The sequence below is a fragment of the Anaerotruncus massiliensis (ex Togo et al. 2026) genome, from assembly GCF_900199635.1.
In the GTDB taxonomy this organism is placed as follows: Bacteria; Bacillota; Clostridia; order Oscillospirales; family Ruminococcaceae; genus Anaerotruncus; species Anaerotruncus massiliensis.
On record NZ_LT962686.1, the window covers coordinates 1 to 93,209 of the forward strand.

Annotated in this window: 77 protein-coding genes and 1 tRNA gene; 61 read left to right on the forward strand and 17 right to left on the reverse strand. The window is 65.6% G+C overall.

Annotated features, from left to right (window positions below):
• Positions 1-308 precede the first annotated feature (308 nt).
• From C1A13_RS00150 to C1A13_RS00210, 13 genes are all read left to right on the forward strand, one after another.
• The gene (locus tag C1A13_RS00150; RefSeq protein WP_146021653.1) at positions 309-1,637 is read left to right on the forward strand and encodes a hypothetical protein; all 1,329 of its coding nucleotides are present in this window, start codon (positions 309-311) and stop codon (positions 1,635-1,637) included.
• 12 nt (positions 1,638-1,649) lie between these two features.
• The gene (locus tag C1A13_RS00155; RefSeq protein ID WP_101547949.1) at positions 1,650-2,468 is read left to right on the forward strand and encodes a YdcF family protein; all 819 of its coding nucleotides are present in this window, start codon (positions 1,650-1,652) and stop codon (positions 2,466-2,468) included.
• A 218-nt stretch (positions 2,469-2,686) separates the two neighbouring features.
• On the forward strand, positions 2,687-4,285 hold the full coding sequence (locus C1A13_RS00160) for a GntR family transcriptional regulator (RefSeq protein ID WP_172439098.1): 1,599 nt from the start codon (positions 2,687-2,689) through the stop codon (positions 4,283-4,285).
• A gap of 64 nt (positions 4,286-4,349) precedes the next feature.
• The gene (locus C1A13_RS00165; protein WP_172439099.1) at positions 4,350-5,378 is read left to right on the forward strand and encodes a BMP family ABC transporter substrate-binding protein; all 1,029 of its coding nucleotides are present in this window, start codon (positions 4,350-4,352) and stop codon (positions 5,376-5,378) included.
• Between the two features lie 60 nt (positions 5,379-5,438).
• Positions 5,439-6,992, forward strand: a complete 1,554-nt coding sequence (locus C1A13_RS00170; RefSeq protein WP_101547955.1) for an ABC transporter ATP-binding protein — start codon at positions 5,439-5,441, stop codon at positions 6,990-6,992.
• Positions 6,964-8,064: an ABC transporter permease gene (locus C1A13_RS00175; protein ID WP_101547957.1), complete on the forward strand. Its 1,101-nt coding sequence runs from the start codon at positions 6,964-6,966 to the stop codon at positions 8,062-8,064. Before C1A13_RS00170 ends, C1A13_RS00175 begins: the two co-directional genes overlap by 29 nt.
• The gene (locus tag C1A13_RS00180) at positions 8,064-8,972 is read left to right on the forward strand and encodes an ABC transporter permease (RefSeq protein WP_101547959.1); all 909 of its coding nucleotides are present in this window, start codon (positions 8,064-8,066) and stop codon (positions 8,970-8,972) included. The genes C1A13_RS00175 and C1A13_RS00180 overlap by 1 nt, the downstream gene beginning before the upstream one ends.
• A gap of 25 nt (positions 8,973-8,997) precedes the next feature.
• A complete protein-coding gene (locus C1A13_RS00185; RefSeq protein WP_172439100.1) occupies positions 8,998-9,984 on the forward strand; it encodes an initiation factor 2 in 987 nt (328 codons plus the stop codon).
• Positions 9,984-10,769, forward strand: coding sequence for a BtpA/SgcQ family protein (locus C1A13_RS00190; RefSeq protein WP_242970786.1), 786 nt, complete (start codon positions 9,984-9,986; stop codon positions 10,767-10,769). Before C1A13_RS00185 ends, C1A13_RS00190 begins: the two co-directional genes overlap by 1 nt.
• Before the next feature lie 19 nt (positions 10,770-10,788).
• Complete coding sequence (locus tag C1A13_RS00195; RefSeq protein ID WP_101547966.1) at positions 10,789-11,721, forward strand: carbohydrate kinase family protein; 933 nt, start codon at positions 10,789-10,791, stop codon at positions 11,719-11,721.
• Positions 11,722-11,739: 18 nt separating this feature from the next.
• Positions 11,740-12,765: an ADP-ribosylglycohydrolase family protein gene (locus C1A13_RS00200; RefSeq protein WP_101547968.1), complete on the forward strand. Its 1,026-nt coding sequence runs from the start codon at positions 11,740-11,742 to the stop codon at positions 12,763-12,765.
• Positions 12,766-12,777: 12 nt separating this feature from the next.
• Positions 12,778-13,527, forward strand: a complete 750-nt coding sequence (locus C1A13_RS00205; protein WP_101547969.1) for a 5-formyltetrahydrofolate cyclo-ligase — start codon at positions 12,778-12,780, stop codon at positions 13,525-13,527.
• A gap of 212 nt (positions 13,528-13,739) precedes the next feature.
• On the forward strand, positions 13,740-14,036 hold the full coding sequence (locus C1A13_RS00210) for a hypothetical protein (RefSeq protein WP_101547971.1): 297 nt from the start codon (positions 13,740-13,742) through the stop codon (positions 14,034-14,036).
• 60 nt (positions 14,037-14,096) lie between these two features.
• On the opposite strand, the gene C1A13_RS00215 is transcribed toward C1A13_RS00210, so the two are convergent.
• Positions 14,097-14,738, reverse strand: a complete 642-nt coding sequence (locus tag C1A13_RS00215) for a hypothetical protein (protein ID WP_101547973.1) — start codon at positions 14,736-14,738, stop codon at positions 14,097-14,099.
• 134 nt (positions 14,739-14,872) lie between these two features.
• Between C1A13_RS00215 and C1A13_RS00220 the strand changes: the two genes are divergently transcribed.
• The 13 genes from C1A13_RS00220 to C1A13_RS00280 all read left to right on the forward strand — a co-directional run bounded on the left by C1A13_RS00220 (position 14,873) and on the right by C1A13_RS00280 (position 27,883).
• Positions 14,873-15,487, forward strand: a complete 615-nt coding sequence (locus tag C1A13_RS00220; protein ID WP_101547975.1) for a hypothetical protein — start codon at positions 14,873-14,875, stop codon at positions 15,485-15,487.
• 21 nt (positions 15,488-15,508) lie between these two features.
• On the forward strand, positions 15,509-16,927 hold the full coding sequence (locus C1A13_RS00225; RefSeq protein WP_101547977.1) for a sigma-54 interaction domain-containing protein: 1,419 nt from the start codon (positions 15,509-15,511) through the stop codon (positions 16,925-16,927).
• 401 nt (positions 16,928-17,328) lie between these two features.
• The gene (locus C1A13_RS00230) at positions 17,329-18,810 is read left to right on the forward strand and encodes a hypothetical protein (RefSeq protein ID WP_207654166.1); all 1,482 of its coding nucleotides are present in this window, start codon (positions 17,329-17,331) and stop codon (positions 18,808-18,810) included.
• 116 nt (positions 18,811-18,926) lie between these two features.
• Positions 18,927-20,042 carry a 4-hydroxybutyrate dehydrogenase gene (locus C1A13_RS00235; RefSeq protein ID WP_101547979.1) on the forward strand — a complete coding sequence of 372 codons (1,116 nt, stop codon included), beginning with the start codon at positions 18,927-18,929 and terminating at the stop codon, positions 20,040-20,042.
• A 28-nt stretch (positions 20,043-20,070) separates the two neighbouring features.
• Positions 20,071-21,522 carry a 4-hydroxyphenylacetate 3-hydroxylase family protein gene (locus tag C1A13_RS00240; protein ID WP_101547983.1) on the forward strand — a complete coding sequence of 484 codons (1,452 nt, stop codon included), beginning with the start codon at positions 20,071-20,073 and terminating at the stop codon, positions 21,520-21,522.
• A gap of 28 nt (positions 21,523-21,550) precedes the next feature.
• Positions 21,551-21,841 (forward strand): NifU family protein, encoded by a 291-nt coding sequence (locus C1A13_RS00245; RefSeq protein ID WP_101547987.1) that lies wholly within the window; start codon positions 21,551-21,553, stop codon positions 21,839-21,841.
• Entirely contained in the window at positions 21,838-22,107 is a 270-nt protein-coding gene (locus C1A13_RS00250; RefSeq protein ID WP_101547991.1) for a hypothetical protein, read from the forward strand. The genes C1A13_RS00245 and C1A13_RS00250 overlap by 4 nt, the downstream gene beginning before the upstream one ends.
• Before the next feature lie 8 nt (positions 22,108-22,115).
• Positions 22,116-23,411 (forward strand): acetyl-CoA hydrolase/transferase family protein, encoded by a 1,296-nt coding sequence (locus tag C1A13_RS00255; protein ID WP_101547993.1) that lies wholly within the window; start codon positions 22,116-22,118, stop codon positions 23,409-23,411.
• A 56-nt stretch (positions 23,412-23,467) separates the two neighbouring features.
• Positions 23,468-23,707, forward strand: a complete 240-nt coding sequence (locus C1A13_RS00260) for an acyl carrier protein (protein ID WP_101547996.1) — start codon at positions 23,468-23,470, stop codon at positions 23,705-23,707.
• A 16-nt stretch (positions 23,708-23,723) separates the two neighbouring features.
• Positions 23,724-25,133 (forward strand): AMP-binding protein, encoded by a 1,410-nt coding sequence (locus tag C1A13_RS00265; protein WP_101547997.1) that lies wholly within the window; start codon positions 23,724-23,726, stop codon positions 25,131-25,133.
• Positions 25,130-26,209 carry an acyl-protein synthetase gene (locus tag C1A13_RS00270; RefSeq protein ID WP_101548107.1) on the forward strand — a complete coding sequence of 360 codons (1,080 nt, stop codon included), beginning with the start codon at positions 25,130-25,132 and terminating at the stop codon, positions 26,207-26,209. Before C1A13_RS00265 ends, C1A13_RS00270 begins: the two co-directional genes overlap by 4 nt.
• A complete protein-coding gene (locus C1A13_RS00275) occupies positions 26,190-27,410 on the forward strand; it encodes an acyl-CoA reductase (RefSeq protein WP_101547998.1) in 1,221 nt (406 codons plus the stop codon). The genes C1A13_RS00270 and C1A13_RS00275 overlap by 20 nt, the downstream gene beginning before the upstream one ends.
• Positions 27,407-27,883: a hypothetical protein gene (locus C1A13_RS00280; protein WP_101547999.1), complete on the forward strand. Its 477-nt coding sequence runs from the start codon at positions 27,407-27,409 to the stop codon at positions 27,881-27,883. Before C1A13_RS00275 ends, C1A13_RS00280 begins: the two co-directional genes overlap by 4 nt.
• Positions 27,884-27,983: 100 nt before the next feature.
• Here C1A13_RS00280 and C1A13_RS00285 read toward each other — a convergent pair whose 3' ends face one another.
• The 3 genes from C1A13_RS00285 to C1A13_RS00295 are packed head-to-tail and all read right to left on the reverse strand — an operon-like array spanning position 27,984 to position 30,826.
• Positions 27,984-28,643, reverse strand: coding sequence for a DUF6320 domain-containing protein (locus C1A13_RS00285; protein WP_101548004.1), 660 nt, complete (start codon positions 28,641-28,643; stop codon positions 27,984-27,986).
• A 6-nt stretch (positions 28,644-28,649) separates the two neighbouring features.
• Positions 28,650-29,918, reverse strand: a complete 1,269-nt coding sequence (locus C1A13_RS00290) for a hypothetical protein (protein WP_101548006.1) — start codon at positions 29,916-29,918, stop codon at positions 28,650-28,652.
• Complete coding sequence (locus C1A13_RS00295; RefSeq protein WP_207654167.1) at positions 29,900-30,826, reverse strand: alpha/beta hydrolase; 927 nt, start codon at positions 30,824-30,826, stop codon at positions 29,900-29,902. The genes C1A13_RS00290 and C1A13_RS00295 overlap by 19 nt, the downstream gene beginning before the upstream one ends.
• Positions 30,827-31,978: 1,152 nt before the next feature.
• On the opposite strand from C1A13_RS00295, the gene C1A13_RS00300 reads away from it, so the two are divergent.
• From C1A13_RS00300 to C1A13_RS00390, 20 genes are all read left to right on the forward strand, one after another.
• On the forward strand, positions 31,979-32,530 hold the full coding sequence (locus C1A13_RS00300; protein WP_101548010.1) for a zinc ribbon domain-containing protein: 552 nt from the start codon (positions 31,979-31,981) through the stop codon (positions 32,528-32,530).
• The gene (locus tag C1A13_RS00305; protein ID WP_101548012.1) at positions 32,527-33,294 is read left to right on the forward strand and encodes a type III pantothenate kinase; all 768 of its coding nucleotides are present in this window, start codon (positions 32,527-32,529) and stop codon (positions 33,292-33,294) included. The genes C1A13_RS00300 and C1A13_RS00305 overlap by 4 nt, the downstream gene beginning before the upstream one ends.
• A 26-nt stretch (positions 33,295-33,320) precedes the next feature.
• Positions 33,321-33,752 (forward strand): VOC family protein, encoded by a 432-nt coding sequence (locus tag C1A13_RS00310; protein ID WP_101548015.1) that lies wholly within the window; start codon positions 33,321-33,323, stop codon positions 33,750-33,752.
• A gap of 93 nt (positions 33,753-33,845) precedes the next feature.
• Positions 33,846-34,433 (forward strand): ECF transporter S component, encoded by a 588-nt coding sequence (locus tag C1A13_RS00315; protein WP_101548017.1) that lies wholly within the window; start codon positions 33,846-33,848, stop codon positions 34,431-34,433.
• A gap of 5 nt (positions 34,434-34,438) precedes the next feature.
• Positions 34,439-35,404 (forward strand): P1 family peptidase, encoded by a 966-nt coding sequence (locus C1A13_RS00320; RefSeq protein WP_101548019.1) that lies wholly within the window; start codon positions 34,439-34,441, stop codon positions 35,402-35,404.
• A gap of 235 nt (positions 35,405-35,639) precedes the next feature.
• Entirely contained in the window at positions 35,640-37,256 is a 1,617-nt protein-coding gene (locus tag C1A13_RS00325; protein WP_101548021.1) for a response regulator, read from the forward strand.
• Positions 37,257-37,271: 15 nt separating this feature from the next.
• On the forward strand, positions 37,272-38,306 hold the full coding sequence (locus C1A13_RS00330) for a sensor histidine kinase (protein ID WP_101548023.1): 1,035 nt from the start codon (positions 37,272-37,274) through the stop codon (positions 38,304-38,306).
• 2 nt (positions 38,307-38,308) lie between these two features.
• Positions 38,309-39,760, forward strand: a complete 1,452-nt coding sequence (locus C1A13_RS00335; RefSeq protein WP_101548025.1) for an ATP-binding cassette domain-containing protein — start codon at positions 38,309-38,311, stop codon at positions 39,758-39,760.
• A gap of 313 nt (positions 39,761-40,073) precedes the next feature.
• Positions 40,074-41,600, forward strand: a complete 1,527-nt coding sequence (locus tag C1A13_RS00340; RefSeq protein WP_101548026.1) for a sugar ABC transporter ATP-binding protein — start codon at positions 40,074-40,076, stop codon at positions 41,598-41,600.
• Positions 41,601-41,626: 26 nt separating this feature from the next.
• Complete coding sequence (locus C1A13_RS00345) at positions 41,627-42,646, forward strand: ABC transporter permease (protein ID WP_101548028.1); 1,020 nt, start codon at positions 41,627-41,629, stop codon at positions 42,644-42,646.
• A 66-nt stretch (positions 42,647-42,712) separates the two neighbouring features.
• A complete protein-coding gene (locus tag C1A13_RS00350; RefSeq protein WP_172439101.1) occupies positions 42,713-43,702 on the forward strand; it encodes a substrate-binding domain-containing protein in 990 nt (329 codons plus the stop codon).
• 1,234 nt (positions 43,703-44,936) lie between these two features.
• Complete coding sequence (locus C1A13_RS00355; protein ID WP_101548031.1) at positions 44,937-45,926, forward strand: ROK family protein; 990 nt, start codon at positions 44,937-44,939, stop codon at positions 45,924-45,926.
• Complete coding sequence (locus tag C1A13_RS00360) at positions 45,923-46,570, forward strand: D-sedoheptulose-7-phosphate isomerase (RefSeq protein WP_101548033.1); 648 nt, start codon at positions 45,923-45,925, stop codon at positions 46,568-46,570. The genes C1A13_RS00355 and C1A13_RS00360 overlap by 4 nt, the downstream gene beginning before the upstream one ends.
• A gap of 12 nt (positions 46,571-46,582) precedes the next feature.
• The gene (locus tag C1A13_RS00365) at positions 46,583-47,542 is read left to right on the forward strand and encodes a type I phosphomannose isomerase catalytic subunit (protein WP_101548035.1); all 960 of its coding nucleotides are present in this window, start codon (positions 46,583-46,585) and stop codon (positions 47,540-47,542) included.
• 11 nt (positions 47,543-47,553) lie between these two features.
• On the forward strand, positions 47,554-48,510 hold the full coding sequence (locus C1A13_RS00370; RefSeq protein ID WP_101548037.1) for an ROK family protein: 957 nt from the start codon (positions 47,554-47,556) through the stop codon (positions 48,508-48,510).
• A 35-nt stretch (positions 48,511-48,545) separates the two neighbouring features.
• The gene (locus tag C1A13_RS14580; RefSeq protein WP_146021654.1) at positions 48,546-48,956 is read left to right on the forward strand and encodes a hypothetical protein; all 411 of its coding nucleotides are present in this window, start codon (positions 48,546-48,548) and stop codon (positions 48,954-48,956) included.
• A 139-nt stretch (positions 48,957-49,095) separates the two neighbouring features.
• A complete protein-coding gene (locus C1A13_RS00375) occupies positions 49,096-50,124 on the forward strand; it encodes a TAXI family TRAP transporter solute-binding subunit (RefSeq protein WP_101548042.1) in 1,029 nt (342 codons plus the stop codon).
• A 108-nt stretch (positions 50,125-50,232) separates the two neighbouring features.
• A complete protein-coding gene (locus tag C1A13_RS00380; protein ID WP_101548044.1) occupies positions 50,233-52,167 on the forward strand; it encodes a TRAP transporter permease in 1,935 nt (644 codons plus the stop codon).
• A gap of 44 nt (positions 52,168-52,211) precedes the next feature.
• On the forward strand, positions 52,212-53,462 hold the full coding sequence (locus C1A13_RS00385) for a Tm-1-like ATP-binding domain-containing protein (protein ID WP_101548046.1): 1,251 nt from the start codon (positions 52,212-52,214) through the stop codon (positions 53,460-53,462).
• Between the two features lie 37 nt (positions 53,463-53,499).
• Positions 53,500-54,357, forward strand: a complete 858-nt coding sequence (locus tag C1A13_RS00390) for a phosphoenolpyruvate hydrolase family protein (protein ID WP_101548048.1) — start codon at positions 53,500-53,502, stop codon at positions 54,355-54,357.
• Between the two features lie 95 nt (positions 54,358-54,452).
• Here C1A13_RS00390 and C1A13_RS00395 read toward each other — a convergent pair whose 3' ends face one another.
• Positions 54,453-55,085 carry a manganese efflux pump gene (locus C1A13_RS00395; protein WP_101548050.1) on the reverse strand — a complete coding sequence of 211 codons (633 nt, stop codon included), beginning with the start codon at positions 55,083-55,085 and terminating at the stop codon, positions 54,453-54,455.
• Positions 55,086-55,204: 119 nt separating this feature from the next.
• Here C1A13_RS00395 and C1A13_RS00400 point away from each other — a divergent pair, with 119 nt between their 5' ends.
• The 7 genes from C1A13_RS00400 (at position 55,205) to C1A13_RS00425 (ending at position 63,336) form a co-directional block, all read left to right on the forward strand.
• Positions 55,205-56,467, forward strand: coding sequence for a DUF1015 domain-containing protein (locus tag C1A13_RS00400; RefSeq protein ID WP_101548052.1), 1,263 nt, complete (start codon positions 55,205-55,207; stop codon positions 56,465-56,467).
• Positions 56,468-56,491: 24 nt separating this feature from the next.
• Complete coding sequence (gene ade, locus C1A13_RS00405) at positions 56,492-58,192, forward strand: adenine deaminase (RefSeq protein WP_101548054.1); 1,701 nt, start codon at positions 56,492-56,494, stop codon at positions 58,190-58,192.
• Positions 58,189-59,157 (forward strand): TIGR01212 family radical SAM protein, encoded by a 969-nt coding sequence (locus tag C1A13_RS00410; protein WP_101548056.1) that lies wholly within the window; start codon positions 58,189-58,191, stop codon positions 59,155-59,157. Before ade ends, C1A13_RS00410 begins: the two co-directional genes overlap by 4 nt.
• 318 nt (positions 59,158-59,475) lie before the next feature.
• A complete protein-coding gene (locus C1A13_RS14735; RefSeq protein ID WP_172439102.1) occupies positions 59,476-59,622 on the forward strand; it encodes a hypothetical protein in 147 nt (48 codons plus the stop codon).
• 86 nt (positions 59,623-59,708) lie between these two features.
• Positions 59,709-61,310 (forward strand): MBL fold metallo-hydrolase RNA specificity domain-containing protein, encoded by a 1,602-nt coding sequence (locus C1A13_RS00415; protein ID WP_101548058.1) that lies wholly within the window; start codon positions 59,709-59,711, stop codon positions 61,308-61,310.
• Positions 61,311-61,915: 605 nt separating this feature from the next.
• The gene (locus C1A13_RS00420) at positions 61,916-62,677 is read left to right on the forward strand and encodes a hypothetical protein (protein WP_101548060.1); all 762 of its coding nucleotides are present in this window, start codon (positions 61,916-61,918) and stop codon (positions 62,675-62,677) included.
• Positions 62,678-62,736: 59 nt separating this feature from the next.
• Entirely contained in the window at positions 62,737-63,336 is a 600-nt protein-coding gene (locus C1A13_RS00425) for a hypothetical protein (protein WP_101548062.1), read from the forward strand.
• Positions 63,337-63,397: 61 nt separating this feature from the next.
• Here C1A13_RS00425 and C1A13_RS00430 read toward each other — a convergent pair whose 3' ends face one another.
• Positions 63,398-64,414 (reverse strand): ROK family protein, encoded by a 1,017-nt coding sequence (locus C1A13_RS00430; protein WP_101548064.1) that lies wholly within the window; start codon positions 64,412-64,414, stop codon positions 63,398-63,400.
• 120 nt (positions 64,415-64,534) lie between these two features.
• On the reverse strand, positions 64,535-64,897 hold the full coding sequence (locus C1A13_RS14740) for a hypothetical protein (RefSeq protein WP_101548066.1): 363 nt from the start codon (positions 64,895-64,897) through the stop codon (positions 64,535-64,537).
• Positions 64,898-65,142: 245 nt separating this feature from the next.
• Between C1A13_RS14740 and C1A13_RS14745 the strand changes: the two genes are divergently transcribed.
• Both C1A13_RS14745 and C1A13_RS00445 read left to right on the forward strand, forming a co-directional pair.
• Positions 65,143-65,385: a hypothetical protein gene (locus C1A13_RS14745; protein ID WP_101548069.1), complete on the forward strand. Its 243-nt coding sequence runs from the start codon at positions 65,143-65,145 to the stop codon at positions 65,383-65,385.
• 330 nt (positions 65,386-65,715) lie between these two features.
• Entirely contained in the window at positions 65,716-66,639 is a 924-nt protein-coding gene (locus C1A13_RS00445) for a diacylglycerol/lipid kinase family protein (protein ID WP_101548071.1), read from the forward strand.
• Between the two features lie 80 nt (positions 66,640-66,719).
• Here C1A13_RS00445 and C1A13_RS00450 read toward each other — a convergent pair whose 3' ends face one another.
• From C1A13_RS00450 to C1A13_RS00480, 7 genes are all read right to left on the reverse strand, one after another.
• The gene (locus C1A13_RS00450) at positions 66,720-67,841 is read right to left on the reverse strand and encodes a hypothetical protein (protein ID WP_101548073.1); all 1,122 of its coding nucleotides are present in this window, start codon (positions 67,839-67,841) and stop codon (positions 66,720-66,722) included.
• 102 nt (positions 67,842-67,943) lie between these two features.
• Positions 67,944-68,675 carry a class I SAM-dependent methyltransferase gene (locus tag C1A13_RS00455; RefSeq protein WP_101548075.1) on the reverse strand — a complete coding sequence of 244 codons (732 nt, stop codon included), beginning with the start codon at positions 68,673-68,675 and terminating at the stop codon, positions 67,944-67,946.
• 356 nt (positions 68,676-69,031) lie between these two features.
• Entirely contained in the window at positions 69,032-69,988 is a 957-nt protein-coding gene (locus C1A13_RS00460; RefSeq protein WP_172439103.1) for an AEC family transporter, read from the reverse strand.
• On the reverse strand, positions 69,985-71,910 hold the full coding sequence (locus C1A13_RS00465) for an ABC-F family ATP-binding cassette domain-containing protein (protein WP_101548079.1): 1,926 nt from the start codon (positions 71,908-71,910) through the stop codon (positions 69,985-69,987). The genes C1A13_RS00460 and C1A13_RS00465 overlap by 4 nt, the downstream gene beginning before the upstream one ends.
• An 826-nt stretch (positions 71,911-72,736) precedes the next feature.
• Positions 72,737-74,071 carry a DNA recombination protein RmuC gene (gene rmuC, locus C1A13_RS00470; protein WP_101548081.1) on the reverse strand — a complete coding sequence of 445 codons (1,335 nt, stop codon included), beginning with the start codon at positions 74,069-74,071 and terminating at the stop codon, positions 72,737-72,739.
• Positions 74,072-75,311: 1,240 nt separating this feature from the next.
• Positions 75,312-75,764: a hypothetical protein gene (locus C1A13_RS00475; RefSeq protein ID WP_146021656.1), complete on the reverse strand. Its 453-nt coding sequence runs from the start codon at positions 75,762-75,764 to the stop codon at positions 75,312-75,314.
• A gap of 130 nt (positions 75,765-75,894) precedes the next feature.
• Complete coding sequence (locus C1A13_RS00480) at positions 75,895-76,707, reverse strand: ParA family protein (protein WP_158595715.1); 813 nt, start codon at positions 76,705-76,707, stop codon at positions 75,895-75,897.
• 301 nt (positions 76,708-77,008) lie between these two features.
• Here C1A13_RS00480 and C1A13_RS00485 point away from each other — a divergent pair, with 301 nt between their 5' ends.
• The 6 genes from C1A13_RS00485 (at position 77,009) to C1A13_RS14750 (ending at position 88,766) form a co-directional block, all read left to right on the forward strand.
• Complete coding sequence (locus C1A13_RS00485) at positions 77,009-78,745, forward strand: DnaB-like helicase C-terminal domain-containing protein (protein ID WP_146021657.1); 1,737 nt, start codon at positions 77,009-77,011, stop codon at positions 78,743-78,745.
• Between the two features lie 368 nt (positions 78,746-79,113).
• The gene (locus C1A13_RS00490; protein WP_101548089.1) at positions 79,114-80,184 is read left to right on the forward strand and encodes an acid shock protein; all 1,071 of its coding nucleotides are present in this window, start codon (positions 79,114-79,116) and stop codon (positions 80,182-80,184) included.
• 453 nt (positions 80,185-80,637) lie between these two features.
• The gene (locus C1A13_RS00495; RefSeq protein WP_101548091.1) at positions 80,638-81,843 is read left to right on the forward strand and encodes an LPXTG cell wall anchor domain-containing protein; all 1,206 of its coding nucleotides are present in this window, start codon (positions 80,638-80,640) and stop codon (positions 81,841-81,843) included.
• Between the two features lie 145 nt (positions 81,844-81,988).
• A tRNA-Gly gene (locus C1A13_RS00500) sits at positions 81,989-82,062 on the forward strand.
• Between the two features lie 824 nt (positions 82,063-82,886).
• Complete coding sequence (locus C1A13_RS00505) at positions 82,887-88,004, forward strand: Ig-like domain-containing protein (protein WP_101548093.1); 5,118 nt, start codon at positions 82,887-82,889, stop codon at positions 88,002-88,004.
• 84 nt (positions 88,005-88,088) lie between these two features.
• The gene (locus C1A13_RS14750; RefSeq protein ID WP_172439104.1) at positions 88,089-88,766 is read left to right on the forward strand and encodes a hypothetical protein; all 678 of its coding nucleotides are present in this window, start codon (positions 88,089-88,091) and stop codon (positions 88,764-88,766) included.
• 62 nt (positions 88,767-88,828) lie between these two features.
• On the opposite strand, the gene C1A13_RS00520 is transcribed toward C1A13_RS14750, so the two are convergent.
• From C1A13_RS00520 to C1A13_RS00530, 3 genes are read right to left on the reverse strand one after another with little or no spacing between them, the layout of a single operon-like run.
• On the reverse strand, positions 88,829-89,158 hold the full coding sequence (locus tag C1A13_RS00520) for a cupin domain-containing protein (RefSeq protein WP_101548099.1): 330 nt from the start codon (positions 89,156-89,158) through the stop codon (positions 88,829-88,831).
• A gap of 14 nt (positions 89,159-89,172) precedes the next feature.
• Entirely contained in the window at positions 89,173-90,879 is a 1,707-nt protein-coding gene (locus C1A13_RS00525) for a hydantoinase B/oxoprolinase family protein (RefSeq protein WP_242970787.1), read from the reverse strand.
• 5 nt (positions 90,880-90,884) lie between these two features.
• On the reverse strand, positions 90,885-92,933 hold the full coding sequence (locus C1A13_RS00530) for a hydantoinase/oxoprolinase family protein (RefSeq protein WP_101548103.1): 2,049 nt from the start codon (positions 92,931-92,933) through the stop codon (positions 90,885-90,887).
• Positions 92,934-93,209: the final 276 nt, after the last annotated feature.

Consider the following 93,209-nt stretch of genomic DNA (forward strand, 5'->3'; position numbering starts at 1 on the left):
CCCCACGGACAATACCCGGAGGTGAGGGCGCGCGCCCGCCTGAACCGCCCCCGCGCCGCGCCCCGCCTCACGGTCAACACCCGGGGGTGAGGGCACGCGCCTGCCTGAACCAAAGTTTTTGGGGGGTCTCGGGGGGGCTTTTTTCAAAAATCCCCCCCGAGCCCTGCCTGAACCAAGGCTTTTTGGGGGCCCCGGGGGGCTTTTTTCAAAAAGTCCCCCGGGAGTTGCGTTTTTCTGCAACTTTTGCATTCTTTCGCGAGACGGGTGAAGGGATGTGAAAAAGGATGACAAACGGGGCAAAATTTGATATGATACAGAGAGAACTTAACGGGCGGCGGGTGATCCTGCTGCCCGGTCATGAGGTGATACGGATGCCCTCCGCCGGATTCAAAACGCCCGCGCCCGCCGATTACACGGGCGCGCTTTCCGAGCTGCTGCCGCAGCTCATCGAAAAATACGGCCGCGCGGCGGTCGCGGAACAGATGAACACCTGCAGCGACCGGCTCGCGCGGGTGCAGGCGTGCAACGAGCGGCTGACCGATCCGTCCGCGGCCGCGGACGACCAGACGGAGGCGCTGCAGGAGGTCGTGGCCGCGACGAGCGACTATTACGCCTTCCTCGCGGGGCTGGCGGAGGACATGCGGCGCTTTTTGATCCTCATGGGCGGGGTCACGGGCGACGAGATCGACGGGCTGCTGTCGATCGAGCCGGAGGTGGGGGAGGAGATCTCCCTGCTCGCGTCGGTCGCGCCCGCCATCCAGGCGATCCGGCCGAAAAACTACGTCATGCCGATCGACCCGATCACCAACAAGCTCGCCCAGCTCCGGGAATTCAACGAGATCACCGTCGCGCGCCGCCGCAACCTGACGATCCAGACGGCGGTGACGATCGATTGCCCCGAGCACATGAAGATCGACGGCAACTTCCAGCTCACCAACTATGACAAATCAATCATCAACGGGGTGGTCTCGATCCTCGAGAGCGGCAATTCGAGCTTTACGGTGCCGATGCTCTACCACGCGATGACCGGCAAGGAGAACCCCACCGTCGACGACGGGCTGATGGAGGAGATCAAGGCCAAGCTGGACACCATGCGGCGGCTGTCGATCAACATCGACCTGACCGAGGAGATCAAGGCGCATATGATCGACCGGCGGATGGAGGGCGCGGGGGAGGTGGACTCCTTCACGATCGAGGGCTACCTGCTGCCGCTCAACAAGTATATCGGCGTGGTCAACGGCAAGCGCAGCGAGATGTACCAGATCATCGACACCCCGCCGCTGCACAGCTATGCCAAGATGAAAAACCAGATTACGACGGTGTCGATCGACCTGCTCAAGGCGCCCTTAAACAACAACGCCACCACCATCCCGCTCAAGACCTATCTCTTAAGCCGGATCGAGGGGATGAAGAACCAGCACAACAAGCTCACCCGCGACAAGATCCTCTTTGAATCGATCTACCGGGAGCTGGGCGACCTCGATTCGGACAAGAAGCGCAAAAAGCGCATCCGCGACTACACCGAGATCGTCCTGACCCATTTCATCTCGATGAAGTACATCACCCGTTACGAGATGGTCAAGGAGGGCCGCACAATCACCGGGGTGCGCATCTTCTGGAACGAAAAATCCGCCTAAAAGGAGACCTCTATGAAACGAATCTTCCGCGCCGTATGCGCGTTTGCCGGGCTGCTGGCGCTCGCCTTCGGGGGCGCGCCGGTTCTCTTCGGCGTCCTCAACGCCGGCTGCCTGGCGCTGCTCGGCTTCGGGGCGCTGCTCTTTGCCCTCGCCGTCCTGTGGGACGCCTTCCGCCTGGACGCCGGCAACCAGATCGTCCGCAGCTTCCACACGATGTGGGACCGCCGGCCCCCGGCCGCCCGCCCCGCCGCATGGTGGCGGCGGCTGCGCGCCGCCGCGGCCCTCCTGCTCGCGGCGGGCTTCCTGATCGGCGCGGCCGTGTCCGTCCCGATGGCGCGGCAGGCCTATTTCACCCCGCCGGGGGAGGAGCCCCGCACCGCGCTCGTGCTCGGTTGCCAGGTGGAGCGGGAGGGACCCTCCCTCATGCTCGCGCGCAGGCTCGAGGCGGCGCGCCGCTACCTCGAGGCGCACCCCGACGCGCCGGTCGTGGTGTCGGGCGGCTATGAGGAGCGCGCCGGGACCTCGGAGGCGGCGGTCATGGCCGCATGGCTCGTCGAGCGGGGGATCGACCCCGCGCGCATCCACCTCGAGGACCATTCCCACTCGACCGAGGAGAACCTCGCCTTCTCGGCGGAGATCATCGGGCGGGAGGGGCTGCCCCGCGCGCTCGCGGTGGCGACCGACGGGTTTCACCAGTACCGCGCCGCCATCTACGCCCGGAAGAACGGGCTGGCCGCGGCGGCGCTGCCGGCGGGCACCCCGTGGGGGCTGTTCCCCTCCTATTGGGTGCGGGACATCTTCGGGAACCTCAAGGCGCTGATCCTCGACTGAAATACCGGCCAAGGCCGTCGCAGCTTCGCTGCGGCGGCCTTTTTGCGCGCCCGGGAGGTTTGGCGGCGGGGCGCGGTTTGTGTCGAATGTACAATTTGAACAACTATTTTTATCAGTTGCACTGAAATTCTGTCCTCATGGTTGACTTATCATTTAGGACGGCTCTATAATGATTTCATAATGATAAGCCATTGATGACGGGACGGGAGGTTGACGGGATGCAGCAGGGAAAAGGACAATCCGCTTACATGAAGATCTTCCTGGAAATCGCGGACGACATCGCCAACGGCATCTATAAGGTGGGGGACGTCATCCCCACCCAGCTCGAGCTCGCGAGCGCCTACCAGGTGAGCCGGGTCACCGTGCGGGAGGCGATCAAGGAGCTGACCCGCCGCGGGGTCGTCGCGACCCAGAAGGGGAAGGGCACCGTCGTGATCGGCAACCTCTTCCGCGCGGTGGATTACCAGCGGGTGGAGGGCTTTTCCAAGGTCGACGCGCCCGAGGAGGGGCCCCAGCCCCGCCCCGAGTCCCGCCTCGTCGAAAACCGCCTCGTCCCCGCCACGGAGGCCGTCTCCCGGCACCTCAAGGTGCCGCCGGGCACGATGCTGCGCAAGATCGAGCGCGTCCGCAGCCTCAACGGCATGATCCATTCGATCGAATGCGCCTACCTGCTCAACAGCGAGGTGTCCGGCGTGGACTTTGAGCACGCGGACATGGAGAAGGGCTCCCTCTACGAGCTGCTGCGCCGCGAGGCCGGGATCGTCTTCGACTATATCACCGAGCAGTTCAAGGCGATCCTCTGCCCTGAGCGGGAGGCGGAGCTGCTGGGGGTGAAACGGGACGAGCCGGTCCTCTACATCCGCCGGGTCACCTGCGCGGGGGACCGCGGCCCCATCGAATACGTCGATATCCACAGCCGCAGCGACCTCTTCTACGCGACCATCCACTCGCAGCGGCTTCCCACGCGGGCGGCGCACACCGCCCCACGGATAAATGATAAGCCATTGTCCTGCCTCGTCGGCTCCGTGCTCGGAGGGCTGGCGGATGCGCCGGGCGCCCCGCTCGCGGAGGGGGCCGACCCCGCCGGGGCGTGGAAGCGGTATTACGGCGCGCTCGGGGAGGACCCCGCCGCCTTCGAACGCGCCTCCGGCGTGCTCCGGACCGCCTGCTACGCCGCGCGCCGCTTTTCCGGGCGCGCGCCGGGGGAGGCGTACCTCCAGCGGGAGGCGGAATACGGCGAGGCGGCGATGCCCTTCGTGGTCTATTCCGCGCTGGCCGGGCTTTCCGCCGGGGCGCGCGCCGACCTTTCCGAGCTGGCGCGGAGCCTCCCGGACAACTGGCGGGGGACGCCGCTGATGCCCGCCGGCTGCGCGATCGCGGCGGCCTGCGCCCGCGCCGCGTCGGGCGCGGGGACGGCCGAGGCCCTGCACGCGGGCCTGGAGGCCGCGCGCCTCGCGGAATCCGGCGCGCCGGAGTCTCCCTCGGTGGCCGCGCGGATCGAATACGCGCTTTCCGCCGCCGGGCGGCTGCCCGACCCCGGCCAGCTCGAACGGGAGCTTGCCGGGCTGATCGGGAACGGCCCGTCCGCCGCCGAGGCGGTCCCCTTCGCCTTCGGGCTGGCGGCCTGCGGCGACCTGCCGGGGCTGCTCCGCCGCACCGTGTTCGCAAAGCGCCCCTCCGCGTCCGCCCCGGCGGCGGGCTGCCTGGCCGGGCTCTTCGGCGGGCTGGCGCTCTTTCCGGAGGGCTGCCTCGCGGACCTCGATGCCCTGAGCGGCTGCCCGCTCGAACAGCTCGCGGAGGAAACGGCCGCGCGTTAACCGTCGGTTTTCCGCCCCAACGGGCGAAAGAGATAGAAACCATCTGATTATGGGAGGAAACATGATGAAAAAGATCTGGAAGTCCACATTCGCCCTGTTGATGGCCCTCACGCTCCTGGTGAGCCTCGCGGCGTGCGGCGGAAGCCCAGCCTCCGCCCCGTCGGGAGACGCGGCCCCGCAGGCGGCGGCGCCGGCGGACGACGGCAAAAAGCCGCTGACCTGCCTGATCACCGAGGTGCCCAAGGGCGCGCCCTTCACCGACCTGACCTGGCTCGGCTTTGAAAAGCTCGAGGCCGAGGAAGGCATGGACATCAAGATGGTCGAGGCGATGGACAAGGCGGAGTACCCCGAGCAGATCCGCGCGATGGCGCAGCTCGGCGCGAACCCGATCTACGCGATGTTCGACACGGTCAACGAGGTCGTGCTCGACGTGGCGGACGAGTTCCCCGACACCAAGTTCTACCTGATCGACTGCGAGATGGAAAACAGCGAGCCCAACTGCGCCAACCTCATCGTGGACCCGTATGAGGCCTCCTTCATCGCGGGCTTCGTCGCGGCGAAGACCACCGAGACGGGCAAGCTCGGCTGGATCGGCCACACCGACCACCCGACCATCACCCGGTTCCGCGACGGCTACACCGCCGGCGCCAGATACGCCAACCCCGACATCGTCGTGGAGTCCGCTTTCACCGGCGACCCGAGCGACCCCGTCAAGGGCCAGGAGACCGCCAAGATCATCATTGACCGCGGCGTGGACGTGATCTTCCAGTCGGCCAACCAGTCGGGCATGGGCGTCATCAAGGCGTGCGGCGAGGCCGGCATCAAGTGCATCGGCGTCGACGAGTGGCAGGGCGACGTGGACCCCTGCGTCTTCTGGAGCGCGCTCAAGGACATCGACGGCGCGATCTACAAGACCGGCAAGGACTTCCTCGCCGGCAACTTCACGGCGGGCCGCGTGGAATTCGGCATCAAGACCGACTCCCGCGTCTACGACCAGCGCGACTTCGACAAGCTCCCCGCGGAGCTCCAGACCGAGGTCTCCCAGCTCGTGGAGGACATCAAGACGGGCAAGGTGGACGTTTTCTCCAAATAGTCTGAATGAGGCGATCGCCGGGAGGGGAAACCCTCCCGGCTGCTGACCGGAGGTGGAACAGTGAAATCGGAGCAGCCAGTCGTATTGGAGCTGCGGGGCATCTGCAAGAATTTCGGAGCCCTCGCCGCGAATAAGAACATCGACCTCAAGGTGCGGCGCGGGACGGTCCATGCGATCATCGGGGAGAACGGCGCCGGCAAAAGCACCCTGATGAACATCATCTCCGACATCTACCAGGCGGACGCCGGCGACATCCTTCTCAACGGCGAGAAGGTTGTTTTCAAGGGCCCGATGGACGCCTGCGCCCACGGCATCGGCATGGTCTACCAGGAGTTCATGCTCTTTCCCGACCTGACGGTGCTAGACAACATCATGATGGGCTTTGAAAAGCGCCGGGGCGGCATCTTCATCGACCGCAAAAAGACCCGCGCGGCCATCGAGGAGATCTGCCGCACCTACCATTTCAACATCCCGCTCGACGAGAAGGTCAAGGGCCTCGCGGTCGCGGTGCTCCAGCAGGTGGAGATCGTCAAGGTCCTCTATAAGGGCGCGGACATCATCATCCTCGACGAGCCGACCTCCGTTTTGACCCCGCAGGGGATCGAGGGGCTCTTCGACGCGATCCGCTTTCTCGTGGGGACCGGCAAGACGGTCCTCTTCATCACCCATAAGCTTAAGGAGGTCATGGAGATCTCCGACTACATCACCGTCCTCAAAAACGGGGAGGTCACCGGCAACGTTCGCCCCGACGAGGTGGACGAGGCCGCGCTCGCCAGCCTGATGGTCGGCCGGGAGGTCATCCTCACCGCCCAGAAGGTGGAAAAGCAGGTGGCGGCCCCCGTGCTCGAGGTGAAGGGCCTGCACGTCCGGGACAACGACGGCAACGAGCGCGTCAAGGGGGTCGACCTCGCGGTGCGCGCCGGGGAGATCGTCGGCGTGGCGGGCGTGGCCGGCTCGGGACAGAAGGAGCTGGTCGAGGCGCTCTTCGGCCTGCGCGAGGCGCAGGAGGGGCGGGTGCTCTTCGAGGGCGCGGACATCACATCGAAAAGCTGCCGCGAGCGCCGCTGCCTCGGCGTGGGCTACGTGCCGCAGGACCGCCTGGGCGAGGGCGCGAATGTGGAGGGCAGCATCTGGCAGAACGCCATCATGGGCTACCACATCGCCCACGGCTTCAAGCGCAAGCTCCTGCTCGACCGCAGGGAGATCGACGCCTTTTCCGGGCAGGTGGTCAAGCAGTTCGCCGTCAAGACCCCGACGCTGGAGACGAGGGTGCGCACCCTCTCGGGCGGCAACATCCAGAAGCTGATCGTCGGGCGGGAATTCTTACAGAAAAACAAGCTGCTGATCGTCGAGGACCCCACCCGCGGGATCGACATCGGCGCCATCGAGTTCATCTGGAAAAAGATCATCGAGCTGGCGTCCGAAGGGGTCGGCATCCTGCTCGTGAGCCACGAGCTCAACGAGGTCATGGAGCTTTCCGACCGGATCGTCGTCATGTACGACGGCAAGCTCTTCGACGGCGGGAACGCGGGCGAACTGACCGAGCAGGAGATCGGCCTGCTCATGGCGGGAGGAGGGACTGCGGATGAAAGCGGCCGCAAGCGCGGCGCTTAGGGCGTTCGCGGACAAGAAATCGGAGATCGTCAAATACCTGCTCGCCTTCGCGGCGGTCATGCTGATCGGCGCGGGGCTCATCTCCTTCCAGGGGGAGGACCCGGTCCGGGCGCTGTCGGCCATCTGGTCGGGCGCGCTGGGCGGGCGCATCGAAATCGGGAATACCATCCGCTGGATCATCCCCTGCGTCATGACGGGGATGGCCGCGGTCGTCGCCTTCAAGTCGGGCGTCAACAACCTCGGCATTGAGGGGCAGATCTATTTCGGCGGCTTCGCCGCCGCCATGGCGGGCTTTCTGGTCCAGCTCCCGCCGGTCGTCCACGTGCTCTTCTGCCTGCTGGTGGGGGGGCTCTGCGGGCTGCTTTACGCGCTCATCCCGGCGGTGCTCAAGCTCTTCTTCCGCATCGACGAGATGATCACAACCCTGATGCTCAACTACATCGCCATCCTGCTGACCGAGTATTTCACCGTGCTGGTGATCGGCGCCTCGTCGAGCACCGCCTCCAACGCCTTACAGACCCCGCCCGTCTACGAGACGGCCAAGCTGCCGGTGCTCATCAAGGGCACCTACGCCAACGCGGGCATCTTCGTGGCGGTCGCGGTGGTGGTCGTGGTGGCGTTCATCTACCGCTACACGATCAAGGGGTACGAGTTGCGGCAGGTGGGCGAAAACCTGCGCTTTTCCAAGGTAGGAGGCGTCAACGTCGTGCGCACCTTCCTGTCGATCTTTCTCATTTCCGGGTTCGTCGCGGGGCTGTGCGGCGGCGTGGAGGTGCTCGGCTCGCACGGGCGGTTCGTCTCCCGCTTCAGCAACAACCTCGGCTGGGACGGCATCATGATCTCGATGATCGCGAAGAACAGCCCCTTCGGCGTGCTCTTCGTCTCGATCCTCTGGGGCGTCCTGAAGGCGGGCGCGCTGCACATGGAGCGCGTCACCAACACCAACCGCCTGACGGTCGTGCTGATTCAGGCGCTCTTCGTCCTCTTCGTCACGATCGACTACAAGAAGATCTATGCCTTTTTCCGCGGGCGCTTCGGGCGCCGCGCCGTACAGAAGGGGGGCGCCGTCTGATGCTCCAGGTCATGTTCAGCACCGTGACGCTCGCCGCCATGTTCCGGCTGGCGACCCCCCTCATCCTCGCGGCGGTGGGCGGCTCCTTCGGGGACCGCGCCGGCGTCTTCAACATCGCGCTCGAGAGCTTCATGCTCAGCGCCGCCTTTTTCGCGACGCTCGGCAGCTACCTCACCCGCAGCCCCTACGTGGGGGCGCTCGCCGGGATCCTGACGGGGCTCGTCTTCTCGGCGGTGTTCGGGTTCTTCGTCTTCCACCTCGGCTCCAACGGACTTGTCGTGAGCATCGCGCTCAACAGCGGCGCGTGGGGCTTTACGACGCTGCTGCTGACAACCGTCTTCGGCACGCGCGGGGCGTTCATCGACAACAACATCCAGAGCTTTCCCGCGCTGGACATCCCCTTCCTGCGGCTGCCCTACCTCGACGCGGTCCTCAACCACCAGAACGTGCTCGTCTATTTCGCGCTCGTCTTTGTGGCGGCGGCGGCCGTCGTCATGTACAAGACCCCCTTCGGCCTGCGGGTGCGCGGGGTCGGCATCAACGAGAAGGCGTCCCAGACCGCGGGCGTGAACGTGCTCGGCTACCGCTGGATCGCCACCCTCATCACGGGGGTGTTCGTGGGGCTGGCGGGGGCGTTCCTGCCGCTGTGCGGCGTATCGATGTTCGCGGAGAACATGTCGGCCGGGCGGGGCTTCCTCGCGGTGGCGGCGATCATGGTGGGCAAGGGCAACCCCGTGAAGGTCGCGCTCTCCTGCCTGCTCTTCGCCTACGCGGACGCGCTGACCATCGGGTTCCAGAACATGGGCGTGCCCTCCCAGATCGTCATGACGCTGCCCTACGCGGCGACGATCCTGGTGCTCTTCGTGGCGAACATCAAAAAAGCAAAACATGCGGATATCGACGCGTAGGCGCCGGTATCGGACGGAGGTAAGAATGGATAACAGAGCGGAGCGCCTGCGGGAATGGCTGTCCCCGGAGGGCGCGGAACATTTTGACGACATCGTGCTGACCCGCAAGCTGGGCGCGAGCCCGAACATCTACGGGATCGGCCGGATGTACCGGGATCTGGCGGAGAACGCCCCGGCCCGCGGGCTCGATTCGGCGGAGCTGGTGGCGCGGGTGAAGGAGCTCTCCGGCTTTTTCGGGGAGCTGCGCGGGGAGTCGAGCCACGCGATTTTGACCGCCATGCGGATCATGACGAAGGGGCTGGACGCCTATGCGTCCGAGCCGCTGGAGCGGACGCGGGAATTCCTCCTGAAGGCGCACGGGAACTATGAGGCGATGTCGGCCGGCTGGATCGAAAAGATCAAGGAATACGGCTGGAACGTGCTGGAGGACCTCTCCTCGATGCTCGTCTTCGACTATTCGAGCACGGTCAACGCGATGATGGAGACGGCCGCCGAGCACGGCAAAAAGATGACCGTCTACGTCCCCGAGAGCCGCGCGCTCGACGGGGGCCGCCCCTTCGTGGTGAACGCGCTGAAGCTGGGGCACAGCCCCGTCTTCTTCCCCGACGCGGCGCTGGCCGCCTTCACCCGGAAGGCGGACGTGGCGTTCATCGGGGCGGAGACCTTCTTCCCCGACGGCAGCGCCGCCAACACGGTGGGCTCCGACCTCGTCGCCATCCTCTGCGCCCGCTTCGGCAAGCCCCTCTATGTGCCGACCGCGATGATCAAGGTCAACATGCGGGGAATCGAAGGGCGGCGCAAGAAGGAGCTCGGCCGCGACCTCGCGCGGTACCTCGCGGCCGCCTGGCCGGAGGAGATGCGGGCGGCGACCGACTTCTGCTGCCCCGACCTCGCGATCGTCGGGCCGGCGGAGATCACCGGGTACATCACCGAGCTGGGGGTCATCCCGCCGGCGGCGATGTTCGGCATGAGCCTGAGGTACATCGCGAAGATCGAAGGGGAGGACGAATGATGTTCCGCGGAAAAGAGAAGATCGCCATCGGCATGGCGCAGCCGCTCGCCCTGCCGGGCAGCTTCCGCCACGGCGGCGAGAGCATCGGCACGATCACCGAAAAGCTGCTAGAGGAGGTCGCGGTCTACGACCGTTACGGCTACGACGGCGTGATCCTCCAGAACTTTAACGACATCCCCGTGCTGGAGGCGTCCTCCATCGAGGCGGTGGCCTACATGACCCACCTCGCGGGCGCGATCCGGCGGGAATTCCCGGACCAGATCCTCGGCGTGCTGATGATCTGGGACGGCTGCGCCTCCCTCGCGGTGGCGGAGGCGGCGGGCGCGGACTTCGTCCGCGTCGAACACGCCTACGTCGGCGCGGAGGTCACCTCCGCGGGCATTTTGCAGGGGCAGTGCGCGAAAATCACCCAGCTCAAGCGCAAGCTTGGCTCCAAAATGCCCGTCTACGCGGACGTCTACGAGCCGCACGCGGTGCAGATCTGCCCCAAGCCGGTGGAGGACGCGGCGTTTGACGCAGTCTGCCAGTGCTTCGCGGACGGGCTCTTCCTCTGCGGCAAAAACGCGCGGGAGAGCCTCGAGATGGTCGCGCGGACGCGCCCGAAGGTGGGGGACGCCCCCATCATTCTCGGCGGCGGGTCGACGGGCGACAACGTCTACGAGCTGCTCCAGCAGTTCGACGGGGTGTGCGTGGGCGCGTGGATCAAGGACGGCGACCTGCTCAACCCCGTGAACCCCGACCGCGCGCGCCGCTACATGGAGCAGGTCGAGCGGGCGCGGGCATAGACGGAAAGGAGGCGGCGGCATGTTCGACATCATCGGCGTCGGCGACGCGGATATCGATATCATGCTCAAGGTGGACCACATCCCCGGGCACGATGAGAAGGTGCTCGGCCAGATGCTCGGGAAGTTCCCCGGCGGCATGGTCGCAAACTACCTCTCGGCGGCGGCGGCCTTCGGCGCGAAGTGCGGCGCGGTCGTCTCGGTGGGGGAGGACGACTTCGGCCGGCTCACCCTCGGGGACCTGGAAAAACGGGGCGTGGATATTTCCCACAGCATCGTGCGGCCGGGGGAGGACACCTATTTCACCGTGACCAACCTCGACGCGAGCGGGGAAAAATCCATGTCCATCTGCCAGACGGCGGCGATCTCCCCCTATCCGGAGGAGGTGGACTTCGACTATCTGGCCGAGGCAAAATACGTGCACATGATCGGCACCTACCCGCACCTTGTGCTGCCGGTGGGGCGCGAGGCGAAAAAGCGCGGGGTGCGCGTCTCCCTCGACTTCGAGCCGGAGTCGGACCGGATGACCCCCGAGCAGAAGGCGGAGACGCTTTCCCTCGCCTACATCGTCTTCCCCAACGAGGAGGGCCTCGCCTGCTACGTCGGGCACCGGGACCTTGAGCGCGGGGCAAGGGAGATGCTCGCCCAGGGCCCCGAGATCGTCGTTGTGACGCGGGGCGCGGCGGGCTGCGAGGTCTTCACGAAGGAGGCGCATTTCGCGGTCCCGGCGTTCCAGGTGCCGGTGCGGGACACCACCGGGGCGGGGGACACCTTCAACGCGGTGTTCGTCTCCTGCCTTGCGAGGGAATACCCCCTCGAGCGGTGCGCATGGCTCGCCACGGCCGCCGCGGCGATTCAGATCCAGCAGGTGGGCTCCCGGACGGGGCTCGCGGACGAAGCGGCGGCAAAACGGCTCCTGCGCGCGCAGGGTATCCGTTTTTCAGATCAGGACTAGATGGAAGGAGTGCGACAAATGACATTGGAAGAGAGAATTTTGGGCTCGCTGCTCGGCGGCGCGATCGGAGACGCGATGGGCGCCGCGACCGAGACCCGCACCCCCGAACTGATCAGGGAGAAATTCGGCGGCTACGTGCGGGAATTCCGCCAGGCGCCGGAGGATACCTTCGCGCGCGGGGCCGTGGCTGGTTACGTCACCGACGACTTTTCCCTCGCCTACTACACGGCGCGGGAGATCGTCAAAAACGGCGGGAAGATCGACCGGGGGGTGGCCGAGCGTTCGGTGCTGACCTGGTCGGAGCACCCCGAGTACTTTGACAACTACGCGGGCCCGACCACCCGCGCGGGCATCGCCCGCCTCAAGGGGGAGACGCCCGCCGAGGGCTACAGCTTCCTCGCCTGCGACAACGCCAAGGCGACCAACGGCGCGGGCATGAAGATCGGCCCGGTCGGGATGCTCCATCCGGGGGACCTCGACCGCGCGGTGGCGGACGCGGTGACGATCATCCGCGTCACCCACGACAACGACCTGGCCATCTCGGGCGGCTGCGCGATCGCGGCCGCGGTGAGCTGCGCGATGGTCGAGGGCAGGAACGCCGTCGACATCGTGAACGCGGGCCTCTACGGCGCGCGGGAGGGGATGCGGCTGGCGCGCGGCTTCGCGAAGAAGCTGGCGGGCCCGTCGGTTGAAAAGCGCATCTCCCTCGCGGCGGAGATCGGCCTGCGCCACTGCGGCGACTATGAGCGCGCGATGCTTGAACTGGGCGACGTGGTCGGCGCGGGCCTGCACGTCTCCGAGGCGGTGCCCTGCGTGTTCGGGCTGGTCATGTCCACCAACGGCCACCCGCTCGAGACGATCTTCTCGGCGGTCAACATCGGCAACGACACCGACACGGTGGCGGCGATGGCGGGCTATATCGTCGGGGCGCTCAACGGCGCGCCGGCCTACGACTCCTATTATTATGACACGATCGAGGCGGCCAACCATTTCGACCTGCGGTCGCTCGCACATGAGATGGCGGCCTGCGCCGCCCGGAATTGAGGAGGCGGAAGGATGGAAAAGATGGATGCGCAGGCGGCGCGCCCGCTGATCTGGGAGGAGCTGCGCAAGGTGGCCCGCCCCGATTCCCGCTTCAGCTGGAAGTTCAGCGAGTTCATCGCGGACTATGAGGGAAGCGATCTCTGCGCGGAGAACCTCTGCGCGACGGAGATTTATAGGAACAGCGAGGTCGTCTTCATCACGCCCGACAACAATCTGGAGACCTTCCGGGAGCGGGCGATCCGCGACAAAAAGACGATCCTCATGACCAACTACGGCATCGAGCGGGGGGTCTTCCTCATCGCGCCGGGCAGCGTGCCCGAGGGCAAGGAGGAGCTCGCCTCCACCCTCGACGGCGTGCAGCGGTACTGGAAGTTCATCACCCTCCGGGAGATCGCCGAAAAGATTAAGCACATCGACATGCTCGTGACGGGCGCGTCGGCCATCACGCCGAGCGGCATCCGCTTCGGCAAGGGGCACGGCTACTTCGACCTCGAATGGGCGATGTTCTACACCAAGGGGGTCGTGGACACCGACACCCCCGTCTTCGCGGTCGGGCACGACTGCCAGGTCGTCGACGTGGACGTCGAGGTGCGCGTCTACGACACGGCGATCGACTACATCGTCACCCCCACCCGCGTCATCAAGACCCGCAACGAATTCCCCAAGCCCACCAGGGGGATCCTCTGGAGTCTGCTCGCGCCCGGTATGCGGGAGAAGATCCCGCCCATCCAGGAGCTCTGGTGCGAAATCCACTGCAAATAGCCCCGCCGCCTCCTCGGGCGGGGCGCCAGCATCGAAAGGGGCGACCGCTAAAAGCGGCCGCCCCTTCCATCTGCCCGGGGGATTTTGCACCGGATTCGGAAAGCGGGTTGTCACCGGGGAGATTTTCGTTTATACTGGAAGTGATTCGCGGCGGGACGCCGCGGGAAAACCGCGGGCGCGCCCGCGGCAAACAAAGGAAAAGGGGAAACACAATGGCTTGGGTCGATTATGCGCTCTACCTTGTTTTCGGAGGGGTGGCGTTCATCCTGCTGGCATTCGCGGCGAATCTCGTCATCACGGCCAAGACGGGGAAGTCCTCCCTGCTGCTCAGCCGGATCTACTACATCGCGGCGATCGTGACGGTGCTCGTCAACCTGGTGCGCTCGGTCGCGGTCTACAACTGGGGCATCTGGCTCGCGAACCTGCTGGTGCTCGCCTGCGTGGGGGTCGCCTTCCGGCGCAACGAGCGGGACGCCAAGAGCACGGAGGAGCAGGGACGCGGCAGGTAGCTCTGCGGTGACGCAAAAAATCCGCGCCGCCGTGCGGCGCGGATCATGCCGCGCGGAGAATTATTCCCGCGGGGGCTCCCCGGCGGGGGCCTGCGCGTCCGCCGGCCCGCCGGCGTTCGCGCCGCCCTGGAGGTCCTTGAGGAGCGCGGCGAGCTCCTCGGTGGAGAGCTGCCCCCGCAGGCTGTCGATCGTCTTTTGCAGGTCCTTCTGCGCGCCCTTCGCGCCCGCCTTCGCCCACTCGGCGCTCTGGCGCTGGGCGGCGGTCATGAGGCGGTCGGCGTATTCGCGCCCGTCGGGCGCGGGCGCGACCGGCATGGCGGCGATGACGCCCGCCAGCACGATGAAGAGCTTGAGCGCCACGAGCGCGGGGCCGAGGCTCTCATAGGACGAGTCGGAGGAAGTCATGTTGAAGGCGGCGAACTGCCGGATGTTGACGACGTTGAAGACGGCGTAGAGCGCAAAGCCCGCGAGCGCGGCGGCGCAGCGCTTTTTCCCGCCCAGCCCGCGCGGGCGTGCGGTGAGCAGGGCGAGCGCCAGGATCACGGCCAGGAAGGCCAGCTCGACGTAAAGGACGGGCGGCTGTCCGGCGAGGGACCCGCCGAAGAGCAGTTTGCGCCAAAACCAGACCTGCCCCAGGACGGCCGCGAGAAAGAGCGCGGTGGAGACGACGGGCCGGGAACGGGTGCCGCTGACGTTTTTCATGGAAGGACCACTCCTTATCCGGCCGGGAGGCCCGGCCGCGTTGCTTCCAAAAGCATACCACACCCGCCGGGGTTGCGCAAGTCCCGGGCAGGCCCGCGGGGGCCCAACGACGAATTGATTTGAGGGGATACAGCATGGAAATTTTCATCCGGATCGGCTATATCGTCATGATCGCGGCGATCGTCCTCTGCTTCTATTTCAGCAGAAAGCAGCAGCACGGCCTGCGCGAAGCGGTGGACAGGTTCGCGTTCGCCTACGTAAAGATCTCCAACCACGTCTCCGCGCGGCCGCCCGCCGCGGAGCTCGCGGTCGAGCGCGGGGAGGGGGACGCGGTGCGCCCGCTCCCGCTCGGGGAGCAGCCGGAGGCGATCCGCACGGTCATCGAGCGCGCGAGCGGCGGCAAGGTGGTCAAGCTCTACGACGAGATGATGGACGCGATGCTCGAGATCGAGAACCGCTGCGGCAGGCACCGCCGGATGAACAGCCAGTTCCGCGAGCCGATCGCCGCCCTGTTCCACAAGGCGCGCACCTTTCTGACGGCGAGCGAGCATCTGGAAAACATCCGCACCGCGGCGGACAAGCAGGCGTTCGACAGCTTCCTCCGCGACCAGGGGGACGACCGCATGGTCCTGCTGCGCCGGATCACCGGCGGGGCGGGGGAGCAGTTCTCCGGCCTCAGCAAGCACTACGACCTCGCGGCGCGCGAGGCGGCCGAGCGGGAGAAAAAGCGCCCCGCCCGCGGCAGATAGCACAGAGGGGAGGAGACCGGCTTGTCACGGCGGGAAAAAACCTATCTGATCCCATCGCACCGCCCCGAGGGGGACGACCCGCGCGACATCCTCATGGAGCGCGACCGGCTCGAGGCGATCATCGAATCCTCCTTCGACGGCATCTACATCACCGACGGCAGCGCGGTGACCCTCATGATCAACAAGAGCTACGAGGCGATCAGCGGCCTGCGCCGCGAGGAGGTGCTCGGCAAGGACATGCGCACCCTCGAGACGACGGGGGTCATCTCCCGCTCGGGCACCCTGCTCGCGATCGAGGCGGGCACCTCGGTGACGCTCGAGCAGACCTTCAAGACGGGCCGGCGCGCGATCATCACCTCGACACCGACCTTCGACCAGGACAACAACATCGTGATGGTCGTCACCAACGTGCGCGACGTCACCGAGATGTACGCCCTCAAGGGCCAGCTCGAGGAGAGCTGGGCGCAGTCCAAGCAGTACCGGGACGAGCTGGAGGCGATGCGCCGCCGGCTGGGCAGCCGCCCGGACCTGATCGCCGTCGACGCGGCGACGATCGCGACGATCCGCACGGCGGACAAGCTCGCGCCGCTCGACGCGACGGTGCTCATCGTGGGGGAGCGCGGGGTCGGCAAAAGCACGGTCGCCAAATACATCCACTCCAAGTCCGCCCGCAAGAAGGGGAAGTTCGTCACCGTGAGCTGCGGGGCGATCCCGCCCGAGACGATGAACGAGGAGCTCTTCGGGGTCGCGCGCGACGGCGAGGTGCGCCCCGGCCTCTTCGAGACGGGCAGCGGCGGCACGATCTTTTTGAACGAGGTGGGCGAGCTGCCCCCCGACATCCAGATGAAGGTCTGCCGCCTCATCCACGAAAAGACGATCACCCGGGTGGGCTCGCCCGACCCGGTCCGGGTCGACGCGCGCGTGCTCGCGTCGACCTCCCACGACCTCGAGCAGCTGACCGCCGAAAAGAAGCTGCAGGAGGAGTTCTACTACTGCCTCAACGCCCTTCCGGTCGAGGTGCCGCCGCTGCGCAGGCGGCGGGAGGACATCATCCCCTTCGTGCAGTTCTTCGCGTCGGAGCTCAACAAGAAATACAATATGAAGAAGAAGTTCTCCCAGACCGCGCTGCTCGGGCTCAAGAGCTACGACTGGCCGGGCAACGTGCGGGAGCTGCACAACGTCGTCGAACGGACGATCGTGCTCAGCGGGCGCAACCCGATCGAGCTGGAGGACCTTCCGATCTCGGACGAGATCCGGCTGGAGGAGGAGGACCTGGCCGAGCTGACCGAGCCGGTCGACCTGCGCGCGATCCTGCGGCAGGTGGAGCGCAGCTACCTCGACCGGGCCTACGCGCGGTTCGGCAACGTCCGGGACGCGGCCAAAAGCCTGGGACTCGACCCCTCCACCTTCGTCCGCAGGCGCAAGCGGGACGCGCAATGAATTGTTGCAGTTTTGATTGATGTTTCGTTTTTGCAACAAAATTTCCGGGAAATAGGGCTTGTTTCCCCCTGCGAAATCCCCCAATCTGTTGCTAAATTGCAACGGACTGGGGGATTTTCATATATATCAGACGATAATTGCCACAATTCTTTGTTAAAAACGCACAACAAAAATGCATAAAATAACGTGTTAAAAATAAAACAACATTCACAATCTTTTCATAAACAGGACTTTTTTTATTTACTTTCGGGTTCAAAGCCGATATAATAAGCGTGAAAAGACAGGCGCACAGCGGCAAGATTGTGCGAGGCTGTTTTGTGTCCAATGTTGGGCGCCCGGGGCCGGAAACGCGCGCACCGGCCCGGCGGCGACCCGAAAGAGACAAAAGGAGGAGATTGTCAGTGACCGAGACAACTGAGAAGACCAACGTTGTCCCAGAGGGCTTCATGACCGAAAAGTTCCCGCTTAAAAAACGCGGCTATGGTGAGGAACAGCCCGGAATCAAGTTTGGCCCGTTCAAAATCCGTATTCCCCTGATCCACCACGAGTGGCAGTGGACCGAGTGTGCCGCCGCCATGTTCCTCGGCGTCGCCTGCCTGGGCGCGGGCGTCACCACCACGATGACCACCTTCGGCCTCAACGAGCCGGCGAACATCGCCGCCCTGGGCCTCACCGAGAACGGCGCGTTCCTGATGGCGCTGACCTTCGGCGTTCTCAACGCGGTCTGCTACTACCTGCCCTCCCTGCTGGGCGACCCCGTGGTCCCCGGCTGGATCACCCCGGCGCTTCCGCTGACGCTGAAGTTCCTCGAGCAGTGGAGCATCCCCGACTACGCCACCGGCAACGTCGATCGAATTAAGGCAATGATTGCGCTGCAAATGCTTGTCGCCCTCTGCTTCCTGATCATGGGCGCGACCGGCATCGGCCGGAAACTGGTGGAATGCGTCCCGATGTCCATCAAAGCGGGCATCGTGCTCGGCGCCGGCATCACGGCGGGCGTCAACGTCTTCCAGGCCCGTATGCCCGCAGCCCCCTGGACGGTCGCGATCGCCTGCCTGCTGTCCTACCTGTTCCTGTTCAACCCCTCCTTCGAGCGCAAGGCAAGGACCTCGAACTTCTGGAGGCTGGTTCGTAACCAGGGCGTCGTCCCGGCACAGCTCTTCGCGATCATCCTGGCGCCCATCCTGCTGCGTGAAATTCCGATGCCCCAGATCCAGTGGGGACTCACCCCGCTCAGCTTCGGCTTCGTGATGGAGCACTTCACCATCTTCGGAATCGGCTTCCCCGAGATGAGCTTCTTCCTTGCGGCGATTCCGTCGGCGCTGACCACCTACATCATCGCGTTCTCCGACTTCGTCCTCGCGAAAGAGGTCGTCGCGGAGGCCACGGCGGCCCGTCCGGACGAAGTCGTCATCTTCGACGCCGGCCGTTCCAACCTCGTCAGCTTCCTGCGTAACGGCATCATGTCCGTGTTCGCCCCCTGGGTCCCGATGTGCGGCCCGCTGTGGGCTTCCGGCCTGCTGACCATCACCGAGCGCTACAAACGCGGCTACAAGACCATGCGTACATACTGGGGCGGCGTCTGCACCTTCCGCGCGTCCACTGTGATCGCGGTTATGATCCTGCCGCTCGTCACCCTCATCAAGCCGGCGTTCGCCATCTTCTTCGGCATCACGATGGCGGTCCAGTGCTTCGCCTGCGGCAACATCGGCATGCGTATGGCCACCACCGCCAACGAGCGCGGCATCGCCTGCGTCATCGCCGCGGCGCTGACCTTCTTCACCCCCGCGCAGGCGCTTCTCGTCGGCATCATCGTCTGGGCTGTCGTCGAAGGCAGCGAGTCGGTCGTCCGCTTCAAAAACAGAAAGGCTACGGCGGCGTAACATCCCTTAACGGGATACCGCATCTTTCGTCGGCCACACGGGAAAACAGGGCTGAACTGAAAAGATCGGCTCTGTTTTCCCTCGTTATCCGTAAAATGGAAAAGGAGCGCACAAGTATGAAATTGATTATCGTGAAACCGGAGCTGCACAAGTTCGCAAGCTGCGCGGAATTCGCGGAGGCGTTCAAGCTGGGCGAAAACGACCTCGTGCTCACAAACGAGTACATCTTCAACCCCTACTTCGGGAAGCTGAACCTGCCGGTACATACGATCTTCCAGGAGAAATACGGCGCCGGCGAGCCGACCGACGTCATGGTCGACGCGATCGCGGCGGACGCGGTGAAGACGGGCTGCAAGCGGATCATCGCGATCGGCGGCGGCACGGTCATCGACATCGCGAAGGTGCTGGCGGTTTCGGACGGCGGCCCCGTCGACGCGCTGTACGACAACGTCGCGAACCTCGAAAAGCGCCATGAGCTGGTCATCGTCCCGACGACCTGCGGCACGGGCAGCGAGGTCACCAATATTTCGATCATCAACCGCACCCGCATCGGCACCAAGATGGGCCTGGCGAGCGAGAAGATGTTCGCGGACGCGGCGGTGCTTGTGCCCGAGCTCCTGAGCAGCCTGCCGTTCGGCGTGTTCGCCACCAGCTCGATCGACGCGCTCGTGCACGCGGTCGAGTCGAGCCTGTCGCCCAAGGCGACCGCCTACACCAAGCTCTTCGGCTACAAGGCGATCGAGATGATCATCCGCAGCTACCAGAAGCTGGTGAAGGAGGGCCGCGAGGTCCTCGGCGGCCTGATGGAGGACTTCCTGATCGCCTCCAACTACGCGGGCCTCGCGTTCGGGACCGCCGGCTGCGCCGCGGTGCACGCGATGAGCTATCCGCTCGGCGGCACCTACCACGTCCCCCACGGCGAGAGCAACTACGCGATGTTCACCGGCGTGCTGAAAAACTACATGGAGATCAAGCAGGACGGCGAGATCGCGGTGATGAACGGCTACCTGGCGGACCTGCTCGGCTGCGGCGTGGGCGAGGTGTACGACAAGCTCGAGGAGCTCTTAAACCAGGTGCTGCCCAAGAAGGCGCTGCATGAGTACGGCGTGACGGTGCAGGACCTCGACACCTTCACCGAAGCAGTCATGACCACGCAGGGCCGCCTGATGGGCAACAACTTCGTGCCGCTCGACGCGGAACGGGTTCGCAAAATTTACGGGGAGCTTTATTGAGCTTTGAAAAAAGGGAGGAACTAGGGCAATGGCACTCATGACGGGCGAAGAATATATCGAGAGTATCCGCAAACTCAATATGGAGATCTACATGTTCGGCAAACGGGTGGAGAATCCGGTGGACGACCCCATCCTGCGCCCCTCCCTCAACTCGGTGCGCATGACCTACGATCTTGCGCAGATGCCCGAGTATGAGGACATCATGACGGCGGTATCCCCCGAGACGGGCAAGCGCATCAACCGCTTCACCCACATCCACCGCAGCACCGAGGACCTCATTAAGAAGGTCAAGATGCAGCGTCTGCTCGGCCAGCAGACCGCGGCCTGCTTCCAGCGCTGCGTGGGTATGGACGCGTTCAACGCCGAGTACTCCACCACCTATGAGATGGACCAGAAGTACGGCACCCACTATTTCGAGAACTTCAAGAACTTCATGTTCTACTGCCAGGAGAACGACCTGACGGTGGACGGCGCGATGACCGACCCGAAGGGCGACCGCGGGCTTGCGCCGCACGCGCAGGCCGATCCCGACATGTACCTGCACATCGTCGAGCGCCGTCCGGACGGCATCGTCGTGCGCGGCGCCAAGGCCCACCAGACGGGCATCATCAACTCCCACGAAGTCATCGTCATGCCGACCTGCTCGATGGGCCCGGACGACAGCGACTACGCGGTTTCCTTCGCGGTGCCGGTGGACACCAAGGGCATCTTCATGGTCATCGGCCGCCAGAGCTGCGACACCCGTAAGCGGGAGGGCAGCGAGATGGACGTCGGCAACGCCGAGTTCGGCGGCGTCGAGGCGCTCGTCGTGTTCGACAACGTCTTCGTCCCCAACGACCGCATCTTCATGTGCGGCGAGGCGGAGTACGCGGGCATGCTCGTCGAGCGGTTCGCGGGCTACCACCGCCAGAGCTACGGCGGCTGCAAGGTCGGCGTGGGCGACGTGCTCATCGGCGCGGCGGCGGTCGCGGCCGACTACAACGGCGCGGCGCGCGCCAGCCACATCAAGGATAAGCTCATCGAGATGACCCACCTCAACGAGACCCTCTACTGCTGCGGCATCGCCTGCTCGGCCGAGGGCCACCCGACCGAGAGCGGCAACTATATCATCGACCTGCTGCTCGCCAACGTCTGCAAGCAGAACGTCACCCGCTTCCCCTATGAGATCGTGCGGCTGGCGGAGGACATCGCGGGCGGGCTCATGGTCACCGCGCCCAGCGAGGCGGACTTCCGCGACGGTAAGCTCGGACCCTATGTGGACAAATACCTGCGCGGCGTGGCGGACGTTTCGACCGAGAACCGCCTGCGCATCCTGCGGCTCATCGAGAACCTCTCGCTCGGCACGGCGGCCGTCGGCTACCGCACCGAGTCGATGCACGGCGCGGGCTCGCCGCAGGCGCAGCGCATCATGATTTCGCGCCAGGGCAACCTCGCGATGAAGAAGAAGCTGGCGAAGAAGATCGCCCATATCACCGAATAATGGACCGGTCATGCTGGGGGAACGGCGTATGGAGCTTGTAAACAGGATCGAACGGGTCCTTGACGAACGGGTGCGCCCGCAATTGGCGCTGCACCAGGGGGACATCGAGCTGGTGGACTGCGACGGGGAGGGCGTGCTGCGCGTGCGCCTCATCGGGCAGTGCGCCGGCTGCCCCTCGGCGTCGCTGACGGCGCAGATGCTCGTGGCGGAGGAGGTGCGCGCCCAGGTCCCGGAGGTCAGCCAGGTGCTGCTTCTGGGCGGCGTGAGCGACGGGCTTCTGGCCGAGGCGCGGGAGCTGCTGGCGCGCAGGCACGGATGACCGTCGCGGTGAAATACTGCGGGGGCTGCAACCCGCGCTACGAACGAACCGAATTGGCAGAGCGGCTGCGCGCCGATTTCCCCGGCGTGCGGATCGTCCGCGCGGAGGAACCGGCGGACGTGGCCGCGATCATCTGCGGGTGCCCGGCCGCGTGCGCGTCACGCGCCGGGCTTACCGCGCGGCTGGGCGCCGTCGTGCTGACGAGCCCCGCCGACTACGACAGGCTCCTGCGCCCGCTGCTCGCGGCGCAGAGTGATAAGGAGTGACACACACCATGGATTGGAAGGAACTTTACAGGCAGAAGCTCACCACGGCGGACGAGGCGGTGAAGCGGATCAAATCGGGCGATCGTGTCGTCGTGACCCACGCGACGGGCGAGTCGACCCTCCTCTCCGACGCGATGGTGAGAAACGCGTCCGCCTACCGCGATGTGGAGATCGTCCACATGGTGGCCATGGGCAAGGCGGAGTACTGCCAGCCCGAATATGCCGGGAATTTCCGGCACAACAGCCTTTTCCTCGGCGGCACCACCCGCAAGGCGATCGCGGAGGGCAGGGGGGACTTCACCCCGGTCTTCTTCTCGGAGATCCCCGACCTCTTCCGCACCCGCCTGCATCCGAACGTCGTCCTGCTCCAGCTCTCCCCGCCGGATGAGCACGGCTATTGCAGCTACGGCATCTCGGTCGATTACACCAAGCCCGCGGCCGAGTGCGCCGACCTCGTGATCGCGCAGATCAACCGGAACATGCCCCGCACGCTGGGCGACAGCTTCATCCACGTGAAGGACATCGACTGCATCATCGAGGCGGACACCCCCGTCATCGAGCTGGCTCCGCCGAAGATCACCGACGTGGAGCGCGCGATCGGCGAGAACGTGGCCTCCCTCGTGCGGGACGGCGACTGCCTCCAGCTCGGCATCGGCGCGATCCCCGACGCGGTGCTGCTCTTCCTCAAGGAGAAAAACGACCTCGGCATCCACTCGGAGATGTTCTCCGACGGCGTGGTCGAGCTCGTCGAGGCGGGCGTCATCACCAATAAATGCAAGAACATCCACAGGGGCCGCAGCGTCGCCACCTTCCTGATGGGCACCCGGCGCCTCTACGACTACGTGGACAACAACCCCGAGGTCGAGATGCTGCCGGTCGACTACGTCAACGACCCGCGCGTCATCTGCCAGAACGACAACCTCGTCTCGATCAACTCCTGCGTGCAGGTGGACCTGATGGGGCAGGTGGTCTCCACCTCGGTGGGCCTCAAGCAGATCTCGGGCGTCGGCGGCCAGGTGGACTTCGTGCGCGGCGCGAACATGTCCCGGGGCGGCCGCACGATCATGGCGATGCCCTCGACCGCCAAGGGCGGCGTGTCCAAGGTGGTCTCCTTCATCGACCACGGCGCGGCGGTCACGACCTCGCGGTACGACGTGGACTATGTCGTCACCGAGCAGGGCATCGCGCAGCTCAAGCGCAAGACCCTGCGGGAGCGGGCCCGCGAGCTGATCGGGGTGGCGCATCCCGACGCGCGGCCGGAGCTCATCGAGGAGTACGAACGCCGGTTCCACTGCAAATTCTGAGAAAAAAGCCCGTATGCAGGCCATACGGGCTTTTTTAAAAGGGGAGGCAAACACCCATGACCAATCTGGAGAAATACGACCGGGCCTTTGTGCAGGCGCTCGGCGTCAAAAAAGAGGAGCTGGGCGAATCGCTCGTCTACCGGCGTAACGAGAACTGGGATTCGGTCGGGCATATGGACCTGGTCGTCCGGCTCGAGGAGGCGTTCGACATCTCGATCTCCTCCCCCGACGTAATGGCGCTCAACACCTACGAGCGGGGCAAGGAGATTCTGGGGAAATACGGCGTCACATTCTGAAAAAGGAGGGCGCGCCATGATCTTTGGGATTGACGAAAGGCCCCCCATCCGCCCCGCGGCCTACGGGGAGGGGGGAGAGGTCTACTCCTACGGGCGGCTGTGCGCCGACGCGGCCCGCGTCGCGGCGTGTACGCCGGGGCGGCCGCTCGTCTTTTCGCTCTGCGAAAACAGCTATGGGGCGCTCTGCGGCTACGCGGGGTTCCTGTCGGGCGGCGCGGTGCCGCTGCTGCTCGACGCGGGAATGCACCGGGAGCTGCTCGACGGCCTGCTGGAGACCTACCGGCCCGGCTTCCTCTGGCTGCCCGAGCGGATGGCCGGGGGCTTCCCCAGGACAAAGCGCCTCCTTTCGCTCGAGGGCTACGCGCTGCTCGGGAGGGGGGAGGCCCCGCCCGCCATGCACCCCGACCTCGCGCTGCTGCTGACGACCTCGGGGTCGACGGGCAGCCCCAAGCTCGTGCGCCAGAGCCGCCGCAACATCGAATCGAACGCGCGCGCGATCGTCCGCTACCTCGAAATCGGGGAGGAGGAGCGCGCGATCACGACGCTGCCGATGAACTACACCTACGGCCTTTCGATCGTCCAGAGCCACCTGCTGGCGGGCGCGTCGCTCATCCTGACCGGGCGCAGCGTCGTGGAGCCGGAATTCTGGGCGCTCTTCCGGGAGCGGGAGGCGACGAGCTTCGGCGGCGTGCCCTACACCTATGAAATTTTGAAGCGGGTCGGCTTCTTCGGCATGGAGCTGCCGAGCCTGCGCTATTTCACCCAGGCGGGCGGCAAGCTGCCGCCCGAGCTGCACGAGACCTGCGCGCGCTATGCCGACGCGCATGGCAAGCGGTTCTACGTCATGTACGGGCAGACCGAGGCGACCGCGCGGATGGGCTACCTGCCCTGGGAGCGCGCGCTTGAAAAGCGCGGCTGCATGGGGATCGCGATCCCCGGCGGGAGGTTCACCCTGCTCGACGTGGACGGCGCCGCGATCGATTCGCCCGGCGAGGTGGGGGAGCTTCGCTACGAGGGGGACAACGTGACGATGGGTTACGCCGAGTGCGCCGCCGACCTCGCGAAGGGGGACGAGCGGCGGGGCGTGCTGCTGACCGGCGACATGGCCGCCCGTGACGAGGAGGGCTTCTATACGATCGTGGGGCGCAAAAAGCGGTTTATCAAGCTCTTCGGAAGCCGGGTGAGCCTCGACGGGTGCGAACGGCTCGTGAAGGAGCAGTTTCCCGGCGTGGACTGCGCCTGCTTCGGGAAGGACGACGCGCTCTGCGTCTGCCTGACCGACCCCGCGCTGCCCGCGCGGGCGGCGGACCGGCTCGCGGAGCTTCTGGGGGTGCGGCGGCGGGCGGTCAGCGCGCGGTATGTGCGGGAGATCCCGCGCAGCGGCGCGGGCAAAATCCTCTACCGCGAGCTGGAGGAGGCGCCGTGAGCGCGGCGGACCGGCTGTGGGAGGACCCGCCCTTTGGGCTCGCACCGGATGAAAAGGAAAAATGCTTTACAGAGGCGCTCGCCGATCTGACCGCCTCCCACCGGAGGCGGTGTCCGCCCTATCGGAACATCCTCGGCGCGCTCGGCTTCGATCCCGCGTCGGCGCGCGCGCCGGAGGAGTTTCCATTCCTGCCGGTGGGGCTCTTCAAGACCCTCGAGCTTTGCAGCGTGCCGCCCGGGGAGGTGGCGCGGGTCGTGACCTCGTCGGGGACCTCGGGGCAGGTCCCCTCGAAAATTTATCTCGACGGGCCGACCGCCGACGGCCAGCGCCGCGCGCTGGCGGCGATCGTTTCCGACTTCATCGGGCCCGACCGCCTGCCGATGCTCGTGATCGACTGCCCGTCGGTGCTGCGCGGCGGCCGGTTCACGGCGCGCGCGGCGGGGGTGGCGGGGTTCGCCAGCTTCGGGCGCGGCCGGACGTGGGCGCTTGGGGACGACATGCGCCCCGACCTTGACGCGGTGTCCGCGTTCCTCGAAACATATGGCGGGAAACCGTTTCTGCTCTTCGGCTTTACCTTTCTCGTCTGGCAGTTCTTCGAGGCGCTCGCGGCAAGCGGCCGCGCCTGGGACTTCCAAAACGGCGTGCTGATCCACGGCGGCGGCTGGAAGACGCTCGCCGACCGCGCGGTCGGCCCGGGGGAATTCCGCCGCCGGCTGGCGGAGGGGTTCGGGCTGCGCCGGGCGCACGACTACTACGGCATGGCGGAACAGACCGGGTCGATCTTCATGGCGTGCGAGCGGGGACACCTGCATGTGAGCGCCTTTTCCGACCTGTTTGTGCGCCGCGCGTCCGACTTCTCCCTCTGCGAAACGGGGGAGGAGGGGATTTTGCAGGTGCAGTCGATCCTGCCGGAATCCTACCCGGGGCACAGCCTGCTCACCGAGGACCGGGGGGTGCTGCTCGGGGAGGACGGCTGCCCCTGCGGGCGGCGGGGCAAATATTTTGCGGTGCTCGGACGGCTGAAAGCCGCCGAACTGAGGGGGTGCAGCGATACCTATGCAGCTGAACACGGCTGACGCGGCGTTCCTTGTGGGGGACGCGGCGGCGCTTGCGGCGATGCCCGGGACGCCGCCGCTCGAACCCTTTTCGCCCCGCGTCCTCGACCTCTTCGACGCGCTCTCGAAGGCGCTGCTCTCCCGCCCGGATGTCCGGCGGTTTCCCGATCTCGCCGCGCTCGCCTTCTGGTGCCGGCGCGCGGCCATGGAGGAGCGCCGAAAGCCCTACCTTGACGGGGAATTCCGCCTGGGGAGGGGAATGGCGTTCCACATCGCGCCGGGCAACGTGCCCCTCAACTTCGCCTATTCGCTGGCGGCCGGGCTGCTTGCGGGCAACGCGAACGCGGTGCGGCTGCCCTCCGAGCCCTTCCCGCAGGCGGCGCTCGTCTGCGCCGCGCTGGAGGAGCTTCTCGCCGGCGCGTTTTCCGACCTGCGGCCCTACGCCGCCTGCCTGCGCTATCCGCGCGAAAGCGGCCTCACCGAGGCGCTTTCCGCCCTCTGCGACGCGCGGATCATCTGGGGCGGGGACGAGACGGTCAGGCGGGTGCGCGCCTTCCCGCTGAAGCCGCGCGCGGCGGAGATCTGCTTTGCCGACCGCTGGTCCGCCTGCGTCATCGATAGCGGCGCCTACCTCGCCCACGCGGACCGGGACGCGCTCGCCCGGGACTTCTACAACGACACCTATTTGAACGACCAGCGCTCCTGCGCCGCCCCGCGTGCGGTATTATGGCTCGGGGAGCGGGAAGGGGAGGCCCGGGCGGACTTCTGGCCACGCGTCGAGGCGATCGCGGCTACGGAATACGACTGGCCCGCCGCGCTCGCCGTCGCGAAGCGGGAGGCGTTCTGCCGCATCGCGGCGGACTGCCCCGGCGCGCGGCTGCTCACGAGGGGGAACCTGCTTGTGCGGGTGGAGCTGCCCGCGCTCACGCCCGCCGCGATGGAACTCCATCCGGGCGGCGGCTTCTTCCTCGAGACGGCGGCGGCTTCCCTTGGCGCGCTCCTTCCCGTCTGCGGCGAAAAGTGCCAGACGGTCACCCACTACGGTGTAAAGCGGGAAGCCTTTCATGCCTTCCTGCAGACGCACCGCCCCAGGGGAGCGGACCGGATGGTCCCGATCGGACGCGCGCTGGAATTTTCCCTCACGTGGGACGGGGTGGACCTCATCCGCAGGCTCTCCCGCGCCGCCGTGTGCGAAGCATCTGTAAAGGAGGACCCCACATGAAATTTTACGATAAGAAGCCCCGCGAACTGGAGCAGAACCCCTTCACCCTCCCCGACAATCCGGCGGTCATCGCCGCCGGGGAAAACGGCGACGCCGTTTCCGCCCCGCAGGGGGCGTTCGGCGTCTTCGCGGGCAGGCCGTGCGCCTTCCTCTTCCTGCCGCGGGATTCGCGGGTGTGCGCGCTGCTCGAGGCGGGCAAGCCCTGCTCGATCAGCTTTTTTGACACCCCCGCCTTCCGGGACAGCCTCAACGCCCTCGCCAGATACGGGACGCTCGACGCGGTCGGCCTGACCGCCGCCCGGGAGGGGGAGACCCCCTACTGCGAGGAGGCGGACACCGTCTTCCTCTGCCGCAGCGTGTGCATGCGCGGAGCGGAGGAACCGGAAAAGGAGACCGTCCTCTTCTTCTGCGAGATCACCAGGACGCTGCGCAAGCGGCCGGGCTTTAAGGACCGGCTGGTCGGCTGCTGCTGACGCCTTCCATTTGACCAACCTCACAGCCATGTGTCTTCCTGCAAGGAAAAAGGCCGCCCATTTGGGCGGCCTTTTCCTTGTCCGGCGCCCCGCGGGCGGCTTACAGGTGCATCCGTTTTTTCCATTCCGCGCGCATGCGTTCCCCCTCAAAGGAGAGGATCGCGGCGAGCGAAAGCAGGCTGCAGGCGACGCAGACGACCGAGGGGTAGACGACGGTGACCCACCGGAAGAGCAGAAACAGGATGGGGATGACGCCGAACAGCCCGTCGATGATCAGGTAGATGAAGAAATCCTCGACGCGCAGATGGAGCACGCGGGCGATCACGGCCATCCCGGCCATGGCAAAGACGCAGAGGCTGGGGACGACGTAGTTGAGCGACCAGCGGTGCCAGCCGGTAAAAACGTCCCAGAGCACGGCGAGCAGCGACAGCCAGAAGACGAGCCAGAGGATGTTCTTGGGGATGTTGTTGCGCTGGCGGATGACCGACCAGAGGCAGACCCACATGCAGGCGATGCCCGCCGCGACAAAGAGGGCCCACCACGAGCTGGAGGGGACGATCGCGTTGATGGCAAAGCAGATGACCACCGCCGCGATCGACAGGAAGACCATGCCGCGGATGAGCAGGTGGTAGGGCGGGTGATCGTCGGGCAGGCTGGGGAAGACGCAGGGCTCCGGCTCGCCCGAGAGGGGCCCCTGGCAGAGCGGGCAGTCCTCCCGGCTGTCGCGGACCGTGACCCGGCATTTTTCACAGTAACGCATGGAAGCTCACTCCTCGCTGACGGGATTGGAACTGATCTCGACCGGCAGCCCCATGCCGGTGAGGATCCGGAAGAAGCGCTTGGGCACGTCGGTGCTCAAAAAGGGGGAGGTGAGGCTCAGCATGAGCCGGTCCCCGTAGGAGCACATGCACATCTGGAGCCGCCGCGCGCTGATGAACACGTCAAAGGCGCGGATGAAGGGCGCGCAGGCGGAGGGCATCGTGATCCGCCCGAGGTTGGAAAGGGAGGTCGTCTCCCCGCGCGCGGCGATCCAGCCGGACAGCCGCAGCACCGGGTCCTTGACCGCCAGCGGCATCACGCGGATGACGGGGTTATGTTCGAGCGCGGCCAGCCGGTTCATGCGGCGGGCGAGCCGGTCGGCGGTGAGTTCCCGCGCGAAGGACGCCTTCACCGCGGCGAGCACCTCGTCAAAGGCCCAGCCGTTCTGGAAGTGGTACCCGGCGGTAAAGACCCCGAAGAAGTTGCGGACCGACTCCGACTCGAAGTAATTGCGCAGGTTGACGGGCACCGCGGCCACGACCGGCCGGCGGCTGCGTTCCCGCGCGGGCATCTCGCCCGCGACGGCGGTAAGCAGCACCGCCGTCAAAAAGACGGTCATGCTCACCCCCAGCTCCTTCGCCTTGGCGGCGGCCGCCCCGACGGGCAGCGACCCCTCCACGACCCGGATGCGGCCCCCCGGCAGCAGCGCGCCCTTCATGTGGTAGGCGCGCGGGGCCTTTTCCCCGCGGCCCTTCCGCTCCGGGACGTAGTGCTTGCGGAAGCTGTCGTCCTCCCGTTCCGAGCGGGAGGCGTCGAAGTCGAGCGCGGACGGGCTGTGCGTAAAGGCGTCCGGATGGCGCAGCAGCAGGTAGTCATAGACGAGCGCGCGCAAAAATTGCAGCGCGCCCGAACCGTCGGTCAGCGCGTGGTAGACCTCCAGGTTGATGCGGCAGCGGTAATAGGTGACCGCGAAGAGCAGCCCCCGCCGCCGCGGGTTATAGAGGGGGGAGCAGGGGGGACTGCTTTCCTCCGACACCTCGGGCACAAGATCGCTCTGCTCGAGGAAATACCAGAAGAGCCCCCGCCGCAGCACCGAACGAAACGGCGGGAACTTTTCAAGGGTGCGGCCGAGCGCGCGCCGGAGGACCTCCGGATCGACCGGCTCGCAGAGCTCGCAGGCAAAGCGGAAGACCTTGGGGTCCTGCTTGCTGCTCGTCGAGGGGAATATTTTGGCCGCGTTGTCCAGGCGGCTCCATTTTAAGGATTGTCTTGACATGCCGGATGGCTCACCTCGTCTAAAAAGCGGTTGATGTAACCGTAGGCCTTCTGCACCTGCGCGAAGCGGGGCGGCAGGGAGAAAAAGCCGTGGAGCGCGTCGGGGATGCGGTGCATCTCCACCGGGACGCCCGCGCGCTTGAGGGCCTCGCCGTACGCCTCCCCCTCGTCCCGCAGCGGGTCGTATTCGGCCGTGAGGATGAGGGTCTGCGGCTGGTTGGAGAAGTCCTCCGCCGCCAGCGGCGCAAAATAGGGGTTTTCACAGTCCTCCGGGCCGCTCTGGTAGAGCTCCATATATTCGCAGATGCGCTTGGAGGTCAACAGATAGTCGGTACCGTTTTCACGCACCGATGGAAAGGGGGAATTTTCCGTATGGTCGGCCGCCGTGGCGGGATAGATAAGGATCTGGCTGCGCGGCAGGAATTCCCCCCGGTCGCGCGCCATCAGCGAGACCGCCGCCGCGAGGTTCGCCCCGGCGCTGTCCCCGATCAGCGTGATCTGGTCGGCCCGCATCCCAAAGAGGCTCAGATCGAGGAAGATTTCCCGCGCGACCGCATAGCAGTCCTCGGGCGCGGCGGGGAAGCGGTATTCGGGCGCGAGGCGGTAATCGACCGACACGACCGAACGGTCGGTCAGCTTCGCCATATTGCGGCAGACCTTGTCGTAGCTGTCGATGTTGCCCGTCACCCAGCCGCCCCCGTGGAAAAAGAGCAGGATGGCGTGCTCCCCCTCCGTCTCGGGGGAGAAGATGCGCACCGGAATGTCGTGGTCGCCGTAATGCACCACGTGGTCCCACGGCTTATAGAAGAGAACGGGCCTGCCCGCCGCCGTCCGAAGCGCCCGCTCGATCGGGTAGGTCTTGCGGATGTCGATGTCCGGATAGGAGAGGGCTTTGAGCGCGGCGCGCATGGCCTTGTTGATTGCGATGGGAATTCCTCCTTTTTTGCCGCTCGGGGAGCGGCGGAGCTTCTTCTTTGATATCCTGCTCAGAGCGCTTCAGATTTGCCGCACTGCGCCCGGCGGGGCTTCTTCTTAGATGTTCCGCCCGGGGGGGCGGAAGGCTTTTTTCGCGCCCCTCCGGGGCGCTTCAGATGTGCCGCCTTCGGCGGCGGGGATTGCCGGGTCCCGCCCCGGCAGGCGGGCCGACTTCTTGCGCGCCCAAGAAGTCGGCGGAAGAAGGGCGCTCAAGGGGGGCTTCAAGCGGCCTGCCCGGGCTACGCCCGGAGCGCGCTACGCGCGACGGCCGCTCAAAGGGCCTCGCCGGCCCTTTGGAACCCGCTTTGAGCCGCCTACGGCGGAATCTTTTGTAAGGAAGCGGGGCGCAAAGCTCGCCCCCCTTGAGAATCCCCCCGCCGCTCACGTCCAGCCAGCCGCGGGTAGAAGGCTAGTACCGCTGCGCCCAACATCCGGTTGTCGGAAGGCTCGCCGGGGACGCACGGCGGAAAACAACGCCCGTTCCGGGCGTTCGCGCGCTCCGCGCGCGTGCGCGGCGTAGCCGCGCAGTTTTCCGCCTCCCCGTGGGCGCTGCGCGCCACGCAAAAGCGGCCGTGCCTCCCCGGGCGCACTTCCGGTACGGTTCCGGAGACTCTCGGGCAGAGGCATTGCGCCCGCGGCGCGGCGGCTGGCGGGATGCTGTAGGCTCGTTCGCTCATCCGTGGCGGGGCGCCGCCGACTTTGGCCGAAGGCCAACCGGAGGCGGCGCGGGGGTCAAGGGGGCACGGCCCCCTGCGGCTTCTTTCCCCCATTTCTTGTCCGTACAAGAAATGGGGCCGCCCGCCGGGGCGGGACCCGGCAGCTCCGCCGCTTCATGAGCGGCAAATCCAAAACCGCCGTCGGTCGGCCACCGACAAACTCCGCCGCTCCCTGAGCGGCACATCCAACCTCATTATGATCAGTATACCACAAAGCGGAGGGGTTTGAACAGGAATCCGCGCGTAAAATCTCACAAGCGCGTACAGAGGGCACGGCTGGCGGTTTTCCCTTGTAAACAGGGGGCGGATGTGATAAAATTGCGGCAGAAGCGTCGCCCGGCGGCGGGCGTGTGGAGGAGGAGTGCGGCAAATGGCGAACATGGCGACCTGCCCCAACTGCGGACGCCCGGTGAGCGGGCGGGCGCGGCGGTGCGGCTACTGCGGCGAATCGCTGCTTGAGGACTATTTCAGCGCGCCGGGCATGGAGCTCGGCGGGGAAGAGGGCCCCAGCGCGGGCGCGACCGCCGCGACGGTGCTCGGCTCCTTCGGCGCGGTCGCGCTGATCGTGGCGCTCGTCTTCCAGCTGCTCGTGCTCTTCGGGTTTGGGCCGGAGGCGCTCGTCCCGTCCCTCGACCTGGCCTGGTGGCTGCGCACCCTCGCGATGACCGTCCTTCCGGTCGTCTATCTCGTGCAGCAGCTGCTGCTCGGCGGGCACCGCAAATCGCTGGTGTTTGACGCGGTCTGGCTCTTTCTCGGCATGTGCGGACTGACGACCACGCTGCTCTGCTACCTCGACCGGGGAAGCGCGGCCTTCTACGGCATGACCGCGATCCCATACCTTCTGGTGGTCGGCTGCGCGCTCGTCACTGTGGCCTGCGTCACCGCGATCCTCGCCTACCGGCGGGAGGAGGCGGACATATGATCCTTTCCGTCGACGTGGGCAACACCAACATCTCCATCGGCGCTTACGAGGCGAAAAACCGCCTCTTCGTCTGCCATATCCTCACCGAGCCGGACAAAACCGAGGTGGAATACGCGATGCTCTTCCACCACATCCTCCACCTGCACCGCCAGAGCGAGCAGGATCTCGAGGGTGCGATCATCTCCTCGGTGGTGCCGCCGCTTTCGCCCGTGCTCAAGGCGGCCCTCCAGCTCTGCGGGGCCGAACGGGTGCTCCAGGTGGGGCCGGGCATCAGGACGGGGCTCAACATCCGCATCGACAATCCCGCGCAGCTCGGCGCGGACTTCGTGGCCGCGGCCATCGGCGCGATGGACCGCTATCCGCTGCCCGCCATCATCGTCGACCTCGGAACAGCGACGAAAATTTCGGTGGTGGACCGCTCCCGCACCTTTATCGGCGGCTCGATCATGCCGGGGGTGAAGGTGTCGCTCGACGCGCTCAGCAACCGGGCGGCGCAGCTTCCCCACATCAGCCTCGAGGGGCCGGTGCCGGTCATCGGCACCAACACGGTCGACAGCATGAAGTCGGGCGTGCTGCTGGGCGCCGCAAGCATGATCGACGGGATGATCGCGCGGTACGAGGAGGCCGCCGGCCCGGCGGCCTCGGTCGTCGCGTGCGGCGCGCTGGCCGACGTGGTCGTGCCGCTCTGCCGGCGGGAAATCACCGTCGACAGCACCCTGCGCATCGACGGCCTCTATGCCGCCTGGCGCAAAAACAGCGTCTGATCCGCGAGAAGAAAGGAACCGCCGCGATGAATAAAATCACCTGCATCTGCCTCGGGGTCCGGGATATGGCCGCCGCCGTCCGTTTTTACAGGGACGGCCTGGGCTTCCGGACCGACTGCACGGAGGACTGTCCCGAGGTCATTTTTTTTGATACGCCGGGCACCAAATTCGAGCTCTACCCGCTGGACCTTCTGGCAAAGGACATCTCCGGAACGGCCCCGCCTCCGGTCACGGACGGCTTCGCGGGGATCACACTGGCTTACAATGTGGAGACGCGCGAACAGGTCGACGAGACTGCCGCGCTGGTGGAACAGGCGGGCGGCAGGATCGTAAAGCCGCCCCAGGAGGTCTTTTGGGGCGGTTACCACGCCTATTTTGCCGATTTGGACGGCTACTACTGGGAGGTTGCATGGGGCCCGAATTTCCGCTATGACGAAAACGGGCTCCTGAAATTCTAGCCCGGTCCGGATTTTGCTATTTATTGCGCTGCAATAGATAAATACAACATGCGCTGCATCCCATCCGGGAGCAGCAGCAAGGAGCGAATGACAATGTCCCAGACGACCCGGAAGACCGCACGGCTCGTGCAGTATGCGCTGCTGATGGCACTGCTGGCGGTACTTGGCTTCACACCCCTTGGATTCATCATGGTCCCGCCGGTGTCCATCACGATCCTGCACATCCCCGTCATCCTCGGGGCGGTGCTCTTCGGACCCGGCTGCGGCGCGCTGCTCGGGCTCGAGTTCGGGCTCATCAGCATGGTCCGCGCCATCATGGCCCCGACCCCGCCGATCGACATGCTCTTTTCCCCGGCCGCCAGCGGCGCGCCGGTCCAGTCGATCGTCATGTGCATCCTTCCGCGCGTCCTGCTCGGCGTGATCGCGGGCGCGCTCTTCCTCGCGCTCAAAAAGCTCCTCCGGAAGGAATCGCTTGCCGCGGGGATCTCGGCGGCGGCCGCCGCCGTCTGCCACACGGTCGGGGTGCTCGGCTGCCTGTGGTTTTTCTTCAAGGCCCTGCCGCTGCGCCAGGTCTTTTTGGCCATCGTGGGCGTCAACGGCCTGCTCGAATTGGCCGCCGCCATCCTTTTGACGGCGCTCATCTGCCCGCCGCTGCGGAAATTCCTCAAATCGGGGAGGTAAGCCCTGTGAAGGAAATTGCCATTACAGAGATCGAAAACCTCAAGATCGGCTGCGCGCAGGACCCCGAGGCCGCGACCGGCTGCACCGTGATCCTCTGCGAGCGGGGCGCGCCCGCGGGCGTGGACGTGCGCGGCGGCGGCCCCGCCTCCCGCGAAAGCCAGCTTTTACAGCCCACCGCCGCCGCCGAGGGCATCCACGCGGTGCTCCTGTCGGGGGGCAGCGCGTTCGGACTGGGCGCGGCGGACGGCGTGATGCGCTATCTCGCCGGGCGCGGCGTCGGCGTGGATACCGGCGTCCGCCCGGTGCCCCTCGTCTGCGAGAGCTGCCTCTTCGACCTCGGGGTCGGCTCGCCCGACGCGCACCCCGACGCGGAGATGGCCTATGCCGCCTGTCTCGACGCGGAGAAAAACGCCCCGCGCGAGGGGAATTTCGGCGCGGGCACGGGCGCGACGGTCGGCAAGCTCGGCGGGCCCGCCCGGATGATGAAGTCGGGGCAGGGCTTTTACGCCGTGCGGCTCGGGGAGCTGAAGGTCGGGGCGGTCGCCGCGGTCAACGCCCTGGGGGACGTCTTCGACCCCGACAGCGGCAGAAAGCTCGCGGGCCTGCTCGCCCCGGACAAAAGCGCCTTCGCGGACAGCGAGGAGGCGCTCTTTGCCGACTATTCGAGCAAACAGAACTTCTTCACCGGCAACACGACGCTCGGGTGCGTCGTCACGAACGGGAAATTTGGGAAAGCGCAGATGGCGAAGATCGCGGCGATGGCCCAGAACGGCTACGCGCGCGCCATCCGGCCGGTGCACACGACCGCCGACGGGGACAGCGTCTACGCCCTCTCGGTCGGGGAGGTCGACGCGGACGTCAACGTGGTGGGCACGCTGGCCGCGCGCGTCATGGCGCGCGCCGTCGCCCGCGCCGTGCTGGCCGCCGCGCCCGCCTGCGGGCTTCCGGCCGCGCGCGGCTTTATGCCCTAAAGGCGTTCATCCCCGCAAAGCCAAAAAGGCCGTGGGTGGGAAAAGGCCCGGCGTTCCGTGGAGCGCCGGGCCTTTTTGCGGGCGCCGGGCCCTGCTTCAGGCGCATTTTATCTTTGCCGCTTTTATTTTGCAGGAGAAAAAGAACGCGGATTTTGTCGGATTGACAATCCGAAGGGAAGCGGATAAGATAAACTTGGTATGAAATGGAATTGCGGTTTTGGGGGAGGACAAGCGTATGATGAAGGTCATCGTTGCGGACGACGAGGCGAAGGTCTGCCAGCTCATTTGCAGCCTGGTGGACTGGGCGTCGCTCGACATGGAGGTCGCCGGGGTGGCGCACAACGGGATCGAGGCGCTCGAACTCGTGGAAACGCTGCGCCCCGACCTGATCATCACCGACATCCGGATGCCCGGATACGACGGGCTCGAGCTCATCAGCCGCGCCAAGGCGGCCAAGCCCGACCTCGATTTCATCATCGTGAGCGGCTACCGGCACTTTGAATACGCGCAGAGCGCGATCAAATACGGGGTGAGCGACTACCTGCTTAAGCCGATCAAAAAGGCGGACCTCATCGAGACGCTCTTGCGCACGCGGGAAAAATACCTGCGCCGCACCGAGCAGCTCACGAGCGCCGAACAGCTCAAGATGACCATCCAGAGCGACATCGACAAATTGCGCGCCGGGCTCTTCGCGAACCTGCTCCTACAGGGGGGCGCGGTCTCGCCCGACGCGGACATCGCGCGGATCAACGCGGACTACCACTTCCACTTCGCGCCCGGGTGCTTCCAGATGTTCGTGGCCAAGCTCGACTGCCCGGCGGACGCCCTCTGCCAGGACGGCATGAAGCTGCTGACCGAACGGCTGGAAAAGGCGCTGCGCGACGCGCTTCAGGAACGCTGCGCCGACCTGGAGATCTGCACGCAGGGCTGCCGCGCCTACGGGATCCTGAACTTCCCCGAGGAGGAGCGCAAGACGGTGCGCAAGCAGCTCAAAAACGCGCTCGACGAGCTGCTGCTCCAGCAGGCGCTCTTCGGCGGCGCGCGGCTCACGATCGGGCTGGGCGCGCCCGCCGCGGAGATCGGCGGCATCGGGGAATCGCTCGCGTCGGCCCAGCGGGCCGCCGCGCAGCGGCTGGTCGAGGGGACCGGCAAGCTGATCGAGGGCGGCGCGCAGGAGGCGGAAACGCTCGACCGCGACGCGTTGCTCGCCGAGTTCAGCAAGAATTTCGAGGCCGCGCTCGAGGTGCTCGACGCCGACGGGGCCGCCGCCGCGATCGCCGCGCTGCGCACCCGCGCGTTCGGCGCGCCGGGGGCTTCGGGACAGGAGCTCTTCCGCCTCGCGGCGGACGCGTGCAGCGTCTACCTCATGCTGCTGCGCAACCACCGGCTCACCGAGGGGGACACGCAGGCCTTCTACGAGCGGTTCACCAGCGAGGCGGACCTCTGCCCCGACGCGGGCACCCTCTTCGACACCCTCTCGCGGATGGTCGGGGAGTCGCTCGAGGCGGTCGTCCGCGACCGCAGGCAGGCCGACCGCCGCCCCATCCGCGCCGCCAAGCAGTACATCCAGCAGAACTACCGGAGCCCGCTGAGCCTCGAGGAGGTGAGCGGGGTGGTCGGCTTCAGCGCCGCGTATTTTTCCTCCCTCTTCAAAAAGGAGAGCGGCCAGAACTTTCTCGAATACCTCTCGGAGGTGCGGATGAACAAGGCCAAGGAGCTGCTCAAGGAGACGAGCCTCAGCGTCGCGGCGGTATGCGAGCAGGTCGGCTACAACGACCTCAAGCACTTCACCCAGAGCTTCAAGAAGTTTACCGGCCTCAAGCCCAACGAGTTCCGCAAGCTCTATTCCTGAGGCGGGGGGACCGATATGAAAAAGAAATTCAACCGCTACCTCTCCCACCGCGTCCTCCTGCTCACCCTCGCGGCGGCGGCGTTCTTCGGCTGCTTTCTGATCGCGGCGGCGGTCTATGCGGTGCGGGACGGCGCCCACGCGCTGCTCGCCGCCGTCGGCGCGGCCGGGTTCGCCGCGCTCTGCTACGCGGCCTTCAAATGGGTGTTCCTGCCCTATCAGGAGACGAAAAAGATCCTCCAGCTCTTTGTGGGCGGCTATACGATGCAGGGCATCTACGACCTGCGCTACCCGCTCAGCCCCGAGATGGAGGACGCGGTGCTCCGCCTGCGCGCCCAGCTCAACACCAACGAGCTGATCTCCGCCACCAAAAAGCAGGCCCAGTACCTCGCGCTGCAAAACCAGATCAACCCCCACTTCCTCTACAACACCCTCGAGGGCATCCGCGGCGAGGCGCTCGCGGCGGGGCTGACGAACGTCGCGGAGATGACCGAGGCGCTCGCCACCTTCTTCCGCTACACGATCTCCAACGTCGAGCACCTCGTCACGCTTGAGGACGAGCTCGACAACATCGAAAGCTACTACATCATCCAGCAGTACCGCTTCGGCGAGCGGCTGAGTCTGACCGTCGACTGCGGGGACGAGGACCGCGAGGTGCTCTACAACTACCGCCTGCCCAAGCTGACCCTCCAGCCGATCGTGGAAAACGCCATCTTCCACGGCATCGAGCGCAAGGTGGGGAAGGGGAGCATCCGCATCAAGGTGGAGGCGACCGAAATGCGCCTCATCATCACCGTGTCGGACGACGGGCTCGGCATCGAGCCCGAGCGGCTGCGGGAGCTCACCGAAAAGCTCGGCAAGCCCGCCTTCGACTATGTCAAGCCGGACGGGGAGAAGAAGGGCGGCATCGCGATCGTCAACGTCAACAACCGCATCCGCCTGCTCTTCGGGGAGGAGTACGGCATCAACATCTTCAGCACGGTCGGCATCGGCACCGACGTGGAGATCAACCTGCCGCGCATCACCCACGACGTGAAGATCAAAGGGGCGTAGCCATGAAACAGGAAATCCTGCGGCTCGAGCGGGTGACCCGCATCACCGACGGCGTTACGCAATTGGACAATATGAACCTCCACATCTTCCAGGGGGAGATCATGGGGCTGGTGTGCATCAACTCCCACGGCAAGGAGGCGCTCGTCCGGCTGATCTGCCAGAACCTGCCCATCCACTACGGCTACGTCTACTTCCAGGAGCAGCTCGTCAACAACTACGAGCACAGCTCGATGGGAATGAACCGCGTGTCGGTCATCGAGCAGCGCAGCCGGCTGGTGGAGGATCTGACCGTCGCGGACAACATCTTCGTGCTCCGCCGCGGCTTCAAAAAATACCTGATCGAGCCGCGCGTGCTCGAACGGCAGCTCCGCCGGTTCACCGACGACTTCGGCGTCGAGATCGACGCGGGAGCGCCCGTCTCCCAGCTCTCCTTCTTTGAAAAATGCGTCGTCGAGCTGCTGCGCGCCGTCGTGACCGGGGTGAAGCTCGTCGTCATCCGCGACATCAGCAACTTCATCTCCGCCGCCGACCTCGTCAAAATCCACCGCCTGCTCCGCCACTGCGCAGCGCAGGGGATGAGCTTCCTCTACATCTGCAACCACCACGAGGAGGCGTTCACCATCTGCGACCGCGTCACCCTCATGGAGGACGGCAAGGCGCTCAAGGTGCTCGACCGCCCCGACTTCCGCGACGAGACGGTGCTCCAGTTCTCCTGCGAGTTCTTCCGCGGCAGCGGCGCGGGCGGTCACGGGGAGGCCCCCCGCGACGGCGCGCTCTCCCTTTCGGGGGTGGTCACCGACCAGATGCGCGGCATGAGCTTCACCGCCGGCAGGGGGGAGTGCGTCGTGCTGCTCGACATGAACAACACCGTGCTCTCCGACCTCGTGCGCCTGCTCAGCCGGGGGGCGCAGCCGCAGGAGGGGGAGATCCTCGTGGGCGGCGAGAGCTGGGCGCGCAACGCCCGCAGGCTCAAAAAACAGCTCGGCTTTGTCGGGGAGGACCCCATCCACACCTCCCTCTTCCGCGAGATGAGCTACCTGGACAACCTCTGCTTCTGGCTCGACCGGCGGGAGCCGGCCCTCTGGCTCAACTCCGCCATCCGCAAGAGCATTGTGCGGGAGTACGAGCCGCTGGTCGGGGAGGACATCCACGCCCCCGACATCACCGGCCTTTCGCCCGCCTCCCTCTACAGCCTCGTCTACTACCGCGCCCACCTGCTCCACCCGCGGGTGCTCTTCTGCGTGCAGCCCTTTTCGGGCGCGGACATGTACCTGCGCCGCCACATCATCGACCTGATCGGCCAGGTCAAGGCGCGCGGTACCGCCGTGGTGCTGCTCGCGGTGAGCATCTCCGACTGCCTGTCGGTCGCCGACCGCCTGCTCGTCGTCGAGCAGGGGCGGCTCAAACGGGAGTATCTCAGCAGTGAATTCCCGCTCTTCCGGGCGGGGCAATAACCCCGGCGCTTCGGCGGCCGCCCATCCGGGCGGCCGCCTTTCGTTCTCCGGGAACTCCCGCCGCGCCCCGGAAAACGGCCCGCCGCCCGGACAAAACCTGCGCCGGATGCGTAAAGGGTCCCCCCGCGTGTGAGCGTCTTTGTCAGACTGCACAAAAATGAATCGACTGATTTATTGGATATGGACATGAGGCATAAAAACTTCAAAAAATCCCCCCCATAAGACCAAAACCGCCCCCCTTACCGTCCGCGGCGGGGGGTGCTATACTGAAACCGTAACAAGGGCCCGGACATGGGAAAGATAGGTGGATTGGATGCAGGATTATATCGTTGAGATGGAACATATCAACAAGACCTTCCCCGGCGTCAAGGCGCTGGACGACGTCTCCTTCAACCTGCGCGCGGGCGAGGTGATGGCCCTGCTCGGGGAAAACGGCGCGGGAAAGTCCACGCTCATGAAGGTCCTGAGCGGCGTCTACACCCGCGACAGCGGCACGATGAAGCTCTTCGGCCAGGAGATCACCACGGACCTCACCCCCAAAAAGGCGCAGGAGATGGGCGTGGCGATCATCCACCAGGAGCTGAACATGTGCCAGCACCTGACGGTCGCCGAAAACATCTTCCTCGGACGCGAGCGCACCAAATCGGGCGTGCTCTCCGAGCGGGAGATGAAGCGGGAGGCGGGGGCGATCCTCGGCCGCCTGAACATCGACATCGACCCGGACATGGTGGTCGGGGACCTGGCGGTCTCCAAGCAGCAGATGGTCGAGATCGCCAAGGCGCTCTCCACCAACGCGCGGGTGCTCATTATGGATGAGCCGACCTCGGCGCTCACCTCCAAGGAGATCGACGACCTCTTCGTCATCATCCACAAGCTCAGGGACGAGGGATGCGGCATCGTCTACATCTCCCACCGGCTGGAGGAGCTGCAGCACATCGTCGACCGCGTGACGATCATGCGGGACGGCAAATTCATCACAAGCGTCAACTTCGCGGACACCAACATGGAGGAGATCATCGCCAACATGGTCGGCCGCGAGATCAAGGAGAAGTTCCCCAAGGTCCGCTGCGAGCGGGGGAAGAAGATCTTCGAGGTCAGGAACCTCAACGCGGGCCGGATGGTCCGCGACGTGAGCTTCGACATCTACGAGGGCGAGATCGTCGGCATCGCCGGGCTGATGGGCGCGGGACGCACCGAGACCACCCGGGCGATCTTCGGGGTGGACCCGAAGGAGGGCGGGGAGGTCCTCCTCGACGGAAAGCCCCTCGACATCAAATGCCCGATGGACGCGATCAGGGCGGGAATCGTGCTCGCGCCCGAGGACCGCAAAAAGGACGGGCTGTGCACCAAGCTGTCGATCCGTGAGAACATCGCGCTGCCGAACCTGGATATCCTCTGCAACGGCGCGGGCGTGGTGAACGCGAAGAAGGAGCGGGAGATGGTCGACCGGACGGTCAGGAACCTGACCATCAAGCTCCCGAACGCGGAGGTCAACGCGGCGAGCCTGTCGGGCGGCAACCAGCAGAAGGTGGTTGTCGGCAAGTGGCTGGCGCGCAACTCCCGGGTCGTCATGTTCGACGAGCCGACGCGCGGCATCGACGTCGCCGCGAAGGTGGAGATCTACAACCTCATGAACGAGCTCAAGCAGAACGGCATCGGCGTCTTCTTCGTCTCGTCGGAGATGCCCGAGATCATGGGGTTCGCGGACCGCATCATCGTGATGTGCGACGGCAGGGTCACCGGGGAGCTGATGGTCGGGGAGGCCACCCAGGAAAAGGTCCTCGAATATGCGACCCGCTTTGAAAACAAGCTGCAAAAGGACCGCGCGGCCACCGCGTGACGAAAGAATAGTTGGGAGCGTTCGATATGGAAAGAAAGCAGAGTCCTCTGAAAAAACTCTTCGCGATCCGCGGAATGGGGCAGGTCGTTACCGTCACCGTCGGCCTCGTCATCCTGTGCATCGTCTTCGGCATCCTCAACCCCATGTTCTTCTCGGGGAAGAACGTCGGCAACCTGCTCCGGCAGATCGCGCCGATCCTGATGATCGGCATCGGGCAGTCCTACGTGCTCATCACCGGCAACATCGACCTTTCGATCGGCTCGGTCGTCGGCATGAGCTGCATGATCTCCGCCACCCTCATGACCAAGGGGGTCAACCCGTGGGCGGCGGTCGTCATCACCTTCGTCTGCTGCATCGCGGTCGGCATCCTCAACGGACAGCTCGTCGCAAACTGCAAGCTGCCCCCCTTCATCGCCACGCTGGGCACCATGACCATCGCGCGCGGCATCGCGCAGATCGTCAACAACAACTATAACACCGACTCGATCGGCGAGGGCGCGCAGGGCTTCCGCGACTTCTTCTACTACGGCAAGCTCGCGGGCGTCTACAACACCATCTGGATCGCCATCGTGCTGTGGCTCGTCTTCAACTTCGTCCTCAGCAAAACCCGTACCGGCCGCCACATCTACGCGGTCGGCAGCAATATCGAGGCGGCGCGCCTGTCGGGCGTCAACGTCATCACCTCCACCACCAAGGCCTACGTCGTCAGTTCGATCTGCGCCTGCGTGGTCGGCCTCGTGACCTGCGCCACCAGCGGCATGGGCACGATGGACGCCGGCAACATGTATGAGATGTACGCGGTCGCCGCGTCGGTCATCGGCGGCGTCTCCACCCTCGGCGGCCAGGGCATCCTGCTCGGCACCGTCATCGGCGCGTCGATCTGGGGCGTGCTCCAGAACGGACTGCAATTCGCGGGCGCGCCGGTCGCCATCCGCAACATCGTCATCGGCATCATCGTCGTGGTCTCCGTCCTGCTCGACGTCGTCGTGCGCAGCGGCCGCAAGCCCCGCCGCAAAAAGGAACCCGCCGCCGCAAAGGCCGCCTGAAACCCGAATTAAAGCGGAACTGCTTTAAGGATAAACTGGGACAAAACGTTAGGAGGAATTCGAGAAATGAAAACCAGAATTACCGCGCTGCTCCTGTGCTTCGTCGTTGCGCTGGGCCTGATGGCCGGCTGCTCGAGTGAGAAACCCGCCGCCGAACCCGCGGCTCCCGCCAGCACCGCCGAACCGGCCCCCGCCGATGCCGCCGAGCCCGCAGCGCCTGCCGGCAACTACAAGGTCACCCTGATCACCATGGACCAGATGGACCAGCACTGGGTCAACGTCGACAAGGGCTGCAAAGAGGCCGTCGCCGAGCTGGGCAACGTTGATTACAACTGGCTCGCTCCCGACGTCAAGGACGACGCCAAGCAGATCGAGTGCATCAACAACGCCGTCGCGGGCGGCGCGCAGGCCATCCTGCTCGCGGCCAACGGCCCCGACGCGGTCACCGCTTCCCTGAAAGAGGCTGAGGCCGCCGGCGTGAAGATCGTCTATGTCGACTCCGCCGCCGATTATCCGGGCGTCGCGACGCTGGCCACCGACAACAAGGCCGCCGGCACCACCGCGGGCAACGAGATGATCAAGGCCCTGGAAGCCGCCGGCATCACCGAGGGCAAGATCGGCATCGTCAACGTCAACGCCGCCACCGCTTCCACCGTCGCCCGTGAAGAGGGCTTCCGCGCCGCCTTTGAGGGCACCAAGTTTGAGATCCTCGAGACCCAGTACGGCGACGGCGACGCCGCGAAATCCAAGGATATCGCCGCGAACTACATCACCCAGGGCTGCGTCGGCATCTTCGGCGCGAACGAGGGCTCCACAGTCGGCACCGGCAACGCCATCCAGGAGGCCGGCGGCACCGTCATCGGCGTCGGCTTCGACAAATCCGACACGATCCTCGGCCTCATCAAGAACGGCTTCCTGCTCTGCACCATGGCGCAGAATCCGGACGTCATGGGCCGTGAAGGCGTCAAGGTCGCCGTCAAGGCGCTCTCCGGAGAGACCATCGACCAGACCAACGTCGACACCGGCGTTTCGGTCCTCAACAAAGACACCATCTAATCTCCCAATTCTCTCCCTGCGCGCGGTTTTCCGCGCGCAGGGAAACCCATCCCCGGACGGAAGGTTTCCCATCTGACGCCGGGGCCGGAAACGGGCGGCTTCCGCTGGTCGGGGGCCGCCCATGGATTTTTTCCGCCCTGCGGGCGGTTCTGGATTTGCCGCGCTGCGCCCGGCTGGGCTATCACGGGAATTGCCGCTTAAAAAGCGGCAAGAATCACGAGCGCGTTTTGCCGCGCGGCGGTTTTCGATTTCCCGCCCAGCGGTCGGAGCCTTTTTCGCGCCCCTCCGGGGCACTCCAGATGTGCCGCCTTCGGCGGCGGAGATTGCCGGGTCCCGCCCCGGCGGTGGTTCTGGATTTGCCGCGCTGCGCCCGGCGGGGCTATCGCGGGAATTGCCGCTTAAAAAGCGGCAAGAATTACGAGCGCGTTCCGCCGCGCGCCACGGGTTCCTTTTCGGACGGACGAAAAGGAACCAAAAGTCCGCCTAAGGGGGCTCCACCGCCCCCTTAGGGATCCCCTGGAGTACCTTGCCATAACCCGCAGACTACCGCCGCTCCCCACGGGTACACCAGCTGAGGGCTCAATTCAGGTTGCGGGCGCTCCCAACGACCGAAGCCAGCGGGCTCGCCGGGAACACCCGGCGGAAAACAACGCCCGTTCCGGGCGTTCGCGCGCTTTGCGCGCGCGGGCGGCTGTACCGCCCGGTTTTCCGCCTCCCCATGGGCGCTGCGCGCCACGCAAAAGCGGCCGTGCCTCCACGAATGCACTTTCGGTACTGCTCCGGAGACTCTCGGGCAGAGGCATTGCGCCCGCGGCGCGGCGCCAGGCGGGATGCTGGACACCCGCCAATTGATCCGTGACAGGGCGCCGCCGACTTTGGCTGAAGGCCAACCAGAGGCGGCGCTGGGGTCGCAGGGATTTGGCCGCAGGCCATCCTGATAGAGAATCCGGCCCGCAGGGCCGGGTCCGCGCAGCGGACTCAAGCCGGGGCCGCGGGGCGGAGCGCCCGCGAGCGGCCGTCGCGCGTAGCGCGCTCCGGGCGCAGCCCGGGCAGGCCGCCTAAGCCCCTCGTGCCCTTCTTTGGTTCCTTTCTTGGGCACGCAAGAAAGGAACTCGCTGTCGGTCGACTACCGACAAACTCTACCGCTCGATGAGCGGATAATCTCAAACCACAGTCGGGGCGGGACCCGGCAACTCCGCCGCTCCATGAGCGGCAAATCGAAAGGAGAGCACAGATGTATCTAGCCGGTGTCGACATCGGCGGCACCAAATGCGCCGCCTGCATTGGCCGGGCGGACGGCGAGCAGGTGGAGGTGCTCTGCCGCGCCGTTCCCCGCGCCACACGGGAATATACCCCCGCCGGGATGCTCGAGGCCCTCGCGGGGGACCTCCGCGACTGCCTTGCCGCGCTGCCCGCGTGGGAGCGCGCCGAAGGGATCGGCATCAGCTGCGGCGGCCCGCTCGACAGCCGCGCGGGAATCGTGCTCTCGCCGCCCAACCTGCCCGGCTGGGACGCGGTGCCCGCCGCAAAAATCCTGTCGGAGCGCACCGGCCTGCCCGCCTGGCTCTGCAACGACGCCAACGCGGGCGCGCTGGCCGAATGGCAGTACGGCGCGGGGCGGGGCTGCCGCGACCTGGTCTTTCTTACCTTCGGGACGGGGCTCGGCGCGGGCCTCATCCTGGGCGGCAGGCTCTACGAGGGCGCGTCGGGCATGGCGGGGGAGCTCGGCCACATCCGCCTCGAGGCGCACGGGCCCGTCGGCTACGGCAAGGCGGGCTCCTTTGAGGGCTTTTGCAGCGGCGGGGGGATCGCCCAGCTCGCGCGGGCATTTGCGCTCGAGGAGCTCCAGGCGGGGAAAAGCCCCGCCCTCTGTCCCGACATGGCGGCGCTTGCCGCGCTCGACGCGCGCAGGGTGGGGGAGGCTGCCGCCGCGGGCGACCCGCTCGCCCGAAAGATCCTGCGCGAAGCGGGGACCCAGCTCGGGCGGGGGCTTTCCATCATAATCGACATGATGAATCCCAAAAAAATCGTGATTGGCAGCATTTTCGCAAGATGTTATAATGAGATATGGCCGGCAGCGCGGGAGGTCCTCGAACGGGAGGCGCTGCCCGCCGCCCGCGCGGTGTGCGAGGTGCTGCCCAGCGCGCTTTCCGAATCGGTGGGGGATATCGCCGCCCTCTCGGTCGCGCGCTACCACATCGAAACCGCGGAGGAACCGGTATGAAAGAACGCACCAGCCGGCTGACGGACGGCTTTTTCGCGCGCCATGAAGCATTCGGCGCGATCAAAACGGAGATTCTGGGCGCCTGCGGGCTGCTGCTCGACGCCTTCCGGCAGGGCGGCAAGCTGCTCGCCTGTGGGAACGGCGGTTCCTGCGCGGACGCCGATCACATCGTGGGCGAGCTGATGAAGGGCTTTCTGCTCCGCCGCCCGCTGCCCGAGGCGGAACGCGCCGCCTTCGCCGAACGGTTCGGCGGGGAGGGGGCGGCGATCGCCGCAAAGCTCCAGGGCGGGCTGCCCGCCGTCTCCCTCTGCGCGCACGCGGCGCTCATGAGCGCCTTTGAAAACGACGTCGACCCGGCGCTCGTCTACGCACAGCAGGCATACGCCTACGCACGGCCGGGGGACGTGTTCCTCGGCCTCAGCACGTCGGGCAACGCGGAAAACGTCCGCGCGGCCGCCATGGCGGCAAAAATCCGGGGCGCAAAGGTGATCGCCTTGACAGGCGAAGGGGGCGGAAAGCTCGCCCCGCTCGCCGACTGCGCGGTCCGCGCGCCCGAACGGGAGACCTACCGCGTGCAGGAATGCCATCTGGCAATCTATCATTTCCTCTGCGCGTATGTGGAATCGGAACTATTTGACGAATGAGGGGGTATCGCCATGCAGCCTTTTCGGCTGACGCCCGCCTGTAAGGACTACCTGTGGGGCGGGACCCGGTTGAAGACAGCCTACGGCAAGCGCACCGCGCTGCCGGTCCTGGCCGAGAGCTGGGAGCTTTCGGCCCACCCCGACGGCGACGGCGTGATCGCCTGCGGGGAATTCGCGGGGACGCCCTTTTCCCGGTTTGCCGCGGAGCATCCGGAGGCGCTCGGCGGAAACTGTGCGGGCGCGAAGGAGTTCCCGATCCTGATCAAGCTGATCGACGCGGCGCAGTTTTTGTCAATCCAGGTGCACCCGGACGACGGCTACGCCCGCCGCGTCGAGGGGGGGCGCGGCAAGACCGAGATGTGGTATGTCGTCGACTGCGAGCCGGATGCCTTCCTCTATTTTGGGTTTGAGCGGGAAATTTCGGCGGAGGAGATGCGCCGGAGGATCGCGGACCACACGATCACCGAGGCGCTCCACAGGGCCCCCGTGCACAAGGGGGACGTCTTCTTCATCGGCGCGGGCACGATCCACGCGATCGGCGCGGGCATCCTGCTCGCGGAGATCCAGCAGAACTCCAACACGACCTACCGCGTCTACGACTTCGGGCGGGTCGGGGCGGACGGGAAGCCGCGGGAGCTGCATGTGGACAAGGCGCTCGACGTGACCCTGCGCGCGCCCGCTCCCGCGGGCGCGCCCGGCGCGGAAATGCTTGCGGAAACGGCGGATTTCCGCCTCAGGCGCCTTGCAAAGTGCGATTACTTTACAGTGGATGCACTGGCTCTTTCGGGCAATTACCGCCGCGAAATGACGGGCGATTCCTTCGTTTCGGTGCTCTGCACCGAAGGGGGGGCGGCGCTCTCCTGCGGCGGGGAGGAATTCCCGCTGCGCGCGGGGGAGAGCCTCTTTGTCCCGGCGGACGCGCCGGGCTTCGCCCTCGCCGGGAACGGCGAGCTGCTGCTCACAACGGTATAGGAGGAAATGCGATGTATTACATAGGCGTCGATCTGGGCGGGACCAACATCAAGGTGGGGATCGTGGATGCGGAGAGCTGCGCCATCCTCGGGGAGGGGAGCCTGCCGACCGCGCTGCCCCGTCCCGCGGACGAGGTGTGCGCCGACATCGTCCGGGCCGCCGGGGACGCGCTCCATGCGGCCGGGCTGGACCTTTCGCAGGTGCGGGGGATCGGCGTGGGCTGTCCCGGCACCATCAACCCCGAAACCGGCGTCGTGGAGTACTCCAACAACCTCGGCTGGCGCGATTACCCGATGCGCCGCTACCTCAGCGAGGCGCTGGGACTGCCCGTCGCGATGGGCAACGACGCAAACGTCGCCGCCCTCGGCGAGGTGTGCGCCGGCAGTGCCAGGGGCGCTTCCAGCGCGGTCATCGTCACGCTCGGTACCGGCGTGGGCTGCGGGGTGGTGCTCGCGGGCGAGATCCTCACCGGCTACAACTACGCCGCCTCCGAGCTCGGGCACATGGTCATCCGGTACGGCGGACGGCTGTGCACCTGCGGGCGGCACGGCTGCCTTGAGGCCTACGCCTCCGCCACCGGGCTCATCAACCTGACCAACGAGGCGGCCGCCGCCCATCCGGACAGCCGGCTTGCCGCGCGCGCCGCCGCAAACGGCGGCGCGGACGGGCGCACCGCCTTCCTCGCCGCAAAGGAGGGGGACGCCGCCGGACAGGCGGTCGTCGACGAGTACATCGGCTACCTCGCCTGCGGCGTGACCAACATCATCAACATCTTCGAGCCGGAGGTCATCAGCCTCGGCGGCGGCATCGCCAAGGAGGGGGAAACCCTGCTCGCGCCGCTGCGGGAGCGCGCCTACGCCGAAATCTTCGGCGGGCGCGGGGAGAAGTACACCCGCATCACCGCCTGCACCCTCGGCTACAAGGCCGGGATCATCGGCGCGGCCATGCTGGCGCACAAGGACGCCTGATACCAGAGAACAATTTCATTGACAACCGGGCAGCTGTGACAGAGATCGCGGCCGCCCGGTTGTTTTCTTTTTCCGCGCCTGGGGCAAACTGCCGAAAGAGCCCGGCGGAAATTTTGGCAGTTTGCCGGGCGGCGGGGAAAAGCCCGGTCAAAACCGCAAAGAATCCAGCTGCATTTTTAGCTGGAATGGAAAAACTGCGCGCGTTTATGGGTTTTCGACAAGAAAAAGGGGCGAAAAAGGGCAAAACGGATAAGTTTTTTCGTTTTTGCCCACCTCTTCGGAATGGAAATTTGGACGATCCCACAAAAATGTGGAAAGATGTCGAGCGGTTTGACGGAGAAACCAGGAAAATGCTTGTGGACTCCTACGAATTGCCTTCCAGAAGATTATGGACATTGCAAGAAAATTCGTCATATAGCCCAAACCTTATTGTAAATTTTAGATAACATGCTATAATCGAGCTAAATAAAAAAGATTGCTTCTATGCAAGGTGCATATATTCCGGCCAATCTTTTTTACATGCTTGCAAGCAGCAGCCGAATGATCCCGTTGATTTCCGATTTGAAAAAAGGAGGAGCTTTTTCCATGAAACGCATCCTTTCCATCCTCTTGTCCGTTACGCTGGTCTGCCTGCTGGCCGCCTGCGGCGCGCCCGCGCAGCAGGGCGGCGACGCCCCGCAGGCGGACGCGGTGCCCATGCGGGCGCTGCGCCTCGGCACCGGCTCGGTGGGCGGCACCGACAACGTCGCGATCGAGGCGATGTCCTCGGTGGTCAACCGCAACTCCGACATCAAAACCTCCACCGTCACGACAACCGGCGCGGTCGAAATCATCAACCTGCTTGATTCCCGCGAGCTCGAGGGCGGCTACACCGGCTCGATCAACCTTGTGCAGGCGCTGCGCGGCGAGGAGCCCTTCCAGAAGGAGATCCCCGCCAGCTCGATGCTCCAGGCGTTCGGGTTCGTCTCCTGGCGGCTACCGGTGCTGACCGTCGCGGGCAGCGGCATCGAGAGCTACGAGGACCTGCGCGGCAAAAAAATGGCCTTCCCCGACGTGGGCTCCGCCTCGACCGAGGTGCTCAAGATCGTCCTGCGGGAAGCGGGCGTCCTCGACGACGTGAACATCGAATATTTCACCTGGAGCGACGGCTTCTCCGCGCTCAAGGACGGCCGCGTCGACGCGTGCGTCGGCACCTGGGGCAACGGCGTGCCGCCGGCGGGCATCATCGAGCTGCTCACCGTGCGCGACATCAACATCCTCTCCCTCCCGCCCGAGGTCGGCGCTAAAATCCACGAGATCAACCCCGGCATCATGGCGCAGGATCTGACCCACGCGGAGTGCAACATCATCCCCGAGGGCGATCCCAGGCTCTCCCCGGTCAATGCGGGCGTCATGATCTTCCACGCCGACGTGCCGGAGGAATCGGTCTATGAGTTCACCAGGGCGTGCATCTCCAACATTGAGGAGCTGGGCAAGATCACCCAGGACCTGAAGCCTCTCAAGGACTACGTCACGAGCGTCTGCGTCGAGGACGTGCCCTTCCACCCGGGCGCCGCGCGCGCGCTCAAGGAAGCGGGGCTGTGGGACGACCGCTTCACCGTCTACGGCGAATAACCGAACCACGACCCGCCGCCCGGAGGACCGGGCGGCGGAGCGGGCGGGCTCGTACCGCGCTGTGGAAGAGGGCCGGAAGGCCCGCCCGCAAGGAAAAAGGAGGCATCCATGCAACAGCGTAACCTGCCCGGCGATTACAGCCGGCGCAACCGTACGATCGACCGGCTGACCACCGCCACGGCCATCCTGATGAGCGTCTACCACTTCGTCTCGGCGCAGAAGCTGCTGGTCTTTTCGGACATCCATGTGGCGATCCACATCTGCTTCGCGCTGGTGATCGTCTTTTTGCAGAAGATGAAGCTCGACGACAGGCGCCACCCGGTCGAAAATTCACTGCTCGCCGCGCTCGCGCTGGCGAGCGTGGGCGTGACCATCTTTATCGCCGCCAACTACGAGGCCTTCAAAACCTCGATGGGGCAGAACCCGCCGGGCAAGGTGCTCTCGGGCGCCATCCTGCTCGCCGTGCTGATGATCGGCACCTACCTCACCTGGGGCAAAACGATCCCCATCATCGTGCTGATCGCGCTGGCCTACGGCTATTTCGGCCCCTATATGCCCGGGTTCCTCTACCACGGGGGACTCAGCCTCGACCGGGTCATCACCTATTCCACCACCAATTTTACCGGCGTGTTCGGCATGCTGGGGACCATCTCGGCCAACACGATCGTGCTCTTTTCGATCTTCGCGGGGCTCATGCAGGCGTTCGGCGCGCTCGACGCGATCATGAACGTCGCCATGGCCGCGAGCGGCAAGGTCCGTTCGGGCGCGGCGCAGGTCGCCGTGCTCAGCAGCGGGCTGGTCGGCTCGGTGACGGGCAGCGTCGCCGCCAATATCTCGATGACGGGCGCGGTGTCCATCCCGCTCATGAAGAAGCGCGGCTACCCGCCCGAGTTCGCGGGAGCGTGCGAGGCGGCCGCCTCCACCGGCGGCGCGATCCTGCCGCCCGTCATGAACGCGGCGGCCTTCATCATCGCCTCGTGGACGAGCACCCCCTACATCAAGATCGCGCTGATCGGCGTGGCGCCCGCGCTGCTCTACTACTTCGGCATCTCGCTGAGCATCTACATCAAGGCGATCAAGCTGGGGGACAAAAAGAACGAGGACGACGCGCTCCCGCACTTTAAAAAGGCGTTTCTGGAGTTCGTGATCTACATCATCCCGCTCATCGTCCTGGTCGTCTTCCTCGTCAAGATGTATTCCCCGCAGGTCTCCCTCTTCTACGCGATCCTCGCGCTGCTGCTCGTCGGGCTGATCCAGCAGGTGCGCGGGAGCGGGCTTGCCGGCTGCGTCCGCGGGTTCGTCCGCAAGACGCTCGACGGGCTGGCGATCGGCTCCAAGTCGATGGCGATGATCGCGGTGGTCATGGCGATCATGGGCGTGGTCGTCCAGATCCTGACCGCCACCGGCCTGCCCTCCAAGATCTCGCAGTTCGTCATCACGCTGGCGGGGGACAACCTCTTCCTGCTCGCGCTCTTCGTCGCGATCACCTGCCTCATCTTCGGCATGGGCATGCCCGCCGCGCCCGCCTATATCCTCGCGGCGCTGCTCGGCGCGCCCGCGCTGACCGCCTTCGGGGTCCCGCTGCTTGCGGCGCATTTCTTTGTCTTCTACTACGGCGAGCTCTCCGCGGTGACGCCGCCCGTCGCGATCGGCGCGCTCGTGGCCTCGGGGCTCGCAAAGGGCGACTTCATGAAAACCAGCCTCATCTCCATGCGGCTGGCGGTCTGCGGCTTCGCCATCCCCTTCATGTTCATCTTCCGGCCGGAGATCCTGCTGATGGGCACCCTGTGGGAATTCGTCTGGAGCATCCTAATGGTCATGGTCTTTGCGTTCGCCTGCGTGATCTTCTTTGAAAACTTCTTCCTGGAGAAGCTGATCCTGCCCGAACGCATCGGCGCGGCGGCCGCCGCCTTCTGCTGCATCTGGCCGCATTTCGCCTTCGATTTCGTCGGCCTGGCGCTTATCGCGCTGGTCGTCGCGTCCCACCTCTGCCGGCACCGGCGCGCAGCCCGCGCACAGGGCGCGGAAGGACCGGCCGCCTGACCGGGCGGCCCGGAAAATATTGGGGAAAGGCGGAAATCTACCGGATGGACGCACACAAAAAGATCGTAATCTGTTCCACCCTCGACACCAAGGGGGAGGAGACCCTCTACCTCAAGGCGCAGCTCGAGGAGCGCGGCGCGCAGGTGAGCATCATCGACATCGGGCTCAAGCGCACGGCGCGCAGCTTCCCGGTCCAGTTCACGCAGGACCAGGTCGCGGAGAGCGCGGGCAGCTCGTTTACCTCGGTGGAAAACATCCTCTCCCGGTTCGAGGCGTCGAAAATCATGATGGAGGGGCTCTTGAGCATCACCCAGAAGCTCTGCCGCGAGGGCAACCTCGACGGGATGATGTCGCTGGGCGGCTCGGGGGGCACCACCATCGCGAGCTACGCGATGCAGAACCTGCCGCTGGGCATCCCGAAGATCATCGTCGGCACGATGGCCTCGGGCAACACGGTGCCCTACGTGCAGGGCCAGGACATCCTGCTCATCAACTCGGTGGCGGACATCCAGAGCATCAACTTTTTGACCGAATACATCCTCGGGCAGGCGGCCGCCGTGATGTGCGCGATGATCGACGGGCCCAAGATCGCCCGCCACAAGAAAAAGGCGATCGGCATCACCGGGTTCGGCGTGACCACCCCCTGCGTCCAGCGCTGCAAGGAGCTGCTCGAGGAGATGGGGTATGAAATCGTGATCTTCCACGCGCGGGGCGTCTCGGGCGGAAAGATCATGGAGAAGATGATCCGCGAACGGTTTTTCGCGGGGGTGCTCGACATCACGACCACCGAGCTCGCGGACGAGGTCGGCGGGGGCGCCTACGCGATCGGCCCGGAGCGGCTGCGGGGCGGGGTGGAGACGAACATCCCCTACATTGTGGTGCCGGGCGCGCTCGAAATGATCAACATCGGCCCGGAGGAGCAGCTGCGCCCCGAGCAGGCGGACAAGGTCCGCTACTATCACAATCCGAGCCTTCTCAAGATCCGCGCCGACAAGCGGGACATGCGGGCGCTGGCCGAGCTCTTCGTCCACAGGCTCGGGGACGCGGCGGGCAACACCCGGCTGGTCATCCCCACGCAGGGATTTTCCGAGATCGACAAGGCGGGCAACGTCTTCTACGACCCGGAGACCGACGCGGTCTTCACCAGCGAGGTCAAGGCGAAGATGCCCCCGCAGGTCCCTGTCATAACAAAGGACTGCCATCTCAACGACCCCGCCTTCGCCGAACTGCTTGTGCGGGAGCTCATCCGCATGATCGACTGGGACGCGGTCCGCAGGGGAGAGGCGCACGCCTGACCCCGCCGCGGTCCCGGAACTGTAAGGAGATTTGCCAATGCAAAAAACGAAAATCAACCGCGACACCATCCTCGAAAACCTGCGCGCCGAGATCGCCGCGGGCCGCCCGATCATCGGGAGCGGCGCGGGCGTCGGGCTGATCGGCCGGATCGTCGACCGCGCGGGCATCGACCTGATCGTCGTCTATAACTCGGGACATTTCCGCATGAACGGCTACAGCTCGATTCTGGGGAACCTCCCGGTCGGGGACGCCAACGCAATGGTGCTCGAGATGGGGGAGGAACTCATCATCAACGCCGTCCGCCGCGCGCCGGTCGTCGGCGGCATCTTCGGCGTCGACCCCACCCGCGACATGCGCCGCTTCCTCGAGCGGATGGCCGACGTCGGGTACTCGGGGGTCATCAACTACCCCACCGTCGGCAAGATGAACGGCCGCCTGCGCTACGAGCTGGAACACGTCGGGCTCGGGCTCGACCGGGAGATCGCCACCATGCGCATGGCCGCCGACATGGGCTTTCTGACGCTCGCCTATGTCTTCTGCCCCGAGGACGCCCGGCGCTACGCCGCGGCGGGCGCGGACGTGCTCGTCTCCCACGCGGGGCTGACGCAGGGCGGGGACATCGGGCTCCAGTCGGACGGCACCCTCGAGGAATCGATGGAAAAGACCGAGGCGATCCTGCGGGCCGGGCTCGAAGAGAACCCCGGCATCATCCCCCTCTGCCACGGCGGCGCGATCATCTCGCCCGACGACGCCCGCGCCGTCTTCCGCCAGACCTCCGCGGTCGGGTTCATCGGCGCGTCGAGCATCGAACGCATCCCGGTGGAGCAGATCGTCTCCCGGACGGTCGAGAGCTTCAAAAGCCTGCCGCTGGACGAGGCGGCGGACCCGGCATAAAAACACATCAAAAAAGGGGAGGCCCGCCAAACCGGCGGGCCTCCCCTTTTGCCTTTCCGCTGTGGAAATCCGTATGGGAATGTGGTATCATGGGGTTACACCACAAGCCGCGCGGCGCCGAGCGCCGCGAGCAGCAGGCCCGAAAGGACGCCCAGCGCCCGTTTCGGGACAGGCAGGCGGGAGAGCCGTTTGCCCACGGCCTCGCCGAGCGCAAGGCAGGCGGTCTGCGTCACGCCGACGGCCAGCGGCAGCCAGAGGGAGCCCGCGCCCGCCAGCGCGAGCCCGATGCCCGCGCCGAGCATGTCGACCGAGAGGGAGAAGCCGAGCAGCAGCGCCTCGCCCAGGTCGATCGAGCCCGAGTTGTCGAGGTCGCCCGCCGACGGCTCCCGGACGACTAAGATCGTCAGCCCCAGCGCGTGGAACCGCTTTTGCAGCGGCGGCTTTTCCGGGGCGGGGGAGGCCTCCCGCGCGGGCAGCAGGGAACGGACCGCCGCGCCCGCGCCGAGCAGGATCAGGATGCCCGCGCCGATCCAGCGCCCGGCGCTCGGGGGGAGGAACGCCCCGAGCGCGCCGCCCGCCGTGACGGCGGCGAAGGCGAAGCCGGTCGAGAGCAGCGCGATCGCGGTTTTGGCGGCCGCGCCGATTTTGACCCCGCGCAGGCCGAAGGAGGCGCCCGCGGCGAACCCGTCGGCGCTCAGGGCGAGCGCCGTGACAAAGACAAATAGCATGGACCCAACACCACCCGTATGTACCGCGCGGGAAACCCGCGCCTAACCCATACTATGGCGCGCCGGGAATTTGGTTCGGCGGGCCGGGCCCAAAAACAAACGACAAGGCGGTTATGCAGATGAACAAAACAGGCTTTTCCCCGGCGGATATTCTGATTCCGCGGGAGGCGGACATGACGCGGTGGAGCGTCGTGGCTTGCGACCAGTACACCTCCGAGCCGGAGTACTGGAAGCGGGTCGCCCGCGAGGTGGGGGACGCCCCCTCCACGCTGGACATGATCCTGCCGGAGGTCTACCTCGACGAAAAGGAGGCCGGCGCGCGCATCCCGCGCATCAACGCGGCGATGCGCCGCTATCTGGACGAGGGGCTCTTCCGCACCCTGCCCGAAAGCTACGTCTACCTCCAGCGCACCCTCGCCCCCGGCAAGGTGCGGCAGGGGCTGGTGGGCAAGCTCGACCTCGAGGAATACGAGTACGGCGCGGGCAGCCAGTCGCTCGTGCGGCCGACTGAGGGCACGGTGGAAAGCCGCCTGCCCCCCCGCATCCGGGTGCGGGAGGACGCGCCGCTCGAAAGCCCACACATCATGGTGCTGATCGACGACCCCGGCCGCACCGTCATCGAGCCGCTGCGCGCCCGGACGGGAAGCCTGCCCCGGCTCTACGACTTCGAGCTCATGGAGGGGGGAGGACGCATCTGCGGGTGGCGGGTCACCGGCCCCGAGGCCGCGCGGGTGGACGAGGCGTTCGGCGCGCTCGCGGAAAAGCTCGGCGACTACAGCGCGCGCTTCCCCGGCAAGCGGCCGCTGCTCATCGCGGTGGGAGACGGCAACCACTCGCTGGCCACCGCCAAGGCCTGCTGGGAGCGGCTCAAAAAGACCCTCCCCGAGGAACAGCGTGAAACCCATCCCGCGCGCTACGCGCTCGTCGAGCTCGTGAACGTCCACGACGAGGCGCTCGAATTCGAGCCGATCCACCGCATCCTCTTCGGCGTGGACCCCGACCAGGTGCTCCGCGAGCTGCAAGGCTACTACGACACCGGCGAGGACGCGGTGGGCGGGCAGTCGTTTGAATACGTCTGCGGCTCCCGGCGGAGACGGCTCTACGTCGCCAACCCCTCCTCCCAGCTCGCCGCCGGGACGCTGCAGAACTTTATCGACTGGTACCTCGGCCGGTTCGGCGGCAAGGTCGACTACATCCACGGGGAGCAGGTGGTCGGGCACCTGTGCAAAAGCCCCGGGACGATCGGCTTTCTGCTGCCGGTCATGAAGAAGTCCCAGCTCTTTCCGACCGTCCTGCTCGACGGCGCGCTGCCCCGCAAGACCTTCTCGATGGGGCACGCGCATGAAAAACGCTACTATCTGGAGTGCCGGGCGATCCGGTAAACAACAGCCTTTGGAGGTGCTTTCATGAAACGGGAAATCCTCATCGCGGCGGCTCTCGGCGAACGGGAGCCCGACCTCGTGCTCAAAAACGCGCGGGTCGTCAACGTCTTTTCCGGGGAGGTCGTCCCCGGCGACATCGCCATCGCCGACGGGATGATTGCCGGCGTCGGCAGCTATGACAGCGGAAAAAGGGTCGTCGACCTCGGCGGGAAATTCGTCGCGCCCGGCTTCATCGACGCGCACGTGCACGTCGAGTCGTCGATGGTGTCGCCGCCCGCCTACTGCACCGAGGCGCTCGGCTGGGGCACCACCACCCTCGTCACCGACCCCCACGAGATCGCGAACGTCGCGGGGGGCGCGGGGGTGCGGTTCATGCTCGACACCTCCGCGAAGCTGCCCGTCAACTACTATGTGCAGCTGCCCTCCTGCGTGCCTGCGACCCCCTTCGAGCACGCGGGCGAGGTGTTCACCGCCGAAAAGATGAAGCCCTTTACAGAGGAGCCGCGCGTCCTCGGGCTGGGCGAAATGATGAACTACCCGGGCGTCGCGGGCCGCGACCCCGCCGTCATGGCCAAATTCGAGCTCTTCTCCGGGCGCGTCGTCGACGGCCACGCGCCCGGCATCACCGGCAACGGCCTGCAGGCGTACATCGCGGCGGGCACCGGCACCGACCACGAGTCCACCTCCTGGGCCGAGGCGCACGAGAAGCTGCGCGCCGGGCTCGCGGTGCTCGTGCGGGAGGGCTCGGCCTGCAAAAACCTCGCGCCGATCATCGAGAGGGCGCTCGCCGACGGGGTGGACACCTCCCACATGGCCTTCTGCACCGACGACAAGCACCTCGCGGACATCCGCCGCGAGGGGACCATCCGCTGGAATGTGAAGCGCGCGGTCGAATGCGGCCTCGACCCCGTGAAGGCGATCCAGATGGCGACGATCAACGCCGCGCGCATCCACCGGCTCTACGACCTCGGCGCGGTCGCCGCGGGCTACCGGGCCGACCTCGTCGTCTTTACCGACCTGCGGGAGATCGACGTGCAGGCGGTCTACAAGGACGGGAAGGAATTTGTCCGGGGCGCCTTCTCCTTCGGGCTGATCGGCAGCGCGGGGGAGGACGACCCGATCACCCATTCGGTCCACCTCGCGCCGCTGGCCGACGGCTGCCTCGCGCTGCCAAAGCGGGAGAGCTACCCGGTCATCAACGTCATGCCCGGCAACGTCACGACCACCCGCACCGATCTCCCCGCCTCCGAGGTCGATTCGCTCATCGCGGCGGGGAAGCTGCGCAGGATCGCCGTCTTTGAGCGGCACCACGCCACCGGAAATGTCGGCGTGGGCCTCATCGCGGGCTACGGGCTCACCCACGGCGCGGTGGCCACCACCGTCGCGCACGACTCCCACAACCTCATCGTCGTGGGGGACAACGAGTCCGACATGCTCGCCGCCGTCCGGGAGATCGAGCGGGTGCAGGGCGGCTACACGATCGCCGCGGACGGCAAAATCCTCGGCACGCTACCGCTGCCCGTCGCGGGCCTCATGAGCAACGAAACCGCCGACACCCTCATCCCCGCGCTCGACGGGATGATCGCCCTGGCGAAAAAACAGGGGGTCGCGGAGGGAATCGACCCGTTCATCACGCTGAGCTTCATGGCGCTGCCCGTCATCGGGGACATCCGCATCACCGACATGGGGATGTTCGACGTGACGAAATTCTCCTTCATCGAATGAAAAATCCCTTCCCGTATTCCGACAGCAACAAGCGCTACCACACCTACACCTGTTTTCTCTCCCGCCGGTTCGGCGGCAAGGTCTCCCGTGTGCCGCTGAACGCGGGCTTCACCTGCCCCAACCTCGACGGGACGAAGGGCAGGGGAGGGTGCGTCTACTGCTCCCCCGCGGGCAGCGGGGAGTTCGGCGGCGACCCGCGCCTGCCCATCCGGGAGCAGTTCTCCCAGGTCGCCGCGCGCATGGCCGGCAAGTGGGATACCCCACGGCACATCGCCTATTTCCAGGCGCGCACCAACACCTACGCGCCCGCGGACACGCTGCGCCGCCTCTACGAGGAGGCGCTCGCCTGTCCCGGGGTGGTGGGGCTGGCGGTCGCCACCCGGCCCGACTGCCTGCCCGACGAGGTGTGCGGGCTGCTCGGGGAGCTGGCGCGGCGCACCTATCTGACCGTCGAGCTCGGGCTCCAAACCGTCCACGACGTGACGGGAGAGCGGATCAACCGCTGCCACAGCTACGCCGACTTCCTCGAAGGGGCCGGGAAGCTGCGGGCGCGGGGCGTACCGTTCGGCGTGCACCTGATCGACGGGCTGCCCGGCGAAACGCATGACATGATGGTCGAGACGGCGAAACGGGTCGGCGGGCTGCGCCCGCACCTCGTCAAGATCCATCTGCTGCACCTGCTCGAGGGCACCGCGCTCGCGCGGGAGTACCGGGAGAAGCCTTTCCCGCTGATGAGCCGCGACGAATATGTCCAAACCGTCTGCGACCAGCTCGAATGGCTGCCGTCCGAATGTGTGATCGGGCGGCTCACCGGTGACGGCGACCCCGAAACGCTCATCGGGCCCGACTGGAGCCGCAAAAAGCTCTGCGTGCTCAACGAGATCGACAAGGAGCTCGCGCGCCGGGATTCCTGGCAGGGAAAGCGCCTCGGGAGCATGCCCGCCGGCGGCGCGGCCCCGGGCTGACGGGGCGAAGACGGCCCGGGCGGGCCTTCCGGCCGCCGGATACCGGGGCGATATTTCGCTAAAGTCGAGTTTAACGAAATCCGGGTGGGAAGGTGGGACAGACAGCGCGCCCCGGACGGACAGCCCGCCAAACACGAACGTGGGACCGCCGCCGGACGCGGCGTGAGACAGACAAAGGAGGATACCGGTATGAACCAGCTCTTCTCCGACATCTCCGGGCTTGAACGGTACAAGCTGTTCGGGGGTTACTATCTGTAGCTGGGGGATCTTTTCATCTTCGCGCTGCTGCTTGTCACGATCCTCCTGACGGCGATCGTCGTGCTGCTCATCAAGCACAACGTCGATTATCACTACTACCACAAGCTCGAGGAGGAAAACCGCCGCCTGCACTATGAGATCATCCAGCTGAAAGCCACCGAGGCCGTCCGGAAGGAACAGGCGGCCAGCAATCAGAGGAACGAATAGATTTTCTATTCGTTCCTTTTTTCGTTCCTTGTGCGGCCGCCCGGATTGTAGTAGAATGAAAAAAACGATATCGGGAGGTTTGGCTTATGCAACTATCCTTTTTTGGCGCGGACCACGAGGTCACCGGCAGCTGCCACTATTTACAGGCGTGCGGGAAGAAAATCCTCATCGACTGCGGCATGCAGCAGGGCCCCGATGAATATGAGCATCAAGAGATCCCCTTTGCGCCGGGGGAAATCGACTATGTGCTGCTGACCCACGCGCATATCGACCACTCCGGCCGCCTTCCCCTGCTGGCAAAGCTGGGCTTCCGGGGCGCGATCTGCGCGACCGACGCGACCTGCGATCTCTGCGGCATCATGCTGCGCGACTCCGCGCACATCCAGGAGTTTGAGGCCGAGTGGAAAAACCGCAAGGGCAAACGCGCCGGCCGCGAGGAGATCGAGCCGATGTACACCATGCGGGACGCGGAGGCGGCGATCTCCCAGCTCGAGCCATACGTCTACAACCAGGTCGAACAGCTCTGCGACGGGATCGCCATCCGGTTCATCGACGCGGGCCATCTGCTCGGGTCCGCGAGTATCGAGCTGTGGGTCACCGAGGAGGACGTCACCAAAAAGCTCGTCTTTTCGGGCGATGTGGGCAACCTCAACCAGCCCCTCATCAACGACCCGAGCTATATCGCGGAGGCGGATTACGTCGTCGTGGAATCCACCTACGGCGACCGGCTCCACAATCCCCCGCCCGACTATGCCGAAAGCCTCGCCCAAATCATCCAGCGCACCTTCGACCGGGGCGGCAACGTCGTCATCCCCTCCTTCGCCGTCGGGCGCACGCAGGAGATGCTCTATTTCCTGCGCGACATCAAGGCGCGCGGGCTCGTCCACGGGCACAACAACTTCCCCGTCTATGTCGACAGCCCGCTGGCCGTCGAGGCGACGAGCATCTTCCAGGACAACCGCGCCGACTTCGACGAGGAGGCCACCGAGCTCATCCGCCACGGCATTAATCCCATCACCTTCCTCGGCCTGCACCTCGCCATCACGAGCGACGAATCCAAGGCCATTAACTTCGACAACACCCCCAAGGTCATCCTCTCCGCCTCTGGCATGTGCGAGGCGGGCCGCATCAAGCACCACCTCAAGCACAACCTCTGGCGGCCGCAGTCGACCGTCGTCTTCGTCGGCTACCAGGCGGTCGGCACCCTCGGGCGCGCGCTCATGGAGGGCGCCAAATCCGTCAAGCTCTTCGGCGAGGCGATCGAAGTCGAGGCCGAGATCGTCTCCCTCGAGGGGGTCAGCGGCCACGCCGACCAGGCCGGGCTGCTCCGCTGGCTCGACGCGTTTGAAACCCCCATTGAACGGATCTTCGTGGTGCACGGCGAATCGGACGTGTGCGACTCCTTCGCCGCCCTGCTCGCCAAACGCTACAACGTCCCCGTCACCGCGCCCGACTACGGCGCGGGCTTCGACCTTTTGACCAACACCATGCTCGAACCGGGCGTCAAGCGCGAGGTCATGAAACCCGCCGCCAAGCCCGAAAGCGTCTACACCGGCGTGTTCGGCCGCCTCTACGCCGCCGGGAAACGCCTCATGGCCGTCATCGAGCACAACAGGGGCGGCGCCAACAAGGACCTCGCCAAATTTGCCGACCAGGTCAATTCCCTCTGCGACAAGTGGGACAGATAAGCGCGCGTCCCTTTGGGATCCCGGCCATGGGACAGGAGGGTCAACGACCCTCCCCCGTGTGCCCTGATTGACCGCATACCCAGGCGGCCGCCCGAATGGGCGGCCGCCTTTTGCGGGAACCGCAGTTTCCCGTCCCCGGTGCGCCGCGCACCCACCGGCAAAGGCCGTGCCTCCCCGGGAGCACTCCCAGTACGGTACCGGAGGCTCGCCGGCAAAGGCCGTGCCTCCCCCGGGAGCACTCCCGGGACGGTTCCGGAGGCTCTCAGGCAGAGGCATTGCGCCCGCGGCGCGGCGGCGGGCGGGATGCTGTCGGCTTGTCCGCTGATCCGTGAAACGGGCGCCGCCGACTTTGGCCGCAGGCCAACCGGAGGCGGCGCTGGGGGTCAAGGGGGCACAGCCCCCTGCGGCTTCTTTCCCCTATTTCTTGGGCGGCCAAGAAATAGGGCCGCCCGCCGGGGCGGGCCCCGGCAGCTCCGCCGCTTCCCGAGCGGCAACCCCTTGGAAAGTTTTAGGCCCTCCGCAGGAGAAAAGGTTGACATCCCCCGCCCTCTGCTGTATTATTGTATTGATAGAATAACACATATAACACAAGCGGAGGTATCTTGATGAAACGTGTTTTTGCAACCGCGGCGGCGGTTCTCTTCGCCGCGCTGACGCTCGCCTCCTGCATGTTCCTCCCGCCCCATGCGGGCGGCTCTGCGGCAGGCGGAAATGCAGGCGATCCTGGCGCGGCCGCCGGACCCGCGGAGGACGGAGCGGCTTCCAGGAGCCTCTTCGGCGCAGGGGAAGCCGCCTCCGAAGCGGGCGCGGCTTCCGCCGCGCCGGGGGACGACGGCTATGTCGCCGAGGCCAACCGGATCGCGATGGAGTTTGTCGACGGCCCGACCGGCCGCTACCTGAAGGGGGAGCTCTCCGAGGACGCGTTCAAGGCCGAGGCCGCCGCCGCGCGGGACGCCCTCCTGGATAACGCGCGGGAGGCGCTCACGGCGCTCGGCTTCTCGGGCGCGGAGCTGGAGGAGCTGATGGCGGCGGAGACCGAGATGATCGGCGACGTCTATCTCTGCGTCGAGGACGTGATGAGGCCGGCCAGAGAGCTGGCCGCGCTCGAGGACACCACCTACGGGGAAGACAACCCGTTCGGCGCGTTCAAGGACGTCATGGGCCCGATCGGCGAGCTGACCGCCGCCGGAAAAAAGTGGGCGGGCGTCCTCCGTGCGGATCAGGCGGCGCTCGAGGCGCTTGAAAGCCGGTATGCCGGGCGGTTTCCCGCGGGCTACCTCATCGCGCTGACCTCCAAGACCCAGGCCGACCAGTACGCGGACGACCTCGACATGGGGGATTTCTCCTCCCTCTTCCCGCAGGGTTGACCCTTCCCCGCGTGTGACCGAACCCAACCACCCCGCGCCACAGAATTGGAGGCTTTCCGATGAAACGCGCCACTCTGCTTTTGGCCGCGGCCCTCATTGCCGCGCTCTCCCTGACCTCCTGCGCCCACCTGGGGATCTCGACGCCCCAGCCCAACCAGGAGGTCCCCTGGAAGGACGAGACCGCCGCCGCGTTCGGGGAAATCGCCGGCGGGAGCGTCACCTCCGCCGTGACCGACGGGGGGATCGGCGTGGTCACACGCGATTCAAGGGTGCACGGGCAGGCGGCGGTCCTCTACCTCGACATGAAGGAGGACGCCGGCGTGTCCGTCTCCTGCCGGATCACCGGCGCGAGCCGGGCGGTCAAGCTCTCCTACCGGGCCCCCGACGGGAGCGTGACCACGCTGGCCGGGACGAAAAAGGAGACGGAGGCGGAGGGGGTTTCCCTCTCCCTCCAGGCGGGGCTCGGCGCGCTGGTGCTCGAGGGCAACGCCTCCTGCACCCTCCGGCTCACCGTGGCGGGGCTCGACCCCGAAACGGTCCGTTACGTCAACTCCCTCTCCCCCGGAACCCCCGGCGCGGAAAGCCTCCTCGACCGGGAACCCGGGGAGAAGCTCCCCACGCTCGACGAGCTGGCGGAGGCGCTCGAATCCCTCCCCTGACCGCGAAAAATCCAAAACAGGCCGCGTATCGCACGATACGCGGCCTGTTTTTCGTCCGCCGTCAGCCGGGGAAAACGCCGTCGATGGCCAGCTCGGTGAGGCCCTCCATGTAGTTTTCCTCGAACTCGGTGGTGAAGTGCAGCTCGGGCATGCTGCCCGTGGGGGACTCCTGCGTGAAGTGGAAGCGCGGCACCGAGTGGGCCGGGAACCGCTCCCGCACGAACGCCCGGACCGCCTCGCGGTCGACGGGGATCTGCCGGTCGTGGCTGATCACGAGGAAGCGGGGGTTGACGACCGAGATGATCGCCGCCACCTGGCTTTTGATCTGGTCGGTCAGGCTTTCCTGCGGCGGCCAGACGTTGGCGACCTCGCCCGCGAAGCCCGAGAAGCCGTTGACGATCTTACCGTCCACGATGATCCCCGAGCCGGGGCCGGTGCGGTTCTGGAAGAGGTAGGCCATGCTGTCGTTCTTGAGCGACACCTCGATATGCCGCCGGAAAAAGCCGAACGCCATCGCGTTCACGTCGTTGACCGCCTCGACCGGGAGCTGGCAGCGCTTTTCAAGCTCGCCCGCCACGTCGCTCCCCACGAGGTAAAAGTCCGCCTGGGAGATGTAGAGCAGCCGTCCGTCGAGCACGGTGCCCGACATGCCCAGCTCGATCAGCCGGATGTTCGGGAACCGCCCGCGCACGTCGCTGACCAGCTCCGCCATCCGCGCGATGTGGGTCTGCCCCACGACGGGCAGGCTCCCCTCCTCCTTCGTCCTGCGCGCGAGGTTGACCACCCGGTACTGGAGCCGGTCCAGAGTCAGGATGATCGCCAGCACGTGGGTGTGGTCGTAGTTGAGGCGGTACTTTTCCCCGCTGCGCCCGCCGAGGGAATCCTCCTTGCCCGCGCTCTCTGCCTCCCCCCGCGCGGCCATGTCCGCCAGCACCTTGGCGACCGTCGGATGGCTGAGCCCCAGCCCGCCCGCGATGTCCATCTTGGTGCATTCGCCGTATTCCATCAGGAACCGTTTGACCAGTTTCTCGTTGCTCTCGCGCATGTCCGCCGCGCGGAAGCCCTCCATGTTCGCCATATCGCAAAGCCCCTTTCCAAAGACCGCCGGCTGTTGTGGGTTTCCTTCCGGCTTTAGGATAACACAACGCGGGAAGTTTTGCAATATGTTTTCAAAATAATTTTCGTAAATGTTTTGAAATCATTTTTGTTTCTTCTGCCCGTCCGCCCAGACCACCCCGCAGACCGCCCGCGCGCCCGCCTTTTTTGCCCCGCGCAGCGCTCTGCGGACCTCCCGGGCGCTCTGTGCCGTCACCACAAGCCCGGCCGACAGCATCGCGGCCTCCCCCGCCTTTGCGACCGGGAAAAGCACCCGCCCGTACCGCGTCTCCGCCCAGAGCAGCAGGGCGGAGAGCGCCTCCGGCGGCGGGGCGGCGGACCCCTCCCCCACCGGCAGCAGGTCCACCCCGGGCACCGGCCCCCGCGCCAGCAGGTCGGGCGGGTCGCACCGCCCGGAGAGCAGCTCCGACAGGCCGTCCCTCTCCGAGCCGGTCAGAAGCAGCACCCGCGCGTCCTCTCCGGCGAGCGCGCAGGCGACGCGCAGTTCCCCCGGCCCCCGGACCGCCAGGTTCCCCCCGCGCGCAGAGGACGAGCAGCGTCATCGCCGCGCCGCAGAGGGCCGCGATCCCCGCGCAGGCCGCCGCGGGGGGCCCGTCCGGCCGGGAGGGCAGGCGCGCGGGCGCGGCGGTCACCGCGCTGCCGCCGCCCACCACCTCGGCGAGAAGGCCGGGGGCGCCCTCCGCGAGGGCGTTGGCGAAGGCCGCCGCCTCTTCGGCGGAGGGGGCGGACGCCTCGATCCGCACCACGCCGGTCCCGCCGAGCGCCGTAACCGACACCCCCCGCCGCAGCTCGTCGGGAGTCCCCGCGAGGCCGCACCGCGCCGCCGCGCCGGAGACCGCCTCGTCGCCCGAGAGCAGCAGGGCGCAGGTGTCCGCGAGCTTCTGCGCGGCGGAGAGCTCACCCGCGTCCACCTCCCGCGAGGAGGAGACATAGACGAGCGCCCGGGCGGTGTACCGCCCGGGCAGCAGGGCGAACAGCGCGTACCCGGCCACCCCGCAGGCGAGAAAGGCGGCCAGCAGCGCCCGCCAGCGCCAGCGCGCCGTCCGCCACAGTTCCCCAAACGTCAGCTGCTCACCCATGTCCGTCCCTCCGCTGTCGAATCTTGTCGATTTTGCCCTTCACAGTCTTTTTTATTTTACCACATCCGGAGCGGGATTGGTAGGCCCGGCAACCGGGCGTGGCCGCTTTCCCGCCCGGTTGAAGCGCGCGCGTATTTTGGGTATAATAGGGGTGGATTTGATTCCCGCAAAAGGAGGCGGCCACATGGACAACCGGCGGATGCTTTTTCTCATCAACCCCCACGCGGGCAAGGCGGAGATCAAGGGGAAGGCGCTCGACCTCATCGACCTGTTTGTGCGCGGCGGCTGGGAGGTCACGGTGCACACCACCCAGCGGCGGCTGGAGATCGCCGACCTGCTCCCCCGCCGCGCCGGCCAATACGGGCTGATCGTCTGCTCGGGCGGCGACGGCACCCTCAACGAGACGATCACCGGCCTGATGCGCTGCCCCCCGGAGGGGCGGCCGCCCGTCGGCTACATCCCCGCCGGCACGGTCAACGACTTCGCCTCGAGCCTCGGCATCTCAAAGAACATGCACGAGGCCGCCGCGACGATCCTTTCCGGCGAGCCCTTCCTCTGCGACGTGGGCGCGTTCGGCGACCGCTATTTCAGCTACATCGCAGCGTTCGGCGCCTTTACCGACGTCTCCTACCAGACCCCCCAGCAGTCGAAAAACCTGCTCGGCCGCGCCGCCTATTTCCTCGAGGCCATTTTGCGGCTGCCCGCCGTCAAGGCCTACCGCATGTCCGTCACCCACGACGGCGAGACGGTCGAGGGCGAATTTCTCTTTGGCATGGTCACCAACGCCACCTCGGTCGGCGGCTTCAAGCTCCGGGCGGGCGCGAACATCTCGATGAACGACGGCCTGCTCGAGGCGGTCTTCCTGCGCAACCCCAAATCCGCGCTCGAGGCGCAGGCCCTCATCGGCGCCGTGCTGCGCCAGGAGTACGACTCGGAATTCGTCACCGCCTTCCGCACCACCCGCCTCACCGTGCGCGCAGAGGAGAAGGTCCCCTGGACCCTCGACGGCGAGTTCGGCGGCACCGCCCGGCAGGTGCGCATCGCCAACTGCCCCCGCGCCATCCGGGTGATCACCGCCCCCGCCAGGACCCCGGCGGAGAACGCCTAGCGCGGCCCGCGCCGCACACCCCCCGGCGCAAAAGGCCCCCCAAACGGGTTTCCGTTTGGGGGGCCTTGATCCGCCTCGCGTTATTTGGTTGTCGTCTTGACCCGTTTGTCCGAAAGGATGTAGGTGGTCAGCGTCCGGGTCTGGAGCTCAAAGGTGTCCTCGTCCGAATTGTAATAGACGGTGCGGGTGATGTCCTTGAGGTTGCCCTTGCTGTCCGCCGTGTAGATGTAGACGTCCCCGGGGTCCACCTCGTCGTAGGCGAAGGGGTTGTTGAGCGAGAGGGTTGCGCGGCTGGTCGCGTCGATCGTCGCGGGGGAGAATTTGCGGATGACCGCGTCGGTGTTGCGGAACTTGTTCGAAAGCGCGGTGGTCGGCCAGCTCGTGGTCAGGCGCGCCAGGAATTTGCGGGGGTTGTTGTTCGCGCGGAAGGTGAGGGTCGCAACCGTGTCCTCCCCTTCAAAGGAGATCTCGTTGACGCTGTTGCGCTCCGGCTTGATCGTCACGCCCTTGGAGCCGACCTCGACCGTCGCGTCCCCCTCCTCCTGCGGATTGGCCACATAGAGGTTCCCGGTCAGGGTGAGCTTGTCGTTCTGCTTTCCGTCGAAGAACCGCAGGTATTTGAGGGTGTTCACCGTGGTGCCGTTGTCGTTGACCGTCTGCACCTTTTCAAACTCCCCCTCGGAGACCTTGCGCTTGCCGTAGCAGAGGACGACCGGCTTTTTCGCCGTGAAGGTCGCGGTGAACTGGACCTTCACCTCCTCCGGGACCGCCGTGTCCGCCAGCTCGACCGCCAGGTAGGCGCGGCGCTCGCTCGTCTTGTAGGCGGCGTAGTCCTTGCCGGTCGGGTCCTGCTGGTTGGGGATGTAGACGGTCGAAGCGCCCGACGTGCCGGTCAGCTTCTTTTCGACCAGCTTGATCGATTTGATCAGCTTGCCGTTCGAGGTCTTGCGGGTGGAGAGGCGGAAGTTGGACGCGCTGTCCACCCACGCCGCCATCGTCTCGGGCAGCGCGTAGTAGATCGTCTGCCCGGGGGAGACGGTGTCGTTCGCGTTGAACTGCCTGCCGTCCCCGTTGACCGGGTTGCCGGTGACCTTGTAGATCGCATACGACTGCGAGCCGGCCGCGGGGCCCGCGGCGAGCGCCGGGGCCGCGAGGGATAAAATCGTCACGGCCGCGAGGATTGCCGCCAATAATTTTTTCATCTTGATCGCCCTTTCTTCGGTGAGGTTTCACACATACAGTGTTCACACAACTGGAAATCACTGCATCGGTTTCCCCCTTCGGAAAGGAAATCTTCCGGCCGCTCAGTCCCGCCGCGCGGAGACGAGCAGCATCATCGGGCGGCGCATCTCGTCCTTCATGCCCGGCAAGCCGAGCATGTTTTCGGGCGGCTGCGGCTCCACCAGCCGCCGCACCGAAAAGCCCTCCTCCAGCAGGGTGTTCACATAGGTCGTCAGGGTGCGGTGGTATTTGGTCACCTTTTCGCCGAGGAAGACCGCCTCCCGCCTGCCCTCGTAGTAGTAGTTGTCCACCGGGAAGTGCAGGATCTCCCCGTCCGGGCCGTAGTACCAGTCCTGCGTGCCCTGCGCGGTGAAGACCGGGTGCTCCACCGAAAAGACGAAGTCTCCGCCCGGCGTAAGCCAGCGGCGGATTTTTTTGACGAGCGCCGGCCAGTCCGCGATATAGTGGAAGGCCAGCGAGCTGAGGACAATGTCGAACGCGCCCTCCGGATAGTCGAGGTCCTCCATCGCGGCGCACTCGTAGCGCACGGCGGGGGAACCGGTCTTCTCCCGCGCCACCTCGAGCATCTTGTGCGAGATGTCGGTGCCGACCACCTCGGCCGCGCCGTGCTCCGCCGCCCAGATGCAGTGCCAGCCGTAGCCGCAGCCGAGGTCAAGCACCCGCCTGCCCGCGAACTCGGGCAGCAGCTTTTGCAGCGCGGGCCACTCCCCCGCCCCGTCGAGCCCCTTCTGCGAGCGGAACATCTCGCCGTACTTCTGGAAAAATAAATCGTCGTCGTATTTGTTTTCTTTCATGTAAATTCCTTCCTTCTGTTGAAAGGGGCCTTTTTCTCTTGCAAAAAGGTCCCTCCTGCCGCCCGCGGCGGCAATTCACCCGAAAAATGCGCTTCTCGGGATCAAGCTTCCGCGCCTGCGGGCGTGGCAAGGGGGCTCCGCCCCTTGCCCCCGCCGCCTTTTGAAAAAGGTGTCGCGAAGCGACGGCCCGGATGGGGTCACCATTTGCCCGCAGGGCAAGTGGCGGCGAAAACTTTTAACGGGCGAGCGAAAACTTTGCGCGGGCGGGCGAAAACTTTGTCTCACGGGCCGCGCGTGCGGCGGGCCGCCGCGGCCGGCCTGAATGAAATGTTTTGAGGGGGGCCGGGGGAACTTTTTTAAAAGTGCCCCCGGGACATCGCCCACTGCGCGAGCGAGGCGACGGCCGGGATGGTAAGGATCGAAAGCAGCGTCGACAGCGCGACGAGCTTGGCGCCGTACTGCGCGTCCCCGCCGAAGCGGGTGGGCATCATGACGGTGGAGATCGCCACCGGGCAGCTCACCGAGATGACCATGGCGAGCACGACGGTGGGCGCGCCGTCGAACCAGCCCGGCACCCCCGCGAGCAGCATGAGCCCGAGCATGACGAGCGGCAGGCCGACCAGCCGCACAAACGCGGTGAAATAGAGGCGCAGGTCCCGGAGGGTCTCCCCCACCGCGAGGTCGGCGATGAGCACGCCGGTGATGACCATCGGCAGCGGGGTGTTCATGCCCGAGAGGAAGCCGAGGGTGTCGAGCAGGAGCCCGGGCAGGCGGATCTGCAAAAGATAGAGCAAAACGCCGAGCGACGCGCCGAGCACGCCGGGGGAAAGCAGGATCTCCTTCCAGCGGATCCGGCCGTCCCGCCGCAGGAGCATGACGCCGTGCGACCAGATGTAGATATTGAAAATGCCGATGTAGATGGCGGCGAAGATCATGCTGTCCTCCCCCATCGCGGCGGTCATGAGCGGGATGCCCATGAAGCCGCAGTTGGAGCTGATCGCGCCCAGCCGGGCGACGGCGCTGCGGTCGTCGCCGTCCCCCCGGTGGGGGAAGAGCGGCCTGGTGAGCAGCGCGGCCAGGAGGTGGAAAACCGCGACAAGCAGGGCCGACAGCGCGATGGAGGCGGCCATTTCGGGGTGGAAATCCCGCTGGAAGACGTTGACGAGCAGCGCGGGGGTGATGATGAAGAGGGCGAAGTTGGAAAACTGCCGCGCCGACTCGACCGAAACGATCCCCTTTTTCCGGATGAAGACGCCGATCGCCATGAGCAGGAACATGACCCCCACCTGCCCGGCCAGCTTCTGCGCGATCATTGGCGCCCCTCCGTTTCCGCACAGAGCTCGGAGAGCTCCGCCCATTCCTCCATCAGCGCGGCGAGCGCCGCGCGGTTTTCCTCGATCTGCGCGCAAAGCCCGCTCACCCGCTGGTAATCGCTCGACACCTCCGGGTCTCCGAGCTGTTCCTGCGCCGTGTCGACCGCGAGCTCGAGATCGGAGATCTCCTGCTCCACCTCGCACAGCCGCTTTTTGCGCGCCACCTGTTCGGCGCGCTGCTTTTTGGTGCGGTGGAAGCCGTTTTCCGTTTTGGGCTTCTCCTCCCGCACCGGCCGTTCCGGCTGGGCCTCCCGGCGCTTCGCCCGGTAGCTCTCATAGCCGCCCTCATACCAGACGAACCCCTGCGGGGTCATCTCGACGATGTGGTCGGGCATCCGCGATAGCAGGTACCGGTCGTGCGAGACGGCCAGAATCGTCCCCTCGTATTCCATCAGCGCCCGGTCGAGCACCTCCTTGGTCGCGAGGTCGAGGTGGTTGGTCGGTTCGTCGAGCAGCAGGACGTTGCCGCCCTCGTACATCATGATGGCGAATTTGAGCCGCGCCTTTTCTCCGCCCGACAGCATCCCCACCTGCTTGTAGATCGATTCCCCCGTGAACCGCAGCCCGCCCAGCACGTTGCGCAGGTCCTGCTCATAGGTCGCGGGGAAGCGGTCCCACAGCTCCCCGATCACCGTTTTCTGCGGGTGCAGGTCGAGCTGCTCCTGCTCGAAATAGGAGACCTTCGTGTTGCGGCCCCAGCGCACGCTCCCCGTCTCGGGGCGGAGCTTCCCGAGCAGCGCCTTCAAAAAGGTGGACTTCCCCACCCCGTTCGCGCCCACGAGCGCCACCTTCTGCCCCTTGAGCAGATCGAAATCCGCCCCCGCGCAGAGGATCTTGCCATCCTCCCCCGCGCGCAGCGTCAGCCCCTCGGCGTGGAGCACGTCCTTGACCGGCTCCTGCTCGTACCGGAAGGCCATCTTCACCGGCAGCAGCGGCGCGGGCGGCTTTTTGACCGGCTCCATCCGCTCGAGCATCTTTTCGCGGCTCTTGGCCATCGCCGCGGTCGTCGCGCGCACCTTGTTGCGCGCGATGTAATCGGTCAGCTTGGCGACGTTCTGCCGCTGCATCTCATATTCCTTGAGCTGCCGCTCGTAGAGCGCCTCCCTCGTGTACATGTATTTGGTGTAATTGCCCTTGTAGGCGGTCACATGCAGGTTGGCGACCTCCCACATCTTCGAGCAGATTTTATCTAAGAAATAGCGGTCGTGCGACACGACGACGAGCGCGCCCTTGTATTCCTGCAAATAGTCCTCCAGCCACTGGAGGGTCGGGAAATCCAGATGGTTGGTCGGCTCGTCGAGCATGAGCAGCCCCGGCTCGGTGAGCAGGAGCTTGGCGAGCGCGAGGCGGGTCTTTTCCCCGCCCGACAGCGTCCCGCAGACGGTGTCCATCTCCCGGTCCGCAAACCCCATTCCGTTTAACACCGTCTTGATCTTCACGCCGATGTTGTAGCCGTCGTTCGCTTCAAAATAGGCCAGCAACCGGCCGTATTCCGCCGACAGGCCGGCATATTCCTCCGTGCCATGGTCGGCGTGCCGCTCCATCGCGGCCGCCAGCTCTTTGATACGCGCCTGCGCGTCCAGCAGCGGCCGGAACACCGAACGCATCTCCTCGTAGATCGTGTTCGCGCTGTCCACGCCGCTGTTCTGGCGCAGAAAGCCGAGGGTCAGCCCGCTTTTGACCGCGCGCTCCCCCTCGTCCGGGCTCATATCTCCATTCAGCACATTCAGCAGGGTCGATTTCCCCGCCCCGTTCGCGCCGACAAGACCGATCCGGTCCCCCTCCTCCACCTTGAGGGACACCCCCATAAAGATGATCCTGTCGGCAAAGATCTTGCTGACGTTGTCCAGTGATAGCAGCATTTGGTTGACTCCTTTTTTGCCGCTCGCCGCGGCGGGGATTTCTTTGGTTTGCCGCCCGCAGCGGCGGAGATTGCCGCGCTGCGCCCGGCGGCGGTTTGAGATTTGCCGCGCTGCGCCTGGCGGGGCTAAGACGGGAATTGCCGCTTTCCAAGCGGCAAGAATGACGAGCGCGTTCCACCGCGCGCCACGGGTTCCTTTTCGGACGGACGAAAAGGAACCAAAAGTCCGCCTAAGGGGGCTCCACCGCCCCCTTAGGGATCCCCTGGAGTACCTTGCCAGTACCCGCAGGTTACCGCCGTTCCCCACGGGTACACAAGCTGAAGGCTCAATTCAGGTTGCGGACGCACCCAACAACCGAAGCCGCTTAGCTCGCCATAATCCGTGGCGGAAAACAACGCCCGTTCCGGGCGTTCGTGCGCCCTGCGCGCGCGTGCGCGGCGAAGCCGCGCAGTTTTCCGCCTCCCCGTGGGCGCTGCGCGCCACACAAAAGCCGCCGTGCCTCCCCGGAAGCACGTCCGATTCGGTTCCGGAGACTCTCTGGCAGAGGCATTGCGCCCGCGGCGCGGCGGCCGGTGGGTTGCGGTAAACTTGCCCATTGATCCGTGAACCGGGCGCCGCCGACTTTGGCCGCAGGCCAACCGGAGGCGGCACTGGGGGTCAAGGGGGCGCAGCCCCCTGCGGTTTCTTTCCCCTATTTCTTGGGCGGCCAAGAAATAGGGCCGCCTGCCGGGGCGGGACCCGGCAGCTCTGCCGCTCGATGAGCGGATAATCTAAGCCTGCCGTCGGCCGGCCGCCGACAACCTCCGCCGCTCATTGAGCGGCAAATCTATAACGGCTCCCCGGAGGGGGCTTCCCCCTCCTCCAGCAGGGCGGCCGCGGCGGAATCGGGCAGCGCGCTGACCTGCGCGAGACGGCGCTGGATGGCGCGGGTGCGCACGCCGACGAGCTTGTCCAGTTCGCTGTTGGCCTGTTCGAGCCGCTGCTGGGCGGCGCCGAGCACGTCGCCGAACCGTTCGAACTCGGTCTTGACCGCGCCGAGCACCTGCCAGACCTCCCCCGACCGCTTTTGGATCGCGAGGGTCCGGAAGCCCATCTGAAGGCTGTTAAGCAGGGCGGCCATTGTGGTCGGGCCGGCGACGCTCACCTTATAGTCGCGCTGGAGCGGCTCGAGCAGGCCGAGCTGGAGCACCTGCGCGTAAAGCCCCTCGAAGGGCAGGAACATGACGGCGAAATCGGTGGTACGGGGCGGGTCGAGATATTTGTCGCGGATATCCCGCGCGAAGGATTTGACCCGCGCGGCAAGCGCCGCCGACGCGGCGGTGATCTCGGCGGGGTCGCCCTGCTCGTAGGCGTCGGTCAGGCGGACATAGGCGTCCGCCGGGAACTTGGCGTCGATCGGCAGGTAGACGGGCTCCTCCCCGTCCCCCGGCAGCACGACCGCGTATTCGACGGGATTGCGGCTGTCGCGGCGGGTGGAGAAATTGGTCTTGTACTGGTCGGGCGAAAGGATCTGCTCAAGGATCGCGCCGAGCTGGACCTCCCCGAGCACGCCGCGCGTCTTGACGTTGGAGAGCACCTTCTTGAGATCGCCCACGCCCGAGGCAAGGGTCTGCATCTCGCCAAGGCCCTTATAGACCTGCTCGAGCCGCTCGCTCACCAGCTTGAAGGACTGGCCGATGCGGCTTTCGAGCGTCTGCTCAAGCTTTTCATCGACCGTCTTGCGCATCTCCTCGAGCTTTTTGGCGTTGTCCTCCTGGAGGGAGGAGAGCCTGTTTTCCACCGTCGTGCGGATGCCCGAGAGCTGTTCGCCGCTCTGGGTGGTGAAGCTCTGGAACCGCGCGTCCACGCTGCGCATGAGCTCCGCGACCGTCTTTTGCAGGCTGTCCTGCCGCATCCCCAGTTCGCGGGACATCTGCTGCTGGTTGCTCGCCAGCGCCTGCCCGAGCGCGTTCACCGAACGGGTGATGTTCTGCGCGCTCTCCTGCCGCGACTGGCGCGACTCCTCGATAAGCACGCCGCGCAGCCGGTCGAGCTCCTCCCGCATGGGGCCGAGCCCCTCCTCCCTCCGGCGGGATTTCGCCGCCATGACCGCGGCGACGATTGCCGCGGCGCACGCGCCCGCCGCAAAGAGCGCGGCGGCCCACAATAAAACCTGGTCCATGATATCCCCCTTTACCGGACGTTCCCGGTCCGGTCAAAAAATGCGCCCGCCGCCGGCGGGCCGCAGAAAACGCTGTTCCAATCAGAGGATATTATAGCATGTTTTTCTTCCTCCGAAAAGGGCTTCCCGTTCGCTTCCGAAACATTTTGCGCCAGTCCCTTCTCTTTCCCCGGCAGAGAAACGGGAGGGGCCGCCTTTCAGGCGGCAGCCCCTCCCGTTTTCCAATACAGTACTTACAGTACCTACAGTACCTACAGCCAGATTCCGGACGAAAAGGACCCCGGATTTTTCCTCTCCGGACGGGCGTTCGCGGGGACGTGCCCTCCAAAGCGGGGTCGCCGGTTTCGGGTAGTACCGTGGACAGTTTCGGCTAGCGAGGTGCCCCGATCCGGATGGCGGCGTGGGCAGTTCCGGTGAGTCCGCCCCGCGTGTGCGCGTGATATAATAGAGGTGCGGATGGGGCGCCGGCTGCAAGATCAGGGAAATGGACGAAATCGTCCGTCCGGGCGCAGAAACCGGAGCATCCGGGAGATCATTCGAATTCCGGGAGGAATGGTACCCAGTTTCGGTGAGCCTCTCCTCCCCTTTCCCAACAGGGACGGTCCATCCGGACCCGCGGATTGCCGCAAACCCGGGATTTTGCGCGGATTGCGGGGTTTTGGGGAAAACTGCGTACCATTTTCGGGCGTCGGTGAAATCGGGAGGAATCCGGAGGATTGGGGAGAAAACACGGGATAAACACGGGTTCATATCCCGGAAGGTACTCAGTTTCGGTGAGCCGGGCACCCTTGTGGGCGGCCCACACATGCCAAAGTCCGAAAAACGGTACCCGTTTTCGGGGAGTCCCCCAAAACTGCGTACCTTCCGCCGCGGGGCCCGAAGATTATACGCAAGGGAATTCCTTTACATCCTCCGGGCGCTCATTTCCCAAAAACGGAACGCCATGAAAACCGGAGAAAATGGAAGGAATCCGGAGAGATCGGCGCACTGTTTCAAATGGAAAAGCAGACGGTACCCACTTTCGGATAGTATCATTTCCCGCAAAATTACCGGATGTAATTTTATGGACAGGCCCCCGTTCGGCGGAAAAAACGGACCGCATGGAAAATGGGAGAAATCACGAGAGATCAGAAGAAAAACGCGGATAAACGCGGGATGAAAGAAGCGACGGTACCCAGTTTCGGTGAGCGGGGACCGTGCGGGGCCCCGAAAATGCCGTACAGCCGTTCGGCTTTACAGATTAAAGCCCCAGAATCTTCCGCAGAATGTCGTTGACCAGCTTGCTGTCGGTCACCTTCTGGGCGACCGCCGCGCGGTGCAGCGCGTCGATGACGGCGGCGTCGAGGTAGAAGGTTTTGTTCTTCGCCATGCGCCCCTCGTCCCGCACGATGAATTCGGTCAGGTCGACGGGCGGCGCGGCGGGCCTGGGCTGCCTGGCGGCGCGCGCGCGGGGCGCGGGCTGCTCGGCGGGCGGTTCCGCCGCTTTGGGCGCGGGGGCCGCTGCCGCCTCCGGCTGCTCCGCAGGGATTGCGGCGGGCGCCGCCTGCGGGATCTCCTGCGCGGCGGGCGCCGCCGCCGGCGCTTCCTGCACGGGGGTCTCCCCTTCCCCGGCGGGCTTTGCCGCGCGGGCCGGGTGCTGCCGCATCTCCTTCGCCTGGCGTTCCAAAACGCTCTTGGTAAACTTGTTTGCCATGAGTATGACCTCCCTGCCGGGGATTATTCCCTCCGGGCGCGTTTTCCCGGGATTCCCCGTCGCATCGATTTTCTATTAGAAGTTCTATTCGCTTATATATGCGCGAATAGAACCTCGCGTGCAAGGACGATTATAACACGCCGCGCGCGAGCATTTCGTCGACAAGGGACGCGATCGCGTCGCAGCCTTTGGAGCGCAGGTCGTAGATCGAGATCGGCACGGCGGCCAGCTCGCTCTCGGTGATGCGGACGTTGCGCGGGATGACCGTCTCGAAGAGGATGGGGCGCAGGTCCTCGGTGTCGGGCGAAGTGCGCAGATATTCGAGGTAGTCGGCGGAGAGCTTGTTGCGGCTGTCGAAGTCGTTGACGATGAAGCCCTTGATGTTGTCCTCCCGGCGCAGGCGTTTGCGGGCCTCCTCCCATAGCGCGATGAAGAGCTGCGCGCCCTCGATCGCGTTCATCGAAACGTCGCTCACGAGCAGGATGGCGTCGGACGCCAGGAAGGCGTTCTGATTGACGATCGACATGCTGGGGTTGGTGTCGATGAGGATGTAGTCGTATTGGTCGAAAAATGCTTTGTGGTCGCTCAAATAGTTCGAGAGGATCTGCTCCCGCCCGGCGACCGACGCGATCTTGAGCTCCGACTTGTGCAGAAAGATCGACCCGGCGATCATGTCGAGCAGCGGCAGGCGGTCGATGGGGCTTTTGATGACGAGTTGGTCCGGCTCGGGCTGCGCCTCCTCGAGGTTGTAGACGTCGTAGGTGGTGAGCAGGTCGGGCTGGGTGCGGTCGATGCCCATATTGTTGGTGAGGTTGCCCTGCAGGTCGGAATCGATGACCAGCACGCGGTAGCCGAGCTGGGAGAGGATGCCGCCGATGTTGAAGCAGAGCATCGTTTTGCCGACGCCGCCCTTGAGGGTCCCGAAGGTGATGATCTTTCCCATGAGGAAGCCTCCCGTAGATTCGCGATTCGATGCGCGAACAGATTTGCGATTCGATTGATGCATATATTATAGCACAGATTCGTGAAGAGATGCAAGCATCTATGAAAAATTACATTTAAAAATATCATCGTTAATATCAAATAGAATCTATTTAAATATGGATTATAAAATACATAAACGAATGCATGCTATAATAGATAATATATTTTATTAATATAGTTTCTAATAGATTAACGAATATACAAGCCTTGCGGGCGCGCGGCGCCTGTGGTAAACTGGAAGGGAAAATGGGGGAATCTTGATGAATCAGAACGACCGGCTGCTCGACGAACTGCGCGGATACCTGCCCGAATACATGGCCCAGAAGCGGATGGTGGTGGGGCGCGGCAAAAAGCTCATCCGCTGCATCAACCCGCAGCACAGCGACTCCACGCCTAGCATGTCCTACTATCCCAAGACGAAAAAGCTCCACTGCTTCGGCTGCGGGGCGACCTACGACCTCTTCGACGTGATCCGCATGGACTATCCCGACTGCGACAGCTTCCCGCGCCAGGTGAAGAAGGCGTGCGAGCTCTTCGGCGTGCCCTTCCCGGAGGACTTCGGCCGGGACCCGGCGGCGTCCCCGGCGCCCCGCGCGGGGGCGCGCGCCCCCGCCCCCGCGGGCGCCCTGCGGGAGGAGACGAAGCCGCGCTATAAGAACAGCCCGGGCGCGATGGAGCTTTTCGGCGGGGATTATCTTGCCGGGGAAGGGGAGGGGAGGGCCCTCTTCATCACCGAGGCGATCTTCGACGCGCTGTCGGTGGAGGCGTGCGGCTACCAGGCGCTCGCGCTCTGCGGCGCGGGCAACACCCGCAAATTCCTCTCGCTCTGCGCGGCGAACCCCGCCGCCGCCAACTCCTACACCTTCTTCGCGGCGGGGGACAACGACGAGGCGGGCAGGCGGATGAACGCGGCGGTCCGGGAGGGGCTGGCGGAATTGGGGATCTCCTGCGGCGCGGTGGAGTGGCCGGAGGGGGCCAAGGACGCGAACGAGCTGCTCCTGCGCGACCCCGACGCGCTGCACGCCGCGCTCGACGCGGCGGCCAACGCCGACCGGTACGAATACGAGCGGAAAAACGCCGCCTCCGCCGTGGGGGAGCTGCTCGACCTGTCGGTCAAACGGGCGAGCCGCAGCGCGGTGCCGACCGGCTTTCCCGCGCTCGACGACCTGCTTGACGGGGGGCTTTACGCGGGGCTCTATATTATCGGAGCGATCTCCTCCCTCGGCAAGACCTCCTATCTGCTCCAGATCGCAGACAGCATCGCGGCGGCGGGCTCCGACGTGCTCTATTTTTCCCTCGAGATGTCCAAGCTCGAGTTGATGGCCAAGAGCATCTCCCGTATCAGCTACCGGCTCGACCCGTCCGCCGAGCGGAGCGACGCCTTCACGGCGCGGCAGGTGCTGCGGCTCGACCTCGGCATGGACGAGCGGCGCGCCGCGCTGCTTTCCGCCGCTGTGGAGGCGTATAAAAAGACGGGGGAGCGCCTCTATTATAAGGAGGGGCTCATGGATATCGGCGTGCAGGAGGTGCGCGCGGCAGTGCGCGAGCACATCCGCCTGCGGGGCCGCCGCCCGGTCGTCTTTGTCGACTACCTGCAAATTTTGAAGCCCTCCGACCCGCGCGCCACCGACAAGCAGAACACCGACCGCGCGGTCGTCGAGCTCAAACGGATCAGCCGCGATTTCGACATTCCCGTCTTCGCGGTCAGCAGCTTCAACCGCGAAAACTACCGCAACGCCGTGTCGATGGAGGCGTTCAAGGAGTCGGGCGCGGTCGAGTACTCGTCCGACGTGCTCTTCGGGCTCCAGCTGGCCGGGGCGGGGGAGCAGGGCTTCGACGTGAACGCCGCCAAGGCGCGCAGCCCGCGCGCCGTCGAGCTCGTCATGCTCAAGAACCGCAACGGCGTGCCCTACGCGAAGATCGAGTACGCCTACAACGCGAAGTTCAGCTATTTCGGCGAAGGGAGCGCGCGTCACTTTGGCCCCCGACCAAAGTGACGTTAAGGAAGGGCGGGACTGCCCGACGCCTTGCGTCGGAGCGCCGCTGCGCGGCGACGCCCGCCCGGCGCGCTTCATGGAGGGGGGCGGTCCGCCCCCCTCCATGGGCCACCCCCTGATTTTCTGCACGCACGAGCGGCCGCCCCTGCGGGCGGCCGCCTGTTTTTTCCTCGATTTCAATACATAAGGTATAATGGCTGCACAGAAATTACAATTCGGTAACATTTTAGAGATAGAAGTTACAAATTGGTTACAAAATTGCTTGACTTTTCCTCCTGACTGCTCTATACTAGGATTCAACAGGGAAATGGCTGGAGAGTGTTTCCTGTGTTAAAACTGAAATTCAAAATTTAGGAGGAGATTTACCGATGAAAAAGTTACTGGCGGTCGTTCTGGCTGCGGTCATGGCTCTTTCTCTCGGCGTTGTTGCGTTCGCGGCTGAGTACGATGCGACCTATACCTACGATGTTAAGGATGGCTCGAAAACCGCGAAAAATGAAATTTATCCGGATGATTCCGTTTACCTGAAGCTGAACGGTATCAAGGTTGATGTTCCGCAGATTGCGGATCCCAGCCGGACCACGGCGGTTACTCTGAACGAAAAAGATTTCACTGATGGTGATCTGTGGAAAGTCAAGTTCGACAAGGGCGGCGACAACTCCAAGATGATCGCTAAGATCAGCCTGTCCGAGAAGAACTACGGCGGCGATCGCGGCCCGTGGGTCAAGATCGAGACCAAGGCGGACTACACCACCGACGAGTTCAAGATCAAACCGTCCATGACTCTGACGGCGAAAGATGACATCACCATTGGCGGTGTTGTCCGCTTCGTGAAGGGCGACAAGATCAATGTTGACTTCGGCACGATCTACATCTCCAACGATGAGGATCCCGCTGATCAGGACTATGCGGCCGGCACCGGCGGCGTTGTTCTGAAGCCCACCAAGAACGACGACAACGAGATCACCTGGGAAGATGAGCAGAACACCATCGCCGTCCTGAAGTTCATGGGCGACGACAACCAGACCAAGTTCTTCCCGAAGCTGTCCACCAAGTGGGAAGATGCGGACTATGCGGAGTACTTCGCTGATCAGGACGCGTTCATCTTCAACTTCAAGGGTTCTGTCGCTGGCGAGACCAAGATCTCCTCCACCAGCCGCGCGACCCTCGAGCTCTACAATCCGTACTATGATTCCGACGAGGACGAGTACACCGTTGATCCTGAGAACTGCATCGTTTATCAGGTGCAGGAAGATGGGACCATGGCTGAAGCCGCGTTCAAAGTTGTTGAGAACGAGGACGGCGATATGGTCTTCCAGACCAAGACCCGTGAGCTCGGCATCTACATCATTGCTGAGAAGCCCTACACCACCGCTGTGGAAGACGTTGAGACTCCCGACGATGGCAAGGCGATCCCGGACACTGGCATCTGGGCCTAATTCATCAATCTGATTTCTTAAAATCTTATTGATCCACAACCCCGCGAGCGACTCTCCACGCTCGCGGGGTATTTTTATATTCCGCGATCGGTGGCCACCGGGTAGGGGCACACGGGGGAGGGTCGCTGACCCTCCGCCCGTGAGGCGCACGCGCTTTGGCTTGTCCAAACGCGAGGGCATCCACGGGCTGGGGCCGTGGATGCCGTGCGCCTGGGACTCTTCACGCTCGCGGGGTTATTTTATGCAAAAATGGCTGAATATAAATGATTTACAATAAATGGAAAAATAATTACAATCAGGTAACAAAAATTTTTGAAAAGTTACAAATTGGTTACAAAAACGCTTGACATTGGCAGCGGCACACGCTATAATTGGAAACAGTTAAGGGAGCGGTTGGAGGACCCTCTCTCAACATGGCATTTTAAAACTGATTTTTAAGGAGGAAACTTACCAATGAAAAAGGTACTTTCTTTGGTGCTGGCGCTGGCTTGCGTGCTGAGCCTCTCGGCCGTTGCGTTTGCCGCAGATGCGGTTGACCCTGCGAAAGTGTATAATGGGGATGGCGAAGAGGTCAGCGATATCAGCGTTGCTGCAAACGTAATCAAGGGCGATCCCGTCGAGCCCGCTTCGACTTTCTATGTCCCGATTTCTCCGGCAATGGACACCCAGATTAAAGACGGTGATGATGTTGATTTTACCGTTGAGGATCTGGTTGACACCAAAAACTTTAAGTTCGATGTTGATAAGGATGCTGGCTCTAAGCTGATTTCCAAGATTTCCGTCGTTGACGACAAGAAGCTGGGCAGCATGGAGCGTACTGCTTACCTGAAGTTCGAGTTGAAAGATGTCACCGACACCGATGAGCATAAGTCCACCGGTACGATCACCTTCAAGGCGAAGAACTACAAGCTGGCTGGCTGCAAACCCGGCTCCAAGACTGAGAGCAGCGGTGCGAATGATGCCAAGTGGACTGATAACTATGAGGTTACTTTCAAGTACAACCTCTGGATCAGCAACGAGAAAAAGGGCAACGATGATAACCCGGACGTCGGCGACCGCGTCTACATGGATCCCGACAAAAATGACACCAACACCCTGATCTGGGGCGACGACCGCGCGGCCCTCAAGTTCGAGGCTGACGACGATGCGAAGAAGTTCTATGCGCGTCTGTCCACCTCCAACATGAGCGACATCTATGCCGAGTACGGCGATCCCGTCGACGCCGACCTGTGGTTCTATGACTTTGTCGGTCATCCGACCGTTCCCGCGACCTCCAAGGCGACCCTGACCCTCGGTATTCCGTGGGATGACGACGACGACTACACCCCCGATCCGGAAAACTGCTTCATTTATGAGCTGGATGCCGACGGCTATCTGACCGACGTCACCTCCAAGTTCACCTACTCCGAGGACGACGAGGAGATTCCAGGCTGGTCCATCCGCACCCGTCAGCTGGGCACCTACATCGTCTCCGACACCGAGCTCGATGTGACCGTTGACGAGCCGGAGACCTCCGAGCCCGCCGATGTTGAGACCCCGACCAACAATGGCAAGGACATCCCGAACACCGGTTCCAGCGACATGGTCAACGTGGCTCTCGTAGCCGCCGTTGTTTCCCTGGCTGCTGCTGGCGCTGTTGCGTTCCGCAAAGTGAAATAATCTGACCCGTCAGATATTTTCGACAGAGAGATAAAATGATCCCCGCCGGCTGCCTCCACAGCCGGCGGGATAATTTTTGCCCCGCCTTTCCGCCGCGCGGGGCGGTTGACAAACCCGCCAAAAAATGCTATCATAAATCCACTGTGCAGGTATGGTGTAATGGCAACACTTCTGCTTCCCAAGCAGACAACGCGGGTTCGATCCCCGTTACCTGCTCCAAAGAAAAAGGCCGCCGTGTGGCGGCCTTTTTTCTTTGGCAAGCATAACGAGGGATCGAACAGGCCGGCGCGCCGCAGCGCGCGAAAAACAGCCCGGTGGGCTGTTTTTCAGGCCGCGGGTAGATCCCCGTTACCTGCTCCACCAGCGTGACGCTGGACCCCGTTCGCAATGGGGCCCGGCGTTTTTGTTTGCGCGGATGCGCGGTAACGTTTTTGCCGTCGGGACGCGGCGGCCTTTTTCTTTGGCAAGCATAACGAGGGATCGAACAGGCCGGCACGCCGCAGCGCGCGAAAAACAGACCGGTGGGCTGTTTTTCAGGTTGCGGGTAGATCCCCGTTGCCTGCTCCAAACCCCCGTTTAAGCAAATTTGCTTAAACGGGGGTTTTTCATCGCATAAAATCCCAAAAACTCCGCCCCTGCGAACGGGAAGGGGCTTTTTTACATTTCCGCCGCCCGCCTGTTTTTCCCTGTCGAAAAATATGGTATACTGGAGATGCACGAATCCGTCCTGAATTTGCCACTGATTGGACGGAAGGCCGCGGGCGGAAAACAACGCCCGGCGGGCGTTCGCGCGAAGGCCGTGCCTTCGCGCGCGGGCGGCGGGGCCGCCCGGTTTTCCGCCCCGCCCCGCGGCGGGCGCCCGGGAGAAACGTTACCGCGCGGCCAAAAGCCCCGCCGCATGCCGCGCGCCTGTTCTATGGCGCGGCGGCCGGCCTGAACCAAACGCTTTGAAGGGGTCCGGGGAAACTTTCTCGAAAGTTCCCCCGGAAAGAAGGGGTCCGGGGAAGCTTTCTCGAAAGCTCCCCCGGAAAGGAGGTACTCCAATGAAACAGAAGAGATGGCTGATCCCGGCGATCGTCGGCGTCATCATCCTGGCGGCGGCGGGGGCGGCGTTTCTGCTCTCGCGGCCGACGGGGGACATGGTGATGGCGTCGGTGGAGATCGGCGCGACCCAGAAGACCGAGCTGGGGCTCGCGGCGGACAGCTCCTTTACGATCACGACGGGCTGGCGGGTGTCGCAGGACGAGCTGCGCGCGATGCTGGACATCGAGCCGGACATCGGCGACTATACGATCGGCGGAAGCGGCAGAAACTGGACGCTGGTGCCTGGCGTGCCGCTCATGGACAACACCGTCTATACGATCCGCGTGATCAACCCGGCGACAAAGGCGGTGGTGCAGTCGTTCGCCTTCCAGACGAAGAGCGACCTCGCGGTGAGCGGGGTCTACCCGCGCGACGGCGCGAGCTATGTGCCGCTCGAGGCGGGGATCGAGTTCACCTTCAATGCGCCGGGCGTGAACCTGAAGGATTTTTTCGAGATCAAGCCGGAGACGGCAGGCAGCTTTGAGACGAACGACTACACCGTCATCTTCCGCCCGGCGGAACCGCTCTCGCCCGACAGCATCTACCGGGTGACCGTCAAGGCGGGGCTGACCGCGCCGGGCGGCATGAGCCTCAAGGAGGACCTCCACTTTTCCTTCGAGACGACGGGGGAGGAGGCCGACCGCTGGGACTACATGCGCCTGCGGCTGGCGGGGGATTACGCCGAAACCTTCCTGCCCGGCGATCCGCTGTCGGTGGCGCTCTACGCGGGCGACGACATGACCGGGCTGCCCTTCGACGTCTCGCTGCACCGCTACGCGGACATCAGCGGCTTCATCAAGGAGCAGCGGGACCGCGACGCGTTCTACGCCGAACGGTATGGGGAAAAGACCGACTATGTGGCCAACACGACCGGTCTGGAGGAGACCGCCTCCTTCACGGGCGAGCTTTTGCCGGCGGACGAATACGGCGGCGAGCTCTACGCGCCGCTTCCGGACGACCTCGAGGAGGGCTGCTACATCGCGACGGTCTCGGGCAAGGACCGGGAGGGCAACGAGCAGTTTGTCCAGAAGCTCCTCCAGGTCTGCAACCTGAGCGTCTATGTCCAGTCGTCCGACGGGGACACCCTCGTGTGGGTGAACGACCCGGTCACGGGCGGGCCGCTTTCGGGCGCGGTGCTCGAGTGGGAGGACGCGGAGAGCGGCCAGACCCGCACCGCCACGACGATGGCGGACGGCACCGCCCGCGTCATGACCGGCGAGACGGAGGACGCCTATCTGTCGGTCATCCGGGACGCGCGGACGGTCTACTTTGAAAAGGCTTCCCTCTCGGCGCGGGAGGACACGCCGCTCAACGAGCGGTTCTATACCGCGCTCTACACCGACCGCGAGATCTACCAGCCGGACGACGCTGTCCGGTTCTGGGGCGTGGTCAAGCCGCGCACGGGCGTGCAGGGGCTGCCGCAGGCGGTGTGGGCGACGCTCGGGCAGTACGGCCCCGAATCGGAGATCACCCGCGTGCGGGTCCCGGTGGCGGCGGACGGCACCTTTGAGGGGAGCATGTCCCTGCAGGGGATCCGGCAGGACTGGTACGCCTTCTCAGTCACCGACGGGGACGAGGGGGTCTACACCTCCAAGGGCTTTTCGATCGAGCGTTACCAGAAGCCCGCCTACCGGATCACCGTCACGCCCGACAAGGACTGGTACTATGCGACCGATCCGGTCACCTTCACGATTGAGGCGAGCTACTACGACGGGACCCCGCTTTCGGGCGGGGAGCTCACCTTCAGCGGTAACTATATGGGAAGCGCCGGCCCCGACGGGCCCGGCCGGACGGCCATCCGGCTCGACGAGCAGGGCCGCGCCACCCACACGACCAGGCTGAACCTCGCCCAGATGCGCCAGGACCGGCAGTCGGCGCTCGGCTGGACGCCCCAGTCCCTCTGGTACACGGTGGACAATTCGGGCAGGGAGGACGGCGGCTACTTCTATGAGTCGGGCTCGATCACCGTGCTGCCCTCGCGGATCGCGGCCAGGACCGAACGCGACAAGGCCACCGGCGACGTCACGGTGCGGACCGCGTCGCTCGATCCCTCCAAGCTCTTCCAGGGCGGCGCCGCCCGTCCGCTCGCCCGCGCCGTCTACGAGGACGAGTTCGACCGGCTGGCGGGGGTTTCCGCCGACCTGCCCGTCACCCTGACGGTGTATGAGATCAGCTACACCAGGGTCCCCACGAGCAGCTATTACGACTACGTCAACAAGCGCACCGTCACCAGCTACCGCTACGAGCGCGCCGAACGGGTGGTGGACACCCTGCGCGGCGGCACGTCGGGCGGCGGCGCGGTCTTCACCGGGCTTTCCGCCTACGCCGACGGCGACGAGACCTTCTACTGGTTCGAGGCGCAGTTCGACGGCGGCGTCATCGGCACGGTGGCGGACAGCCTCCACGGCAGGACGCCCTACCCGCGCGCGGACGGCCTCGTGAGCTACACCTTTGTGGACGGAAGCGACCCGCACGCCAACGACCCGGCGGACGTCGGGGATCCGATCACGCTGGGGCTCTACGCCAACGGCGTGAAAACGGAGAACCGGGGCCGCATCCTCTACACCGCCATGCAGCGCAAGGCGTTTGAGGCGGGGGTCACCGACGGGGACGAGATCACCCTGACGATGAAGGAGGATTACCTCCCCAACGTCTATTTCGCGGGCGCGTATTTCGACGGGCGGCACGTCTACCCGATCGACCCGCACAACGTCTCCTACGACTACAGCGGCAGGGAGCTCACCCTGACGGTCACGCCCGACAGGGAGGCCTATCGGCCGGGCGATACGGCGGAGATCACCCTCGCGGCCGTGGACGCCGCCGGGAACCCCGTCTCCGGCTCGGCCGTCGTCGGGGTCGTGGACGAGGCGGTCTTCGCGCTGGGAAGCCAGACGGTCGACCTGGCGGGCCAGCTCTACGGGAGCATCTACCACCCCTATGTGCGGCAGGCGGTCTCCTACCGCGCCTACGACGAGAGCGGCAAGGCGATCCCCAACACCGCGGGGGCCGAAGGGGCCGCGGACACGGGCGGCGGCGGGGCCGGCGCCTACCTGCGCAGGGAGTTCCTCGACACCGCCGCCTTCCAGACGGCGCAGCTCGGCGCGGACGGAAAGGCGGTCCTCTCGGTCAAGCTGCCCGACAATGTGACCTCCTGGCGGGTCACCGCGCTGGCGGTCACCCCCGACCTCAAGGCGGGCAGCGTCGCCTCCCGGGCGGTGGCGACACAGCCCTTCTACCTGAACGCCGTCGTGACCGACAGCTACCTCGCGGGGGACGACCTCTCGATGTCGGTGACCGCGGCGGGCACCGGCATCCAGTCGGGGGACGCCGTCTCCTACACGGCGGTCATCCTTGATGGGACGGGCGCGGAGGTCGACCGGCTGACCGGCGCCGGCCGCGCGTCCGATCACACCCCCTTCAACTTCGGCAAGTACGAGGCGGGCGGCTATGCGGTCCGCTTTGAGGCGGCCTGCGGCGCCCACTCCGACGCGCTCCAGAAGGAGTTCTCGGTCGTGGAGGAGGGGCTCGCCGTCCCGGTCGTCAGGAACCTTCCGCTCTCCGAGGTCGGCTCGCTGGAGCCGGCGCGCTACCCGGTGAAGCTCACCGTTTACGACGAGCGGATGAAAGCCTATATGGAGGGCCTCCAGCGGCTGTCCGCCCAGGACGGGGAGCGCACCGAGCTGCTGGTCGCGGCCTACCGCGCCCGCGTCGCGGCAAACGAGCTGCTCGACCCGGAGGACCGGGAGACCGTCCGCAAGGATTACCGGCTCGAATCGCTCCAGGAGGACGGCGGCGTCAAGCTGCTGCCGCTCGCGGAGGGGGACGCGGCCGTGACGGCCAAGATGCTCGTCGTGGCCCCCGAGCTGATCAACAAGGCGGACGCCGTCGCGTTCCTGCGCGGCAAGCTCGCGGACGCCTCCTCCACCCCCGACGAGCGCGTGATGTCCTACCTCGGGCTCGCGGCGGCCGGGGAGCCGGTGCTGCTCGACATCACCCGCATGCTCGAGCGGGAGGGGGACTCCCTCACCCCCGCGCAGAAGCTCTACCTCGGGGCGGGGCTGGCGCAGCTCGGCGACTTTACCGGCGCGGACGCGGTCTATGAATCGCTCGGCGGGCAGCTCGTCAGCGAGGGCGCGGTCAAATACGTCGAGGCGGGCGGTTCGCTCGACGACCGCATCCAAAACACGGCGGCGGCGCTGCTGCTCACCTCGGTGTCCTCCCATCCCGACGCCGGCCCGCTCATGCGCTTCTTAAACGGCGCGGACACCGACCGCGCCCGGTCGGAGGTGCTCCCGAACCTCGAGCAGCTCGCCTACCTCGAGCACTTCAAGCTCCCGGCGGGGGAGAGCGCGGCGAAGTTCAGCGTGACGCAGAACGGCGAGCGGCGGGAGATCTCCCTTTCGGGCAGGGGCTGCAAATCCTTCTCGCTGAGCGCGCAGGCGCTCGCGGAGGCGGATTTTTCGGGGAGCAAGGAGCTCTATGCCTGCGCCGCCTATACCGCGCATACCGCGGACGCGGGCGCCGCGACGAGCAGGCTCAAAGTCGAAAAGACCTACACTCCGGTCGGCGCGGATTCCCTCGAGCGCGCGGGCACCGCGCGGGTCGACATCCGCGTCACCTTCGCGCCCGACGCGCCCGACGGCTGCTACACGGTCTCCGACCTCATCCCGGCGGGGATGCGCTACCTGCCCGCCCAGAGCTACCAGGATGCGAACGGTTGGATGTGGGGCGGCGTGGAAAACGAGGCCCAGACGGTCAGCGGCTACATCTACCGCGACCGCGGGAGCTGGGAGCGGGAGCAGCGGGAGCAGCGGGAGCTGGCGGCCGAGGAGGCCGACCCGGATTTCTTTGCCGAGGAGCCGGTGGCGGACGACGGCGCCCGGGGGAAGGTCATCCCTCCGAGCGACGGCGTAACGGACGGGGGCGGCCCCGACGCGGACGGCCCCGACGTCTACACCCTGAGCTACTATGTCAGCATGCCGCTGTCCGGGAAATTCGTCTCGGAGAGCGTCTATGTCACGCCGCACACCGAGGGCCTCATGGCCAAATCGGCGCGCGGGACGATCGAGATCCGGTAAACCGGGAAACCGACGGCGGGGCCGGGGCACGCCCCGGCCCCGCCGCTTCGGCTTCCCCTGTCAGAGAGGAAGGAGCGGGTGATTGTGAGAAAGGCGGTTTGTATCCTGTGCGCCGCGCTGCTGGCGGCGCAGCTCGCCGCGTGCGGCGCGCCGGCGGAGCCGGCGGCCGAGGTTTCCAGCGTGCCCGAGGCGTCCAGCGCGCCCGAGGTTTCCAGCGTGCCCGAGGCGTCCAGCGCGCCCGAGGCGTCCAGCGCGCCCGAGGCGTCCAGCGCGCCCGAGGTTTCCAGCGTGCCTGAGGTTTCCAGCGCGCCCGAGGTTTCCAGCGTGCCCGAGGTTTCCAGCGCGCCTGAAGGTTCCGGCGCCGCAGCCGTTCCCGCGGCGGAGGCCTCGAGCGCCCCGGAAGCCGCGCCCGTGAGCGAAGCCGCCGAACCGGCGGGCAGCGGGGAGGAGACGGACGAGGAGGCCGAATGGCTGCTCGACCGCGCCAAGCGGGAGATCCGGAAATACGGCTATCAAGTGGTGGACGGCGACGACTTCAAGAGCACCTTCCTGAAGGTGAAGGTCGACGCGGGCGACCGCCGCGCCGGGCTGCGCGCGATCATCAACGAGCTGACGATGCAGTCGATGCGCAGCGCCCTGCCCGCGCCCACCAACCCGATCACCGGGGAGGACATCGAGACGGAGGAGGCGCCGACCGAGGTGCAGGTCTCGATTAAGAAGTCGGGCAGCTCCTACACGATCTACTATAAGTACCGGAAGTAGCCGGGGAACTCCCCGCGTGAAAAAGAAAAGAGGCGGCCGCCCATCCGGGCGGCCGCCTCTTTTTATTTCTCGACGAGCATCCAGACGAGCGCCGCCTCCGCGGCGCCGTCGTTGAAGCTGCTGTGCGTCTCCCCGGCGGGGATGAAGGTCGCCATGCCTGCCGACGCGGTGTGCACCACGCCGCCGGCCTCGCACTTGACCGTCCCCGAGAGGATGAAGGAGTATTCGTCGCCCGTGTGGGCGGCGGGGGGCACCACCGTTCCGGGCGGGAAGACGGCGTACCCCATCGTCACCCCCGCGCCCGCCGGGATTTCGCCGCCCAGCAGGTCGGTCATGGCCACGCCGTCGGCGCGCACCACCGGGGGGATCGCGTTTTTGTCGCGTACCAGCATCCTTGCGCCTCCTTTTAACGGCGGAGCCCGGCGACCGCGAAGGTCCGCGGATCGACGAGCACGCCGTAGTCCTCCCTGGCCTGCTCCACGGTGATGTAGCCGTTTTTCACGTCCCACGCCACCTTTTCCGGGTCGCGCTTCATCGGGTCGCCGTAGCCGCCGCCCGTGCAGGTGACCATGTAGGCCACGTCGTTTTTGCCCAGCACCGTGCGCGCCACGATGCCGAACGGCCCCTCCACCGAGCCGTCCGCCCGGTGGAACTCGAAGTAGTTGTAGGAGCCGTCGCCGCCGCCCGCCGCGCCCCACGCGGGGTACTTGTTGCGGCCGAAGGAGGCGGTGAAGAGCTGCCCGTCGGTCAGGGCGCGGTAGGCGCGCACCGCGCCGCTGCCGCCGCGGTATTCGCCCGCACCCGCGCCGTCGGTGTGCAGGGAGTATTCGTCAATCATGATGCCGTAACGGTTTTCCGCCATCTCGACGGGGACGTTGTAGGTCTCGCCGTCGCCCACGCAGAACTGGCCGACCTCGCCGTCCTTGCCGCGGCTCGCGCCCCAGCCGCCGCCCGTCGGCTCGACGATGAGGAAGGGCTCGCCCGTCTTGTGGTGGAGGCCCGCCAGCACGACCGAGCAGACGGAGAGCATGTGCCCCGCGCCGAGGAACTCGGGGAAGATGGGGGCGAGGGCCTTCCAGACCACGTCGGAGGAATAGATCATGCTTTCAAAGTAGCAGGAGGTGGGGGCGGGGCTGTGGCAGCGCAGGACGGAGCCGTCCTCCGCGATGACCCGCATGGGGCGGAAGACGCCGTCGTTGACGGCCAAGCTCGGGTTGAGGATGGACATATAGACCACCTTGACCCCCGCGCAGAGGGAGCTGTAGCCGGTGTTGATGGGGCTGGCCACCTGCGGGCTGCTGCCGGTGAAGTCGGCGAGGAACTCGTCGTCGGTGATCGTGATCTTCACCTTGATTTTGACGGGGTTGCCGTGCCCGTCGTCGTCCATGAACTCCTCCATCTCCCAGACGCCGTTGGGCATCTCGGCCAGACGCTTGCGGGCGACGATCTCGCCCTGGTCGAGCAGCCGCTTCATCGAACCCCGGACCACCTCGACGCCGTATTTGGAGCAGAGCTCGCCGATACGGCGGTAGCCGGTGCGCAGCGAGGCGATCTGGCCCCACATGTCGCCCTCCGAGGCGGCGGGGAAGCGGACGTTCGATTTGATCATGTCGGCGAGCTGGGCGCAGAGCTCCCCGCCGTCGACCAGCTTGACGCCCGAAAAGCGCAGGCCCTCCTGGAAGACCTCGGTGGAGTCGGTCGTAAAGGAGCCGGAGGCCATGCCGCCGATGTCCGACCAGTGGGCCTTGTTGCCCACGAAGGCGACGATCTCGCCGTCGTAGAAGACGGGCATGACCATGCCGATGTCGGACAGGTGGGTGCCGCCGCCCATGTAGGGGTCGTTGATGAGGTAGACGTCGCCCGGCTTCATCTGCTCCTTGCCGAATTTTTGGACGATCTCCTGGATCATCGGGGCGATCAGCCCGATGAAGGCGCAGGCGCCGTTGCCCTGGGTGAGCAGGCTGCCGTCCGCGTCGGCGATGCCGCTCGCGTAGTCGAGCGTCTCGTAGATGATGGGGCTCATCGAGGTGCGCGCGAACGCGTAGAACACCTCGTTGCTGACCGCGATCAGCGAATCCTTGACGATATCCAGCGTCACGGGATCGATCTTCATTGCCATCACTCCCGCACCTCCGTTTCAATGATCAGGTTGCCGTAGCCGTCCACCGTGAGGGACTGCCCGGGGCAGACGACGGTCGAGGCGGTGACCTCCTCGACGATCGCCGGGCCGGAGACCGCCGCGCCCGCGCCGAGCTTCTCCCGGTCGTAGATGGGGGTGTCCTGCCAGCCCTCGTCGGTGAAGTAGACGGGGCGGGTCTCCTTGACCGCGCCGGAAACCGGGCCCCGCTGCGGGTCGATCCGGTGCAGCTCGGGCTTCTGGAGCCTGCCGTAGGCCACGAGATGCAAATTCACGATCTCGGTGGGGGTGTCGGGCAGACGGTAGGTGTAGAAATGCTCGTGCGTCTCGTGGAAGCGGGCCACGATCTCCGCCTTGACCTCGTCGGTCCAGGGGACGGGGGGCACGTGCACCTTGACGGTGTGCTCCTGCCCCATGTAGCGCATGTCCGCGATGAAGCTGTAGACGATCTGCCCGTCGGGGACTCCCTCCTGGGCGAACTGGGCCCGGGCCTGGGAGACCAGGCCGTCCCACATGGCGTTGAGCTCGGAGAGCGCGACCTCGTTCATGCGGCAGATCTTCGTCTGGATGTAGTCGTGGCGCAGGTCGGTCATGAGCATCCCCCACGCGGAAAAGACCGACGCCGCCACCGGCACGATCACCTTGCGCACGTTGAGCTCCCGCGCGAGGTAGGCGCAGTGCATCGGGCCGCCGCCGCCGAAGGCGACCATCGCGAAGTCGCGCGGGTCGTAGCCCCGGCGCACCGAGATGAGCTTGAGGGCGTTGAACATGTTGGAGTCGGCCACGCGGATGATGCTCATCGCGGCCTCCTCGGCGGTCATGCCGAAGGCGTCGCCCACCTTCTCCCGGACGGCGCGGCGCACGCTCTCGAGATCGACCTCGTTGTCAAAGTTTTTGGCGGACAGCCGCCCGGTGAGCAGGCAGGCGTCGGTGGTGGTGGGTTCGGTTCCGCCCTTGCCGTAGGCCACGGGGCCGGGCAGCGCGCCCGCCGACTGCGGCCCCACCTTGAGGGAGCCGGCCTCGTCGATCCAGGCGATCGAGCCGCCGCCGTTGCCGATCTCGACGATGTCCACGACGGGCGCCATGATCGGGTAGCCCGCGTAGCTGTCGGTGCGCTCGATGCGGTATTCGGTCGTGACCTTCACCTCGCCGTCGTCGATCAGCGAGCATTTGGCGGTGGTGCCGCCCACGTCAAAGGCGATGATGTTCTTTTCCCCCACCGCCTGCCCGAGGATCGCCGCGCCGAACACGCCCGCGACCGGCCCCGACTCCACCATGTTGATGGGGGTGCGGCGGGCCTGCGCGAAGGTGGTGGTGCCGCCGTTGGACTGCATGATGTACCGTTCCCCGGCGCAGCCGATCTCGTCGAGGCGGCTTTCCAGATGGTTCAGGTAGGAGGCCGCCACCGGCATGACGTAGGAGTTGAGCGCCACGGTGGAGGTGCGCTCATATTCGCGCCATTCCTTGGTGACCTCGATGGAGGAGGTGACGAACACCTCCGGCCAGAGCTTCTTGACCAGCGCGACCGTCTGGCGCTCATGCGCGTCGTTGGCGTAGGAATTGATGTAGCAGACGGCGACCGCCTCGACCCCCTCGGCCTTGAAGAAGGCGACCGCCTCCTCGACGTCCCGCTCGCACAGGGGCGTCAGCACGCTGCCGTCGAAGGCGACCCGTTCGGCCACCTCCCGGCGCAGGTAGCGCGGGATGAAGGGGCGGGGCTTGGCAAACACGAGGTTGAAGAGGTCGGGCCGGTTGCAGCGCGCGATCTCGAGAACGTCGCGGAACCCCTTCGTCGTCAGCAGGGCGGTCTTCGCGCCCTTGCGCTCGGTGAGCGCGTTGATGATCGTCGTGGTGCCGTGGATGAACGCCTCGACGCCCCTGGGGTCGACGCCGCTCTTTTCGATGACGTGGATGACCCCCTCCTCGAAGCTGGGGGGCGTGGTATGGCTCTTGGCCAGGTAGACCTCGCCGCCCTTCCCGACGGCGACCAGGTCGGTAAAGGTCCCGCCGATGTCTGTTGCTACTCGCATGTGACCACCCTTCCATATGCGGCGGAGCGCCGCAGTTATGGTTCCATTATACGATATTTGTCCGCGCGGGGGAAGGGCTATTTGACGCTTTACCGCAGAAAATTCACCGCGTTTTTTGGCGCGGAGGGGGAGACGGAGACGGAAAACGGCGCCCCTTCGGGGCGCCCGCGCGCCAGGCGCGTGCGCGCGGCTGCGCCGCGCGGTTTTCCGCCCCCCGCGCCGCGCCCCGCCCCACGGACAATACCCGGAGGTGAGGGCGCGCGCCCGCCTGAACCG

Excerpts from the sequence above, each read along its gene's own strand:
- C1A13_RS00150 (WP_146021653.1), top strand. The coding sequence starts at position 309 with ATGATACAGAGAGAACTTAACGGGCGGCGGGTGATCCTGCTGCCCGGT.
- C1A13_RS00155 (WP_101547949.1), top strand. The coding sequence starts at position 1,650 with ATGAAACGAATCTTCCGCGCCGTATGCGCGTTTGCCGGGCTGCTGGCG.
- C1A13_RS00160 (WP_172439098.1), top strand. The coding sequence starts at position 2,687 with ATGCAGCAGGGAAAAGGACAATCCGCTTACATGAAGATCTTCCTGGAA.
- C1A13_RS00165 (WP_172439099.1), top strand. The coding sequence starts at position 4,350 with ATGAAAAAGATCTGGAAGTCCACATTCGCCCTGTTGATGGCCCTCACG.
- C1A13_RS00175 (WP_101547957.1), top strand. The coding sequence starts at position 6,964 with ATGAAAGCGGCCGCAAGCGCGGCGCTTAGGGCGTTCGCGGACAAGAAA.
- C1A13_RS00180 (WP_101547959.1), top strand. The coding sequence starts at position 8,064 with ATGCTCCAGGTCATGTTCAGCACCGTGACGCTCGCCGCCATGTTCCGG.
- C1A13_RS00185 (WP_172439100.1), top strand. The coding sequence starts at position 8,998 with ATGGATAACAGAGCGGAGCGCCTGCGGGAATGGCTGTCCCCGGAGGGC.
- C1A13_RS00190 (WP_242970786.1), top strand. The coding sequence starts at position 9,984 with ATGTTCCGCGGAAAAGAGAAGATCGCCATCGGCATGGCGCAGCCGCTC.
- C1A13_RS00195 (WP_101547966.1), top strand. The coding sequence starts at position 10,789 with ATGTTCGACATCATCGGCGTCGGCGACGCGGATATCGATATCATGCTC.
- C1A13_RS00200 (WP_101547968.1), top strand. The coding sequence starts at position 11,740 with ATGACATTGGAAGAGAGAATTTTGGGCTCGCTGCTCGGCGGCGCGATC.
- C1A13_RS00205 (WP_101547969.1), top strand. The coding sequence starts at position 12,778 with ATGGAAAAGATGGATGCGCAGGCGGCGCGCCCGCTGATCTGGGAGGAG.
- C1A13_RS00210 (WP_101547971.1), top strand. The coding sequence starts at position 13,740 with ATGGCTTGGGTCGATTATGCGCTCTACCTTGTTTTCGGAGGGGTGGCG.
- C1A13_RS00215 (WP_101547973.1), bottom strand. The coding sequence starts at position 14,738 with ATGAAAAACGTCAGCGGCACCCGTTCCCGGCCCGTCGTCTCCACCGCG.
- C1A13_RS00220 (WP_101547975.1), top strand. The coding sequence starts at position 14,873 with ATGGAAATTTTCATCCGGATCGGCTATATCGTCATGATCGCGGCGATC.
- C1A13_RS00235 (WP_101547979.1), top strand. The coding sequence starts at position 18,927 with ATGAAATTGATTATCGTGAAACCGGAGCTGCACAAGTTCGCAAGCTGC.
- C1A13_RS00240 (WP_101547983.1), top strand. The coding sequence starts at position 20,071 with ATGGCACTCATGACGGGCGAAGAATATATCGAGAGTATCCGCAAACTC.
- C1A13_RS00245 (WP_101547987.1), top strand. The coding sequence starts at position 21,551 with ATGGAGCTTGTAAACAGGATCGAACGGGTCCTTGACGAACGGGTGCGC.
- C1A13_RS00250 (WP_101547991.1), top strand. The coding sequence starts at position 21,838 with ATGACCGTCGCGGTGAAATACTGCGGGGGCTGCAACCCGCGCTACGAA.
- C1A13_RS00255 (WP_101547993.1), top strand. The coding sequence starts at position 22,116 with ATGGATTGGAAGGAACTTTACAGGCAGAAGCTCACCACGGCGGACGAG.
- C1A13_RS00260 (WP_101547996.1), top strand. The coding sequence starts at position 23,468 with ATGACCAATCTGGAGAAATACGACCGGGCCTTTGTGCAGGCGCTCGGC.
- C1A13_RS00265 (WP_101547997.1), top strand. The coding sequence starts at position 23,724 with ATGATCTTTGGGATTGACGAAAGGCCCCCCATCCGCCCCGCGGCCTAC.
- C1A13_RS00275 (WP_101547998.1), top strand. The coding sequence starts at position 26,190 with ATGCAGCTGAACACGGCTGACGCGGCGTTCCTTGTGGGGGACGCGGCG.
- C1A13_RS00280 (WP_101547999.1), top strand. The coding sequence starts at position 27,407 with ATGAAATTTTACGATAAGAAGCCCCGCGAACTGGAGCAGAACCCCTTC.
- C1A13_RS00285 (WP_101548004.1), bottom strand. The coding sequence starts at position 28,643 with ATGCGTTACTGTGAAAAATGCCGGGTCACGGTCCGCGACAGCCGGGAG.
- C1A13_RS00290 (WP_101548006.1), bottom strand. The coding sequence starts at position 29,918 with ATGTCAAGACAATCCTTAAAATGGAGCCGCCTGGACAACGCGGCCAAA.
- C1A13_RS00295 (WP_207654167.1), bottom strand. The coding sequence starts at position 30,826 with ATGCGCGCCGCGCTCAAAGCCCTCTCCTATCCGGACATCGACATCCGC.
- C1A13_RS00300 (WP_101548010.1), top strand. The coding sequence starts at position 31,979 with ATGGCGAACATGGCGACCTGCCCCAACTGCGGACGCCCGGTGAGCGGG.
- C1A13_RS00305 (WP_101548012.1), top strand. The coding sequence starts at position 32,527 with ATGATCCTTTCCGTCGACGTGGGCAACACCAACATCTCCATCGGCGCT.
- C1A13_RS00310 (WP_101548015.1), top strand. The coding sequence starts at position 33,321 with ATGAATAAAATCACCTGCATCTGCCTCGGGGTCCGGGATATGGCCGCC.
- C1A13_RS00315 (WP_101548017.1), top strand. The coding sequence starts at position 33,846 with ATGTCCCAGACGACCCGGAAGACCGCACGGCTCGTGCAGTATGCGCTG.
- C1A13_RS00325 (WP_101548021.1), top strand. The coding sequence starts at position 35,640 with ATGATGAAGGTCATCGTTGCGGACGACGAGGCGAAGGTCTGCCAGCTC.
- C1A13_RS00330 (WP_101548023.1), top strand. The coding sequence starts at position 37,272 with ATGAAAAAGAAATTCAACCGCTACCTCTCCCACCGCGTCCTCCTGCTC.
- C1A13_RS00335 (WP_101548025.1), top strand. The coding sequence starts at position 38,309 with ATGAAACAGGAAATCCTGCGGCTCGAGCGGGTGACCCGCATCACCGAC.
- C1A13_RS00340 (WP_101548026.1), top strand. The coding sequence starts at position 40,074 with ATGCAGGATTATATCGTTGAGATGGAACATATCAACAAGACCTTCCCC.
- C1A13_RS00345 (WP_101548028.1), top strand. The coding sequence starts at position 41,627 with ATGGAAAGAAAGCAGAGTCCTCTGAAAAAACTCTTCGCGATCCGCGGA.
- C1A13_RS00350 (WP_172439101.1), top strand. The coding sequence starts at position 42,713 with ATGAAAACCAGAATTACCGCGCTGCTCCTGTGCTTCGTCGTTGCGCTG.
- C1A13_RS00355 (WP_101548031.1), top strand. The coding sequence starts at position 44,937 with ATGTATCTAGCCGGTGTCGACATCGGCGGCACCAAATGCGCCGCCTGC.
- C1A13_RS00360 (WP_101548033.1), top strand. The coding sequence starts at position 45,923 with ATGAAAGAACGCACCAGCCGGCTGACGGACGGCTTTTTCGCGCGCCAT.
- C1A13_RS00365 (WP_101548035.1), top strand. The coding sequence starts at position 46,583 with ATGCAGCCTTTTCGGCTGACGCCCGCCTGTAAGGACTACCTGTGGGGC.
- C1A13_RS00370 (WP_101548037.1), top strand. The coding sequence starts at position 47,554 with ATGTATTACATAGGCGTCGATCTGGGCGGGACCAACATCAAGGTGGGG.
- C1A13_RS00375 (WP_101548042.1), top strand. The coding sequence starts at position 49,096 with ATGAAACGCATCCTTTCCATCCTCTTGTCCGTTACGCTGGTCTGCCTG.
- C1A13_RS00380 (WP_101548044.1), top strand. The coding sequence starts at position 50,233 with ATGCAACAGCGTAACCTGCCCGGCGATTACAGCCGGCGCAACCGTACG.
- C1A13_RS00385 (WP_101548046.1), top strand. The coding sequence starts at position 52,212 with ATGGACGCACACAAAAAGATCGTAATCTGTTCCACCCTCGACACCAAG.
- C1A13_RS00390 (WP_101548048.1), top strand. The coding sequence starts at position 53,500 with ATGCAAAAAACGAAAATCAACCGCGACACCATCCTCGAAAACCTGCGC.
- C1A13_RS00395 (WP_101548050.1), bottom strand. The coding sequence starts at position 55,085 with ATGCTATTTGTCTTTGTCACGGCGCTCGCCCTGAGCGCCGACGGGTTC.
- C1A13_RS00400 (WP_101548052.1), top strand. The coding sequence starts at position 55,205 with ATGAACAAAACAGGCTTTTCCCCGGCGGATATTCTGATTCCGCGGGAG.
- ade (WP_101548054.1), top strand. The coding sequence starts at position 56,492 with ATGAAACGGGAAATCCTCATCGCGGCGGCTCTCGGCGAACGGGAGCCC.
- C1A13_RS00410 (WP_101548056.1), top strand. The coding sequence starts at position 58,189 with ATGAAAAATCCCTTCCCGTATTCCGACAGCAACAAGCGCTACCACACC.
- C1A13_RS00415 (WP_101548058.1), top strand. The coding sequence starts at position 59,709 with ATGCAACTATCCTTTTTTGGCGCGGACCACGAGGTCACCGGCAGCTGC.
- C1A13_RS00420 (WP_101548060.1), top strand. The coding sequence starts at position 61,916 with ATGAAACGTGTTTTTGCAACCGCGGCGGCGGTTCTCTTCGCCGCGCTG.
- C1A13_RS00425 (WP_101548062.1), top strand. The coding sequence starts at position 62,737 with ATGAAACGCGCCACTCTGCTTTTGGCCGCGGCCCTCATTGCCGCGCTC.
- C1A13_RS00430 (WP_101548064.1), bottom strand. The coding sequence starts at position 64,414 with ATGGCGAACATGGAGGGCTTCCGCGCGGCGGACATGCGCGAGAGCAAC.
- C1A13_RS00445 (WP_101548071.1), top strand. The coding sequence starts at position 65,716 with ATGGACAACCGGCGGATGCTTTTTCTCATCAACCCCCACGCGGGCAAG.
- C1A13_RS00450 (WP_101548073.1), bottom strand. The coding sequence starts at position 67,841 with ATGAAAAAATTATTGGCGGCAATCCTCGCGGCCGTGACGATTTTATCC.
- C1A13_RS00455 (WP_101548075.1), bottom strand. The coding sequence starts at position 68,675 with ATGAAAGAAAACAAATACGACGACGATTTATTTTTCCAGAAGTACGGC.
- C1A13_RS00460 (WP_172439103.1), bottom strand. The coding sequence starts at position 69,988 with ATGATCGCGCAGAAGCTGGCCGGGCAGGTGGGGGTCATGTTCCTGCTC.
- C1A13_RS00465 (WP_101548079.1), bottom strand. The coding sequence starts at position 71,910 with ATGCTGCTATCACTGGACAACGTCAGCAAGATCTTTGCCGACAGGATC.
- rmuC (WP_101548081.1), bottom strand. The coding sequence starts at position 74,071 with ATGGACCAGGTTTTATTGTGGGCCGCCGCGCTCTTTGCGGCGGGCGCG.
- C1A13_RS00475 (WP_146021656.1), bottom strand. The coding sequence starts at position 75,764 with ATGGCAAACAAGTTTACCAAGAGCGTTTTGGAACGCCAGGCGAAGGAG.
- C1A13_RS00480 (WP_158595715.1), bottom strand. The coding sequence starts at position 76,707 with ATGGGAAAGATCATCACCTTCGGGACCCTCAAGGGCGGCGTCGGCAAA.
- C1A13_RS00485 (WP_146021657.1), top strand. The coding sequence starts at position 77,009 with ATGAATCAGAACGACCGGCTGCTCGACGAACTGCGCGGATACCTGCCC.
- C1A13_RS00490 (WP_101548089.1), top strand. The coding sequence starts at position 79,114 with ATGAAAAAGTTACTGGCGGTCGTTCTGGCTGCGGTCATGGCTCTTTCT.
- C1A13_RS00495 (WP_101548091.1), top strand. The coding sequence starts at position 80,638 with ATGAAAAAGGTACTTTCTTTGGTGCTGGCGCTGGCTTGCGTGCTGAGC.
- C1A13_RS00505 (WP_101548093.1), top strand. The coding sequence starts at position 82,887 with ATGAAACAGAAGAGATGGCTGATCCCGGCGATCGTCGGCGTCATCATC.
- C1A13_RS00520 (WP_101548099.1), bottom strand. The coding sequence starts at position 89,158 with ATGCTGGTACGCGACAAAAACGCGATCCCCCCGGTGGTGCGCGCCGAC.
- C1A13_RS00525 (WP_242970787.1), bottom strand. The coding sequence starts at position 90,879 with ATGAAGATCGATCCCGTGACGCTGGATATCGTCAAGGATTCGCTGATC.
- C1A13_RS00530 (WP_101548103.1), bottom strand. The coding sequence starts at position 92,933 with ATGCGAGTAGCAACAGACATCGGCGGGACCTTTACCGACCTGGTCGCC.